This is a genomic window from Streptomyces sp. NPDC021080, assembly GCF_044333225.1.
Classification (GTDB): domain Bacteria; phylum Actinomycetota; class Actinomycetes; order Streptomycetales; family Streptomycetaceae; genus Streptomyces.
Map to the genome: position 1 here is coordinate 425127 of NZ_JBIRQM010000006.1, position 101530 is coordinate 526656.

Annotated in this window: 95 protein-coding genes; 32 read left to right on the plus strand and 63 right to left on the minus strand. The window is 71.0% G+C overall.

Going from position 1 to position 101530, the window contains the following annotated elements; all coding sequences use genetic code 11:
• Positions 1-183: 183 nt before the first annotated feature.
• From ACH4S8_RS17690 to ACH4S8_RS17705, 4 genes are all read right to left on the minus strand, one after another.
• Positions 184-612 (minus strand): hypothetical protein, encoded by a 429-nt coding sequence (locus ACH4S8_RS17690; protein ID WP_398394792.1) that lies wholly within the window; start codon positions 610-612, stop codon positions 184-186.
• A gap of 4 nt (positions 613-616) precedes the next feature.
• The gene (locus ACH4S8_RS17695) at positions 617-1102 is read right to left on the minus strand and encodes a roadblock/LC7 domain-containing protein (RefSeq protein ID WP_398394794.1); all 486 of its coding nucleotides are present in this window, start codon (positions 1100-1102) and stop codon (positions 617-619) included.
• Positions 1103-1155: 53 nt separating this feature from the next.
• Positions 1156-2274 carry a MarR family transcriptional regulator gene (locus tag ACH4S8_RS17700; protein ID WP_398394796.1) on the minus strand — a complete coding sequence of 373 codons (1119 nt, stop codon included), beginning with the start codon at positions 2272-2274 and terminating at the stop codon, positions 1156-1158.
• Positions 2275-2452: 178 nt separating this feature from the next.
• On the minus strand, positions 2453-3427 hold the full coding sequence (locus tag ACH4S8_RS17705; protein WP_398394799.1) for a LysR substrate-binding domain-containing protein: 975 nt from the start codon (positions 3425-3427) through the stop codon (positions 2453-2455).
• 174 nt (positions 3428-3601) lie between these two features.
• On the opposite strand from ACH4S8_RS17705, the gene ACH4S8_RS17710 reads away from it, so the two are divergent.
• Both ACH4S8_RS17710 and ACH4S8_RS17715 read left to right on the plus strand, forming a co-directional pair.
• Positions 3602-4156 carry a peroxiredoxin gene (locus tag ACH4S8_RS17710; RefSeq protein ID WP_398394801.1) on the plus strand — a complete coding sequence of 185 codons (555 nt, stop codon included), beginning with the start codon at positions 3602-3604 and terminating at the stop codon, positions 4154-4156.
• Between the two features lie 6 nt (positions 4157-4162).
• A complete protein-coding gene (locus tag ACH4S8_RS17715; RefSeq protein ID WP_398394803.1) occupies positions 4163-4696 on the plus strand; it encodes an alkyl hydroperoxide reductase in 534 nt (177 codons plus the stop codon).
• 112 nt (positions 4697-4808) lie between these two features.
• On the opposite strand, the gene ACH4S8_RS17720 is transcribed toward ACH4S8_RS17715, so the two are convergent.
• The 4 genes from ACH4S8_RS17720 to ACH4S8_RS17735 all read right to left on the minus strand — a co-directional run bounded on the left by ACH4S8_RS17720 (position 4809) and on the right by ACH4S8_RS17735 (position 9935).
• On the minus strand, positions 4809-6224 hold the full coding sequence (locus tag ACH4S8_RS17720) for an AI-2E family transporter (RefSeq protein ID WP_398394806.1): 1416 nt from the start codon (positions 6222-6224) through the stop codon (positions 4809-4811).
• Between the two features lie 156 nt (positions 6225-6380).
• Positions 6381-7106, minus strand: a complete 726-nt coding sequence (locus ACH4S8_RS17725) for a transglycosylase SLT domain-containing protein (RefSeq protein WP_398394808.1) — start codon at positions 7104-7106, stop codon at positions 6381-6383.
• 409 nt (positions 7107-7515) lie between these two features.
• Positions 7516-8841 (minus strand): PhoH family protein, encoded by a 1326-nt coding sequence (locus tag ACH4S8_RS17730; RefSeq protein ID WP_398394810.1) that lies wholly within the window; start codon positions 8839-8841, stop codon positions 7516-7518.
• Between the two features lie 320 nt (positions 8842-9161).
• Positions 9162-9935 carry an isoprenyl transferase gene (locus tag ACH4S8_RS17735; protein ID WP_398394812.1) on the minus strand — a complete coding sequence of 258 codons (774 nt, stop codon included), beginning with the start codon at positions 9933-9935 and terminating at the stop codon, positions 9162-9164.
• A 144-nt stretch (positions 9936-10079) separates the two neighbouring features.
• Here ACH4S8_RS17735 and mgrA point away from each other — a divergent pair, with 144 nt between their 5' ends.
• Both mgrA and ACH4S8_RS17745 read left to right on the plus strand, forming a co-directional pair.
• The gene (gene mgrA / locus ACH4S8_RS17740; protein WP_398394814.1) at positions 10080-11117 is read left to right on the plus strand and encodes an L-glyceraldehyde 3-phosphate reductase; all 1038 of its coding nucleotides are present in this window, start codon (positions 10080-10082) and stop codon (positions 11115-11117) included.
• A 408-nt stretch (positions 11118-11525) separates the two neighbouring features.
• Positions 11526-11870 (plus strand): DUF192 domain-containing protein, encoded by a 345-nt coding sequence (locus tag ACH4S8_RS17745; protein WP_398394816.1) that lies wholly within the window; start codon positions 11526-11528, stop codon positions 11868-11870.
• A 564-nt stretch (positions 11871-12434) separates the two neighbouring features.
• On the opposite strand, the gene ACH4S8_RS17750 is transcribed toward ACH4S8_RS17745, so the two are convergent.
• The 15 genes from ACH4S8_RS17750 to ACH4S8_RS17820 all read right to left on the minus strand — a co-directional run bounded on the left by ACH4S8_RS17750 (position 12435) and on the right by ACH4S8_RS17820 (position 25941).
• Positions 12435-13310, minus strand: coding sequence for an LLM class flavin-dependent oxidoreductase (locus ACH4S8_RS17750; protein WP_398394818.1), 876 nt, complete (start codon positions 13308-13310; stop codon positions 12435-12437).
• 40 nt (positions 13311-13350) lie between these two features.
• The gene (locus ACH4S8_RS17755; protein ID WP_398394820.1) at positions 13351-13932 is read right to left on the minus strand and encodes a dihydrofolate reductase family protein; all 582 of its coding nucleotides are present in this window, start codon (positions 13930-13932) and stop codon (positions 13351-13353) included.
• Between the two features lie 85 nt (positions 13933-14017).
• Positions 14018-14665: an OmpA family protein gene (locus tag ACH4S8_RS17760; RefSeq protein ID WP_398394822.1), complete on the minus strand. Its 648-nt coding sequence runs from the start codon at positions 14663-14665 to the stop codon at positions 14018-14020.
• A gap of 3 nt (positions 14666-14668) precedes the next feature.
• Positions 14669-15262, minus strand: a complete 594-nt coding sequence (locus ACH4S8_RS17765; RefSeq protein WP_398394825.1) for a hypothetical protein — start codon at positions 15260-15262, stop codon at positions 14669-14671.
• Positions 15263-15277: 15 nt separating this feature from the next.
• A complete protein-coding gene (locus ACH4S8_RS17770) occupies positions 15278-15895 on the minus strand; it encodes a pilus assembly protein TadG-related protein (RefSeq protein ID WP_398395067.1) in 618 nt (205 codons plus the stop codon).
• Positions 15892-16092 carry a hypothetical protein gene (locus ACH4S8_RS17775; RefSeq protein WP_398394827.1) on the minus strand — a complete coding sequence of 67 codons (201 nt, stop codon included), beginning with the start codon at positions 16090-16092 and terminating at the stop codon, positions 15892-15894. Before ACH4S8_RS17775 ends, ACH4S8_RS17770 begins: the two co-directional genes overlap by 4 nt.
• Positions 16093-16206: 114 nt before the next feature.
• Entirely contained in the window at positions 16207-16938 is a 732-nt protein-coding gene (locus tag ACH4S8_RS17780) for a response regulator (protein ID WP_398394829.1), read from the minus strand.
• The gene (locus ACH4S8_RS17785; protein ID WP_398394831.1) at positions 16931-18340 is read right to left on the minus strand and encodes a sensor histidine kinase; all 1410 of its coding nucleotides are present in this window, start codon (positions 18338-18340) and stop codon (positions 16931-16933) included. Before ACH4S8_RS17785 ends, ACH4S8_RS17780 begins: the two co-directional genes overlap by 8 nt.
• Positions 18340-19230 (minus strand): DUF5936 domain-containing protein, encoded by an 891-nt coding sequence (locus ACH4S8_RS17790; protein WP_398394834.1) that lies wholly within the window; start codon positions 19228-19230, stop codon positions 18340-18342. Before ACH4S8_RS17790 ends, ACH4S8_RS17785 begins: the two co-directional genes overlap by 1 nt.
• 13 nt (positions 19231-19243) lie before the next feature.
• The gene (locus tag ACH4S8_RS17795; protein WP_398394836.1) at positions 19244-20185 is read right to left on the minus strand and encodes a type II secretion system F family protein; all 942 of its coding nucleotides are present in this window, start codon (positions 20183-20185) and stop codon (positions 19244-19246) included.
• Positions 20186-20363: 178 nt separating this feature from the next.
• The gene (locus tag ACH4S8_RS17800) at positions 20364-21704 is read right to left on the minus strand and encodes a CpaF family protein (protein ID WP_398394838.1); all 1341 of its coding nucleotides are present in this window, start codon (positions 21702-21704) and stop codon (positions 20364-20366) included.
• 18 nt (positions 21705-21722) lie between these two features.
• Entirely contained in the window at positions 21723-21995 is a 273-nt protein-coding gene (locus tag ACH4S8_RS17805) for a hypothetical protein (RefSeq protein WP_398394840.1), read from the minus strand.
• A 272-nt stretch (positions 21996-22267) separates the two neighbouring features.
• Entirely contained in the window at positions 22268-23884 is a 1617-nt protein-coding gene (locus ACH4S8_RS17810) for a CpaE family protein (protein WP_398394842.1), read from the minus strand.
• Positions 23885-24058: 174 nt separating this feature from the next.
• Entirely contained in the window at positions 24059-24772 is a 714-nt protein-coding gene (gene cpaB, locus ACH4S8_RS17815) for a Flp pilus assembly protein CpaB (RefSeq protein ID WP_398394844.1), read from the minus strand.
• A 284-nt stretch (positions 24773-25056) separates the two neighbouring features.
• Positions 25057-25941 (minus strand): hypothetical protein, encoded by an 885-nt coding sequence (locus ACH4S8_RS17820; RefSeq protein WP_398394846.1) that lies wholly within the window; start codon positions 25939-25941, stop codon positions 25057-25059.
• Positions 25942-26322: 381 nt separating this feature from the next.
• Between ACH4S8_RS17820 and ACH4S8_RS17825 the strand changes: the two genes are divergently transcribed.
• The gene (locus ACH4S8_RS17825; RefSeq protein WP_398395069.1) at positions 26323-28011 is read left to right on the plus strand and encodes a chitinase; all 1689 of its coding nucleotides are present in this window, start codon (positions 26323-26325) and stop codon (positions 28009-28011) included.
• Between the two features lie 358 nt (positions 28012-28369).
• The gene (locus ACH4S8_RS17830) at positions 28370-29740 is read left to right on the plus strand and encodes a M14 family metallopeptidase (RefSeq protein ID WP_398394848.1); all 1371 of its coding nucleotides are present in this window, start codon (positions 28370-28372) and stop codon (positions 29738-29740) included.
• Between the two features lie 81 nt (positions 29741-29821).
• On the opposite strand, the gene ACH4S8_RS17835 is transcribed toward ACH4S8_RS17830, so the two are convergent.
• The 4 genes from ACH4S8_RS17835 to ACH4S8_RS17850 all read right to left on the minus strand — a co-directional run bounded on the left by ACH4S8_RS17835 (position 29822) and on the right by ACH4S8_RS17850 (position 32933).
• Complete coding sequence (locus ACH4S8_RS17835) at positions 29822-30568, minus strand: hypothetical protein (RefSeq protein ID WP_398394850.1); 747 nt, start codon at positions 30566-30568, stop codon at positions 29822-29824.
• 78 nt (positions 30569-30646) lie between these two features.
• Positions 30647-31057 carry a RidA family protein gene (locus ACH4S8_RS17840; protein WP_398394852.1) on the minus strand — a complete coding sequence of 137 codons (411 nt, stop codon included), beginning with the start codon at positions 31055-31057 and terminating at the stop codon, positions 30647-30649.
• Positions 31054-31833 (minus strand): IclR family transcriptional regulator, encoded by a 780-nt coding sequence (locus ACH4S8_RS17845; protein WP_398394855.1) that lies wholly within the window; start codon positions 31831-31833, stop codon positions 31054-31056. The genes ACH4S8_RS17840 and ACH4S8_RS17845 overlap by 4 nt, the downstream gene beginning before the upstream one ends.
• Positions 31830-32933 (minus strand): sugar kinase, encoded by a 1104-nt coding sequence (locus ACH4S8_RS17850; RefSeq protein WP_398394857.1) that lies wholly within the window; start codon positions 32931-32933, stop codon positions 31830-31832. Before ACH4S8_RS17850 ends, ACH4S8_RS17845 begins: the two co-directional genes overlap by 4 nt.
• 145 nt (positions 32934-33078) lie before the next feature.
• On the opposite strand from ACH4S8_RS17850, the gene ACH4S8_RS17855 reads away from it, so the two are divergent.
• Complete coding sequence (locus ACH4S8_RS17855; protein ID WP_398394859.1) at positions 33079-34356, plus strand: alanine racemase; 1278 nt, start codon at positions 33079-33081, stop codon at positions 34354-34356.
• 98 nt (positions 34357-34454) lie between these two features.
• Positions 34455-36083 carry an amidohydrolase family protein gene (locus ACH4S8_RS17860; RefSeq protein WP_398394862.1) on the plus strand — a complete coding sequence of 543 codons (1629 nt, stop codon included), beginning with the start codon at positions 34455-34457 and terminating at the stop codon, positions 36081-36083.
• Between the two features lie 20 nt (positions 36084-36103).
• On the opposite strand, the gene ACH4S8_RS17865 is transcribed toward ACH4S8_RS17860, so the two are convergent.
• From ACH4S8_RS17865 to ACH4S8_RS17875, 3 genes are all read right to left on the minus strand, one after another.
• The gene (locus ACH4S8_RS17865; RefSeq protein WP_398394864.1) at positions 36104-36943 is read right to left on the minus strand and encodes a serine protease; all 840 of its coding nucleotides are present in this window, start codon (positions 36941-36943) and stop codon (positions 36104-36106) included.
• Positions 36944-37079: 136 nt separating this feature from the next.
• Complete coding sequence (locus ACH4S8_RS17870; RefSeq protein WP_398394867.1) at positions 37080-38843, minus strand: P-loop NTPase fold protein; 1764 nt, start codon at positions 38841-38843, stop codon at positions 37080-37082.
• A gap of 61 nt (positions 38844-38904) precedes the next feature.
• Positions 38905-39558: a hypothetical protein gene (locus tag ACH4S8_RS17875; protein WP_398394869.1), complete on the minus strand. Its 654-nt coding sequence runs from the start codon at positions 39556-39558 to the stop codon at positions 38905-38907.
• A gap of 126 nt (positions 39559-39684) precedes the next feature.
• Here ACH4S8_RS17875 and ACH4S8_RS17880 point away from each other — a divergent pair, with 126 nt between their 5' ends.
• The 6 genes from ACH4S8_RS17880 (at position 39685) to ACH4S8_RS17905 (ending at position 46047) form a co-directional block, all read left to right on the plus strand.
• On the plus strand, positions 39685-40896 hold the full coding sequence (locus ACH4S8_RS17880; protein ID WP_398394871.1) for a pyridoxal phosphate-dependent aminotransferase: 1212 nt from the start codon (positions 39685-39687) through the stop codon (positions 40894-40896).
• 111 nt (positions 40897-41007) lie between these two features.
• Complete coding sequence (locus ACH4S8_RS17885) at positions 41008-41427, plus strand: hypothetical protein (RefSeq protein ID WP_398394873.1); 420 nt, start codon at positions 41008-41010, stop codon at positions 41425-41427.
• A gap of 224 nt (positions 41428-41651) precedes the next feature.
• Positions 41652-42734, plus strand: coding sequence for a hypothetical protein (locus tag ACH4S8_RS17890; RefSeq protein ID WP_398394875.1), 1083 nt, complete (start codon positions 41652-41654; stop codon positions 42732-42734).
• 4 nt (positions 42735-42738) lie between these two features.
• A complete protein-coding gene (locus ACH4S8_RS17895; protein WP_398394877.1) occupies positions 42739-43914 on the plus strand; it encodes a toxic anion resistance protein in 1176 nt (391 codons plus the stop codon).
• On the plus strand, positions 43911-45452 hold the full coding sequence (locus tag ACH4S8_RS17900) for a substrate-binding domain-containing protein (protein WP_398394879.1): 1542 nt from the start codon (positions 43911-43913) through the stop codon (positions 45450-45452). The genes ACH4S8_RS17895 and ACH4S8_RS17900 overlap by 4 nt, the downstream gene beginning before the upstream one ends.
• The gene (locus ACH4S8_RS17905; RefSeq protein ID WP_398394881.1) at positions 45439-46047 is read left to right on the plus strand and encodes a hypothetical protein; all 609 of its coding nucleotides are present in this window, start codon (positions 45439-45441) and stop codon (positions 46045-46047) included. Before ACH4S8_RS17900 ends, ACH4S8_RS17905 begins: the two co-directional genes overlap by 14 nt.
• 16 nt (positions 46048-46063) lie before the next feature.
• Here the strand turns inward: ACH4S8_RS17905 and ACH4S8_RS17910 are convergent, their stop codons facing one another.
• From ACH4S8_RS17910 to ACH4S8_RS17940, 7 genes are all read right to left on the minus strand, one after another.
• Positions 46064-47227: a hypothetical protein gene (locus ACH4S8_RS17910; protein WP_398394883.1), complete on the minus strand. Its 1164-nt coding sequence runs from the start codon at positions 47225-47227 to the stop codon at positions 46064-46066.
• Positions 47224-48030 (minus strand): PP2C family serine/threonine-protein phosphatase, encoded by an 807-nt coding sequence (locus ACH4S8_RS17915; protein WP_398394885.1) that lies wholly within the window; start codon positions 48028-48030, stop codon positions 47224-47226. Before ACH4S8_RS17915 ends, ACH4S8_RS17910 begins: the two co-directional genes overlap by 4 nt.
• 27 nt (positions 48031-48057) lie before the next feature.
• Positions 48058-48819: a hypothetical protein gene (locus tag ACH4S8_RS17920; RefSeq protein ID WP_398394887.1), complete on the minus strand. Its 762-nt coding sequence runs from the start codon at positions 48817-48819 to the stop codon at positions 48058-48060.
• 17 nt (positions 48820-48836) lie between these two features.
• The gene (locus ACH4S8_RS17925) at positions 48837-50018 is read right to left on the minus strand and encodes a hypothetical protein (RefSeq protein WP_398394889.1); all 1182 of its coding nucleotides are present in this window, start codon (positions 50016-50018) and stop codon (positions 48837-48839) included.
• Positions 50019-50159: 141 nt separating this feature from the next.
• Positions 50160-50624: a hypothetical protein gene (locus ACH4S8_RS17930; RefSeq protein ID WP_398394892.1), complete on the minus strand. Its 465-nt coding sequence runs from the start codon at positions 50622-50624 to the stop codon at positions 50160-50162.
• Positions 50611-51573 carry a serine/threonine-protein kinase gene (locus tag ACH4S8_RS17935; protein ID WP_398394894.1) on the minus strand — a complete coding sequence of 321 codons (963 nt, stop codon included), beginning with the start codon at positions 51571-51573 and terminating at the stop codon, positions 50611-50613. The genes ACH4S8_RS17930 and ACH4S8_RS17935 overlap by 14 nt, the downstream gene beginning before the upstream one ends.
• 245 nt (positions 51574-51818) lie before the next feature.
• Positions 51819-53636: a phosphoenolpyruvate carboxykinase (GTP) gene (locus ACH4S8_RS17940; protein WP_398394896.1), complete on the minus strand. Its 1818-nt coding sequence runs from the start codon at positions 53634-53636 to the stop codon at positions 51819-51821.
• Positions 53637-53958: 322 nt separating this feature from the next.
• Between ACH4S8_RS17940 and ACH4S8_RS17945 the strand changes: the two genes are divergently transcribed.
• The 4 genes from ACH4S8_RS17945 (at position 53959) to ACH4S8_RS17960 (ending at position 57784) form a co-directional block, all read left to right on the plus strand.
• Complete coding sequence (locus ACH4S8_RS17945; protein ID WP_398394898.1) at positions 53959-54672, plus strand: hemolysin III family protein; 714 nt, start codon at positions 53959-53961, stop codon at positions 54670-54672.
• 148 nt (positions 54673-54820) lie between these two features.
• Entirely contained in the window at positions 54821-56386 is a 1566-nt protein-coding gene (locus ACH4S8_RS17950) for an MFS transporter (RefSeq protein ID WP_398394900.1), read from the plus strand.
• Positions 56387-56391: 5 nt separating this feature from the next.
• Entirely contained in the window at positions 56392-57054 is a 663-nt protein-coding gene (locus tag ACH4S8_RS17955; RefSeq protein WP_398394902.1) for a TetR/AcrR family transcriptional regulator, read from the plus strand.
• A gap of 4 nt (positions 57055-57058) precedes the next feature.
• The gene (locus ACH4S8_RS17960; RefSeq protein ID WP_398394904.1) at positions 57059-57784 is read left to right on the plus strand and encodes a Mut7-C RNAse domain-containing protein; all 726 of its coding nucleotides are present in this window, start codon (positions 57059-57061) and stop codon (positions 57782-57784) included.
• Between the two features lie 30 nt (positions 57785-57814).
• Here the strand turns inward: ACH4S8_RS17960 and ACH4S8_RS17965 are convergent, their stop codons facing one another.
• The 6 genes from ACH4S8_RS17965 to ACH4S8_RS17990 form a co-directional block, all read right to left on the minus strand.
• Positions 57815-60079 (minus strand): galactose oxidase-like domain-containing protein, encoded by a 2265-nt coding sequence (locus ACH4S8_RS17965; RefSeq protein ID WP_398395071.1) that lies wholly within the window; start codon positions 60077-60079, stop codon positions 57815-57817.
• 143 nt (positions 60080-60222) lie between these two features.
• Entirely contained in the window at positions 60223-61440 is a 1218-nt protein-coding gene (locus tag ACH4S8_RS17970) for a glycosyltransferase (protein WP_398394906.1), read from the minus strand.
• Entirely contained in the window at positions 61437-63122 is a 1686-nt protein-coding gene (locus ACH4S8_RS17975) for a phospholipid carrier-dependent glycosyltransferase (RefSeq protein ID WP_398394908.1), read from the minus strand. The genes ACH4S8_RS17970 and ACH4S8_RS17975 overlap by 4 nt, the downstream gene beginning before the upstream one ends.
• Positions 63119-64381, minus strand: a complete 1263-nt coding sequence (locus ACH4S8_RS17980; protein ID WP_398394911.1) for a glycosyltransferase — start codon at positions 64379-64381, stop codon at positions 63119-63121. Before ACH4S8_RS17980 ends, ACH4S8_RS17975 begins: the two co-directional genes overlap by 4 nt.
• Before the next feature lie 183 nt (positions 64382-64564).
• Entirely contained in the window at positions 64565-66616 is a 2052-nt protein-coding gene (locus ACH4S8_RS17985) for a thioredoxin domain-containing protein (protein WP_398394913.1), read from the minus strand.
• Between the two features lie 154 nt (positions 66617-66770).
• A complete protein-coding gene (locus ACH4S8_RS17990; protein WP_398394915.1) occupies positions 66771-68426 on the minus strand; it encodes a recombinase family protein in 1656 nt (551 codons plus the stop codon).
• Between the two features lie 198 nt (positions 68427-68624).
• Here ACH4S8_RS17990 and ACH4S8_RS17995 point away from each other — a divergent pair, with 198 nt between their 5' ends.
• Positions 68625-71819 (plus strand): tetratricopeptide repeat protein, encoded by a 3195-nt coding sequence (locus ACH4S8_RS17995; protein ID WP_398394917.1) that lies wholly within the window; start codon positions 68625-68627, stop codon positions 71817-71819.
• Between the two features lie 214 nt (positions 71820-72033).
• Here the strand turns inward: ACH4S8_RS17995 and ACH4S8_RS18000 are convergent, their stop codons facing one another.
• Together ACH4S8_RS18000 and mca are read right to left on the minus strand one after the other, a co-directional pair.
• Positions 72034-72285 (minus strand): hypothetical protein, encoded by a 252-nt coding sequence (locus ACH4S8_RS18000; protein ID WP_398394919.1) that lies wholly within the window; start codon positions 72283-72285, stop codon positions 72034-72036.
• Positions 72278-73138 carry a mycothiol conjugate amidase Mca gene (mca, locus tag ACH4S8_RS18005; protein ID WP_398395073.1) on the minus strand — a complete coding sequence of 287 codons (861 nt, stop codon included), beginning with the start codon at positions 73136-73138 and terminating at the stop codon, positions 72278-72280. Before mca ends, ACH4S8_RS18000 begins: the two co-directional genes overlap by 8 nt.
• A 172-nt stretch (positions 73139-73310) precedes the next feature.
• Between mca and ACH4S8_RS18010 the strand changes: the two genes are divergently transcribed.
• The gene (locus ACH4S8_RS18010) at positions 73311-73712 is read left to right on the plus strand and encodes a DUF4307 domain-containing protein (protein ID WP_398394921.1); all 402 of its coding nucleotides are present in this window, start codon (positions 73311-73313) and stop codon (positions 73710-73712) included.
• Positions 73713-73922: 210 nt separating this feature from the next.
• Entirely contained in the window at positions 73923-74420 is a 498-nt protein-coding gene (gene greA, locus ACH4S8_RS18015; RefSeq protein ID WP_398394923.1) for a transcription elongation factor GreA, read from the plus strand.
• Positions 74421-74531: 111 nt separating this feature from the next.
• Here the strand turns inward: greA and ACH4S8_RS18020 are convergent, their stop codons facing one another.
• The 3 genes from ACH4S8_RS18020 to ilvA all read right to left on the minus strand — a co-directional run bounded on the left by ACH4S8_RS18020 (position 74532) and on the right by ilvA (position 77852).
• The gene (locus ACH4S8_RS18020; protein WP_398394925.1) at positions 74532-75389 is read right to left on the minus strand and encodes an ABC transporter permease; all 858 of its coding nucleotides are present in this window, start codon (positions 75387-75389) and stop codon (positions 74532-74534) included.
• Positions 75386-76408: an ATP-binding cassette domain-containing protein gene (locus ACH4S8_RS18025; RefSeq protein WP_398394927.1), complete on the minus strand. Its 1023-nt coding sequence runs from the start codon at positions 76406-76408 to the stop codon at positions 75386-75388. Before ACH4S8_RS18025 ends, ACH4S8_RS18020 begins: the two co-directional genes overlap by 4 nt.
• 214 nt (positions 76409-76622) lie before the next feature.
• Positions 76623-77852: a threonine ammonia-lyase gene (gene ilvA, locus ACH4S8_RS18030; RefSeq protein ID WP_398394929.1), complete on the minus strand. Its 1230-nt coding sequence runs from the start codon at positions 77850-77852 to the stop codon at positions 76623-76625.
• Positions 77853-78017: 165 nt separating this feature from the next.
• On the opposite strand from ilvA, the gene ACH4S8_RS18035 reads away from it, so the two are divergent.
• The 3 genes from ACH4S8_RS18035 (at position 78018) to ACH4S8_RS18045 (ending at position 79475) form a co-directional block, all read left to right on the plus strand.
• Positions 78018-78524, plus strand: coding sequence for a MarR family winged helix-turn-helix transcriptional regulator (locus ACH4S8_RS18035; protein ID WP_398395075.1), 507 nt, complete (start codon positions 78018-78020; stop codon positions 78522-78524).
• 205 nt (positions 78525-78729) lie between these two features.
• Entirely contained in the window at positions 78730-79227 is a 498-nt protein-coding gene (locus tag ACH4S8_RS18040; protein ID WP_398395077.1) for a sigma factor-like helix-turn-helix DNA-binding protein, read from the plus strand.
• Positions 79224-79475 (plus strand): hypothetical protein, encoded by a 252-nt coding sequence (locus ACH4S8_RS18045; RefSeq protein WP_398394932.1) that lies wholly within the window; start codon positions 79224-79226, stop codon positions 79473-79475. The genes ACH4S8_RS18040 and ACH4S8_RS18045 overlap by 4 nt, the downstream gene beginning before the upstream one ends.
• A gap of 223 nt (positions 79476-79698) precedes the next feature.
• Here the strand turns inward: ACH4S8_RS18045 and ACH4S8_RS18050 are convergent, their stop codons facing one another.
• On the minus strand, positions 79699-80853 hold the full coding sequence (locus ACH4S8_RS18050) for a cystathionine gamma-synthase (RefSeq protein ID WP_398394934.1): 1155 nt from the start codon (positions 80851-80853) through the stop codon (positions 79699-79701).
• A 136-nt stretch (positions 80854-80989) separates the two neighbouring features.
• Between ACH4S8_RS18050 and ACH4S8_RS18055 the strand changes: the two genes are divergently transcribed.
• Positions 80990-82108: a hypothetical protein gene (locus ACH4S8_RS18055; RefSeq protein WP_398394936.1), complete on the plus strand. Its 1119-nt coding sequence runs from the start codon at positions 80990-80992 to the stop codon at positions 82106-82108.
• A gap of 143 nt (positions 82109-82251) precedes the next feature.
• On the plus strand, positions 82252-82536 hold the full coding sequence (locus ACH4S8_RS18060; protein ID WP_382788002.1) for a hypothetical protein: 285 nt from the start codon (positions 82252-82254) through the stop codon (positions 82534-82536).
• A gap of 213 nt (positions 82537-82749) precedes the next feature.
• Here ACH4S8_RS18060 and ACH4S8_RS18065 read toward each other — a convergent pair whose 3' ends face one another.
• Positions 82750-83343 (minus strand): DUF4291 domain-containing protein, encoded by a 594-nt coding sequence (locus tag ACH4S8_RS18065; protein ID WP_398394939.1) that lies wholly within the window; start codon positions 83341-83343, stop codon positions 82750-82752.
• A 120-nt stretch (positions 83344-83463) separates the two neighbouring features.
• Between ACH4S8_RS18065 and ACH4S8_RS18070 the strand changes: the two genes are divergently transcribed.
• Positions 83464-83664 carry a hypothetical protein gene (locus tag ACH4S8_RS18070; RefSeq protein ID WP_398394941.1) on the plus strand — a complete coding sequence of 67 codons (201 nt, stop codon included), beginning with the start codon at positions 83464-83466 and terminating at the stop codon, positions 83662-83664.
• On the opposite strand, the gene ACH4S8_RS18075 is transcribed toward ACH4S8_RS18070, so the two are convergent.
• The 4 genes from ACH4S8_RS18075 to ACH4S8_RS18090 form a co-directional block, all read right to left on the minus strand.
• On the minus strand, positions 83659-84213 hold the full coding sequence (locus tag ACH4S8_RS18075) for a hypothetical protein (RefSeq protein WP_398394943.1): 555 nt from the start codon (positions 84211-84213) through the stop codon (positions 83659-83661). The two genes, ACH4S8_RS18070 and ACH4S8_RS18075, sit on opposite strands and share 6 nt — an antisense overlap.
• A gap of 62 nt (positions 84214-84275) precedes the next feature.
• Entirely contained in the window at positions 84276-85559 is a 1284-nt protein-coding gene (locus ACH4S8_RS18080; RefSeq protein WP_398394945.1) for an ABC transporter permease, read from the minus strand.
• Positions 85553-86248 carry an ATP-binding cassette domain-containing protein gene (locus ACH4S8_RS18085; RefSeq protein WP_398394947.1) on the minus strand — a complete coding sequence of 232 codons (696 nt, stop codon included), beginning with the start codon at positions 86246-86248 and terminating at the stop codon, positions 85553-85555. Before ACH4S8_RS18085 ends, ACH4S8_RS18080 begins: the two co-directional genes overlap by 7 nt.
• 142 nt (positions 86249-86390) lie before the next feature.
• Positions 86391-86696 (minus strand): hypothetical protein, encoded by a 306-nt coding sequence (locus ACH4S8_RS18090; RefSeq protein WP_398394949.1) that lies wholly within the window; start codon positions 86694-86696, stop codon positions 86391-86393.
• A gap of 771 nt (positions 86697-87467) precedes the next feature.
• Between ACH4S8_RS18090 and ACH4S8_RS18095 the strand changes: the two genes are divergently transcribed.
• Positions 87468-88037, plus strand: coding sequence for a DUF4232 domain-containing protein (locus ACH4S8_RS18095; RefSeq protein ID WP_398394951.1), 570 nt, complete (start codon positions 87468-87470; stop codon positions 88035-88037).
• A gap of 138 nt (positions 88038-88175) precedes the next feature.
• Here the strand turns inward: ACH4S8_RS18095 and ACH4S8_RS18100 are convergent, their stop codons facing one another.
• A complete protein-coding gene (locus ACH4S8_RS18100; RefSeq protein WP_398394954.1) occupies positions 88176-88712 on the minus strand; it encodes a hypothetical protein in 537 nt (178 codons plus the stop codon).
• Positions 88713-88985: 273 nt separating this feature from the next.
• Here ACH4S8_RS18100 and ACH4S8_RS18105 point away from each other — a divergent pair, with 273 nt between their 5' ends.
• Entirely contained in the window at positions 88986-90218 is a 1233-nt protein-coding gene (locus ACH4S8_RS18105; RefSeq protein WP_398394956.1) for a serine hydrolase domain-containing protein, read from the plus strand.
• Positions 90219-90317: 99 nt separating this feature from the next.
• Here the strand turns inward: ACH4S8_RS18105 and ACH4S8_RS18110 are convergent, their stop codons facing one another.
• Complete coding sequence (locus ACH4S8_RS18110; protein ID WP_398394958.1) at positions 90318-91358, minus strand: NAD(P)-dependent alcohol dehydrogenase; 1041 nt, start codon at positions 91356-91358, stop codon at positions 90318-90320.
• 172 nt (positions 91359-91530) lie between these two features.
• Between ACH4S8_RS18110 and ACH4S8_RS18115 the strand changes: the two genes are divergently transcribed.
• Positions 91531-92445: a helix-turn-helix domain-containing protein gene (locus ACH4S8_RS18115; RefSeq protein ID WP_398394960.1), complete on the plus strand. Its 915-nt coding sequence runs from the start codon at positions 91531-91533 to the stop codon at positions 92443-92445.
• A 27-nt stretch (positions 92446-92472) separates the two neighbouring features.
• On the opposite strand, the gene ACH4S8_RS18120 is transcribed toward ACH4S8_RS18115, so the two are convergent.
• From ACH4S8_RS18120 to ACH4S8_RS18140, 5 genes are all read right to left on the minus strand, one after another.
• On the minus strand, positions 92473-93243 hold the full coding sequence (locus ACH4S8_RS18120; protein WP_398394962.1) for a group II truncated hemoglobin: 771 nt from the start codon (positions 93241-93243) through the stop codon (positions 92473-92475).
• A gap of 122 nt (positions 93244-93365) precedes the next feature.
• Positions 93366-94049, minus strand: a complete 684-nt coding sequence (locus ACH4S8_RS18125; protein ID WP_398394964.1) for an ABC transporter ATP-binding protein — start codon at positions 94047-94049, stop codon at positions 93366-93368.
• 33 nt (positions 94050-94082) lie between these two features.
• Positions 94083-95540 (minus strand): ABC transporter permease, encoded by a 1458-nt coding sequence (locus ACH4S8_RS18130; RefSeq protein WP_398394966.1) that lies wholly within the window; start codon positions 95538-95540, stop codon positions 94083-94085.
• Between the two features lie 248 nt (positions 95541-95788).
• Positions 95789-97045, minus strand: coding sequence for an Ig-like domain-containing protein (locus ACH4S8_RS18135; protein ID WP_398394968.1), 1257 nt, complete (start codon positions 97043-97045; stop codon positions 95789-95791).
• Positions 97046-97287: 242 nt separating this feature from the next.
• Complete coding sequence (locus ACH4S8_RS18140; protein ID WP_398394970.1) at positions 97288-97632, minus strand: hypothetical protein; 345 nt, start codon at positions 97630-97632, stop codon at positions 97288-97290.
• A gap of 110 nt (positions 97633-97742) precedes the next feature.
• Between ACH4S8_RS18140 and ACH4S8_RS18145 the strand changes: the two genes are divergently transcribed.
• Positions 97743-98132, plus strand: a complete 390-nt coding sequence (locus tag ACH4S8_RS18145; protein WP_398394972.1) for a hypothetical protein — start codon at positions 97743-97745, stop codon at positions 98130-98132.
• Between the two features lie 38 nt (positions 98133-98170).
• A complete protein-coding gene (locus ACH4S8_RS18150; RefSeq protein WP_398394974.1) occupies positions 98171-98923 on the plus strand; it encodes a DUF2625 family protein in 753 nt (250 codons plus the stop codon).
• A 188-nt stretch (positions 98924-99111) separates the two neighbouring features.
• On the opposite strand, the gene ACH4S8_RS18155 is transcribed toward ACH4S8_RS18150, so the two are convergent.
• Together ACH4S8_RS18155 and ACH4S8_RS18160 are read right to left on the minus strand one after the other, a co-directional pair.
• Positions 99112-100908: a DEAD/DEAH box helicase gene (locus ACH4S8_RS18155; protein WP_398394976.1), complete on the minus strand. Its 1797-nt coding sequence runs from the start codon at positions 100906-100908 to the stop codon at positions 99112-99114.
• 132 nt (positions 100909-101040) lie between these two features.
• On the minus strand, positions 101041-101244 hold the full coding sequence (locus ACH4S8_RS18160; protein ID WP_030362889.1) for a cold-shock protein: 204 nt from the start codon (positions 101242-101244) through the stop codon (positions 101041-101043).
• Positions 101245-101530 lie beyond the last annotated feature (286 nt).

A 101530-nucleotide genomic window follows, 5' to 3' on the forward strand; every position in this document is an offset into this window, starting at 1 on the left:
TGCGGGGGGGTGTCGGTGCTTCTGTGCCCGACCCCCCCCCCCCCGCCCATTCGGGGGCGGGGGGGCGCGGCGGCGGGGCGGGGGGGGGGGGGCGGGGCCGGCGGGGGGGGCGGGCGCCCCCCCCCCCGCGACCGGTGCCGCCGCCGGTGGCCCTCCCCGGCCGGGAGGGCCACCGGTCCGCGTTCAGAGGCTGTACTCCTTCACCACGCGGCGGACCTGGGCGAAGAGCATGCCCACGTTGACCGATTTGCGGCAGACCACCACGGCGACCACGTCCTGGGTGTCGCTCATGCGGATGAACAGATGGGTCAGGTTGTCGCTGTTGACCAGGATCTCCTGGAAGAAGTGCGTGTCGGACTCGATGCCCCGGCGTTCCTTGAAGACGTCCTCGATCATCTGGACCGTGCGTCCCTGGAACAGGTCGAGGGTCGCTCCCGCGAGCAGGTCCAGGACCTCCGGCGGATGGTTGTCGACGGTCTCGTAACTCAGCAGCATCCCGGTCGACATGTCGACCGCTCCGGAGGCGAGGCAGTCGGGGGCGTCGGCGCGCAGTGATTTGACCAGACCCATGATCTGGTCGGAGAACCCCGGTGTCATTCGCTTGGTGGCCATGTCGTCATACCCCTTCGGTCGCGGTGTCGGTCACGGCTCCGACGAGTGCGTCGGGCGCGGGCGCCGGAGTTCCGGCGAGCGGGTCGGGTTCGGACGGGATCCCGGCGAGCGGGTCGGGGCCGGCCCCGGTGAGGATCGCTCCGATGCGGCCGAGGGCCGGCCGCGTCTGCTCGTGGAGCCGTTCGAGGTCGATGCCCTCGTCGCCGAGGACGATCATCAGTGCGGTGTCGCCGACCGCGTAGAAGGCCGCGAGGCCCTGGCTGCCGTAGGTCACGGTCTGGCGGAACGCGCCCCTGGCGGTCACCGCGGTCGCGCGGCGCGCGATACCAAGGCCCGCGGCGGCGATCGCGGCGAGGCTCTCCGGGTCGATGGTGTCGGCGGTGTCGGCCGCGATGAGCATTCCGTCGGCGGCCGCCACCGCCGTATCGGTGATTCCGGGCACCCGTTCCCGGAGTTCCCTCATTTCCCTGGCCAGTGCCTCGTGATTCATGTGCTGAACTCCCTGATCATGGTGCGCATGTGTTCGATGGCGGGTATTCGGATTCATGTACCGGAATCGGGGGTCCAGATCCGGTGCCGCAGCCGGAAGAATCCTTTCCAGCTCGCCCCGGCCTTTTCCGGGGCGAGGGTTTCGGTGATTCCGCTCGCGCCGGGCTCGCGCCGGGGCAGCGACGGGGCATGGGCTCCGGGATCCCGGCGAGGGAGGGACGGAGCGGTCGCTCCGGGACACGGTCCGGAGTCCGCGCCGGACCGGGTACCGGAATCCGGCCCGGACCGGGTGCCGGAGTCCGGCTCGGGGTCCGGCCCGGGGTCCGGCGGTGGGGACTCTCCGGCGGCCACCGCCGAGGTCAGGGCGGAGAAGACCTCCGGGTCCAGTGCGGGCGGGGCGCCGGGCGGCCGCTGCCGGAGGGTTCCGGTCGGCAGGTCCCGTACGGTGACGCCGGTGACGGAAGCGGATTCCGCGGGCAGTTCGAGCAGCCCCTCGCCGAGCATGCGGGCCATCCCCACCGTCACGGTGTAGGCGCCGAGGCCGGTCGCGAAGGCGATGTCACGGGCGGTCCGACGGCCGTCGGCGTGGGCCAGCAACTCCTTCTGCGGTGGCGGGAGCTGCTCGCGTATCTCGTCCGGGACCGCGGCGGCCACGGGGCGTTCCCGGTCGGGCCGTACGGGCCGCGGCAGGGCGGCGACCGCCGCGAGCTTCCTCGCCGCGTCCTGCAGCAGCCGCCCGGGAGCCTCTCCGAGGACAACCGGCGCGTACGGCTCGAAGGCGGCGTCGAGCGGGTCGCACGCCTCCACGTCACCGGCCACGACGGCGAAGGCCGCGTCCTGCATCGCCATCATGCAGACGACCCGGAGCTGTGCGGCCCCCGCGTAACCGTGGGCGATCAGCCCGGCCTCGGGCCACCGGGTGCCGCCGGCCTCGCGGAGCAGTTCGGCCCACTGCTCGCCGCTGACCCGGCCGGAGCGCAGCAGCCGTGCCTCCGCTCCCGGGGCGCCCGGACTCTCGACGGCGACGACGCAGCCGTCACGAAGATGGAAGACTCCCCCGGGTTTTCCGGACACCCGCAGTTTTCCCGTCGCCCGTTCGCTCTGGCATTCGCCGAGCGCGCGCGACAGCAGGTCGTATCCGACCCGGCCAAGGGAATCCCGAATGCCCGACATCACTCCCCTTGGAACTTCCGGCACTTCGCACAGACGCCTGACGAGTCACCCTCAGGGGTCATGTGTATCAGCCGGGGTGGATATCCCCGCGGGAGTCGCGCTACCTGACGGAAGTTGAAATATCCCGGCTGCCACGGGACTTCATCGGTCGTCCGAATGACCGACTATGCACGGCGGTTCAGGCTCCGGCGCCCAACACCCGTACGGGCAGCGGCCGTAGAGCCTCGCGCAGGGCATCGGCCAGCTCCCGGTACTCCGTGCTCCGCGCGGCGCCCGACCGCATCGCGAGCGCGATCCGCCGGGTGGGCGCCGGATCGGCGAAGTACCCGGTCAGGAGCTGGTTGCTGCGGGTCGTCTCCACCTTGACGGCGGTACGCGGCAGGAGGGTCACCCCGAGACCGCCCGCGACCAGCTGGACGAGCGTCGACAGGCCCGCGGCGGTGGTGGTCACGGGGGCGTCCGCGCGCCCGGCCTCACGGCAGATGTCCAGGGCCTGGTCGCGCAGGCAGTGCCCCTCGTCGAGCAGCAGCAGACGCAGTTCCCGCAGCGCCTCGCGCGGAATGCCCTCCTGGCCGCCGAGCCGGTGGTCGAGCGGGGTCACCAGCACGAAGTCCTCGTCGAACAGCGGGAGTTCGACGACGCCCGGCATGCCGAGGGGGACCGCTAGCAGCAGCAGGTCGAGCCGGCCGACCAGGAGCCCGTCCAGCAGGCTGGCCGTCTGCTCCTCGTGCACCTGGAGGTCGAGGTCGGGGTAGCGGTCGTGGACGAGACGCAGGACGGTCGGCAGGAGGTAGGGGGCGACGGTGGGGATGACGCCGAGGCGCAGCACCCCGGTGAACGGCGCCCGCAGGGCCTCCGCCTCCTCCATCAGCGCGCCGACCTCGTCCAGCACGGCCCTGGCGCGGACGGCGAGCCGCTCGCCGGCGGGCGACAGGAGCACTTTGCGGGTCGTACGCTCCAGGAGGGTCACCCCGAGGGCCTCCTCCAGGGCGGAGACGGCTCCGGACAGCGCGGGCTGGCTCATGCCGATCGCGGCGGCCGCGTCGCGGAAGTGCAGGTGCTCGGCCACCGCGGTGAAGGCGCGCAGCTGCGCGAGGCTGGGGCTGCGGCGCCCGCCGCCCTTGCCGCCCGCCCTGCCGGTGGGGCTCGCCATGGCCGTACCTCTCGCTCCGGACCGGTTCACCGGCCGTCACTGATAGCTGCGCTCGATCAATGCAACCAAGTGTAGCTATTTCCCGAATCAATGCTGCCTGTGCCACCATCGTCGTCGTCCACCCCCCAGGGAAATGCCCCCAAAAAGGGCTATCCCTATCTGCTAGGAGAGTTTGTGCTCACTGTCGGTGACAAGTTCCCCACGTTCGACCTGACCGCCTGCGTCTCGCTGGAGAAGGGTCAGGAGTTCCAGCAGATCGACCACAAGACCTACGAGGGCAAGTGGAAGATCGTCTTCGCGTGGCCCAAGGACTTCACCTTCGTGTGCCCGACCGAGATCGCCGCGTTCGGCAAGCTGAACGACGAGTTCGCCGACCGTGACGCGCAGGTCCTCGGCTTCTCCGGCGACTCCGAGTTCGTGCACCACGCCTGGCGCAAGGACCACGAGGACCTGCGCGACCTGCCCTTCCCGATGATGGCCGACTCGAAGCACGAGCTCATGCGCGACCTCGGCATCGAGGGCGAGGACGGCTTCGCCAAGCGCGCCGTCTTCATCGTCGACCAGAACAACGAGATCCAGTTCTCCATGGTGACCGCCGGCTCCGTCGGCCGTAACCCCAAGGAGGTCCTGCGGGTCCTGGACGCCCTCCAGACGGACGAGCTCTGCCCGTGCAACTGGACCAAGGGCGAGAGCACCCTCGACCCGGTCGCCCTGCTGGCCGGTGAGTGACCTTCCATGGCTCTCGACGAACTGAAGTCCGCGATACCGGACTACGCCAAGGACCTGCGCCTGAACCTCGGTTCGGTGATCGGCAACAGCGACCTCCCGCAGCAGCAGCTCTGGGGCACGGTGCTGGCCTGCGCGATCGCCTCGCGCTCCCCGCGCGTGCTGCGTGAGCTGGAGCCCGAGGCGAAGGCCCGGTTGTCGCCCGAGGCGTACACGGCCGCCAAGTCGGCCGCCGCGATCATGGCGATGAACAACGTCTTCTACCGGACCCGGCATCTGCTCTCCGACCCGGAGTACGCGACGATGCGGGCCGGTCTGCGGATGAACGTCATCGGCAACCCGGGCGTGGAGAAGGTCGACTTCGAGCTGTGGTCGCTCGCCGTCTCCGCGATCAACGGCTGCGGCCAGTGCCTCGACTCCCACGAGCAGGTGCTCCGCAAGGCCGGCGTCGACCGGGAGACGGTCCAGGAGGCGGTCAAGATCGCCGCCGTGCTCCAGGCCGTCGGTGCCACGCTGGACGCCGAGGCGGTTCTCGCCGAGTAGTCCTCGCCCGCGGTCCGCCCACCCGGGCGCCCCGCGGTCCGCTTCACGCGCAGGGCCCCGCCCACCTCACGGTGGGCGGGGCCCTGCGCGTCGTCCGAGGGTCGCCGCGGCGTCAGCCCCGGTGCGCCGGGGACGCGTCCACGGCGGTGGCCCCGCGGGGCTCCGGCGCATGGCGCAGATCCGCCTCGGCCGCGTACGAACGCAGGTACGCGACCACCGTGTTGGTCACCGCGACCAGCGGCACCGCGACGACCGCTCCGCCGATGCCGGCGATCATGCCGCCCGCGGCGACCGAGAGGACCACCGCGAGGGGGTGGACGCGGACCGCGCGGCCCAGGATGAAGGGCTGCAGGATGTGGCCCTCGAGCTGTTGGACGGCAAGGACCACGACGAGGGTCATGACGGCGGTGAAGACGCCCTGGGTCACCAGCGCGACCACCACCGCCAGCGCCCCGGACATCACCGCGCCCACCAGCGGGATGAACGCGCCGAGGAAGATGAAGACGGCGAGCGGCACGGCCATGGGGACCTTGAGGAAGTAGATGATGACGCCGATGCAGATCGCGTCGATCAGGGCGACTATCACCGTGCCGCGGACGTACGCCGTGAGCGTGCGCCACGCGCGCGGGCCCGCGCCCGCGACCCCGGGCCGTGCGGCGGCCGGGACGAGCTTGAGCGACCACTCCCAGATCCGCCTGCCGTCGTAGAGCAGGAAGAGGGTCGAGAACATCGTGAGCAGGATGCCCGTCAGGGCCTCGACGATCACCGTCACGCCCTGCAGACCCGCCGACGTGATCTGGTCCGTGTTCGCGCCGATCGCCTCGCGGAGGTTCTTCGCGATCTTGTTGATCTGCTTGTCGGTCACGTGGAACGGACCCCTGAGGAGCCACTTGCGCAGCTCGTCGATGCCGTCCTGGATCTGGTTGGAGAGGTTGTCGACGTTCTCCTGGACCTGCCAGACCACGAACCAGCTGACCAGCCCCATGACGACGAAGCCGAGGATGGCGGTGAGCGCGGTGGCGAGCCCACGCGGCACCCCGCGACGCGTCAGCCGGGCCACCGTCGGCTGGAGCAGCGCGGTGATGAGCAGCGCGGCCACGAAGGCCAGCACGACCAGTTGCACGGCGCTGATGACCCGCATCAGCACCCAGACGGCGCCCGCGAGGATGAGCAGCCGCCAGCCGGCCTCGGCGGCGACGCGTACGCCCCACGGCACGGCGAGGGCGGGGTCGGGCCGGTGGTGGAGCGGTGCGTACGGGTGCGCCGCGGCCTGCTCCTCGGACGGGCGCTGGACCGGGAGCGCGGACGGCTCGGCGTCCGCCACCGATTCGTGCGGGATCTCGGGAGACCCGGAGGCCTCCGGGCGGGTGCCGGGTGCGTCGAGGGGGACGTGCCGGTCGAGGCCGTCCTCGCCGTCGAGGGGGCCCTGCGATTCCAGCTCGACCTCGGCGCGGCGTTCGTCCAGCTTCTCGCCGAGTTCGGTGAGACCGGCGCCGATCCGGCCGAGCCATCCTGGTACACGCGACATGATGCGTCCTTTTCCCCCGCTGCTCCCCACCACTCCCCCCTGGAGTCGTCGGGTCCGACCGTACATGGCCGAAGCCCCTCCCCCTAGGACGGGGAGGGGCTTCGCAAGGTTGAGCCGCCGACGTGCGGCGTGGACCGCCGACGTACGGGGTGGACCTCAGTACCAGCTGTTGGCCTGCCAGAACGACCAGGCCTCACAGGGACTGCCGTACCGGCTGTTCATGTAGTTCAGGCCCCACTTGATCTGGGTGGCCGGATTGGTCTGCCAGTCGGACCCGGCGGACGCGTACTTGCCCGCGGGCAGGGCCTGGAAGAGACCGTAGGCACCCGAGGAGGCGTTGACGGCGTGGTAGTTCCAGCTGGACTCGTGGTTCACGATGTTGCTGAAGCACTGGAACTGACCGCTCGGCACCATCTGGGCCGCCATCGCCTGGATCTGGGCGACGGTGTACGAGGACTGGACCGAGAAGCTGGAGGCGTCCCGCGTCGCGGAGCGGCTGGCAGCCTTCTCGGCCGCCGCGCGCTCCTTGGCGTCCTTCTCGGCCTTCGCCTGCTTCGCAGCAGCCTGCTGCTTCGCGACGGCGTCGTCGGCCGCCTGCTTGCGCGCGGCTGCCTCCGCGTCCTTCTTGGCGCTCGCGTCGGCGGCGATGGCCTGGGCGTCGGCCTGCTGCGTCAGGGACGCGGTCTGCACCTGGGCCTGCTGGCCCGCAGGTATGTCAGCGAGGAGAGTCGAGTCGCTCGCCGTCGCCTCGGCATCGTTCGAGGGCTGGGCGACGCTGCCCGAGGCAACTCCGACCACGCTTCCGACAGCGGTGACCGCGGTGGCCGAAGCCACTGCGAATCCCCGGACCGAAATCCGGCTCACACGGTTTCCTTCCAGCATCGCCCGTTTAGGTGACCCTCGCGGACGCAATCGTGCCCCTCGGCGCTGGCCTCCCAACTGCGGGGTCACGGGGAGACACGGGCCCGGTGGGCAACTCCCGCTCGGGGAGCGCCGCGTGGTGCGCGGGCGGCATACGACGGCTCTATGGAGTTCTGAGGTTCCGGTGTTGCCGTACCGCTGGGGATACAGCTGTGTCGTATGCGGGGCCTGACAGGAGTGAGACTCTAGCCGTAACCCGGCTCCGCGCGGCAATTCCGTGTCGCGTGTGAAAGCTCACACCCCGTTTGCCACAGCTGCTTCCAGGAAACGCCAGCGCAGCAGGACGCCGCCCGGCTAGGCTCTTCGCCTTTGCCGGACGGCGTCAACCAGCGTGTATCCCACACCCTTTGACCAGGTGGGACAGCCTGGATCAGATCTGCCCGTCCTCCAGCATTTCGGTCACGAGGGCCGCAATCTGGGACCTCTCGGAACGATTCAGCGTGACGTGCGCGAAGAGCGGATGGCCCTTCAACTTCTCGACGACGGCGACCACTCCGTCGTACCGCCCGACGCGCAGATTGTCCCTTTGTGCCACGTCATGGGTCAGAACGACCCGCGAATTGGCGCCGATACGGGACAGAACGGTCAACAGGACGTTCCGTTCCAGGGACTGGGCCTCGTCCACGATCACGAACGCGTCATGGAGCGAGCGGCCGCGGATGTGCGTGAGCGGCAGGACCTCCAGCATGCCGCGCGCGGTGACCTCCTCGATGACGTCGCGGCTGGTGACCGCGGAGAGCGTGTCGAAGACCGCCTGCGCCCAGGGACTCATCTTCTCGGACTCGGAGCCGGGCAGATAGCCGAGCTCCTGCCCGCCCACCGCGTACAGCGGCCGGAAGACCATCACCTTCTGGTGCTGGCGGCGTTCGAGGACGGCCTCCAGGCCCGCGCAGAGCGCGAGCGCGGACTTGCCGGTACCGGCCCGGCCGCCCATCGACACGATCCCGACGTCCGGGTCGAGCAGCAGGTCGAGCGCGATGCGCTGCTCCGCGCTGCGGCCCTTGATGCCGAACGCCTCGCGATCGCCGCGTACGAGCCGGACGTTGCCGTCGGCGGTGACCCGGCCGAGGGCCTTGCCGCGCTCCGACTGGATCGTCAGCCCCGTGTGCACGGGCAGGCCGGCCGCTTCGGGGACGTAGGCGCGCCCCTCCTCGAAGAGGATGTCCACCTGCTCGCCGGACAGGGCCAGTTCGGACATCCCGGTCCAACCGGACGAGCCCGTGATGGCGAGCTCCGCCCGGTACTCCTCGGCGAGGAGCCCCACGGAGGACGCCTTGATCCTGAGCGGCAGGTCCTTCGAGACGACGGTGACGTCGTATCCCTCGGCCTGCAGGTTGCGGGCGACCGCGAGGATGCGGGAGTCGTTGTCCCCCAGGCGGTACCCGCTGGGCAGGACGCTGGGGTCCGAGTGGTTGAGCTCGACGCGCACCGTCCCGCCGAGGTCCCCGACGGGGATCGGGGAGTCGAGGCGGCCGTGCCGGACCCGGAACTCGTCGAGCAGACGCAGCGCCTGCCGGGCGAAGTAGCCGAGTTCGGGATGGTGCCTCTTGGCCTCCAGTTCCGTGACCACGACGATCGGGAGCACTACCTCGTGCTCGTCGAAACGGCTCACGGCATTCGGGTCGGCCAGCAGGACGCTGGTGTCGAGAACATAGGTGCGCCGGTCTGGCGTGCGGCGCTTTGTGCTGGTCACCACGGAAGGACGTACCCCCTCGGATGAGGTCGGGGAGCGACGAAGGAGAGCTGGACCGGTTCGCGGCACCGATGCACGGGCCGAAAACCGGCCCTCCGCTTCGTCCGTGCTGACCGCACGATCGGGCTGGTGCAAAGGGCCTCCCGGGCGGACGGCCCCGTGCCGTCCGCTGAGATACGACACCCGTGGTTCGGGCATCGACCTGCAAGGCTTATGCCCTCGAACGAGCCAAGCCATGCCAGGGCATATGACGGCGCATTCGTTAACTCCCGGTGACGTACGTCCCCGTGGGGTGCCCCGGGTGACGCGGGACACCCCTGTATTCAGCCTCCGTAACGGCGGTGTCGCGCCGCGTAGTCGCGCAGGGCGCGCAGGAAGTCGACCTTGCGGAAGGCGGGCCAGAAGACTTCGCAGAAGTAGTACTCGGAGTGGGCGGTCTGCCAGAGCATGAATCCGGACAGCCGCTGCTCGCCGCTGGTGCGGATCACCAGGTCGGGATCGGGCTGGGCACCGGTGTAGAGGTGCTTGCCGATGAGGTCGACGTCGACGCGGTCCGCGAGGTCCTCCATGGAGGTCCCCTTGTCGGCCGCGTCGAGGATCATCGAACGCACGGCGTCGGCGATCTCCTGGCGGCCGCCGTAGCCGATGGCGACGTTGACGACTATCCCCTCGACGTGCGCGGTGGACTCCTCGGCCTCCTTGAGGGCCGACTGCATCGGCGAGGGCAGGATGTCGCGCGTCCCGACGTGGTGCACCCGCCAGCGGCCGTCGGCCGCCAGGGTGCGGACGACGCCCTCGATGATGCCGAGTAGCGGACCGAGCTCCTCCTGCGGGCGGTCGAAGTTGTCGGTGGACAGCAGCCACAGGGTGACGACCTCGACATCGGTCTCGGCGCACCAGCCGAGGAACTCCTCGATCTTGTCCGCTCCGGCCCGGTGGCCCTGTGCTGTGGTGGAGCCCGCGGCCTTCGCCCAGCGGCGATTGCCGTCCATGATGACCCCGATGTGCTTGGGCACCTGGTCGTGGTCGAGGTGGCCTTCCACCCTGCGTGCATAGAACCTGACCAGCAGACGGCGCAGGTTGTCGCGCAAGGTCACGTGTTGTCAGCCCCTCCGTGCGGATCGGACAGCCGCGCCCGAGCACAGTCTCTGTCCATATGGCGGTCCCCCGGGGCGAAGCCTACCCCTGCGAAACGCGAGGGCTCCCGAGGGGCCTGTGCACCCTGACATAGGTTCGTCCCCATGAACGACCCCACTCTGTACCGTGCCGCAACGGAGCGGTACGACTCGATGGAATACCGGCGTACGGGCCGCAGCGGCCTCAAACTGCCCGCGATCTCGCTCGGCCTGTGGCACAACTTCGGCGACGACCGCTCGCTGGACTCCCAGCGCGCGATCCTGCGCCGCGCCTTCGATCTCGGTGTCACCCACTTCGACCTCGCCAACAACTACGGGCCGCCCTACGGCTCGGCGGAGCTCAACTTCGGCAAGCTGCTGAAGCAGGACTTCGCCCCGTACCGGGACGAACTGGTCGTCTCGACCAAGGCGGGCTACGACATGTGGCCCGGCCCGTACGGCGAGTGGGGCAGCCGCAAGTACCTGCTGTCCTCGCTGGACCAGTCGCTGCAGCGGATGGGCCTCGACCACGTCGACATCTTCTATTCTCACCGCTTCGACCCGGACACTCCGCTGGAGGAGACGATGGGCGCGCTCGCGTCCGCCGTCCAGCAGGGCAAGGCGCTGTACGTCGGCGTCTCCTCGTACAGCAGCGAGCAGACGGCGGAGGCGGCCCGGATCCTGACCGACATGGGCGTCCGTCCGCTGATCCACCAGCCCTCGTACTCCATGCTCAACCGCTGGACCGAGGACGACGGCCTGCTCGACGCGCTGGAGGCGGCCGGAATGGGCTGCATCTCCTTCGCGCCGCTCGCACAGGGCCTGCTGACCGGCAAGTACCTCCAGGGCGTCCCGGAGGGCTCGCGGGCCACCCAGGGCAAGTCGCTGGACCCGGGCCTGCTGGACGAGGAGGTCGTGCGCCGGCTGAACGGCCTGAACTCCATCGCGGCCCGGCGCGGCCAGTCGCTCGCCCAGCTCGCGCTCACCTGGGTGCTGCGCGACCAGCGGATGACCTCCGCCCTCATCGGCGCGTCCAGCGTGCGGCAGCTGGAGGAGAACCTGGCCGCGCTGGCGGCCCCGGAGCTCACGGACGAGGAACTGAAGGAGATCGACACGTTCGCGGTGTCGACCGAGGGCACGAACATCTGGGCCCAACGGCACTGAGTCACCGGAATCCCGGGCCGCACGGGGCGGCCCGCCCGAGGGGCGCACGGGGGCGCCCGCCGGGCGGGCCGTCGCGGGCACAAAAAACGGGCCGGTCCGTGGGGGGGAGACGGACCGGCCCGAGGGGGGGGTTCCACCATAACCCTTCGTAAGTGATGCTGCGTGCATCCGCGTGCCACAACTACTCTCCGGAGTCGCCCAGCAACGCCGCGACGAGCATGGAACTATCGATTCCGGGTGTGATCATGGCCGAATCATGGCTGATTCAAAGGGAATCGAGGAGGATCAACAGAGATCCAATGGGTCCGCACGCGGTCTCGGGGCGTGTCGCCGAACGGTTCGCACGTACTCCGGGCGAGTGATCCGCGTGGCGCCGGCCCGCTTGACCCCCACGCTAATTTCGCCCCTATGACCACCTTCACGACGAACTCGCCGGAGGGGACGTCCGAGCCGGTCCCCCTGGAGGTCGCCGCCACGGCGCGCGCCCGGCGGCGGGGGCTGCTCGGGCGTTCGGGGATCGAGGGCGCACTGCTGCTGACCCCGGCGAACTCGGTGCACACGCTCGGGATGCGGTTCGCGATCGACGTCGCCTATCTGGACCGTTCGTCACGGGTCCTGGCGGTACGCACGATGCGTCCGGGCCGGCTGGGACTGCCGCGGCCGCGGGCCCGGCAGGTCCTGGAGGCGGAGGCCGGGTCGATGGAGCGATGGGGCGTGCGACGCGGCGCGCGGATCACGGTCCGGCAGGCCTGACATCACGTCACCAGGCAAGGCAGCACCGCGCAGCCCCCTCCTCTGCGCGGTGCCACACGCGCAGCTTTGCTCACGCGAATTACCTCGGCTTGAACTTACGTCAGCCGAACATCCCTGGCGACAGCCACTGGATAACGATGTGGAAACCCCGTGCAGATCTTCCGCACACGGTGTGCCGCACCCTCGGCCCTCGCCTGTCGTCCCGGGGACATCTCACGCCGAGCACCTCCCATGGTGGGGTTTTCGGTCAATCTGCCCGGCCGGGAATCGATCACGGCCCTGGGCTCCCCGGCACGGGGTCCGAGGGGCTGGAGAACGGCGGGAATCTCCAGGGGGACACGGGGGAAACGGGAGGCCGGGGAACGGAGGGGCGAGGGAAGCGGCGGGCCGGGCCTCGGGAGGGGGCGCGGAAGCAGGGGGCCGGGGAAGCGGTGGGGCGGGGAGGCAGGGGGCCGGGCAACCGGCGGGGCCGGGGAGCAGTGGGCCCGGTGTTCGGAGAGCCGGGGAAGCGGCCGGCCAGGGAAGCGGCGGGCCCGGCGTTCGGAGGGCCGGGGAAGCGGCGGGCTAGGGAAGCAGGGAGCGTACCCGCTCGGCGGCGAAGCGGACGAAGCCCTCGGGATCCGGCTCGTCCGCGGTGGGCTGGAGGACCACCGTGTCGGCACCGGCGTCCACGAGACGCCGGACGGCCTCGGCGACGGCGTCCGCGTCACCCGCGACCCCGAGCCCCTGGACCGCGCTCCCGCCGTCGGCCTCGATCTCGGCGCGCAGCCGGGCGGCGGCGCCGGCGCCGGTGGCGGTGTGCAGATAGACGACCACCCGGTGCTGCCCGTCGGTCCGGCCGGCCGCCCTCCGCCCCTCGTCGATGAGCCGACGGGCCCGCCGCACCCCGTCGACGGTGGTCGAGGCGGTGAGGACCGTACCGTCGGCGGCCTCTCCGGCGAGGCGCAGCGTACGGGGTCCTGTGGCGCCGGTGAGGATCCCGGGCGCCTCGGCGGGCGGCCAGTCGAGGGCGACGCCGTCGAGTTTCACGTACCGCCCGTCGGTGGTCACGCGCTCGCCGCGCAGCAGGGCGCGCAACGCGTCGAGATGCTCACGCAGCAGCGTCATGGGCGACTCGGCCCGTGCCCCGACCTGGCCCATCCAGTCCTGGACGCCGTGGCCGACCGCGACGGCGGCCCGTCCGGGGAACAGCCGGTGCAGGGTGGCGGTCTCCATCGCCGTGACGGCGACGTTCCGCAGCGGGACGGGCAGCAGCCCCACGCCCACCCGCAGGCGCTCGGTCCAGGCGAGCGCCGCCGCGGCGGCGGAGATGCCTCCTTCGAGGAAACAGTCCTCCCACAGCCACAGTTCCTCGAGTCCCGCCTCCTCCGCCCCGCGCGCGAGGGAGCGCAGCCGCTCGGGGGGCAGTTGGGGCCGGAAGACGACACCGAGTGAGGTCATGCCGCCTTCCTACCCGGGCGGCTCGACGCGGACAACCGCTTTACGCGCCTTCGGAACCGGTGGTGTCGCGCTCGTAGCGCAGGAGGGCGACACCGTTGCCGAAGGTCCGCGACTCGACGAGGCGCAGGTCGGTCGGGGCCTCGGACTGCGGGAACAGCGGCTTGCCGGCCCCGATGAGGACGGGGTGCACGTACAGCCTGATCTCGTCCACGAGGCCCAGCCGCAGGAACTCCGCGGCGAGATCGGCGCCGCTGAGCCCGAGGTCGCCGCCCTCCTGCTCCTTCAGCGCCAGGATCTCCTCGGGCACGACCTCCCGGACGACCGTGGTGTGCCCGGTGCCGCGCTCCATCGTCCGCGAGAACACCACCTTGGGAATGTTCCGCCAGATCCCGGCGAACTCGATCACCTCGGGGGCGGCGTCCGGGTCCTTGTCGGCCGTCGGCCAGTAGGCGGCCATCAACTCGTAGGTCACCCGTCCGGACATCACGGCGCCGAAGCTTCTGACCAGGTTGTTGAAGTGCTGGTGCAGCTCGGCGTCGACCCGGTGCCAGTCGATCTCGCGGTTCGGGCCCTCGATGTATCCGTCGAGAGACACCGACGACATCAACACGATCTTCCTCATGGCGGACTCCATCGACCTCGTGCACGACCCGTTCGTCGGGGGCATGCTGCCAGGAGGCAGGGCCCGGGAGAAGGTGACGCGCTCGTCAGGCGCTGTTCCCGTCGGCGGCGCCCCTCGGGAAGGTCACCTCCACCCGGCGGTTCTTGCGGCGGCCCTGTTCCGAGGTGTTGTCGGCGATCGGGTAGTCCTCGCTGTAGCCCCGCACCTCGAAGGTGATGTCCGCCTCCGCGGAGCCGAGCGCGGCGGCCAGCCGGTCGTGCACCTGTTCCGCGCGCTTCTTGGAGAGGGTCAGGCCGTGCGCGTACGAGCCGAGGTTGTCGGTGAATCCGAAGACGCGGACGGTCGTCGCGTGCTGGGCCTTGATCTCGTCCGCGATCGCCTGGATACGGGACTGGGAGTCCGGGTTGAGCTTCGAGCTGTCCTTGGGGAAGAGGACCTCCGCCTGGAGCGCGAACGTCACGTCGGCGTTGGTGTCCTCCCGGCGTTCCTCGCCGCCGAGGTCCTCCACGACCGACTTGATGTCCAGCACCTTGGCGGGCGCCAGGGTCGCTCCGTCGGCGAGCTTGAGCCCGGGACTGTTGGCGTCGACCTCGGGGGGCGGGGAGGTGGTGACGCTGCCGGGCGGGGCGCTGGGGTCGCCGCCGTCCGCGTGGGCGGGACCCGGGAGGCCGAGGGTGATCAGCACGGCGAGGGCCGTGAACGCGGTCGCGGCGGGGCGGGGCGGGAGGGCCATGGGTCAGCCCTCGGAGATCTCGATGGAGGCGGGTGGCATGGAGCCGACCTGGAAGTCGACGGCGGTGGTTCCGGCGGGGGGTGCGGGGAACTGGGCGAACCACTGGGTGGTTTCGCCCTGGCCGACGCCGCCCGTGAATTGGGTGCACAGGCAGCGACCCGAGGTGTCCCGAAGGATGAGGTACTTCTTCTTGCCCTTTTGATCGATCAGGCTGGCGCCGGCAATGGATGCCCCGTTCTTCGACAATTCCCGTTCGTCACCACGCCAGTCCGCCGCGATCCAGACGTTGTCGGTGTTGTTCGTGACCGTCCCTTCGACGGTCACGAAGCCTCCCTGGTCACGCTTGGCCGAAGTGACCGTCAGGGTGATTCCGTTCTCGCCCTTGACCTCGGCCAGCACCTGGTCCTGGCTTGCTGTCGGCGAGGCCTGCTTCGCGTCGTCACCGTTCCCCTTGCTCGCCTGAGAGGTGGACGAGACCGCCTTCGGTTTGTCACCTCCATCTCCCCCGCCGCACCCGGACACCGTGAGGAGCAATCCAGCAGTGATCGCCACCGCGGCCATGGCCCTGCGGCCTTTCATGGTGTGCCGGAGATCCATCGGTACGGCTTCCTCTCACTCGGCCAGATGTACTGAGAACAGCACGGACGCGTCGGGAAGGTCGTCCGACTTGAAATGTTCGGGATCGATGTCCACACTGCGCCCGGCACAGTCCAGGTGCACGAGTTTCTTGGGATCCACGTCGGCGGCGAAGGTGCAGCGCGGCTCGATGACCGCCGTCGCGTGCGCCGTGGCATGACGGCTCTCCGTGCCCGGGACGATCGAGGCGCCCACTGTGTACCGGGTCTCGATCGCCACCCGATAGCCGGGAAGTCCGTTCACGACGGTGGGCTGGGCACCGCCCTGCACCGTCGCGTCGTTCTCGGTGGCCAGCCGGTCGGCGGCGGTGGATGCCCCCGCGCCATGGAACTTGTCGCCGAACGTTTCGCCGTCGAGCCAGTCCAGCCAGTGGTCGTCCGTACCGACGGCTCCCGCCAGCCCCGTCATGAGTTCGTCACGGGAGTCCTGTGCGGCCGCCAACGCCGCAGCGTCCGCCGCGGATTGAGCTCCATTGCGGGCGGACGCTGCTTGGGCGAAGACGAAGAAGACGAACGCGGCGAAGAGCAGGATCCCCGTCAGCCAGATGTAGATGGGGAGGGTCTGCCCCCGATCGCCCGCTTCTACGAGGGTCAGCCGCCTGTCACGCTTCTCACCGCGTTCAAGATGGCCTGCGAGATCAGCCCGTCCAGCCCCAGGCTGTCGATCAACGTGAAGATCCCCGCGATGATGATCATCAACCCCGCGTACTCCACGAACCCCGCGCCCGCGTCCCGGTGGGCGCCCCGCGTCCGGGAGATCACCGTTCGGGTCCATGTGGTGAACCTGTTCATCAGGACTGCCCTCCCTGCCGACGCAACCAACGACCCGAGCACCGTACGTGAGAAGGCGCCTACCGCGAGTGGGCCCAGGGGCCCAACTTCGCTGGTGGGGAGCGCGGGGCACGGTCACCGGCCCCACCCCTCGTGTGTCGTGCCCAGCCAGTGGGCGATCGCTTCACTGCGCGAAGAACTGTGCAGCTTCGCGAAGATGCGATTGATGTGGTTCTTGACGGTCTTCTCCGCGATGAAGCAGGTGGCGGCGATCTGACGGTTGTTCATGCCGGCCGCGATGAGGTCCATCACCTCCACCTCCCTCGAACTCAGACCGAACTCGGCCTGATGGACGGTATGGCGGTGAAGTCCCGCCGCCGGCAAGGGCCGAGCCTCCGAAGACTGTGCCACAGCAGATTGCAGGTGCGAAGAGAACGAGTACGGTTGGTACGAACCTCCGAGTGAATCCGGGACAGTCGGGCGTCCATGGCGTACCTCCCGTACGGCGGCGATGAGTTCGGCCGCCGTGAACTCGCCGTGGACGAGATAGCCGGACGCGCCTTTGCGCAGCGCCTCCGCCACGACCTCGGGTTCACGGCTGTACGTCAGCATCATCACGGGGGCGATCTCGCACAGTCGGGGCAGGGCGGTGAGACCGTCGGTGCCGGGCATCCGCACGTCGAGGAGGACCACGTCCGGGGTGAGGAGGGCGGCGCGGTCCAGCGCCTCCGCGCCGTCCCGGGCCGCCGCGACGACCGTGATGTCGGGGTGCGCGTCCAGCAGCGCGGTCAAGCCGGCCCGTACGACCGGGTTGTCGTCGGCCACGAGGACACGCAGGGACGGGCCGGGAAGTGCCTGGTCAGGCATGTGCGGCCTCCTCTTGGGGAGTGGGGGGAGCGGGACGGGCGGCCGCCGCGAGCGGGAGGGTCAGCCGGACCTCGGTGCCCCCCGCGCGGGGACGGTCCAGGCTGAGGAGGCCGCCGACGCACGCGGCCCGCTCCGTCATGCCGAGCAGGCCGAAATGGCCGGATCTCGTCCAGGCGGCGAGCGTCACGGGGGTCGCGGGCGCGGGCAGGCCCACGCCGTCGTCCCGGACGCGAAGCGAGAACTCGCCCATTGACACGTCGAGTTCGACTGTCACCGTGCTCGCCTCCGCGTGGCGGTGGGTGTTCTCCAGGGCCTCGGACACGATCGCGAGGACATGGTGAGCGGCGGCGCTGGGCAGGACCGGACGCGCGCCCCGGTGCCGTACGACCGGGGCGAGGCCGGTGCGGGTCTCGAAGTCGGCTGCCATGAAGCCGAGTTCGGGAAGGAGGTCGATGTCCGGGTCGGTCAGGTCGGTGTGCCGCCGCAGGTCCGACAGGAGGGTGCGGGACTCGGCGGCGGCCAGGCGCGCGGCGTCCGCCACGACGGTCGCCTGGTGCTTGAGTGCCCGCGGGTCCGTGCCGTCCGCGGAGGCGGCCAGGGCCTCCGCTGCCAGCGCGAGGCCGTACAGCGTCTTGGCCACGGAGTCGTGCATCTCGCGTGCCAGGCGGGCCCGTTCGGACTCCACGGCCTCCGCGACGGCGAGCCTGCTGGTCGCCTCGGCCAGGGCCTGTCCCGCCGTGCCGAAGCGGAACAGCAGATTGCGCAGGGTGACTCCGATGATGCCCGCGCCGACGCAGAAGCCCGCGATGAGCAGGGTGTTGGAGCCCGCTCCCGGCCGGTGTTCCCAGGCCCTGAACACCGTGAGCAGCACGGTGAGCTGGAATCCGGTGAACACTCCCGCGCCGCGCCAGCCGTACAGCAGGCCCGACAGGAGCGGGGTGCAGACGGTGGCGTAGGCGAGCGGGGAGGCGGGGGACGCGGTCAGGAGCAGGACCGCGCCGAAGGTGAGGTCCAGGCCCATCAGGGTCGGGTGGGCGAGGAGGCGGGGGCCGAAGCGGTCCCAGTCCCGGAGCATGGCGTAGGAGCCCATGACGCCGAGGACGGCCGCGGCGAGGACCGCCCAGCGCAGGAAGCCGCCGGTGGCGTTCGTCATCGCGAAGGGGGCGCCGACCGCGATGGCCGCGAGGCGGACCGCGAAGGCCTGCCGGCACAGGGCCTGGAGGGCGTTGAGCTGGAGGCGGATGCCGCCGGGCGCGGGGGCGTCGTCCGCGAGGTAGCCGGTGCCCCGTTCACGTCCGCGCGCGAGCCGGAGGGACCGGTGCGCGCGGCTTCGCGCGAGCCGGAGGGTCCGGCTCAGGTGCTCGCGGACCGCGTGACCCCGGCCCCTGGGGAGGCTCTTCATCAGCGCCCCAGGATCGAGCCGAAGTCGGTGCCCGAGCCCAGGAACATGCCCGTCGCGATGAGGATCATCGTCGCCGGGAGCATGAACACCAGGGTGACCATCGTGGCCTTGGGGATGGTCTTGGCGGCGCGGCGGCGGGCGTTCTGGGCGTCCGTGCGGCGCATGTCGGTGGCGAGCTGGATGAGGGTCTCGGCGATCGGGGAGCCGAGTTCCTCGCCCTGCTGGAGCGCCGAGACGAACTGGGCCACCTGCTCGGAGGAGTTGCGCCTGCGCAGTTCGTCGAAGGCCTGGCGGCGGCTGACGCCCATGTCCATCTGGCGCAGGGTGATGCGCAGTTCGTCCGCCCAGGGCCCCTCGTACTTCTCCGCGACGCGGTCCAGGGCCTGGCGGAAGCCGAGGCCCGCGGAGACGACGACGGCGAGGACGTCGAGGAAGTCGGGCAGGGTGCGGTCGATGACCTCCTTGCGCTCCCGGACGGCCTGCCAGATGAGGGCGTCCGCGGCGAGCAGTCCGAACGCCAGGGTGAGCACGGCGAAGAGGAGCTGGCCGTTGGAGAGGAAGACCAGGCCGAGGACGACGCCGAAGACGCCGTAGACCGCGCGGCGGGCCGCGTAGCGATTCAGGGTCAGACCACCGGGGTTGCCGGCCATGTCGATGCGCCGGCGTTTGGCGTCCACGCGCCGGGGGCCCATCAGACGCAGGACGGTCGGCGCGAAGCGCATGCCGAGGCGGTCGACGGCCGAGTCCGCAGCCGAGACACGGGTGCCGCCGACCTCCAGTGCGAGCTGGAGGTCGCTGGGGAGTTTGGCCTCGGAGCGGATCATCCGGACGCCCAGGAGGACGCCCGCGACGGCCGCGCCCATCAGGACGGCGAGCAGCAGCGACAGCATGGTGACCCCTCCTTCACACTTCGATCTTGCCGAGCCGACGGATGACGAAGAAGCCCACGGTGTAGAGGCCGAGGGCGAGCAGGACGAGCCCCTGGCCGAGCGCGGAGCCGGTGACGCGGGCCAGGGCCCCCTCGTTCGAGGAGTTGATCAGCACCAGTGAGCCGATGCCGAGGAAGGGGACCGTGAAGGCGGTCGCGTTGACCTCGGAGAGCATGGTGCGGACCTCGCGGCGGGTCTCCTTGCGGTCCTCCAGGGTCTGGGTGAGGTTGCGCAGGGAGCTGACGACCGAGCCGCCCGCCTTGTTGGCCAGGACGAGGGTGGTGACGAGGACGATCAGCTCGCGGGAGGGCAGCCGTTCGGCGAGTTCCCCGAGGGCGTCGTCGATCGTGCGGCCCAGCATCAACTGGTCTGCCACGTGCGCGAGTTCCTCACCGGCAGGGGCCTCCAGCTCCTCCGCGGCCATGGCGAGCGCCGTGCGCAGGGCGAGGCCGGCCGCCGCCGCGTTCGCCAGCAGACGGGCCACGTCGGGGAGTTGGTTGATGAACGCCTCGATGCGCTTCTGGCGCTGCCAGTTGAGGAAGACGGCCGCGCTCCACACTCCGAGGACGCCGGCGATCGGGCCGAAGAAGGGGGCCAGGGTGGCGGCGGCGATCAGCCACAGGGCGACGACCACGGCGGTGACGTAGGTGAAGAACTCCCCCGCCGTGAGATCGAGTCCGGTGGCGGTCAGGCGCAGGTGGATCGTGCGGCCGAGGCGGGTGCGGCGCAGCCGTCGGTCGACGCCCGCGAAGCGGCGTGTCCTGCCGTCCGCCGTGTGCGCCGGGCCGCCGCCGGAGAGCCGGTCGAGGAGCTCCCGTCGCTGGGCGCGGCCCGAGGCGTAGGTGTGCACGCCCGCGACGGCGAGCGTGCCGCCGAGGATCGTCCCGCCGAGGGCGAGGAGCGCGGGGTCGTTCATGGCTGCCTCTCTTCGGAGGTGGGCGGCACGGGAGCAGGTCGCGCGAAGGCACGGGACCCGGAAGCGGGTGGCCCGGAAGCGGGTGGCCCGGAAGCGGGTGGCCCGGAAGCGGGTGGCCCGGAAGCGGGTGGCCCGGAGGCAAGGGCCCCAGGGGCGAGGGAATCCGTGGTGGGGGGCGTCATCCGATGGCCTGCCTGGTGTCGAGTGCGTCGATGGCCTCGGCGACGCCGAAGGCGGGCGGCAGCGGCTCGCCCGCGACGTACAGCTTCTCCGCGACCGGGCGCGGGAGCGGAAGGTGCTCGAAGTGGCCCCGTACGACACGGTCGGGGCCGACCGGGCGGGGCACGAAGCGGGTGACGGGGGTGACGCGGAACTGTTCGCGGCCGTGCGAGACGAGCAGCGCGACCTCCGTGACCTTGCGGGAGCCGTCGGCGCCCCGGGAGAGCTGGACGACGACGTCGACGGCGGAGTTGATCTGGTCCTTGAGCGCCTCGAACGGGATCTGGACCTCGGACATCGAGCCGAGGGTCTGCAGGCGCATGAGGGCGTCCTCGGCGGAGTTCGCGTGGACGGTGGCGAGCGAGCCGTCGTGGCCGGTGGACATGGCCTGGAGCATGTCGAGGGTCTCGCCGCCGCGGACCTCGCCGACGATGATCCGGTCGGGGCGCATGCGCAGGGAGTTGCGGACCAGGTCGCGGATGGTGATCTGGCCCTTGCCCTCCACGTTCGGGGGGCGTGATTCGAGGCGGACGACGTGCTCCTGCTGGAGCTGGAGTTCGGCGGAGTCCTCGATGGTGATGATCCGCTCGTGGGAGGGGATCAGGCCGGAGAGCGCGTTGAGCAGGGTGGTCTTGCCGCTGCCGGTGCCCCCGCTGACGATGACGTTGAAACGGGCCCGGACGAAGGCGGCGAGCAGCATGAGCGTCTGCTCGTCCAGCGAGCCGAGGCCGATGAGCTCCGGGAGCGTGTACGCGCGGGGGAAGCGGCGGATGGTGAGGGTGGGGCCGGTCAGGGCGAGCGGCGGGATGACGACGTTGACGCGCTCGCCGGTGGGCAGGCGGGCGTCGACCATCGGGTTGGACTCGTCGACGCGGCGGTTGACGGTCGAGACGATGCGTTCGATGGTCTGCATGAGCTGCTCGTTGGAGGCGAAGCGCAGCGGCAGTTGTTCGACGCGGCCGGCCCGCTCGACGAAGATCGAGTCGGGGCCGTTGACCATGATCTCGGTGATGGAGGCGTCGGCGAGGAGCGGTTCGAGGACGCCGAGTCCGAGTGCCTCGTCGACGACCCGGCGGATCAGCTGGGAGCGTTCGGCGGTGGAGAGGACCGGGCCCTCGCGGCTGATGATGTGGCCGAGGACGCGTTCGAGCCGGACCCGGCGTTCGGCCGCGGCCAGGCTGGACATCTCGGCGAGGTCGATCTCCTCGAGGAGCTTGGCGCGGTAGACGGCGACGAGGTGTCCGTCCTCACGGGCGGGTCCCCCCTCGTCGGGGGCGGCGATACGGGAACGCAGGCTCATGGTGTCGGCTCCTCCCGGTCAGTCGTCGGTGGGCATGGTGGCGTGGCGGGTGACGGGGTAACGGCCGAAGAGGGGGATGACGTTGGGGACCGTGACCGTGACCGTGGCCGTGGTGAGGTCGGATCCGGGCCCTCCCCCCAACGACACGGTCGGGTTCAGCCATCCGCTCACCGCGGCCTGTCCGGCCGCCCCGCCGTCGCCGCCCTGCGAGGCGGCCCGCGCGGCCGCCCGCGCCCCGGTACCGGCCTGGTTGGCGCCGTACCCGATGAGCCCGAGCTGGATGGTCGCCATCCCGATGAGCAGCAGGATGGGCAGGAACCCGACGAACTCCAGGATGGAGACACCCCGGTCGTCCCGGAGCCGGCGCGCGGGTGCGGGTGCGACCTCGGCCGGGGCTGCGGGCGCGGCTGCGTCGTGGGTCGGGGCCGTGCCGGTACATCCGTCCGTCGCCGCTGGATCGGACGTCGGTGTGGTGTGAGGCGTCGGCCGGTCCGGACGTGAGCGACGGACATGTGATGTACCGGCACGCCCCCTTCCGCCGGACGCCGTCCGCGGGTTCGTCCTCATCCGTCGTCCCCCTCCAGCGCCGCGCCCGCCTTGCCCTCCACGTGGAAGCCCGCGTCGAAGCCGGGGAAGAACAGCGGGACGTCGACCTCGACGGTGGCCGTCATGACCTGGCCGTCCCGGCCGCAGGCGATGCCCGCGTCCTTCCAGGAGCCCGGCAGGTGCTTGCTCCCGGCCGCCGCGCAGGCACCCGCGACGTCGCCGTGGACCGCGTAGGCCGCGGTGGCGGCCCGTGCCGCCTCGTCGGCCGCGTTCCCGGCCAGGGAGTACGAGTAGCCGTACAGCACGCACTGCCACAGGATCGTCATGACGACCAGCAGCAGCGGGAACATCCCGGCGAATTCGAGGGTGACCGCTCCCCGGTCGCCGCCCCTGCCGCGCAGCGAGAGCGCGCCCCGGTCCGAGGAGGCCTTGCGGCGTCTGCCGCCGCCCCCGCCTTCCTGGGGGACCACGAGGCCCAGGTCGCCGGCGAGCGCCCACAGCGCCTGCTTGACGGTCGAGCGGGCGTCCAGGTCCTGGAGCCGGCCCGCGTCGACGACCGACTGGAGTTCCTTGAAGGCGGCGGGGACCGCGGTGCGGGCGACCTTGGTGCCGGTGACGCGTTCGACGAGGGACGGCTGGATCTCCGCACCGCGCGCGAAGCGGTTCACGACCGTGGTGGTTTCCTCCGCCTTGCGGATCTGGAGGCGGTCCCACATGCGGACCATGCGTTTGGCGGCGCGTACGGCGATGACGTCGGGGGTGACGAGCAGCAGGGCCCGGTCGGCCATCTCGACGGCCGCGGCGGTGGCCGAGTTCATCTGGGAGCCGCAGTCGACGACGACGACGTCGTGGCGGGAGCGCAGCGCGGAGAGGATCTGGCGGGCCACCCGGTCGGTGACCTCCTCGCCCCGTTCCCCCTCGGCCGGCGCGAGCAGGAGGGCGATGCCGCTGTCGTGGAGGTAGACGGCGTCCTGGAGGACGCGCGGGTTGATGTCGGCGATGGCCGCGAGGTCGGCCACCGACCGGCGGAACTGCACGTCGAGGTACGAGGCCACGTCGCCGGACTGGAGGTCCAGGTCGAGCAGCGCGACGGTGCGCCCCGAGGCCTTCGCGGCGAGGGCGAGCTGGACCGCGGTGACGGTCGCGCCGACGCCGCCCTTCGCACCGGTCACGGTGACGACGGTGCCGCCGGGGCCCGTGTACAGCTCGGGTGCGCCGCTGTGCAGGTGGCGGCGCATTCCGGCGGACCAGGCGGCGGCGGCCTGGACGCGTTCGGCGAGGGCGTCGTAGCCGAGCGGGAGGCCGATGATGCCGCGGGCGCCGGAGTCCATGGCGGCGGTGAGGACGCCGGTGCTGGTGTCGGCGGTGATGAGGACGACCCCGACGGCCGGGAAGCGCATCACCAGGTCGCGGATCAGGTCCAACGCCGGTACCGGGCCGATCCGTTCGTGGACCAGCACGACTTCGGGCAGCTCGTCCAGGGACTCCGCGGCGAGGCGCGCGAGGGTGTCCAGCAGGGCGGTCGAGTCGGCTACGGGCGGGACGGGTTCGGTGTCGGCGAGCTGGCTCAGCAGGGTGGTGAGCGCGCGGGCCGAGTCGATGTCGCCGACGGCGGGAAGGATACGGATGGTCATCGGCGAAGCTCCTCGCTCGCGTGCCGCGCGCCGGCTCCTGTGCCCGGCACCGCGCGCGGTCGCGGCCGCGTCCCGGACCGGGGGCCTAGCGCCTGCCGTGTCCGCGTCGTCCGTGCCGGCCGCGTACGCGGCCCCGGGCACCGCCCCGTGGGCATGGACCTCATGCGCGGCCTCCTACTTGTCCTCGTCGAGGGTGTACGTACGGTCGCCGGGCGCCACGGTCGTGTCGGAGCCGCTGGCGACCAGGGCGAGCCGGACGTGCTCGGCGAACGACTCGGCGTACGCGACGCGTTGGGCGTCGGCGGTGCCGAGCGCGAAGGTGATGGGCACCGCCTGGGCGGCGCTGTTGCGCCGGTCGGCGCTCGACTGGTCGGGTTCGAGGGCGGTGAGCTTGCCGACGTCGATGACGCGGGCGTTCTCGACGATCACCTTGGACTGGTCCCTGCCCTTGTCGTTCTCGGCCTTGAAGGTGGCGTAGATGTTGACCCGCGAGCCGGGGTCGATCTTGCCCGCGACACCGGTCGACGCGTCGATCATGATGGCGATCTCCTGCTGGCCGGGGGCCAGCTGCGGCTTGTCGACGATCATGTCGGCCTGGAGCAGGGAGCCCTTCTGCAGCCGGGTGACGGCGATCTTCCCGCGGACGCGGGCGAGGTCGGTGACGGCGGTGGACGACAGCCACCGCTCGGGCATCGAGATCTTCTCGAACTGGTCGGCGGACAGCTCCTTGTAGGGCGCGATGTCGCTCTTGAGGCGGTACGCCGTGACCTCCGGGCCGACCTTGGAGTTCACGTCGCGGATCACCGAGAGGACTCCGGCGAAGGCGCCGAGGGCGCACAGGACCGAGAGGACCAGCAGGATGACGCCGCGGCGCTGGCGCGAGTTCACTGAATCTCACCTCGTGGGGCGGTACCGGGGAGTGGACCGGGCTGTCGTTCCTGCCGGGGATCCGGGGGTCGGCCTCCGGGACAATGCAGCATGTTCAGGACAACCTCGATCTAGGGGACGGCGGGTCCGGGCAGTGGGGCCCGATGTGCGGTTCGGTCGGACTTCGGTCGTGCCTGGTGCGCTGTTCGGTCGTGCTCCGGTCGTGCCTGGCGCTGTTCCGATGTGCCGGTGGTGCTGTGCCGGTGGCGCTGTGCGGTGGTGCTGCGCCGGTGTGCCCGGGGTGCCTATGTGACGCCTCGGGGCAGAGCGGCACGCACCGGAGAAGCTGCCCGGACGGTGGTGGCCGGAAGCTCCTGCGCGGAGGGCGGCGCGAGCGGGGCGGCACAGAACCCGCAGCGGTCGCCGATGAGTTCGAGGCCGCACCAGCGGCACTCGTCCCGCCGGACGGACGAGACGAGCTGATAGAGGACGGACACGTCGTGCAGTCCGGCGGCGAACTCGACGAGCCGGTTCGTCCCCCACCAGCGGACCGATTCCCCGGGCAGCGGGACGGTCGCGGCGCCCTGGACCTGCCAGGCGGGCGCGAGGGTCGAGGTGACCCAGTCGGAGGGCGGCTGACCGGCCGCCGAGAGCAGCCGGGTCCCGAACTCCGGTCCGGGCAGCTCCTCCTGGCCGACTCTGATCAACTCGGCCCGGGGGTTGGCCAGTACGGCGAACTGGGCGCCCGGCACCCATGACTTGGCGTGCGACGTCAGCGAGACGGGGACCCGGTCGAGCTTGGCGACCGAGCCGAGCAGGGCGCCGGCGTAGATGTAGTGCGCGAGGAGCCGGGCGGCGGAGGCGAGCACGCCGGGACTGAAGTCGCAGACCGACAGCTGGCGTAACTGCTGGGCCAGCAGGGCGATTCCGAGCGGCGGCAGGTCGATGCCGAGCAGCGCGATGCGGTCGCTCTCCAGGACGGAGCGGACGGTGTGCAGCCGCCGGGTGACGGCACTCTCGGCGGCGGCGGGGTAGAGGGAGATGACGTACCCGTGCTGTTCGATGAGGGCGTGCATCCCGGTGAGGGAGTCCTCCAGGGTGCCGAGCGGCTGGACGACCGCCGGCGGGGTCTGCCGGTCGTGCGGCGGAAGCACCAGATCGGGACTGGTGACGGCTATCGCGGTCGGCACGCTGCACACACCCCGTTCGCTGCGGCGAGGTGGTCAACCATCGCCTCAGATCGCCCCTTTGTCGCCATAGAGCGTCACGGACGTTTCCCGTACGGCCGCGGATCGCCACTGTGACGCCCTCTTGCATCAGCACCATATCCACGGCATGGCCCGCTCAACACACAATCTCCGAGATCATCTCACCGAAGGTGCGGGCGTGATCAACGGAGAGTAAGACGTCTCAAAAACAACTGGGCTCTCCCATAAGGGACTTGGCGTGACGCGGGACTTGACAACCCGATTGGTCTGGACCAACTTGTATGCACCGGCGGTGGCCACCGTTCCGTTCCCCCTCCCCTCCCCCACCTCTCCCTGGAGGACCCAGTGGACCGCGTCACCCGTATGCCCGGACGGAGATGGGCGGGAGCCCTCGCCGCCGCCGTCACCGCGTCCGTCCTCTCCCTCACCGGTCTGGCCGGCCAGGCCCAGGCCGCCGACGTCAACAACGTGAAGAACGGGGGCTTCGAGTCCGGGCTGAGCAACTGGACCTGTTCGGCGGGCAGCGGCACGACCGTCTCCTCGCCGGTGCACGGCGGTGCGGCCGCCCTGAAGGCCACGCCCGCGGGGCAGGACTACGCCCAGTGCTCGCAGTCCGTCGCCGTGAAGCCCAACTCGACGTACACGCTGAGCGCCTGGGTGCAGGGGGCGTACACCTACATCGGGGCGAGCGGCACGGGGACGACGGACGTCTCGACCTGGACGCCCAACACCACCTGGACGCAGCTCTCGACCACCTTCACCACCGGTGCCTCGACGACGTCGGTGACGGTCTGGACGCACGGCTGGTACGGGCAGCCCGCCTACTTCGCGGACGACGTCTCGGTGTTCGGCCCCGACGGCGGCGGTGGCGGCGACCCGGCCCCGACGGTTCCGGCGACCCCGGCGGGCCTCGCCGTGTCCTCCACGACCTCCTCGTCCGTCTCGCTCGCCTGGAACACGGTGTCGGGCGCGACCGGCTACAACGTCTACCAGGGCGGCTCCAAGGTCCAGGCGGTGACCGGAACCTCCGCGACCGTCTCGGGGCTCTCCGCCTCCACGGCGTACTCCTTCCAGGTCACCGCGACCAACTCGGCCGGTGAGTCGGCGAAGTCGTCGGCCGTGACCGGGACGACGACCGCGTCCGGCGGTGGCGGGGGCGGCGGGGGTACCGTGCCCGCGCACGCCGTGACGGGCTACTGGCAGAACTTCAACAACGGCGCGACCGTGCAGAAGCTCTCCGCCGTGCAGTCGCAGTACGACATCATCGCCGTCGCCTTCGCCGACGCCACGAGCACGCCCGGCGCCGTGAGCTTCACGCTCGACTCGGCCGGACTCGGCGGCTACACCGTCGACCAGTTCAAGGCCGACATCAAGGCCAAGCAGGCCGCGGGCAAGAAGGTCGTCATCTCCATCGGCGGCCAGAACGGCACCATCTCGGTGAGCGACTCCACCTCGGCCACGAACTTCGCCAACTCCGTCTACTCCCTGATGCAGACGTACGGCTTCGACGGCGTGGACATCGACCTGGAGAACGGCCTCAACGCGACCTACATGTCCCAGGCGCTGCGGTCCCTGTCCGCGAAGGCGGGCTCGTCCCTGGTCATCACCATGGCCCCGCAGACCATCGACATGCAGTCCACGTCGAACTCCTACTTCCAGACCGCCCTGAACATCAAGGACATCCTCACCGTCGTCAACATGCAGTACTACAACAGCGGTTCGATGCTCGGCTGTGACGGCAAGGTCTACTCGCAGGGTTCGGTCGACTTCCTGACGGCGCTCGCCTGCATCCAGTTGCAGGGCGGTCTCGACGCTTCCCAGGTCGGCCTCGGCCTCCCCGCCTCCACCAGCGGCGCGGGCAGCGGCTACGTCTCGCCGACCATCGTGAACAACGCCCTCGACTGCCTGACCAAGCTCACCAACTGCGGTTCGTTCAAGCCCTCCAAGGCCTACCCGGCCCTGCGCGGCGCGATGACCTGGTCGACGAACTGGGACGCCTCGGCGGGCAACGCCTGGTCGAACGCGGTGGGCCCGCACGTGCACGCACTGTAGGTCCGGCGACCCGCTTCCCCCCTTCCCCGGCGGTTCGCCTTCCGGCCCCGCTCGTCGCAGTCGCGGCGGGCGGGGCCGCTGCCGTTGCGGGCACCGGCCCCGCGGGGCCGGTGCCGCCCGGCGGGGTGGGCCGGGTCGGGGCCGGTGCCGCTCGGCGAAGACGGAGCGGGTGCCGCTCGGCGCGGCGGGCGCGGCCGATTCCCGCCGACGGCTCTTTGTCGTCTATTGACCTGCTCATGCCATAACCCTCACCATGAGCGCCACACCCGCACCAGGCACGTCACCTTGAGCCACTCCGCGGCTCCGCTCCCCCACAATTCCGGAGATCCCGGGATTACCGGAGAAACAAGGAGACTTCATGCGACTTCGCCCACGTGGCAGCGGAAGCGCCGACGGCAGAGGCAGAGGGGGCCGGCGCACCGCCGCCCTCGCCGTCCTCGCGGCGCTCGCCCTCGCGGCTCCCCTGACCGCCACCGCCACCGACGCCACGGCGAGCGGGGCCAGGGTCCTTCGACCCTCGCCCGACGACGTCAGGCAGTACGAGATCCACCAGAGCTCGACCCCCGCGTCCCGTACCGAGATCCAGCGGTCGGGAGTCACCGTCGACGAGGCCGACGAGGAGACCGTCGTCGTCTCGGGCCGCGCGGACCAGATCGCCGCACTGCGCAGACAGGGCTACGACGTCACACCGCTGGGCGCGGCGCCCGACCGCTCCCCGGCCGCCGGCGACGTACGCCTGTTCGACTTCCCGACGGCGGACGCGAAGTACCACAACTACGCCGAGATGAACACGGAGATCGACCAGCGGCTCGCGGCCTATCCGGGCATCATGAGCAAGCGGGTGATCGGCAAGTCCTACCAGGGCCGGGACATCGTCGCCATCAAGGTCAGCGACAACGTGGCGACCGACGAGAACGAACCCGAGGTCCTGCTCACCTTCCACCAGCACGCCCGTGAGCACCTCACGGTGGAGATGGCGCTGTACCTGCTGCGCGAGCTCGGAGCCGGCTACGGCAGCGACTCCCGGGTCACAAACATGGTGAACAACCGCGAGATCTGGATCGTCCCGGACCTCAACCCGGACGGCGGCGAGTACGACATCGCGACCGGGTCCTACCGCTCGTGGCGCAAGAACCGCCAGCCCAACTCCGGCTCCTCGTACGTCGGTACGGACCTGAACCGGAACTGGAACTACAAGTGGGGCTGCTGCGGCGGCTCTTCGGGCTCCACGTCCTCCGAGACCTACCGCGGCGCGTCGGCCGAGTCGGCGCCCGAGGTGAAGGTGGTCGCCGACTTCGTGCGGAGCCGGGTCGTCGGCGGCAAGCAGCAGATCACCGCCGGGATCGACTTCCACACCTACAGCGAGCTGGTGCTGTGGCCGTTCGGGTACACGACCTCCGACACGGCCACCGGAATGACGGCGGACGACGCCGCCGCGTTCAAGGCCATCGGCCAGAAGATGGCCGCCAGCAACGGGTACACGGCCGAACAGTCCAGTGATCTGTACATCACGGACGGCTCGATCGACGACTACCTCTGGGGCACCCAGAAGATCTTCGACTACACCTTCGAGATGTACCCGACGTCCAGCTCCGGCGGCGGTTTCTACCCGCCCGACGAGGTCATCGAGCGGGAGACGTCCCGCAACCGGGACGCCGTGCTCCAGCTCCTGGAGAACGCCGACTGCATGTACCGCTCCATCGGCAAGGCGGCGCAGTACTGCTCCTAGGGGACGGCGCGCCGGCCCGGCCGGCCGGTGACCGGGGGTCCGCGTGCCCTTCCTGACCGGGCACGCGGACCCCCTTACCGCTTACGGCTTCTCGACGGCCTCGACCGCGTCCGCCGTGCCGTCCGCCGCGGTCGCCTCGGAGCCCTCGGAGCCCTTGGAGTCCTCGGAGCCCTCGGATTCCTTGGAGTCCTCGGGCGCGTCCGACCCGGCCGTCACCGCGGACTCCTCCACGGCCTCGGCGTCGTCATCGTCCTCGAAGTAGGCGTCCAGGACGGCGTCGAGCTGCGCCTCCCACTCCTTGTGACGTGCCCGGGCGTTCGCCTCGATCTCGATCGGGTACCAGCGGCGCTCCGGCGTGTGCACCGTGATGGTGAACCGCTTGCCGAAGCGCGGCGTCTCCGTCTCGACGGCGCCGATCTCGTCCCAGCGGAACTCCGCCTCCTGGTCGTCCAGACGCAGCAGGACACCGCTGTGGTCGACCCTGATCGAGGCACGCCGGTCGGAGGCCTCGAAGACGGGACCGTCGGGGACGGGACCGCTTTCCGCGCCGGCCTCGGAGGCGGCCTCCTCCTCGGAGGCGGTCTCCTCCTCGGGCGCGGACTCCTCCTCGGGCGCGGACTCCTGAGGGGTCTCGGCGGCGGGCGCCTCGCCCGACGCCGTGCCGTCGGAGTCCGTCTCGCCGGAGACGGACTCCTCGGCGGCCTCCTCGGCCTCCACGACCGCGTCCTTCGGCTCCGCCGGCACGGGTGACGTAAGCCCGGGGATGTACGCCGGGTTCACCGCGGCGGCGTCCAGGGGCTGGCTCTTCGAACCTATGCGCTGCTCCACAGCGGGAAGTATGGTCGAAGATCCTGTGCGGGGCACAGTCAGCCCCGAATTGGCGATGCCTCTGTTACACGAAGAGAGTCATCCGAGGACGGCGAGGACGTCGATCTCGATGAGGAGTCCGGCCGGCAGACCGACGTAGACCGTCGTGCGCGCGGCGGGGGGCGCGGTGAGGCCCTGTTCGTCGAAGTACCGGTTGTAGATCTCGTTCATCTCGGCGAAGTGGCCGGTGTCCGTGAGGTAGACGCGGATCATCATCGCGTCGTCCCAGCCGGATCCGCCCTCCTCGAGGACGGCCTTGACGTTGGCGAGCGTCTGGAGGGTCTGCTCGCGCAGGGTCGGGCCGGCGGGCGTCGGGGGCCTGCCCTCCTCGGCGGGCAGGAAGCCGACCTGTCCGGCGACCTGGAGGATGTTCCCCTTCCGTACGCCGTGCGAGAACCTGGCCGGCGGGGCGGCGTGGGTCGCGGGAGTGAGGGCGGTCTTGTCGGTCATGCGGTGCTCATTCCTTCGGGGTCTTCCGCGGTGGGGGCTTTTCCGGAGTACTCGCGGCTGATGGCGTCCGCCGTACGGCGCACCAGCGGGAGCAGGGTGAGGAGTTCCTCGGCGGTGACGACGACGTTGGGCGCGGAGACCGACAGGGCGGCGGCGACCCGTCCGTCGGCGCCGCGCACGGGGGCGGCGACACAGTTGATGGATTCCTCGTGGCCGCCGAGGTCGGCGGCCCAGCCCTGTTCGCGCACCGTCGCCAGTTCCTTCAGGAAGGCGGGCGCGTCGGGGGTCGAACGGGCTGTGTACCGGGGGTAGTCGAGCTTGTCGGCGACGGCGCGGCGCTCGGCCTCGGGCAGGTCGGCGAGGAGCAGTTTGGCGACCGCGGCGACGGTGATGGCGACGGGTTTCCCGATCCGTGAGTACATCCGCACCGGGTAGCGGCTCTCCACCTTGTCGATGTAGAGCACCTCGTTCTCCTCGTACACGGCGAGATGGACGGTGTGTCCGCAGTTCTCGCCCAGCCGGACGAGGTGGGGGTGGGCGATCTCGCGGACGTCGAGGTTCTCGACGGCCTCCTGGGCGAGGGCGAAGAGCCGGGCGCCGAGCCGGTAGCGCTGGTCGGACTGGCGGTACACCAGGCCGTGTTCGTGCAGGGTGCGCAGCAGGCGCAGGGCCGTGGACTTGTGGACGCCGAGACGGTCGGCGACCTGGCCGAGGTCGGCGGGGCCCTCGGCGAGCAGCGGCAGGATGCTCAGCGCTCGGTCGACGGTCTGGCTCATGGCGTACGTACCTCCTCGGCGGCCCGTGCGTCGGCTTCGGTCCAGCCGGGGCCGAGACGAAGTGTCTCCCAGGCACGGTCGTCGAGAGCGGTGAGCCGGTCGGCGTGCCCCCGGGCGGGTGGCGCGGCGAGGTCGTCCGGGACGGTGAGGGCGGCGGCGGCCGTCAGATGGCCGTGCCGCAGCCGGTCGCGGGCGGGAAGGCCGCGCAGGGTGGCGGAGAGGAACCCGGCGGCGAAGGCGTCACCGGCGCCGACGGCCGCGACGACGTCGACGTGCGGGGCGGGCACGAAGACGGCGACGTCGGCGGCGTCCGCGTCGCCGGCGACCACGGCGTCCGCGTTCCTGGCGAACATGACGGCTCCGGCCCCGCCGTCCTTGACGACCAGGACGTCCGGTTCGGGCAGCGCCTCGCGGATCGCGTGTGCTCCGCGCAGTCCCCAGGCCTCGCGGGCCTCGTCGTCGCCGACGAAGACGATGTCGGCGCCGCGTGCGAGGTCGAGCAGGACGCGCGGTCCCCCGGGGCGGCCGCGCCACAGGCCGGGGCGGTGGTTGACGTCGAAGGAGACGAGCGGACGGCCCCTTCGGGGTGCGGTCAGTTCGCGCATCAGGGCCAGGCAGCCGTCGGAGAGCGCGGCGGTGATGCCGGAGAGGTGGAGCACGCGGCCCGAGCGGACGGCGGCCAGGTCGGTGTTCCGTGCCGTCATGGCGGAGGCGGCGGACCCGGCCCGGTAGTAGGCGACTTCGTGGGCGTCGGTCCCCCGGTCGCCCGCGGTGCGGAAGTAGACGCCGGTCGGGCGGGCGGGATCCCTGCGTACGGCGGAGGTGTCGACGCCGTACGCGGCGATCGCCGCCACCAGGTGGTCGCCGAACCCGTCGGCGCCGACCCTGCCGACCCAGCGGGCGGAATGACCGGCGCGGGCCAGCGCGCAGGCCACGTTCGACTCGGCGCCGCCGATGCCCCGAAGAAACGAGGGCACGTCGGCGAGGCGTCCGGCCCGGGTGGGCAGGAAGGTGACCATGGACTCGCCGAGCGCCACCACGTCGACGGTGCCGGCACCCGTGCCGGGGGGCTCGGCACCGGCGGGTCCGTTGCTGGTCACGGTGGTCGGGGCTCCTCGCTCTGGCGGCCGACGGCGGCGAACGGCACCGTTGACCCTGCGTCGGCTGAGATGTTAGACAGCCGTAAACAACATGCGCAATGAGCGTTGCAGATGATGCAACGCACTGACAGGCCGAGGAGGCCCCATGAGTGCCGACAGCGCCGCCGCACCGCTGGCCGCTCTCGCCGCGGAGCGCGTCGACCACCGGTTCAAGGGCCTGCCCCCGGACGCCGACGGTCTGAGCGTCGGCGAACTGGCCGCCCAGCGCCGCAACCTCTTCACGGACGGTTTCACCACCCCGGTCCTCGCCCTCTCCGCCGAGCGGCTGACCCACAACCTCGAACTCATGGAGACGTACGCGACCCGGCACGGCCTCGCGTTCGCCCCGCACGGCAAGACGTCCATGGCACCCCGGCTGTTCTGGCGGCAGATCGAGCACGGCGCCTGGGGCATCACGCTCGCGGTTCCGCACCAGGTCCGGGTGGCCAGGGAGTTCGGCATCGACCGGATCTTCCTCGCGAACGAGCTGGTCGATCCGGCGGCCCTCGGCTGGATCGCCGCCGAGCTGGCCGCGGACCCGGACTTCGAGTTCGTCTGTTACGTCGACTCGGTGCGCGGGGTGGAGCTGATGGACGCCGCGCTGCGCGGGAGCGCCCGCCCGCTGGACGTGGTCGTCGAACTCGCGGCGGGAGCGGGCGCCCGGACCGGCGCGCGGACGGAGGAGGAGTGCGCGGCGGTCGCCGACGCGGTGGCGGCGACGGCGACGCTCCGGCTGGCCGGCGTCGCGGGGTACGAGGGCGAGGTGCCGGACGCGAACCCGGAGCGGGTGCGCGCCTGGCTGCGGCGGCTGACCGCGCTCGCGGCGGCCTTCGACGCCGCCGGACGCTTCAAGGACATCGACACGATCGTCGTCAGCGCGGGCGGCAGCGCCTGGTTCGACGCGGTCGCGGACGTCTTCGCCGAGATCCCCGGCCTCTCGCTCCCCGTGCTGAAGCTGCTGCGCTCGGGCGCGTACGTCTCGCACGACGACGGCCACTACCGCAGGCTCACCCCCTTCACCCGCGTCCCGGACGAGGGCGCCCTGCACCCGGCGTTCCGCCTCTGGTCGCAGGTCGTCTCACGGCCCTCCCCCGAGCAGGCCTTCACCAACGCCGGCAAGCGGGACGCGGCCCACGACCTCGACCTTCCCTTCGCCCAGGTCGTACGCCGCGGCGGCACCGAACACCCGGCGGCCGGCATCGAGGTGAGCGGACTGTCCGACCAGCACGCCTGGCTGCGCACGGCACCCGGGGCGGACCTGGAGGTCGGCGACTGGGTCGGCATGGGCCTGTCCCATCCGTGCACGTCCTTCGACAAGTGGCAGCTGATCCCGCTGGTCGAGTCGGACGGCACGGTCGTCGACTACATCCGTACGTACTTCTAGGGACCCGTACGCGCCTCCCGGGTCCCGGGAGGTACGCACCCTCCCGGGACCCCTGCGCCCCGGAGATCCGCACGCCCTCCAGAGACGGGAGACGCCCCATGGACCACGCCGACCTGGTCGTCCAGGACGTGGACGTCGCCGACGGCAGCGGCGCCCCCACGTACCGCGCGGACGTGGCCGTCAAGGGCGGCCGGATCGTCGCGATCGTCAAGGAGGCCGCGGCGGCCGGCTGCCAACGGCCGCGCGGCACCCGGGAAATGGACGCCGAGGGCCTGGTCCTGGCCCCCGGCTTCATCGACATGCACGCGCACAGCGACCTGGCGCTGCTGCGGGACCCGGACCACAGCGCGAAGGCCGCCCAGGGCGTGACCCTCGAGGTCATCGGCCAGGACGGCCTGTCGTACGCGCCGGTCGACGACCGCACGCTGGCCGAGGTCCGCCGGACGATCACCGGCTGGAACGGCCACGGCGACGACATCGACTTCGACTGGCGCTCGGTGGGCGAGTACCTGGACCGCCTCGACCACGGCTTCGACGGCCAGGGCATCGCGGTGAACGCCGCCTACCTCGTCCCCCAGGGCACCGTCCGCATGCTCGCCGTCGGCTGGGAGGACCGCGAGGCCACTCCTCAAGAGCTGGACCGGATGCGGCGGTTGGTGGCGGACGGGCTGCGCGAGGGCGCGGTCGGCATGTCCTCGGGGCTGACGTACACCCCCGGGATGTACGCGCGGGACGCCGAACTCACCGCCCTGTGCCGGGTGGTGGCGGAGCACGGCGGCTACTGGTGCCCGCACCACCGCTCGTACGGGGCGGGCGCCCTGGAGGCGTACGAGGAGATGGTGACCCTCACCCGCGAGGCGGGCTGTCCGCTCCATCTCGCCCACGCCACCATGAACTTCGGGGTGAACGAGGGGAAGGCGCCGGAGCTGCTCGCCCTGCTCGACAAGGCGCTGGCGCAGGGCGCGGACATCACCCTCGACACCTACCCGTACACCCCCGGGTGCACCACGCTGGCGGCGCTGCTGCCCGGCTGGGCGGGCGAGGGCGGCCCGGAGGCGTTGCTCGCCCGGCTGCGGGACGACGACACCGCCGAACGGATCCGGCACCACCTGGAGGTCGTGGGCGCCGACGGCTGCCACGGCGTTCCCGTCGCGTGGGACACGATCGAGATCTCGGGGGTGAACGACCCCGGGCTCGCCCCGTACGTCGGCAGGACCGTCCGGGAGTCCGCCGCTCTGCGCGGCGAGGAACCCTGGACCACCGCCCGGCGGCTGCTGGTCGAGGACCGGCTCGGCCCCACGATCCTGCAGCACGTCGGCCACGAGGAGAACGTCCGGACGATCATGCGGCACCGCGCGCACACCGGCGGCTCGGACGGCATCCTGCACGGCGCCAGGCCGCACCCGCGCGCCTACGGCACCTTCCCGCACTATCTCGGCCACTACGTGAGGGAGTTGGGCGTCCTGACGCTGGAGGAGTGCGTCGCCCACCTCACCGGCCGGCCCGCCGCCCGGCTGCGGCTGCCCGACCGCGGTCTCGTCCGCGAGGGGTACCGCGCCGACCTGGTCCTCCTCGACCCGGCGACGGTCGCGGCGGGCTCGACCTTCGCGGCGCCGCGCACCCTGCCCACCGGCGTCCCGCACGTCCTGATCGACGGGCGTTTCGTCGTCGAGGACGGGCGCCGGACGGACGTGCTGGCGGGACGGGCGGTCCGCCGCACGGCGTGACCGCCCGCCCTCCCGCGGTGTTACGGCTTGGGCAGGACGCACCCGCTCAGGCTCAGGTCGAGCTTGTTGCCCGTCGTGAAGCAGGCCGGGATCTGGTAGGTCTCCTCGGCGTAGTTGATGCCCTGGCGGACGGTGACGGTGCCGTTCGCGTCGACCTCGCACGGGTTGTCGACCGTGCAGCGTTCCCCGTCCTCGTTGCCGGTGTTGTTGACGGCGACGACCTTGCCGGTGGACTGGTCGACGACCGGCGAGCCCGAGGTGCCGCCGATGGTCTGGCAGGCGGAGGTGTAGCGGACCGAGTCCTTCCAGGTCCAGTCGCCCTCCTTGAGGCGGTACACGAACCCGTCGATGTTGCAGCTGTAGAGACGCTTCCAGTAGCCGGAGGCCACGGTGATGGCGGTGCCGGCGACCGGGTGCGTGTCCTGCACGGTCAGGGCGCTGATGCCGTACGAGTTCTTGATGGTCGCGTAGGTGCTGGTGAGCTGGTAGATCGTGATGTCCGTGTCGGTCATGGTCGAGTACGCGACCTTGCTCGCGCGCAGGGTCGCGACCCTGGTGCCCGACGAGTTCAGCAGGCCGAAGGTCCGGCTGGACGACTGGCCGACGATCACTTCACCGGGGTCCGGGAAACCGGTCTCCAGGCAGTGGCCGTTGGAGAGCACGAGCGCCGGGTCGGAGTCCGCCGAGTTGGGGAAGCGGATGACCGATCCGGAGCAGTTGCTGAGTGCGACGGTCCCGGCGAGGCTGACGGCCTGGAGGGTGGGCGCCGCCGCGTGGGGAGCGGGTGCCGCGACCGCGGGTGCCGCGCCCGCCCCGGCGAGCACCAGGGCGAACAGAGCGGCGACGAGAGGCTTTCTCATGTGGGGGTCCCCTCTTGCGACTTGGGGCGGCCGAAGGTCCTCCGGCCGCCTTCCGCTGACCGGAGGTCTTCCGGCCAGTTGTTGTCATGCGCATTGTGAGGGGAGAGGGGAAAGTGAACAAGGAGCGCTTTCCGGCCTAGGAACCGGAAATTTCGTGGGCTTCCTCGGCGTAGCGGAAGAGCAGGGCGCCGCTCGTGGCGAACCTCGCGCCGAGCGCCTCGGCCCGGGCCTCGCGGTTCGGGGTGGTGCGGCTGGTGAAGAAGACGGCGGGCCCGGTGTACCGCCCGCTCTCCCGCCAGCGGCGCAGATCGCTGAGCCCCGCCTCCCGGTCCGCTCCGCGCTGCACGTCCGAGACGAGCAGGCCGATCCGGGTGGCGTCGAGGACCTGCTCGGCACGGGTACGGTCCGTGGCCGTCCAGACCCGGGCGCCCCGCGCCTCCAGCCGCTCGGTGAACTGGGTGTTGCGCTCGGGGTGGTCGTCGATCCAGAGCACCTGCATCCCGGCGTACGAGGGCCGGCCGCCGCCCGGCACCGCGGACGAGCCCGGTTCCGGTGCCCCGTCCGCGGGTTCCGGCGCCAGCCGGGGCGCCCCCCGCTGCAACTGCCCCACCAGGTCGTCCACCTCGGTGAGCGCCATCAGTTCCTCGATGAGCCGCACGAAGTTCGCGTCGAGCGCGAGCTCGGGGAAGCCGGTGGGCAGATGCTCCTCCAGCCGGGCCAGCAGCGGACCCCAGTCGTCCGGCCGGTCCGGTTCCGGCGCGAGGAGGTCGTACGCGAGCAGACAGCCCACCGCGACCGGCCAGGTCCCCTCCGCGGGCCGGGCGAACGGCTGGCTCAGCACCCGCCGGGCCGCGCGGTAGCGCAGGAACTCGCGGGCCGCGTGCACATCGGCGCCGTCACGGGCGAGCAGCACGCGGTAGAAGTCGGGGTACAGCTGCTGGAGCAGCAGGACCCGGATGACCGCCTCCGCGCTGAACGACTCCCAGACGGGGTTGAGCGCGCACTCCAGGCCGAAGCCGTTGATGAGCCGCTTGATCCGGCGCGGGTTGCGGGCCGAGCGCAGGGCGACCAGCTCGGCGAGGTGGTCGCCGAGCAGCTCCCGGATGCCGGAGCGCTCCGCGCAGCGGTCGACGTACGCGCGCACCTCGGCGGTCGCCGGAACGGGCACCCGGTAACTCGTCTGGAAGATCTTCTCCATGAACGCCGACCCGGCCGGCGACAGGTCCCGCAGCAGCCCGCTCGGCCCGAGGGCGGAGCGGTCGCAGCCGATGACGAAGGCGAGCCCCGGTACGTCCAGGTACACCTTCACCGCCTCGCACACCGCGAGCACGGTCTCCTCGGAGCAGCGGTCGAGATCGTCGATGAACACGACGAGCAGGCGCCGGGTGTCGTACGGCGCGGACTCGGCCCATTCCTGCGTCAGCCGCAGCAGCGCGTCCCGCATGGCGTTGCGGGACGCCGCGTCGACGGAGAGGTCCCGCCAGAGCCGGTCGACGAGCGGGGCGACCCCGAACGGCGCGGCCCCGAGCGTCAGCGCGGCCCGGACGGCGCCGTAGAACGCCCCCCGCTCGGACACGTGGCGCAGCGCCCGCCGCAGGAAGCGCCGGTCGAACCGCATCAGGACGGACTTGATCAGGCCTTCGAGCGCGTCGGCGCCCGTCGAGGTCCAGGCGTTGTACCAGACGGTGTGGACGCCCTCGCGGGTCAGGAGCTCGGCGTCCACGAGCCGCATCAGACTGCTCTTGCCCATGCCCCAGCCGGCGTCCACCGCGAGGGTGAGCGGGGTCGCGGCGCGCGAGTCGTGGAGCAGTTTGGCGAGTTCGCGGGCGGCCCGGCCGGTGCCCAGCAGATCGTCCCCGGGCCCGGTCACCGGCTCGTCGTTCAACAGCGAGAATTCCATGCCCTGCCTCCCCCTTGCGGCAGGGCCAACCTACTGGGACCGGCGGGGGCGGGGAGCCCTGTCAGGACCGGCCGCCGTGCCCGTGGCCGTGACCGTGCCGGACGGGGGTGCTCGTCGCCGGGGCGGTCGGGGTGGCCGAGGGGGGCGCGGTGGCGGCGGAGGCCGTGGGAGCGGTGGACGCGGAGGGCGCGAGAGCCGTGGAGGCGTCCGCGGGCGCGGAGGCGCTCGCGGACGCGCTCGCGCCCGTGGAAGCGCCGGCGGACGCCGACGCCGTGGCCGGCGGGGCCTGCAGGGGCTGCGCGGAGGCCGCGGGGGAGCCGTCGTCCGCCTGGGCCTCTCCGGTGGCCAGGCGCACCGGGCTGCGCGTGCTCACGGGCGTGCCGTCCGGTCCGCCGGCCGCCCCGGAGTCGAACACCCCGAAGACGGCGGCGCCGAGGGCGACGACGCCCACCGCGCCCCCGGCCACGGCCAGCCGTCCGGCGAGCCGGCCGCGACGGCTCTGCTCGCGCTGCTGCCGCCGCCGCTCCTGCCGTCCTCCCGGGCCGCCGGACACGGCGGGCAGAACGCTGGTGTCCTCGCCGTCCGTGTACGCCTTCCTCCAGCCGTGCGCCTCCGCGGGATCGGCGTACGTCTCATAGGCCAAAGGCGTCTCGCCGTCGCTCTGCGGGAGGTACACCGTCGGCCGGGCTTCGGGATCTCCGGACTGCCAGGACATGATCGCGCATTGTAGGGACCACCAGGGCGCCCGGCGCAGCCGGAGGACAAAATTGCCGGAACCGACACGTCTCACGTGGTGAAAAACACGCCCCGGAGCCCGGCGGGCGGCCGTAAGCTCACGGATATGCAGGTGATCCAGTCCACGAAGCTCGCCAACGTCTGCTACGAGATCCGGGGTCCGGTTCTTGAGGAGGCGATGCGGCTCGAAGCGGCCGGTCACCGCATCCTCAAGCTCAACACGGGCAACCCGGCCGCCTTCGGTTTCGAGTGTCCCCCCGAGATCCTCGAGGACATCCTCCGCAACGTCTCCTCGGCGCACGGCTACGGCGACGCCAAGGGCCTGCTCGCCGCCCGCCGCGCGGTCGTGATGCACAACCAGACCCTGGGCATCGAGACGGACGTCGATCACGTCTTCGTCGGCAACGGCGTCTCCGAGCTCATCGTGATGGCGATGCAGGCGCTGCTGGACGACGGCGACGAGGTGCTCGTACCGGCCCCGGACTATCCCCTGTGGACCGCGGCGGTCTCCCTGTCCGGCGGCACGGCCGTGCACTACCGCTGCGACGAGCAGTCCGACTGGATGCCCGACCTCGCGGACGTGGAGCGGAAGATCACCGACCGCACCAAGGCGATCGTGATCATCAACCCGAACAACCCGACCGGCGCGGTCTACGACGACGCGATGCTCCGGGGGCTGACGGACATCGCCCGGCGGCACAACCTGCTGGTCTGCTCCGACGAGATCTACGACAAGATCCTCTACGACGGCGCCACGCACACCGCGACCGCCAAGATCGCCCCGGATCTGCTCACCCTCACCTTCAACGGCATGTCGAAGGCGTACCGGGTGGCGGGCTACCGCGTCGGCTGGATGTCGGTCTCGGGACCGCGCGCGCACGCCGCCTCCTACATCGAGGGTCTGACGATCCTCGCGAACATGCGGCTGTGCGCGAACATGCCGGGGCAGCACGGAGTGGTGGCCGCGCTCAGCGGGCGCCAGACGATCGACGACCTGGTCCTGCCGGGCGGGCGGCTGAAGGAGCAGCGGGACGTCGCGCACGAGCTGCTGACCCAGATCCCCGGTGTGACCTGCGTGAAGCCGAAGGGGGCGCTGTACCTCTTCCCGCGCCTGGACCCGAAGGTCTTCAAGGTCAAGGACGACCGGCAGATGGTGCTCGACCTGCTGCGCCGCGAGAAGATCATGGTCGTCCAGGGGACGGGCTTCAACTGGCCCGAGCCGGACCACTTCCGGGTGGTCACCCTGCCGACGGTCGCGGACCTGACGGACGCGGTGACCCGGATCGGCTCGTTCCTGGACGGCTACAGCCAGCCGTGACGCGCTCCGCGCTCACCCTGCGTACGCGCCGCGTCCCAGTATGCGAACCTGCTCAACTTTAGACGAATTCCAAGCTAGGATGGCTTCCTGTCAGGCACAGGAGGCCACCCCATGTACGAACCGATCCGCTCGAAGTCGGTCCACACGATGGCCGGCGCCCCCTCCTCCGACTTCCCCCACCGGTCGCGCGAGGAGGAACTGGACATCCAGCTCGCCGGTCACCTCGCGGCCCTGCTCGCCGTCACGGACGAGATCCGCGCACTCGCCCCGTCCGCCGACCTGGACGCCGGCGCCGAGCGGCTCACCGAGCAGGTGACCCGGCTGCGCGGCGGCGCCCCACTGCGCACCCCGGCCACCGCCACTTCCGAGGCGCCCCATCTCGTGACCCTCCACCGGCGGGCCCACGCACTGGCGGGCCGCGCCCTGGTCGTCGCGGCCTCCCGCGCCGACACGGCCGCGGCGATCCTCTCCGCCGAGCGCATGGACGCCCACGCGCTCGCCGTCGAACCCCGCGAGCTGGCCTCCCGCTGAGCCCCTGGCCCGGGCCCCCGTACGGCCCCGGTCCGCGCGCCTTCGAAGCGCGCCGACCGGGTGCCACCCCCGTCTCCGCCACAGCCGCCCGCGCCGCCCCGCCGGGGGCTCCGCGCCGCGCGTAGCGGCACTTCCCCCTCCGGTTGCGTACCGGGACCCGGTGGTCACCTCGTGTTCATCCCCCGAGGCGGGGAACGTTGGATTCCGAGGTGCACGCTCCAGGCGTGAGACGCATAGCGGGAATCGTCCTGGCGGTCCTGTTGATCGGCGGAGTGGCAGCAGCCGTCGTCGCGGGCCGCACGGGTCAGGACAAGGGCACGGCAACGAAGACCGTGCGAGGAGTGATCGGTTCGGAGAAGGCGGAGTTCTTCTCCGATCCGGATGTGGTGAAGGCCCTCGCCGCCAAGGGCTACACCGTGAAGACGGAGACCTCCGGGTCCTGGGCCATGGACGGCCTCGACCTCAAGGGGTACGACTTCGCCTTCCCTTCCAGCCAGGCCCCGGCCGACGAGCTCGCGGACAAGTACCACGTCCGCCAGCCGCTGCCCCGGCCCTTCTACTCGCCCCTCGTCGTGGTGGCCCACCGCAGCGCGGCCCAGGTCCTCGCCGCCAACGGACTGGCCACCCTCGACAAGAACACCGGCACCCTGAAGATGGCCGCCTACCTCGACGCGGCCAGGCACGGGCGGACCTGGCAGCAGCTCAAGGGCGCCACGGCCCACGGTGAGCTGACCGGCACGCTGTACATCGCCACCACCGACCCGGAGACCTCCAATTCCGGCGCCCTCTACCTCGCCGCCGCGTCCTACGTGGCCGACGGCGGGCGGGTGGCCACGGACAACGCCGCCGTCGGCCGCACCGCGTCCCTGATGCACCGGCTCGTCAGTGTCCAGGGCGCCCAGCAGCCCAGCACCGACGCCGCGTTCGGCGACTTCGTCAGCGGCGCGGGCAACCCGCTCGTCCTCGTCTACGAGTCGCAGGTCGCCGCGCTGCTCACCCAGGGCAAGGACACCGGAGACCTCACGGTCCTCTACCCGGACACCACCGCCAACAGCGACCACACGGTCGTACCGCTCACGCCCGAGGGCCGCGCGCTGGGCGAACTCATCGGCACCGACCCGGTGTTGCGCCGCCTCGCCGTCCGGCACGGGTTCCGTCCGCAGGGCGCGACCGCCGAGTTCACGGCGGCCACCGCCGCCCGTTCGACCTATCTCAACCAGAAGCTGACCGGCGTCCGGCAGGCGCCCGTGCCCGCCTACAAGGTGCTGCACGAGATGGCGCGCCGGGCCGGGAACCAGGGGGAATGAGCACATGAGCAGCACCGAAGACACGTTCACCCTCACACCGCCCGAGGCCGTGGCCCCCGTGCCCCGCGAGAAGGCGGGCGGGCTCGTCCCCGTCGACCCGGGGGTACAGGACGACATGGCGCGCCGGGCCGCGGAGTACGTCGAGGGACTCGCCGTCCTGGACGCCCGCTCCCCCGAATTCGCCGGGAAGGTCGGGGAGATCGCGGGCCTGGGGGCGAGCGAGATGCGCGGCGCCGCCGCCCAGTCCAACCGCATGCTGGAGCGCACGATCCGCAGCCTGCCCGCCACGGGCGAGGACGCGCAGTCGCACGTCGCCGGCTCGCTCGTCGAACTCCGGCGCGTGGTCGAGGACCTGGACCCGCGCGAGTCGTCCGCGAGCAAGGGCAGGAAGTTCCTGTCCCGGCTGCCGGGCGGCAACAAATTGCGCGACCACGTCGCCAAGTACGCCTCCGCACAAGGCACGTTGAACAAGATCGTCGGCTCGCTGCGCGGCGGCCAGGACGAACTGCGCCGGGACAACGCGGCACTGCAGACCGAACGCGTCCGGCTCTGGGAGACGATGGGCAAGCTCCAGGAGTACGTCGTGCTCACCCAGGCCCTGGACACCGCGGTCGAGGCGCACATCGCGGGCGTCGACGCCGCCGACCCCGCGCAGGCCGACACGCTCCGCTCCGACGTGCTCTTCCCGGTCCGGCAGAAGCACCAGGACCTGCTCACCCAGCTCGCGGTGTGCGCCCAGGGCTATCTGGCGATGGACGTGGTCCGGCGCAACAACGACGAACTGATCAAGGGCGTCGACCGCGCGGCCACCACGACGGTCTCCGCTCTGCGCATCTCCGTCATGCTCGCCTCCGCGCTCGACAACCAGCGCAAGGTCGTCGAGCAGGTCAACGCCCTGCGCGGCACGACGGAGGACCTCATCCGCGGCAACGCCGAGATGCTGTCCACCCAGAGCGGGGAGATCCAGCGGATCGCCGCGGACCCGGCCGTCGGCGCCGAGACCCTGCGCACCGCCTTCCAGGAGATCTACCGCACCCTCGACGCCATCGACACGTACAAGGTCCGGGCGACCGAGACGATGGCCGCGACCGTGGAGTCCCTGACCTCCGAACTCCAGAACGCCGGAGCCTATCTGGAGCGCAGCCGCACGCAGGGCGCACTGGAGGGCGGGCACGGATGAGAACGATCCGACGGGCGGCCGCCGCCGTCGCCCTGCTCGCCATGACGGCCTGCACGGCCCAGGGGAAGACGGACTCCGGGGACGACGGGAAGCCGCGTCCCGGCACCCTGCGCATCCTCGCCTCCAGCGAACTCGGCGACATGAAGCCGGTGCTCGACCGGATCGAGCGGGAGACCGGCATCAAGGTCAGGCCCACCTACATGGGCACCCTCGCCGCCGTGGACCTGATCGCGCGCGGCACGGCGGACGACCGGTACGACGCCCTGTGGCTGTCTTCCAACGCCTATCTGCACCTGCGCCCCGAGGCCGCGAAGAAGGTCGTCTCCGAGACGCCGGTCATGTCGAGCCCGGTGGCCATCGGCGTCAAGCCCGCCACGGTGCGGGCCCTCGGCTGGAGACCGGACGACGTCACCTGGAAGCAGGTGGAACAGGCCGTCGCGGACGGAAAGCTCACGTACGGCATGACCGATCCGGCCCGCTCCAACTCCGGTTTCTCCACGCTGATCTCGGTGGCCTCCGCGCTGTCGGGCGCCCAGTCGGCGCTCACGGACGCCGACGTGGACAAGGCGACCCCGCGCCTGCGGGAGTTCTTCAAGGGGCAGAAGCTGACGTCGGGTTCGTCGGGCTGGCTGGCCACCGCCTACGAACGCCGCGGCACCGTCGACGCCCTGCTCAACTACGAGTCCGTCCTCAAGGGCATGAAGTCACTGACCGTCATCCGCCCGCGCGACGGCGTCGTGACGGCCGACTATCCGCTCTCCTCCCTCGCCGCGTCCTCCACGGACACCCGTGACGACGTCCGGCGCCTCGCCGAGGCGCTGCGCGCGCCCGCCGCCCAGAAGCTGATCACCGAGCGGACGCACCGGCGCCCGGTCGTCGCCTCCGTCGCCCCGGCGGCCGGACTCGACACCGGACGCCGGCGCGAACTCCCCTTCCCGGGAAGCCGGTCCGTCGCCGACCGCCTCCTCGACTCCTACGAGAACAAGCTGCGCCGGCCCTCCAGGACGGTGTACGTCCTCGACACCTCGGGCTCGATGGAGGGCGACCGGCTCGCCCGGCTCAAGAAGTCCCTCGGCGACCTGACCGGCGACTTCCGCGACCGCGAGGAGGTGACGCTGATGCCGTTCGGCTCACAGGTCAAGAGCGTCCGCACCCACGTGGTCCGCCCCGGGAACCCGAGGGCCGGACTCGACGCCATCCGCCGGGACACCCGCGCGATGAGCGCCGACGGCGACACCGCCATCTACACCTCGCTGGAGAAGGCCTACGAGCATCTGGGCGCCGGAGACGACACGTTCACCTCGATCGTGCTGATGACGGACGGCGAGAACACCAAGGGCGCGAGCCCCGCCGACTTCGACGGCTTCTACCGCCGGCTGCCCGGCGGACAGCGGCAGATCCCCGTCTTCCCCATCCTGTTCGGCGACTCCGACCGCGGCGAACTCCAGCACATCGCCGACCTGACCGGCGGCCGTCTCTTCGACGCCCGGAAGGGCTCGCTGGACGGCGCCTTCGAGGAGATCCGTGGCTACCAGTAAGTTCCTCGGCTATCTCGAGTCGCGCAAGAACCTCACCGGCAGCGCGTGCGGGATCGCCGGACTCGCGCTGACCTTCACGGGACTCGCGGGCCCGTACTGGCCGGCCGTCGTCGCGGGTCTGTACGGCGCGGGCGCGCTGATCGCCCCGCCGGAACGCCCGGCCCCACCCGACTTCCCGGACCCCTCCGCCCAACTGGCCGAACTGCGCGTCGACTTCGGCAAGCTGCGGGAGTACCTGGACGGCGTCGAGCTGCCCCCGGCGGCGGCCGGCCGGCTCACCGAGCTGACCGAGGTCCTCACCGCCCTGCTCGATCCGGGCTGGGTCGCCGAGGTCCTCGCCCAGGACCCCGAGGGCGTGCACGCCCTGTCGCGTGCCGTACGGCAGGACGTCCCGGAAGCGGTCGACACCTTCGTCCGCACCCGCTGGTGGACCCGGCTGGCCCCCGGCGCCGAACCGCCCGAGCGCCACCTGGAGCGCCAGCTCGCGGTGCTCCAGGAGGAGGCGGACCGGCTCGCGGCGGCCCTGCGGGAGACGGAGGCACGGCGCCAGGAGTCCCACACCCGCTACCTGGAGGACCGCGGCCGCTCACAGTGACACCGCGGCCGGCGGCTCAGGCGTTCGCCACGATCACCACCAGGATCATGACCGCCAGGATCAGCAGCGCCACCTTCAGCCCCGTGGGCCACGGCTCGCCCGGCGTCGGGACGGGCGGCTGCGGCACGCCGGGCCCCGGGGCGGCCACCGGGACGTTGAACACGTCGTGCCCGGTGAGCGCCGCCCGGGTGCACCACGGACACGCGCTCAGATGGGAACCGAACGCGTGCAGCGGGCGGGTGGGGCAGACCCGGACCAGCGCGCGCTCCTTGTCCAGGGCGCGCAGCCACGCCTCCGCGGGGGGCCGCGTGGCGGGGTCGTGCACACCGGGGCCGAACGCGGTGCGGGCCAGCGCGAGGAGCTCGGGCGGGAGCACGGAGGGATCGATGGTGCCGCGCGGCATGATGACCCGCTCGGGGCGCACGACGTAGGAGATGCTGGCCGCGATGTTGTCCTTGACGGTCGACTCGGAGGCGCTGTCGTGCGGGACGCCGCCGAAGGGATGGTTCCCGGCGGTCAGCAGCTGGTAGACGAGGACCGCGAGGGCGAACTCGTCGGTGGCGCGGGTGGCGGGTCCGCCGGCCTGGCGCTCGGGCGACGAGTAGTCGGTGGTGTGCATCAGACAGGGGAACAGTTCCCCGGTCACCGGGTCGTTGAAGGCGATGGAGTCGCAGTCGAGGAAGGTGACGAAGCCGTTGGCGTCGACGACGACGTTGCTGCTGGAGAAGTCGCCGATGACGAGATTGTCGTAGTGCATGCGGGCGGTCATGAACGCGAGGTTCCAGGCGACGCCGAGCAGGAAGCGCCAGTCGGCCCGGTCGGCGAACAGCTTGAGTCGCTGGGCCCGGGTGAACAGGCCGATGAGCTGGACGTGCTGGGGCTCGCCGAAGCGGCGCATGGCGTAGCCGAGGAACTCGCCCTTCGGGCCGCGGGCCAGCGCGGTCGGCCAGGCCAGCTCGGGCGGCTGGGAGGCGTCGGTGGGACGGGTCACGAGCGGGGACATCGTCAGCATCCGCTTCAGCCGCTGCTCCTCCTTGGGCCCCGGCGTCTCGCGGTACAGCTTGACGACGATGCCGTCGTCGCCGACGACCGGGAAGACGGCCGCCTGGCCGCCGCCTTTCAGGGGCAGCTCGGTGAGGGTCACCGGCTTGCCGTCCAGGAACACCGTGCGCCCGCTCATGGCCGCGCCTTGAGGACGGCCCGCAGCAGGGTCTTGTCGTCGGCGTTGAGGGCGGTGAGCCGGTCCGACCTGAGCAGGGTCCCGAGGCCTTCGTGGGCGCTCGCGGTCACCGGACCGGGCACGTCCAGGGAGCGGAACACGGCCTCGGCGAACGACGTGTTCGGGGACAGCGCGCCGCCCGCGGACCGGTTGAGCGCGGCCTGCGCCAGTCCGTCGGTGGAGAGCAGCACCCCGTCGACCCCCTGGTCGGACACACAGTCGGTGTGGACCCAGCGGGCCGCGTCCGGCGAGGTGAGGAAGACCGTCTCGTTGCTGTACTCGCTGGCCGCGGCCGGCTGCGGCAGCAGATGGAACTGCCGTTCACCGTCCTCCGTGCCGGCCCGCAGGACGACGAAACCGTCCCCCACGGACAGATGGCCGAGCCAGCCCCGCGCGAGCACGACCACGGTGAGCGTGGTCGCGAAGTCCGCCGCCTCGGGGCCCGTGCGGTCCAGGAACAGCTTGCAGACGTCGTGGAAGGCGTCCCTCAGCAGTTCCCGTACGTGCGGGCCCGGACGGTGGTCCGCCGCGCCGGCGGCCCGGCGCGCGAAGTGCTCGGTGGCCAGGTCCACCGCGAGCCGGGCCCCTTCCTCGGAGCGCGGCCGGCTGCCCGCGCCGTCCGCGACGGCGAGGACCGCCACGGACTCCGTCGCCGTGTGCGCGCAGGCGTCCTGGCAGGGCTGCCCCTGGCGGCGGTGCCGGTATCCCTCGACGCTCAGGCCGTGGATCCGCCACGGCGTCCGGCGCTCGTCGACTGCGGTCATCACTCAGGCATCCCATCGGGTCATCGGTCACGATTCCCAGGCCGGGCGCTGTGTCTTGAACTGGCTGAAGATCTTCTCGAAGACCTCGTCACCCGCGCCCTTCTGCTCGGCGTTGGCGCTCGCGGACATCATCTGGAGCAGCTCGCGGAACGGGAATCCCTGCAGCCGGGCGTTGAACTTCGGCGCGAACGACCGGAGCACCTGCTCGCCGCGGTCCGTGATGCCGCCGACGCCGATCGCGTACAGCCGGAAGCGGCGGGCCTGCTGTTCGTCGGCGAGCACCGGGATCAGCCGGTGCCAGGAGTCGGTGAGATGGCCGGTGGCGTCGGTGGGCAGCCCGTCGGTGACGAGACAGATCTGCGGCCGGTAGTACTGGAGTCCGGAGGCGCGCAGCTCGGCCTTGCGGGCGGCGATGATGCTCATGGACAGTTCGAGGGCCTCGGTCATCAGGGTGACCCCGGCGGCGGCGAGCTGCGGCGGGCGGAACATGTGCGCCGGTACGAACGGGCTCACCGGGGTGCCCGGGGCCAGGAGCTGGGGTCCGCGCCAGGCGGCGACGCCCTGGCCGCCGAAGGTGACCACGGCGACCTCGACGCTGTAGCTGAGGCTGACGTCGTCGTGCAGTTCCCGGGTCCACTCCGCGAGCGCGTTGTTGAGCGTCTGGATGGGCTGACCCGCCATGGAGCTGGAGATGTCGAGGCAGAGGACGAGCGGCAGCCGCTGCGCGTTGTTCTCGAACTCGATGTCGGCGTACTCCGCTGGCAGGGTGGGCGGGTAGTCGCTGTGCATGGGGATCTCTCCTGGTCTCAGGGCCGGGCGGCTTTGGCGTGCCGTCCGGGTGTCGGCGGGAACGCGTAGAGGACGTCGGAGTCCCGCTCCCCCGCCTCGGTGACGTCGACGAGTCCGCCGGGCGCGGGCGGCACGCGGCCCGGCTCGGCCCACACCGCGCGGTACAGCACGTCGTCGACCTCGACGTACCCCTGCGGGTGCAGTTCGGTGCGGACGACGGCGGGCCGGGCGGGGCCCGGGACGGCGCCGACCCGCCGTCCGTGGCCGCGGGGTGCCGGTGCGGTCCGCAGGCGGGTGGTGGCCTCGTCGGGCACGTGGGTGCGCGGGCGGGCGGCGGGCTCGTCGGACACGGGGGGACGGGGACGGGCGGCGGGTTCGTCGGACAGGTGGGTACGGGGACGCGTGCGGGGGCGGGGCGTGGTGGCCTCCGGCACGGCGCCGACGCCCGGGGCGGCGAGCGAGCGCCGGGAGAGGCTCCCGACGGCGACGGACCGGGCGGACCGGCGGATCAGGAAGAGCAGCAGGCCGAGCAGGAGGACGAGCACGGCGCACAGGAAGGTGAGCACCTGGGTGGCGGTGTCCCAGCCGGAGTCGCCGCCCTGGCCGGCGGGGTCCGCGGGGTCCCGGCCGTTGCCGCCGGTGTTCCCGTTCTCCTGGTTCTGGTTCTGGTTGCCGGCGGCGGTCTCATCGGTGGGGGTCGAGGTCGCGGAGGAGCCGCTCCCCGAACCGGTGATGGTGTACGTGTGCCGGGAGAGGTCCTCGGCCAGGCTCGCTTCGATCAGTTGGCGTCCGGTCAGCGAGCCCTTGCCGAGCCGGACGCACAGGTCCTTGCACGCCCCGAGGCCGGTCAGCTCCTTCACGGCCTCGGGCGTCAGCGGATCGATGTGGGCGTTGTCCGCGACGAGCCTGCCCTTGCCGTCCGCCAGCACGAGGAGCGCCGATCCTCCCGGGCCGGTGTGGGCGTTCGGCGGCACCTCGACCAGGAGTCTGTAGCTCCGGAGCGTCAGCTTCTGTTCGAACTTCTTGCGGTTGTCGGCCCTGCCGTCGAACGGCAGCTTCTGGTCGAGAGTGACGCGGACCGTTCCCTCGTCGACCACGCCGGCCCAGCAGCCGAGGTGTTGTGCGAAGGCCGGCCCGCACGGCTCGCGGGCCGCGGCGGGCACCGCGGGGGCGAACGCGGCCAGGAGCCCGGAAAGCATGAGGAAGGAAAGCCGCCGCATGAAAAAGACCCCCCGTGGCCCTAAGAAAAAACACCCCCGTGGCCCTGAAAGGCACTCACCCATAGTGGCGGAAAACGGCGGCCGTCCGTAAGGGTTTGGGGAATGCGGCGGACTTCACTTCTACAACTCGAACACCTGATGGCATCGTGTGAACATCTGTCTCGCCCGCTCCACCCAATCACTGGCCAAAGCATCGAAATCCGTTTGCGTCATACGACAGGTCAGGGGAAGGTCGCACACTCCCGCGAGGCACGGGCGCGGCCCTCGTACGTCCCACACGGACAGCATGGGACGGAGCTGTTCGGTGTTCCACGCGTTCGACGCGGCCGCGGCGAGGGCCAGTTGGTCCTTGCGCAGGAAATGCCCGTCGGTCGCGAAGGCGACCAGCAGCCGCTTGGTCGTCATGAATCGGACGGTGACCATCCGGCCCGTTTCCTCGAGGTCGAACCGCATGGAGACGGACACGGTGTCGGTCACCGTGTGGAAATTCCGTCCGGTCACCCAGTTCTGCACCAACTGACGCCAGTGCGTTCCGATTTCGAGGATCTCGCGGCCGCGTCCGGGAAAGGAGTCAGGCACCGCCACGCCCCACCGCCTCGACGACCATCGCATCGGTCAGTCCGGCGTCGAGCAGCGCCCGGGCGTGCGACAGCAGACAGGAGGGGACGGACACACTGGTGCTCTGCTTGCGGCGCTTGACCAGATCCCGGGTGCGCGCCTTGATGCTGTGGGCGACCGTGGGCGGCGGCCAGTCGGCCTGCCGGGGTTCCTGCTCCAGCAGCCCGGCCAGCAGCCGGTCCAGCCGGGGCCGGTCCTCGGGGCGCTTGGCCAGACAGCGCGCGACCAGGTCCCGCATCGGCCCCGCGATGCCGTCGAGTTCGGGTTCCTCGAAGGCGACGCGGTAGCGGACGGCCTCGCCGCTGCCGTGCGGCGGCCGTCCGGTGAGCGCGTACACCAGGACCCCGCCGAGGGAGAACACGTCGCTCTCCGGGCCCACCTTGGCGCCCCTGATCTGCTCGGGCGACATGAAGGGCGGGGTGCCGACGACGACGCCGACCTGGGTCAGGCCCGGGGCGCCGTCCACGCGGGAGATCCCGAAGTCGATGACGCGCGGTCCGTCCGCGGCGAGGAGCACGTTGGCCGGTTTGAGGTCCCGGTGCACCACGCGCGCGGCGTGGATGGCCTGGAGCGCCTCGACCAGGCCGGCGCCGAGCCGCCGTACCTGCGACTCGGGCAGCGGTCCGTCGGTGCGGACGGCCTCGGCGAGCGAGGGACCGGGCACGTACAGGGTGGCCAGCCACGGCAGTTCGGCCTCGGTGTCGGCGTCGACCACGGCCGCGGTGTAGGCGCCGCTGACCACGCGGGCCGCAGCGACCTCGCGTGCGAAACGCTCCCGGAACTCGCTCTCCGCGGCCAGTTCGGGCCGCACCACTTTGACCGCGACCTCGCGCCCGGAGGGCGAGCGGCCGAGGTACACCCATCCCATGCCACCGGAGCCGAGCCGGCCCACGATGCGGTACGGCCCGATCCTCATGGGATCACTGACAGGCGTACGCACCCCGCCCACCTCATTTCGGGGTCGACTGCGAGATGTCAGGAGTGTCCCTCGAAATCCTCGCTTTTTCAGCCGTTCCGGCACGGGCAGGGGCGTTGGGCACGAAAAAGCCGGGGTTTCGCACACATGTGTGCGAAACCCCGGCGGGTGCTGTCACCGCGGCCGACCGGCGCAACGGTCGCAGGTCAGGGCAACTCGGGTCGGCCGCGGAGTGGTTGAGGGCCTCAGCCCAGGCGCTGCACCAGTGCGCGGTACTCGTCCCACAGCTCCTTCGGCGTGTGCTCGCCGAAGGTGTTGAGGTGCTCGGGGACCAGGGCGGCCTCCTCGCGCCAGACCTCCTTGTCGACCGTGAGCAGGAAGTCGAGGTCGGACTCGGCCAGTTCGAGACCGTCGGTGTCGAGGGACTCCCGGGTCGGCAGGACGCCGATCGGGGTCTCGACGCCCTCGGCCCTGCCGTCGAGGCGGTCGACGATCCACTTCAGGACACGGCTGTTCTCGCCGAAGCCGGGCCACACGAACTTGCCCGCGTCGTTCTTGCGGAACCAGTTCACGTAGTAGATCTTCGGGAGCTTCGCCTGGTCCTTGCCCTTGGCGACGTCGACCCAGTGACCCATGTAGTCGCCCATGTTGTAGCCGCAGAACGGCAGCATGGCGAAGGGGTCGCGGCGCAGCTCGCCGACCTTGCCCTCGGCGGCGGCGGTCTTCTCGGAGGCGACGTTCGCACCCAGGAAGACGCCGTGGTTCCAGTCGAAGGACTCCGTCACCAGCGGGACGGCGGTGGCGCGGCGGCCGCCGAAGAGGATCGCCGAGATCGGCACGCCCTTCGGGTCCTCCCACTCGGGCGCGATGATCGGGCACTGCGAGGCGGGCACGGTGAAGCGGGCGTTGGGGTGCGCGGCGGGCGCGGCGGACTCGGGAGTCCAGTCGTTGCCCTTCCAGTCGGTCAGGTGGGCCGGAGTCTCCTCCGTCATGCCCTCCCACCAGATGTCGTTGTCGTCGGTGAGCGCGACGTTGGTGAAGACGGAGTTGCCCCACAGGGTCTTCATGGCGTTGGCGTTGGTGTGCTCACCGGTGCCGGGCGCGACGCCGAAGAAGCCGGCCTCGGGGTTGATCGCGTAGAGGCGGCCGTCCTCGCCGAACCGCATCCAGGCGATGTCGTCACCGATGGTCTCGACGGTCCAGCCGGAGATCGTGGGCTCCAGCATGGCGAGGTTGGTCTTGCCGCAGGCGCTCGGGAAGGCGGCGGCGACGTACTTCGACTCGCCCTGCGGCGGCGTCAGCTTGAGGATCAGCATGTGCTCGGCGAGCCAGCCCTCGTCGCGCGCCATGACGGAGGCTATGCGCAGGGCGTAGCACTTCTTGCCGAGGAGCGCGTTGCCGCCGTAGCCGGAGCCGTACGACCAGATCTCACGGGTCTCGGGGAAGTGCGAGATGTACTTCGTGGAGTTGCACGGCCACGGCACGTCCGCCTCGCCCTCGGCCAGCGGCGCTCCGAGCGTGTGCACGGCACGCACGAAGAAGCCGTCGGTACCGAGTTCGTCGAGGACGGGCTGTCCCATGCGGGTCATGGTGCGCATGGAGACGGCGACGTAGGCGGAGTCGGTGATCTCGACGCCGATCGCGGAGAGGTCCGAGCCGAGCGGGCCCATGCAGAACGGGACGACGTACATCGTGCGGCCGCGCATGGAGCCGCGGAAGACGCCCTGCTCACCGGAGAAGATCTCCCGCATCTCGGCGGGGGCCTTCCAGTGGTTGGTCGGGCCCGCGTCCTCCTCCTTCTCGGAGCAGATGTACGTCCGGTCCTCGACCCGCGCGACATCGGTCGGGTCGGAAGCGGCGTAGTAGGAGTTGGGGCGCTTGATCGGGTCGAGCTTCTTGAAGGTGCCCTTGCGGACGAGCTCCTCGCTCAGTCGCTCGTACTCGGCCTCGGATCCGTCGCACCAGACCACGCTGTCTGGTTCGGTCAGTTCGGCGATCTCGTTGACCCACGAGATCAGTTCCTTGTGGTTGGTCGGGACGGGAGCCGCGATGTCGCGCGCCACGATTGCTCCTAAATGAGGGGTTTGTTGTTGTGCCCCGTGGGGGCTGCGACCCGGATGCTTCTCGGTGATGGGACCTCTGGCGCTCATCCGGTGCCGACCGCACTCATTTGATGATCGGACCGAACCGCGCATATGTCCAGAGAGCCTCACAGCTGAGCGGAGTGAGCATCGCCACTTCGCGGAAGGTTTCCGCCCGCTCACTCCGGGTTCACCGCGCGTACCCCGGCGGCGTCCTCCGACTCCGTGAGATCATGGCCACTCTTGTGGTTCGCTTACGCGGTACTGACGCGTAACTTACGGTTCCGTAGGTACGATTCGGCCCATGACTGCGTCCGCCCCCGACGCGCCCACGGACTCGCCGGCAGCCGGCCAGACGTCTGTCGCGCACCCCTTGTCGGAAGAGATCAAGCCCAAACTCCGCGGCTGGCTGCACCTCGGCATGTTCCCGGCCGCCCTCGTCTCCGGACTGGTCCTCACCGCGCTGGCCGATTCGACCCGCGGCCGCATCGCCTGCGGGATCTTCGCCCTGACGGCCTGCCTCCTGTTCGGGGTGAGCGCCCTCTACCACCGCGGCAACTGGAGTCCGCGGATGGACGGCGTCCTGCGCAGACTCGACCACGCGAACATCTTCCTGATCATCGCGGGCACGTACACGCCGCTGACCATGCTGCTGCTGCCGGGGGCCAAGGGGCAGTGGCTCCTGTGGAGCGTCTGGGCCGCCGCCGCGGCGGGCATCGTCTTCCGGGTGTTCTGGGTCGGCGCCCCCCGCTGGCTCTACACGCCCTGCTACATCGCGATGGGCTGGGCCGCCGTCTTCTTCCTGCCCGACTTCATGCGCACGGGCGGCATCGCCGTCCTCGTCCTGGTGATCGTCGGCGGGCTGCTCTACAGCGCGGGCGGCGTGATCTACGGGATCAAGAGGCCGAACCCGTCACCGCGCTGGTTCGGCTTCCACGAGGTCTTCCACTCGCTGACCCTCGCGGCGTTCATCGTGCACTACGTCGGCATCTCCCTGGTGGCCTACCAGCACGGCTGACCCCCACCCCCCACCCAACCCGCCCTTCCCAGTGGCCGCGGCTCCCCAGCCGCGGCCACTGCGCGTTTTCCGGCCGTCCCGCTCTCCCCACTGGCCGAAAGTCACTTTCGATTGACGGTAGATAGCTTTTGAGAGTTACTCTCATTTAATGGTGACTCTCACGCATGATGGCGCCGTACGGCGCGACCCCCGCCGCTGGTGGGCCCTCGGGGCCCTGGTCGCGAGCATGCTCGTGCTCGGCTTCGACATGACGATCCTCAACGTGGCACTGCCGACGATGGCCCGGGACCTCGGCGCGTCCACCGGTGAGCAGCAGTGGATGGCGGACGCGTACGTCGTCGTCTTCGCCTCGCTGATGCTCCCGGCGGGCCTGCTCGGCGACCGCTTCGGACGGCGCCGGATGCTCATCACCGGCCTCGCGGTCTTCCTCGCCGGCTCCCTGGCCGGCGCCCTCGTGGACGACGTCACCTGGGTGATCGCCGCCCGTGCCCTGATGGGCTTCGGCGGCGCGCTGGTGATGCCGCTCGCGCTGGCCGTGCTGCCCTCGCTGTTCGGGCCCGACGAGCGCACCAAGGCGGTCGGGGCCGTCTCCGCCGCCTCGGCGCTCGGTCTGCCGCTCGGCCCGATCATCGGCGGCTGGCTGCTGAACCACTTCTGGTGGGGCTCGGTGTTCCTGGTCAACGTGCCGATGGCCGCCATCGGCATCACGGCCTGCGTCTTCCTGCTCCCCGAGACCCGCGACCCCGCCTCGCCCCGGGTGGACGCGGTCTCCACCGCGCTCACCGCGGCCGGCCTCAGCGTCCTGGTCTACGCGATCATCGAAGCCCCGTCCCGCGGCTGGGGCGACCCGCTCGTCCTGTGCTGCTTCGCCGCCTCCGTCGCCCTGATCGCCCTGCTCGTCGTCCGCGAACGCCGCAACCCGCGCCCGATGCTGGACCTCTCCCTGCTCGGCCGGCGCGGCTTCCTGCTCAACACCCTCGCCGCGACCCTCGTCATGTTCGTGCTGTCCGGCCTGATGTTCGTGCTGCCGCAGTACCTCCAGGCGGTCCTCGGCCACGACGCCCTCGCCACCGGGGTGCGTCTGCTGCCGATGATGGGCGGGCTGCTGATCGCCTCCCGCGGCGCGCAGCCGCTGGTCACCCGCTTCGGGGCCCGCGCCGTGATCAGCGCCGGTCTCGTCGTCCTCGCCTTCGCCTCGTTCCTCGGCAGCCGCACGACCGTCGACGACGGGTACGGCGCCACCGCCCTGTGGCTGTCCCTGGCCGGGCTCGGTTTCGGCTTCGCCGTGGTGCCCGCGATGTCCGCCGCCCTCGGCGAACTCCCCCGCGACCGGGCGGGCAGCGGCTCCGGACTGCTGATGACGGTCCGCCAGGTGGGCGGCGCGATCGGCATCGCCCTGCTCGGCTCCCTGCTGGCGAGCACCTACGCCGACCGCCTCGACACCTCCGCGCTGCCGCGCGCCGCCGCGAAGGCCGCCGACGACTCGGTGGTCGGCGCCCATGTCGTCGCCGGCCGGCTCGGCGACCGGGCCCTCGAGGCCTCCGCGAACGCCGCGTACATCCACGGGATGGACCTGGTCCTGCTGGTCAGCGGGATCGCGGCGCTGGTCACCGCGCTGCTGGCGGCGGCGCTGCTGCCGGGCCCGCGGCAGAGCGCCGAGGCGGAGCGGGAGGATGCCGGCATGGCCCCGGCCCCGGCGGATGCCGGACAATAAGAAGCATGGCCGCCACCGCACAGACCTCCCCTTCCGCCGCGGAGCCCCAGCCGGGGCTCCGCGAGCGGAAGAAGATCAAGACCCGCATCGCGATCCGCGAGGCGACGTACCGGCTGATCGAGCAGCAGGGGTACGACGCCACGACGATCGAGCAGATCGCGGAGGCGGCCGAGGTCTCCCCGTCCACGGTGTTCCGTTACTTCCCGACCAAGGAGGACATCGTCCTCACGGACGAGTACGACCCGCTCCTCGAACAGGAACTGCGGGAACGCCCCGCGGACGAGCCGTGGTTCGACTCCCTGCGTCATGTGCTCGGCAAGGCCATCGGTCTGGGCGACTCCGAGAACCCTCAGGTCAGTCGGCTGCGGACGCGGCTGATGGTCGAGGTCCCGGCGGTGCGGTCCCGGATGATGGAGAGCGCGTCCGTCACCGGACGGCTGCTGAGCCGGGCCATCGGGGAGCGCACCGGCCGGGACCCGGACAGCCTGGAGGTCCGCGTCTTCGCGATGTCCCTGATCGGCGGGCTGATGGAGACCTCCCTCTACTGGGCCGACAACGACCACCGGGACGACTTCGCCGATCTCGTCCAGCGGACCGTGGACGTCCTGGAACACGGCCTGCCGCCGCGAAACCCGGAGGCCCCGGGCACCCCCCGCATGACATCCTGACGACGTGAACGGACCGGAGATCCACATCGAATTCGCCCCCGAACTGGGGCTGTTCGTCCCGCACGCCCGCCGCGCCGGGACCACCTCCGTCGGCACCGACGGCGTCTCCACCCTCGGCCATGTCGTCGAGTCGCTGGGCGTCCCGCTGACGGAGGTCGGCGCGCTGGTCGTGGACGGGCGCGAGGTGCCGTTCTCGCACGTCCCGGCCGCGGACGAGTCGGTGCGGGTCCGGGCCGTCGAACGCCCGCAGCGGGTCCCCGGCGCGCCGCTGCGCTTCCTCCTGGACGTCCATCTCGGCACCCTCGCCCGCCGGATGCGCCTGCTCGGCGTCGACACGGCGTACGAGTCCACCGACATCGGCGACCCGGCGCTCGCGGCCCGTTCGGCGGCCGAGCGGCGCGTCCTGCTCAGCCGCGACCGCGGTCTGCTGCGGCGCCGCGAGCTGTGGGCGGGCGGCTTCGTCTACAGCACCCGCCCCGACGACCAACTGCGGGACGTGCTGGGCCGGTTCGCGCCCGAGCTGAAGCCCTGGACGCGCTGCACCGCGTGCAACGGCCTGCTCGCCGAGGCCACCAAGGAGCAGGTCGCCGACCAGCTGGAGAGCGGCACCGAGCGGTCGTACGACGTCTTCGCCCAGTGCGCCGAGTGCGGGCGCGCCTACTGGAAGGGCGCGCACCACGACCGGCTGGAGACCGTCGTGGAGCGCGCCCTCGCGGAGTTCGGGACCTGACGGGCGGGCGGCCCGAGCCTTTGGACGTTCCTAGCGTCTGCTCAGGTCCTTTGCGCCGCAGGCCAGTCCGTCCCGGTCGGGGTCGAGTCCGAGCGGGTCGTCCTTCCCGTTGATCCTGAGCCGTCCGTAGTCGTTCTTCTTCAGCCAGGCGCAGCGGGAGGCCGTGGTCCGCTTCACCCCGGCCGGGAAGACCGTCGGCACACAGACGCCGACCGTGCCGTAGTGGCGGTCGCAGCCGGAGACGGTGGTGGACACCTTCTGCGAGGTCCGCTTCTTTCCCGGCCCCCGGACCGCGCCCGCCGGGGAGTCGGCGAAGGAGTGGACGTGTGCCGAGGCGGTGTCCGCGGCGAGCGCGGACGGGCCCTGGAGATGCACCCACCTGGCCACCGAGGGAACGCCGTTGGCGTCGACCGCGAAGAGCATGTACCAGCCGGGCGGCGCCAGGTTCGGGTTGCTCGTCACGTTCAGGTCGACGTTGTTCCCGTCCACGCTCAGCGGCAGGTCCACGAACCGCTGGTTGGGGTCGGAGGAGTGCGTGACCGCGGCGGGCCGGATCAGCTCGGCCTTCACGATCGGCCGGTCGACGGTGATGCGCTGCGTGTCCCCGTAGACCCACTCGCCGTCGATCACCGAGGTGATCGCCGGGCGGGTGCCCTTGAGGAGATAGGGCGGGGTGTAGACCGACACGTCGTGGTTCCAGGTGCCGTTGCCCGGGTTGTCGCCGGTGGCCATCACCCGGCCGTCGGGCAGCAGGAACGCGGAGGAGTGGTAGCCGCGGGCCTCCGGGTCGGCGGCCACCGGGTCGAAGGTCGTGGTCGCCGGGTCGAAGATCGACGCCTCGTAGACCGGATCGGCGCGGTTGTGCAGGGCGCCGCCCGTCTCCAGGACCTTGCCGTCGGGCAGCAGGACCGCGGAGACGTACATCTTGCCCTGGGCACCGGTCTCGGCCACTCTGCCGTTGCCGAGGTCCACCGCGCCCTGCGGGATCGGCGGACCCATGGTGTACGCCGGGCTCGCGGCCTTCAGGTCGATGACGTCGGTGAGCCGGCCCGCCGCCGGGTTGGAGTCGATGTTGCCGCCGCCGAGGGTGAGGACCTTCTGGTCCTGCGCCGGGGGCAGCAGCACGCTCGCGGACTGGTCGCGTTCGTCCTTGTTCTGCAGACCGGGCACGGCGGTCGTGGTGTTGGCGTCGTAGTCGTAGATCGCGGAGCCGGTGCCCGGGGTGCCGTTGCCGAAGACGTGGCTGCCCGAGTAGAACAGCCGGCCGTCCTGCATCAGGATCATCGACGGGTACAGGCCCCAGAACGACCACGTCTGGTTGACCTGCCACAGCGGCAGCCACTGCTGCCGGGCGTTCGACCAGAGCTCGGCGGTCACCGAACCGGAGGAGTCCTCGCGCAGACCGCCGAACGAGATGACGTCGCCGTTGCCCAGCTCGGTGGCGGACGGATACCAGTGGCCGTCGTTGAGGTCGTTGGTCCTGCTGTACGTCTCGGTGACCGGGTCGAAGACGTACGACTCCTTGTACCCCTCGTACCCGTGCCCGCCCACGACCGGGAACGCCTGGTTGCCGCTGAGCACCAGCACCCGCCCGTCGGCGAGCTGGACGTGCCCGGAGCAGAACATGTCCTTGGGCGTGGGGATCACCTTGTACGAGCCGGTCGCCGGGTCGTACACCGCGGAGGTGAACGTGCCCGCGCCGAAGTTCTCCTCGCTGTTCCCGGAGCCCGCGATCAGGAGCACCTTGCCGTTGTTCAGGACGACGGAGTGCATGGAACGGACCGGGTTCTGCGTGGGCAGGACCGTCCACTTCCCGTTCGCGCACTCGTCGGCCGTGCCCGTGCAGGTAGCCGGCGGGATCGGGTCGGAGACCTGTTCCATCGTGTAGTCGTCGGTGGTCGCCGACCCCGTGCCGTACACGGAGACGCCCCAGGTGATGCGGTCGGTGCCCGCCGGGACGGCCGGGGTGCGCACCGTCGCCGGGGTCCAGGCCGCCGCCATGTCCAGGGTCTTCAGGTCGGTCCAGTACTGCCAGCCGGCGGTGGTGTCGTGCCGGAACAGCGTGATCGCCGCGTCGGGGGTCGTCGTCCTGTAGTAGAGCCCCAGGTCGTACTGCCTGCCCGCGGTGACCACCGGCGCGCACGCGGTGGACTCGGTGATCAGCGCCTTGCGGTCGCCGTCGACCCGGCGGGTCAGCGTGACCTTCATGGCCCTGGTGCCCGAGTGGGCGTCGGACACGGTCGCGAAGGTGAAGTCGTTGTCGCCCCAGCCGGACTTCTCCCAGCAGGACGGCATGCCGTCGGTGCCGTCGGTCTCGAAGCCCGGGTTGGTGACGAGGTCGGCCGCGGACGCGGGCTGCGGTGACACCAGCAGCAGTCCGGCGGCCAGACCCGTCACGGCCAGGAGCGCTGTTCTCCGTCGCGCTCTCCCCCGGAATCTCACCCGGTCCTCCTCGGTGTGCGGCTCGCGCCCCCGCGGTTGCGGCGCGGCAGATAGACCAGCGCCTCGGTCCCGGCGAAGCGCAGGACGAACGTCGTCACCAGGGCCAGGGCCGTGGCGGACAGGGCGCCCATGCCGAAGCGGTCGACGAAGAGCGCGATCAGCGGGATGCGCAGCACCAGATCGGCGTTGGCGAGCAGCGCGAACCGGCCCGCCCGGTCCCACCCCTTGCGGTGCCGTCGGCGTTCCCGGAACAGCAGATGCTCGATGAGCAGGAAGTTCCAGGCCACGCCCAGCTGGTTGGCGAGGACCTCCGCCGGGACGTAGTGCACTCCGGCGGCGGTGAGCGCGTACAGACCGAGCAGGTTCGGCACGAAACCGGTGGCCCCGAGCAGCCCGAAGACCACCATGCGGGCCACCGGCGAGGCGGTGCGCAGCCCGACGAGATGGCGCAGGAACCGGAAACCCTCCCGCGCGCCCGACTTGGACTCGCCCGCGAAGCGGTCCTGGAAGACGAACGGCACCTCGGTGACCTGACGGGGACGGCTGCGCACGGCGAGTTCGAGCAGGATCTTGTAGCCGAGCGGCCGCAGCACCTCGGCGGTGACCGCGCTGCGGCGGATCGCGAAGAACCCGCTCATCGGGTCGCTGATGCCGCGCAGTCTGCGCGGGAAGAGCGACTTGGCCAGCCAGGTCGCACCGCGCGACACCGCGATCCGGTAGCCGCCCGCGAGCCCTTCCCGGCTGCCGCCCTTGATGTACCGGCTGGCGACCACGAGACCCGCGTTCGTCCGCTCGCCGGACGCGACCAGTTCCGGTACCAGGGAGGGCGGATGCTGGCAGTCCCCGTCCATGACGACGATCCACTGCGAGGTCGCCGCCTTGAGTCCCTCGACCACGGCGCCGCCGAGCCCGCCCTCGGGCACCTCGCGGTGCAGCACGGTCACCGGGAACGGGCAGTCCCGCGCGGCCTCGGTGATCACCTCGGGGGTGTCGTCCGTGGAGTCGTCCACGAAGACGACCTCGCAGGGCAGCCGCACCGGCACCGACTCGCCGATCTGGTGCAGCAACTCCCTTATGTTCGCCGACTCGTTGAAGGTCGGGACGACGATGGTGACGGCACCCGGCTCGGGGACCTCGACGGCGCGTGCCGCCGGTTCGCCCAGTTCGCCGAGTTCGCCCAGTCCGCCCGGGACGGTGCTCTCGAAACTGCTCATCGACTGCCTCCGAAGCGAGCCGTGTCGGTGGTGCCGGTGGTCTCGGTGGTGCCGGCACCGTCGTCGATCCGCCGGATCTCGATGCGGTCCGCGCCGCTGCCGAAGGTGGCGACCGGCGTGGAGTGCGCGATCGCGGCCCGCACGTTCGGCAGGTCGGCCGCGTCGCGCCGTACCGTCGGGGACGCGACCACGTAGTCGAGGTCCTTCCAGCCCCGCGGCATCGTCTTCGTGACCGCGGGGTCGAGGTCCGCCTTGTAGAACCAGACGGCGCCGAGGCCCGGCCGGTAGCCGTCGTGCACGAGGTCGAGCCAGAGCGCGTCGTCGACGAGCACCCGGGTGTCCCGCGGATCGTCCACCTCGGTCCGCAGCCAGGCGGAGGCCGCCCGGTAGGGGGCGTTGGCATCCGCCGTCACGGCCGTGCGGTCACCGTCGTACCAGTGGGGCACGACATAGGCGCCCGCGGCCGTCACCAGCACCGCGGCCAGCCCGCGCCGCCCCCAGGTCACGTACGTCCGCTCCTCCTTCGTCCGCCGTCCGCGCAGCACGGCGTGGGCGACGCTCGCGGTGCCTCCGGCGAGGACGAGGGCGAGGAAGGGGAGCGCCCCGATCACGTACATCGCGGGAAGGTAGCCTCCCGGGCGCAGCGCCACCAGGGCGAGGATCGCCACGGCGAGCGCGGGTCCGGCCAGTGCGCGGGCCGTCACCGACCGGCGGAGGGTGACCAGGAGCAGCAGGGCTCCGGCGAGTCCGCCGAGCGGCAGGATCCGGTCGTAGTACAGCCAGGAGTGCAGGACCCCGTACGAGCCGGTGCCGCGTTCCAGGATGAAGCCGGAACCGGGGCGGCTCATCTGGTAGGTGATGCCCTCCCAGAGCGAGACGTGTCCGCCGCCGGGGAACAACTCGCCCTTGAGCAGGGCGAAGAGCGGATACGCGGCGCCGATCAGCACGCATGCCGTGACCGCGCCGGTGAGCGCGAACTTCCGGGTGTCGCGGTGGCTGTGCCGCCACATGGTGACGAACAGCGCGGGCAGGACGACCAGCATCGTCTCCTTGGTCAGCACGGCGGCCGCGGCCGCGAGACCCGCGCCGAAGTGGTGCCACAGATGACGGCTCGGCGACGCGGCCAGGCAGAACGCGAGCAGCGTCCACATCACCGCGATGTTGTCGAGGAAGATCTCCCGCTGGAGCACGACCGAGAGCGGGGAGAGCCCGAAGAGGACCATCGCGAGTCCGGCCGCCCAGCGCGGCAGCGACAGCCGGCGCGCGAGGACGTACAGCAGGGCCGCGCTCACGGCGCTGATCACGAGCATCGCGAGGCGCATCGGGCCCACCGTCATCAGGGACGGGCTGAGGTGCGCGGGGATCCAGGTCAGCAGCGCCATCTGGATCCAGCCGAGCGGCGGATGGTCGTACCAGTACGTGTAGTGGGCCAGGCCCTTGCCCTGCTGGACGGCCCAGGCCTGGGCGAGATAGGTGCCCTCGTCGTCGCTGAGGGTGGGATAGGCGGCGATGTTCCAGCCCTGTACGAGGAGGATCGCCACGAGCAGGCCCGCGCACAGGAGCAGGTCGGCGCGCGAGCCGCGGGAGCGCGGGCCGGGAGGCGGGGCGGGGGTGTTTCCGGGCGCGGGAGGCCGCTGCGCGGGGACCGTGGGTGTGGCCGCCGCGGGAAGGGTGGAGGTCACGCGGGAACGTCCTCTCGGGTCGCGTCGGTGAGATGCGCTCCGACATGACTGGTCAACTCCCAGTCCTTGCGCCCCCGTTGCTCGCGCCAGACGGCGCGCACGGCGGCACCCGCGAGCAGCACCTGGTAGAAGGGGCCGCCGGCGACGAGTTTCAGGTAGTGCACCGTGCGGACGCGCAGCCCGTACTGCCTGCCGAAGTCGTGCAGCCCGACGAGCTCGAAGACGAAGGTGACCAGGGCGGTCACGGCCGGCAGGAACGTGACGAAGGCGATCCCGACCGGCACGTCGAGGAAGAGCGCGACCGCCACGTTGAGCGGGATGATCACCCCGGAGACCGCCTGCAGGTACGGCGTCATCAGCGTGTAGCGGGCGAGCGACCGCTGGCCGAAGGTGGGCAGCTGCTTCCAGTCGCGCTTGCGGTAGACCTGCAGGAAGCCCTGGTTCCACCGGGTGCGCTGCTTGAGGAGCGACATCAGGGAACCCGGCGTCTCCTCCTTGGTCACCATGTCGGAGTCGTAGGCGACGACGACCTTCTTGCCGGCGCTGGACAGCCGCACGCCGAGGTCGCAGTCCTCCGCGAGGCAGTCCGGGTCCCAGCCGTCGGCCTCCCGCAGGACCTCGGTCCGTACGAAGACGGTGTTGCCGCCGAGCGGGATGAACCCTTTCTGCGCGTGGAGGTGCAGGCGGGAGCGGAACCAGAAGAAGTACTCCAGGCAGTTGCGCAGGCTGTACCAGCTGGAGTGGAAGTTGATGAGCTGCACGCCGCCCTGGACGACGTCCGCGCCCGTCGTGCGGAACGCGTGGTCGACATGGGCGAGCAGCTCCGGGTGGACCTGGTCCTCCGCGTCGAAGACCCCGACCACCTCGCCGCGGCAGTGCGGCAGGGCCGTGTTCATGGCCTTCGGCTTGTTCTTCTTCTCGTGGTGGTCGACGACGACCCGCACGCGCGGATCGCGCGCCTCGGCGCTCCGGGCCACCGCGGCGGTCTCCGGGTCGTCGTGGCCCACGATGACGATGATCTCGAAGTCGGTGTGGCCGGATTCCAGCAGTCGCGTGACGGTGTGGTCGAGCACCGCCTGCTCGTGCCGCGCGGGCAGCAGCAGCGAGAAGGACAGGCTCTCACCCCCGTCGGGTCTGCCGAACCGGGTGGAGGCCAGCACCTCGGGCGTGCGCCACGCGTGCATCTGCCACCACAGGGTGAAAGCGGCCGTCCAGAAGAGCGCCAGTGAAACGGCGGCGATGAAGACAGACGTGAGCAACAGATCCCCCCAGATCCCCCGAAGCCCCCCACGCGACGGCAGATCACTGCCGTCGCGTCATGGGCCGAGGCTATGAGGGGTCTGTGAAGCGCACAGGGTTGATCCGATGAAGACCGTGTTTCATCACACTCGGTCAGATTGCCGAACTACTCGCGCTCTGGGGGCGTTTGACCGGCTTGGGACCTACGCTTTCCGGCCGTTCAGCGCCACGCGGAGCCGGTCGGGATCGGTCACCGGGACATCGCAGACGAAGTTACGGCAGACGTACGCGGCCGGTTTCCCGTCCACCAGCGGACGGCCGGAAAGGAGCGGCAGCTCGTCGCTCTCCGGCGTCCCCACCGCCACCACGGCACCCGGCGCGGTGCCCAGAAGCGCCGTCCGCCCGAGGGTCGTCGTGGCCGGATCACCCGCCTCGCCCACCACCGCGACCTCCCGGGGACCGTCGAGCAGCGCCTCGGCCACCGCGAGCCCCCACCCGATGAAGCGGGGCGCCCGGGGTCCGAGCGCCTTCACCACACCGAGCGCCCGCTCGGCGGCGGTGCGATGGGGCTCCGCGCCGGTCTGCGCGCCGTACGACAGCAGCGCCCCGGCCGCCGCGCTCCACCCCGAGGGCGTGGCGTTGTCGGTGGGGTCCTGCGGACGGCGGATCAGCCGCTCCGCGTCGGCCGCCGTGTCGTACAGCGCACCGGACTCGGCGTCCGTGAACTGCGCGAGGACGTGGTCGAGCAGGAACCCGGCGAACTCCAGCCAGACCCCCTCCCCGGTCACGGACGTCAGCGCGAGGAAGCCCTCGGCGACGTCCGCGTAGTCCTCCAGCACCCCAGCGTGGGCGCCCGCCCGCCCGTCCTTGCTCGTACGCACCAGCCGCGCCCGGTCGTCCATGTGCAGCCGTACGAGCAGGTCGGCGGCGCCGATCGCGGCCTCCACCAGGTCGGGGCGGTCGAAGTAGGCGCCGGTCTCGGCGAGGGCGGCCACGGCGAGCCCGTTCCAGGCGGCGACCACCTTGTCGTCGCGCCCCGGCGCCGGCCGCCCGGCCCGCGCGGCCAGCAGGCGCTCCCGCACGGAGGCGATCCGGTCCGCGTCGAAGACCCCCTCCGCCTGCGGAAGCTGGAGCACGGAGGCACCCTCCTCGAAGGTGCCCTCCTCGGTCACCCCGAAGTACTGCGCGGCGAGCTCGGCGTCCGCGTCGCCGAGCACCTCGCGCAACTGCTCCGGCGTCCACACGTAGTACGCGCCCTCGACGTGCCGGCCGGTGCCGTCGTCGCTGTCGGCGTCGAGCGCGGAGGCGAACCCGCCCTCCTGGGTGCGCAGTTCACGCACCATGAAGTCCGCCGTCTCCAGCGCCACCCGCCGGGCGAGCCCGGACCCCGTGGAACGCCACAGATGGGCGTAGGCCCGGCACAGGAGCGCGTTGTCGTAGAGCATCTTCTCGAAGTGCGGGACCAGAGGTCCACCCGGCCGCTGCCGCAGGACGTAGCGGTGGAACCCGCCGCCCAACTGGTCGAAGAGGCTCGAGCGCGCCATGGCGTCGCGGATTCCCTCGGCCATCTCCAGGGCGGCCTCGGATTGTGTCCGGGCGTGATGCCTCAACAGGAATTCGATCACCATGCTCGGCGGGAACTTCGTGTCCCCACCGCCCAGCCAGCCGCTGGCCGGGTCGTAGTCCCGAGTGATTCCCAGCAGTGCCTGCGAAAGCTCGCTCTCCCCCGGAAGACCGCCCGCACCGTGATCCAGTTCCCGCCCCGCCAGGTCACGAGTGATCTTCTCGGCGACTTCCCCGACCTCGTCACGTCTGCTCGCCCATGCGCCGTGAACGCCTTCGAGCACCTGGCGGAAGGACGGCGACCCATGGCGGGGCTCGGGCGGGAAGTACGTACCGAAGTAGAAGGGCTCGCCTTGGGCGGTCATGAACACGGACATGGGCCAGCCGCCCTGTCCGGTCGCGGCCTGTACCGCCTCCATGTAGACAGCATCGACGTCGGGCCGCTCCTCACGGTCCACCTTGATGTTGACGAAGTGCTCATTCATGTAGGCCGCTGTCGTCTCGTCCTCGAAGCTCTCGTGAGCGAGAACATGACACCAGTGACAAGCGCTGTAGCCCACGCTCAGGAAGACCGGCACATCACGCCTTCGCGCCTCCTCGAAAGCGGCGGGCTCCCACTGCCACCAGTCGACGGGATTGTCCGCATGCTGAAGCAGGTACGGGGATGTCGCGTGCGCAAGTCGGTTGGCCATGCTTCCATCCTTACGCACACGGCAGAACCACGCCCACGTGCCACGTGGGTACGGCGATGACCTCTGCTCTCCGAGGCCTTGCGCCGGTCCTGTCACCCATTTCCGCAGGAGCGCTTTCCCCGAGCCGAGCGCACGAGTCGGCTTCCGCTCGGCCTCACGAACCGATGAGGACGGTCTTCTTCGAGATCCAGTCGAATTCGAGGCGCTCCAGGATCGGGGTGTGATCACCTTGCCGGACGGCCGGCCTGACCGTCACACCCTTGGGTCCGAGGGTGCACTTGAGAAGCATCCGCCTGTCCGCCATGTCCGCCGCGTCCCATGCTTCACGCAGACTTTCGATCGTCACCGGCGACAGGGCGGCCTCCGCGTCCAGAACGTCAAGGGTCCTGGCCATGCTCTCGATGACGGTGCGCTGCCCCTCGCTGAGCTCCTCGAAGCGCTCCTCGTCCATCTTCCCGTATACGTAGAAGTCGTCTTCGAGCTTCCTCACCCGCTGGTGCGCGGCTTCGAGCGCCCTCTGAGCTTCACTCTTGCGCAGCTGTGTCTCGGGATTCGTGAACGCCAGCCACCGGCGCGCCAGTTCGACGGCCACAGGATCATCGGGTTCAAGGGCGGCGACATGGTCGACCCATGCCTGTCCGACAGCCCTGTCGATGCGATCGGCGAGGGTCACGACACCGCGGCAGACCGAACTGCCGCGTGTCTGGCGCACCTCGCACCGATAGCGCCCGCCACGATGACTCATCGGTCCACCGCACGGCTCCCCCTTCCCGGTGCCGTTCTCTTCACGGATCCGGCCACACCGGTAGCTACCTGTTCCCAGGTATTTCGCTTCAGGCTTCCCCTTCGCCCACCGCGTGTCGGTCCGCCCGGCGATGAGCGCCTTGATCCTGAACCACTCCGCAGAGGTCACCACGCCCGTGCCGCACAGAACGATCTCGCCCACGCCGTTGCGCAATGGCTCGCCGTACCCCTCCCACACATCAAGGAGGTTGCCGTGCTCGTCCGTCTTACGCCGTCGGACCGGAACCATGCCCGCGAAGAGCGGGGACTGAGCGAGCTTGCTCACCGCCGTGGGCGACCAAGTGGCACCGCTCCGGGTCCGATGGCCCTCCTCGTCGAGTTTGTGGGCCGTGTCCTTGGTCGTCTTGCCGGCGAGCAGCAGGTCCGCCAGCCTGCGGGCCGTTCCGTATTCATCGGGGTGGGGCTCGACCTTTCCGCTCCCTGGCGCGCTGCGGAGCCCGAACGGAGGTCTGCCCGTGCCTCGCCGCCCCTCCGCCTTGTGCGCGTCATGGCCCGTCTTGACGCGCTGCGCAATGTCCTTGGCTTCCTCGCGGGCGCGTTCGCTCAGGATGGCGAAGACCATGCGGCCACTCCGTGCCGAGTCCAGGCCTTCGGAGACGGACACGAGCCGCGCCTGCCGGCGATCGAACTCGTCGAGCATTCTGCCGACCGCACCCATACCTCGGCGGTCGAAGCGGTCCGTCTTCCACACCCCGAGCGTCCTGGACCTGCCCTCCATGATCGATTGCGTGGCCTTCTCGAACTCCCTTCGTCGCACAGAGGTCTTGGACGCCGAGAGCTGCTCGAACCAGACGCGCCGGATCTGAAGTCCGTTCATCTGCGCCCAACGCACCATGTCGCGCACATGTCCCCGCAGCGTGGCCAGGTCCTCCTTCCTGCTGCTGCGTCGCAGATAGGCATCCATGAGCCCGGACGGTTCCGCCGTCGCGGGCTTGTCCAGCTTCAGTGCCGCCAACTCCTCCGGGCCGAACCCCAGCCCGACCAACGTCGCCTGGTCCTCACGCATGTCAGTCCTCCCACTCAAGAGAAAGAATGGGCAGGAGTGGACCTTTGATCCCCTTTTTCTCGAAATGAAGCACTACACAATGTCAATCATGGATACTGCGAACACCGTTCCGTCCGAATGATCGACGCCCCCTCGCGCTCGCGCCCCCGCCGAAGGACACTCGTAGGCAAGGGAGTTGCTGCCGGAGGGGGACGCGACATGCGGGACGGCCATCGGGCTGAGGCCGAGCGGCTGCTGGTCCGGGCCGTCGAGGAGGAGGTGCGCCGCTCAGGGGGGCGCGCGGACGGCGGCGCCCTGTTGTCACGGGCGCGGGCCTCGCTCGACGCGATGGCGGAGACGGCCGCCGAGGAGTACACGGCCTACACACGGGCACTGGACGAGTCCGAGGCGGGACGGCAGACCTTCGGGCAGCGGTTCGCGCGCGAGGGACCGGGAACTCCCCTGCTGGTGGCCGCGGTCGGCGCGGTCGCGGCCGTCGCCTGCGACCTGGCCCTCGGCACCGGCGCCGGCACGGCCGTGGGCACCGGAGCGGCCGTGGCCGTGGCGGGCGCGAGCGCCACCGTCCTCAAGGTGACGGCCGCGCACGTACCCGCCGCGAGCCGCCGCGCCGGAGCCCTGGGACAGCCCGGCGGCCCCGAGCAGCTGCGCCTGCAGTGGCTGACCGCCCTGGAGGTGCGCGGTGTCCGCCCGTTCCTCGACCAGCAGCGGGTGCTCAGCGCCACCACCGGCGCCAAGAAGGGCGCGCCCCAGCTGCGCCGCACCGACAAGAGCGCCGCGGCCCGCCGGCGCAGCGTGCTCGAGCAGTCCTTCGGCCAGCTCCCCGAGCAGGACGGCCCGTTCACCGGGCGCCGGGGCGAACTGTCACGGATCGCGCGCTGGGTTCACGCGGCCCGGGCGAGCACGGAGACGAAGCCGACCGTCGTGGTGCTCCACGGCGCGCCCGGCTCCGGCCGCAGCGCGCTGGCGGTCCGGGCGGCCCATGCCCTCAAGGACCAGTTCCGCGGCGCGTGCGTGGTCGACCTGCGGGGCGGCAGCCCGGACGATCCGCCGCTCACCACCCGCGACGCGCTGCTCCACCTGCTGAACCGGCTGGGCGCCCCGCGCGAACAGCTCCTCTTCCGCGAACGGTCCTCGCAGGACCAGCAGGTCAAACGGCTGAGCGAGCTGTACCACCAGCATCTGACGGGCCTGCCCGTGACGATCGTGCTGGACGACGCGAGCGACGCCGAGCAGGTGAGCACCCTGGTCCCCGAGCGCTCCGACAGCCTGGTCCTGGTCACCGCGCGAAGGCCGCTCGACCTGCCCGCCGGTCTGGCCGCCTGGGTGCACCAGCTCCCCGTGGAGGCACTGGACGCGGCGGGCTCCGAGGAACTGCTGAGCGCGGCGGCCCAGGACGCGTCCGGCCCGTACGACGCCGAATCCTCCGAACGCATACGGGAGTTGTGCGGCGGTCTGCCGCTGGCCCTGCGGATCGCGGGCTCCTCGCTCGGCCCCCGCACCCCCCGCGCTCTGGCCGGCGACCTCGCGGCGTACGGCCCCGTGGAACCCGTCGAGCGGGTGCTGTGGCTGCGCTACACGGACCAGTCGGACACGGCGCGCAGACTGCTGCGCCGGCTGGCCCTGGCCGGCCGGGCCTCGCTGGGCGCGGCAGCGGCGGCGTCCCTGCTCGCGACGGACGAACCCGAGGCCGTCCGCCATCTGACCGACCTGTCCCGGGCGGGCCTGATCGACCATGTGCGCGGCAGCCGCTACCGCCTGCACGATCTCGTGCGGGCCTTCGCCGCGGCCCGTCTCCTCGACGAGGAGGAGGCCTCGGAGCGCACGGCGGCGCAGGAGCGCCTGATCGTGAACTACGCGGAGCTCGCCGACTCGGTGATCCGGCTGGTGGACGGCAGGACATCGACGCGCGCCGACCAGTTCGGGCCGCAGGGCTTCACCTCCCTGGACGCCGCGCTGCGCTGGCTCGACGACGAGTCGAGCTTCATCACCGCGGCCCTGCGGCACGCGGAGGGGGTGGACCAGGCGGCGGTGCTTCACCTCCTGGGCGCCCTGTGCGACTACTGCCTGCTGCGCGGCGACCTGTACCGGCTGGGCGAGATCAGCGAGCTGACCCAGGCCGTCGACCAGGGGCTGCTGGTCCGCTCGGTGCAGTGGCGCACCGGTATCGCGGCCCGCCAGCTCGGCGAGCTGGACAAGGCGCGGACGACCCTGGCCGCGGTGGTGGACCTGTATTTCGAGGCCCATCACGACGCGGGGGCCGCCAGGGCGCTGTGCTCCCTCGGGATCACGCTGCACCACCAGGGCGCCCTCGTCGAGGCGGCGGCCAAGCTCCAGGAGGCCATGGACCTGCAGGCCGCACCCGAGCTCGCGGCCGACCGCGCCTGGACGATGCACGCGCTCGCGGCGGTGGAGCGCGACAGATCCCGGCTCGGCCAGGCTCTCGGCCTGCTCACCGAGGCCCTGGTCCTGCACCGCGAGAGCGGTTCGGTGCACGGTGAGGCCTGGGCCCACTTCCAGCTCGGCCAGCTGGGTCTGCGGATGGGCGACGTGCCGCGCGCCGAGCGTGAGCTGCGCGAGGCGCTCGACCTGTACGGCCGGACGCGCGACGCCCGCGGCGAGGCCTGGGCGCTCACCCAGCTCGCCCGCGCCCGGCTCGTCGGGGGCGACCCGTCCGCCGCGGCCGACGGGCTGCGCCAGGCGGCCTCCCGGCACCGTGAGAACGAGGACGCGCGCGGCGAGGCGTGGACGCTCTACTACCTGGGCCAGGCCCTGGAGGAGACCGGCGGCCTGGACCAGGCGGTGCGGGAGCTGGAGCGCTCCCGGACGATGTTCTCGCGCATGCGGGACGTCTACGGCCTGGCCTGCGCCCGCCACCACTCGGCCCGGGTGACCCGCGACCAGCGCGCCGCGCAGACGGGCTCGCTGCGGAACTCGGGCTTCGCCCGCCAGCTGCTCGTCGACGCCCGCGCGGACTTCCAGCGCATCGGGGTGGCCCACGGCGAGGCGTGGACCTGCCTGGAGCTCGCCGTCGTCGACGCCGGCAACGCCCGCACCCAGCAGGCGCTGTCCCTGTGCGACGAGGCCGTCGGCCTGTTCGCCTCGTACGGCGACCGCCGCGGGGAGGACTGGGCCCGCTTCCTGCGCTGCACCCTGCTCCCCTACGCGGCGCCGGGCGGCCACGAGGTGGGCGCCGCGGTGGCCGTGGAGGAGCTGTCGCAGCTCTCGCGGGCCGGCCACGCCACCCGCGACGGCGGGCTGGACGACTTCATCGAGGCGTACCGGCTGCTGCTGGAGCGCGGCGTGAACCTGGACGCGGGCTGGCAGGCCTGGCGCCTGGGCATGGTCCCGGGCCGCCACGCCCGCGACGTGATGGGCGTGACGGTGCCGATGTGAGACGGCCGGCCTTCCGGGCGCGCGCCGAAGCCCGGCGTGCGCCGGAAAGGCCTCACACCGGGCCGCCGGTCATGAATCGCGGCCGGGGCTCCCGCAGGGCCCGGGCGTCCGCAGGACCTGGGCGCCCGCAGGGCCCGGGCGTCCGCTTCCACGAAGGCCGGGGTGCCCGCGGGGCCCGGGTTCCCGCAGGGCCGGGGCGCCCGCGGGCTCCGGCTCAGCCCTTGGCGGGAGCGGTCTTCCCGCCGGAGCCGGTGCCGTCGGCGGACACCGCCTCGTTCTCGGGGTCCTGCTCGAAGGTGACCTTGCCCATGTGACGGTTCATGGACTTCATCAGACCCCAGACGGCCAGGGCCATCACCGCGAAGACGATGAAGCCGAGGACGCCGGGGGTGACCTTGTTCTCGTCGACCTCCTTGGCGAGGGGGACGAGGTGCGTCAGTGCCAGGCTTGCGCTCATGTCAGGCATTGTCGCGGATGCCCGCAAAGAGGTCGTCCTCGGGGAGGGACGTGTCCACGAGGGACTTCGCGAGCTCGTACTCCTCGGTCGGCCAGACCTCCCGCTGGACGTCCATCGGGACCTTGAACCAGCCGCCGTCCGGGTCGATCTGCGTGGCGTGCGCGATCAGCGCCTTGTCACGGATCTCGAAGAAGTCCCCGCACGGAACGTGCGTGGTCAGGGTGCGCTCGGTGCGCTCGAACTCGCTCCAGCGCTTCAGCCAGTCCCCGTACGGCGACTCCATCCCGCGGTCCAGGAGCGCGTGGTGCAGCGCCTCGGTGCGCGGGCGGTTGAAGCCCTGGTTGTAGTAGAGCTTCTGCGGCTGGAACGCCGGCCCGAACTCGGACTCCGGGTACTTCTCGGTGTCCGTGGCGCCCTCGAAGGCCACCATCGAGATCTTGTGGGTCATGATGTGGTCGGGGTGCGGGTAGCCACCGTTCTCGTCGTACGTGGTGATCACCTGCGGGCGGAACGAGCGGATCTGCTTGACCAGCTCGCCGGCCGCCTTGTCGATGTCCTCCAGGGCGAAGCAGCCCTCGGGCAGCGGCGGCAGCGGGTCGCCCTCGGGCAGGCCCGAGTCGACGAAGCCGAGCCACTCCTGCTTGACGCCGAGGATCTCGCGGGCCTCGTCCATCTCCTTCTTGCGCACCTCGTGGATGTTCTCCTCGATGTACGTGTCGCCCTGAAGCTTGGGGTTGAGGATGGAGCCGCGCTCCCCGCCCGTGCAGGTCACGACCAGCACGTCCACCCCCTCGGACACGTACTTCGCCATGGTGGCCGCACCCTTGCTCGACTCGTCGTCGGGGTGGGCGTGCACGGCCATCAGTCGCAGCTGGTCAGTCAAGACTCAATCCTCGGTCAGTCGGCTGTCGCCTGAGTAGGTCGGCTGTCGGCGCCCGGCGTGATTCCGCGCTGCGGGCGGCTTCTATAGTGACGGAATCGGGGGGCGAATAATTCCGGGGTCCGCCCCAGGAACCCCGGCCGAGAGGACGATCATGACCACGGCGAGCGCGCAGCTGCCCGAGGGCCGGTACGGCCGCTCCGCGGACGAGCGTGCCGACCGGAAGCTCAGGATCATCGGCGGCGTCCTGGGTGTCGCCCTGATCGGCCTGGTCGGCTGGTTCGGCTACGACTACATCGCCGGCGCCGAGATCAGTGCCCAGGTGATCACCTTCGAGGCCGTCTCGGACAGCGCGGTCGAGGTGCACCTGGAGGTGCACAAGGACGCGGGTACGAAGGGTTACTGCACGTTGCGTTCGCAGAGCGCGGACGGCGTCGAGGTGGGCCGCGCGGACTTCCGCTTCGACCAGCACTCGTCCCGCCTCGACAAGGTGGTCACCCTGCGTACGACGGCCCGGGGCTCCACGGCGGAACTCCTCGGCTGTCACGCGGGCTGAGCGGCGCCGCCGCCCCTGCCCGGCGCCGTCGGTCGTGGCCGGAATCACTCGGGGCGACCAGCGCCTGACCTGCGCCGATGAAATTCTGATGTCTTATGTCCTCCCCTCGGAGCCGCTGAATTGTTAGGCTCGTGGTTTCGCCCACCCGTGAAAGAACATGCTTCTGGGTAGGGCGATGCTTTGTATTCCCAGTACCTACGAGGAGCACCTGTGACCCAGACCAGCGAGAACGTCACCTGGCTGACCCAGGAGGCGTACAACCAGCTCAGGGCCGAGCTGGAGTACCTGTCTGGTCCCGCGCGCACGGAGATCACCGCCAAGATCGCGGCTGCGCGCGAGGAGGGCGACCTGCGCGAGAACGGCGGGTACCACGCGGCCAAGGAAGAGCAGGGCAAGCAGGAACTCCGTGTGCGCCAGCTGACCCAGCTCCTGGAGAAGGCCAAGGTCGGCGAGGCTCCCGCGGCGGACGGCGTGGTCGCGCCGGGCATGGTCGTCACCATCGCCTTCGACGGCGACGAGGACGACACCCTGGACTTCCTGCTCGCCTCGCGTGAATACGCGAGCTCCGACATCGAGACGTACTCGCCGCAGTCCCCGCTGGGCTCCGGTGTGACCGGCAAGAAGGTCGGCGAGGACGCCCAGTACGAGCTGCCGAACGGCAAGCTCGCATCGGTGAGGATCCTCAAGGCCGTGCCCTATCAGGGCTGAGCCCCCGACCAGCGACGACGATGCCCCCGGCCGCACGCCGGGGGCATCGCCATGTCCGCGCCGATCACGCCGATCGACGCATCCGTGGTCACGCCGTCGCCGGGTGCTGCGTCACGCCGTCGCCGAGCGGTACTTGCGGACGGCGAGCGTCCGGAAGATCACCACGATCAGGACCGAGTAGACCAGCGAGGCCCAGACGGGATGCTGCATGGGCCAGGCGCCGGACGTCGACACCCCCGGATTGGCGAACAGCACCCGGCACGCCTGGACGGTGGCGCTGAAGGGGTTCCAGTCCGCGACATGGCGCAGCCAGGGGGTCATGTTGCTGGTGTCCACGAACGCGTTCGAGATGAACGTGACCGGGAAGAGCCAGATCAGCCCGCCGGAGGTGGCCGCCTCGGGTGTCCGCACGGACAGGCCGATGAGCGCGCCGATCCAGGTGAACGCGTACCCGAGCAGGAGCAGCAGCCCGAAGGCGCCCATGACGCGGAACGCGTTCGTGCTGCCGTCCGAGCCGACCCGCCAGCCGACCATCAGGGCGACCACCGCGAGGACCAGCAGGGTCAGCGCGGTCTGCACGAGGTCGGCCAGGGTGCGGCCGGTGAGCACCGCGCCCCGCGCCATGGGCAGCGACCGGAAGCGGTCGATGAGGCCCTTGTGCATGTCGTCGGCGATGCCCGCGCCGGCGCCCGCGGTGGCGAAGGTGACCGTCTGGGCGAAGATGCCGGCCATCAGGAAGTTGGTGTAGTCGGTGGCGCTGGTACTGCCGCCTATCTTCATGGACCCGCCGAAGACATAGGTGAACAGCACCACGAACATGATCGGCTGGATCAGTCCGAAGATGACCATCTCCGGGATCCGGCTCATGCGGATCAGGTTCCTGCGTGCGATGACCAGGGAGTCCCGGACGGACTGGTAGACCGGGTTCGAGGGTGCCGTGATCCGCACGGCGTCACTGACGGTGCTCACTTCACGGTCTCCTTCTCGCTCCTGCCGGTCCGGGCGTCCTTGGCCCTGCCGCCCCTGGTGTCCGCCGGCCCGCCGTTCTCCTCGGCCACATGGCCGGTGAGCGAGAGGAAGACGTCGTCGAGGGTGGGGCGGCGCAGGCCGATGTCGTCGATCTCGATGCCGCGGGTGTCCAGCTCGCGGATCACCTCCGCGAGGAGCTTCGCGCCGCCGGTGACGGGCACGGTGAGCTTGCGGGTGTGCTCCTCGACCGTCGTCTCGCCCTTGCCGAAGCCGCGCAGCACCTCGGAGGCGGTCGCGATGTGCTCGCGCTCGTGCACGACGACCTCGACGCGCTCGCCGCCGGTCTGCGCCTTGAGCTCGTCGGCGGTGCCGCGGGCGATGACGCGGCCGTGGTCGACCACGCAGATGTCGTGCGCGAGGTGGTCGGCCTCTTCGAGGTACTGGGTGGTCAGCAGCAGTGTCGTACCGCCGGAGACCAGTTGCTTGATCACGTCCCACAGCTGCTGGCGGTTGCGCGGGTCGAGGCCGGTGGTCGGCTCGTCCATGAACATCACCGGGGGCGACACGACCAGGGCCGCCGCCAGGTCGAGCCGGCGTCGCATACCGCCCGAGTACGTCTTCGCGGTGCGGTCGGCGGCGTCGGCGAGGTTGAACTGCTCCAGCAGCTCGGCCGCGCGGACCTTCGCGGCCTTCGCCTTCATCTGGTAGAGCTGTCCGACCATCTGGAGGTTCTCGCGGCCGGTCAGGTATTCGTCGACCGCCGCGAACTGTCCGGACAGGCCGACCCTGCGCCGTACCGCGTCGGGGTCCTTGAGCACGTCGACTCCCGCGACGACGGCCCTGCCGCTGTCGGGGCGCAGCAGGGTCGTCAGACAGCGGACCGCGGTCGTCTTGCCCGCGCCGTTCGGCCCGAGCAGGCCGAGCACGGTGCCTTCCGGGACATCGAGGTCGACGCCGTCCAGAGCCCTTACGTCACCGAAGGTCTTCACCAGGCCTTCGGCATATATGGCGCCTGGCATGAGTGTTCTCCACGTCGTTGGGGAATTTTCGGGTGTGCGTGTGCTTGCGGATGTGCGCGTACTGGAGACTCGTGCACGACGGAAAAGTCATCGGCCCGGCCCCGTCGCCGCCGATCCGGACACCCACCGTAACGCGATGTATCGCGTCACTCAACGGATTTTTCCGAGTGGGACGACCCGACTCCGCGGGTGGGCTCCGCGGGTGGCTCCGGCCTCAGTCGATGACCGTGTACCCCGCCTCGCGCAGCGCCAGATTCACCTCGGCGCAGTGCTCGTGACCCTTCGTCTCCAGGTGCAGTTCGACCTCCACCTCCGTGAGCCCGAGCCGTGGATCGGTCCGTACGTGGCTCACGTCGAGGACGTTAGCGTCCGCCACTGACAACACCCCGAGGAGCGTGGCGAGGGCGCCGGGCCGGTCGGTGAGCCGCAGCGTGACCGCCAGATAGCGGCCGCCCGCCGCCATGCCGTGCCGCAGGATGCGCTGCATCAGGAGCGGATCCACGTTCCCGCCCGACAGCAGCGCCACCACCGGACCCTCGAAGGAGCCGGGATCGCGCAGCAGCGCCGCCACCGAGCTCGCGCCGGCCGGCTCGACGACCAGTTTGGCGCGCTCCAGGCACAGCAGCAGCGCGCTGGACAGGTCGTTCTCGGAGACCGTACGGACCTCGTCGACCAGTTCCTCGACCAGGCGGAACGGCACGTCGCCGGGGCGGCCGACCCTGATGCCGTCGGCCATCGTGGCCGGGTTCTCGATCGACAGCGGCCGGCCGGCGGCGAGCGAGGGCGGGTACGCCGCCGCGCCCTCCGCCTGCACCCCGATGATCCGGATGTCCGGGCGCAGCGACTTCACCGCGAGGGCCACGCCCGCCGCGAGCCCGCCGCCGCCGATGCCCAGGACGATCGTGCGCGCCTCCGGGCACTGTTCCAGGATCTCCAGGCCCACCGTGCCCTGGCCCGCGATGACGTCGGGGTGGTCGAAGGGGTGGATGAACACGGCGCCGGTGCGCCGCGCGTACTCCTGCGCCGCGGCCAAGGTCTCGTCGACCACCTGTCCGTACAGCCTCACTTCGGCGCCGTACTCGCGGGTGGCCGCGACCTTCGGCAGCGGGGCGCCGTTCGGCATGAACACGGTGGACCGCACACCGAGCAACGAGGAGGCGAGGGCGACGCCCTGCGCGTGGTTGCCCGCGCTCGCCGCGACGACACCCGCGGCGCGCTCCTCAGGGAGCAGGCCCGCGATCCGCACGTACGCGCCGCGCAGTTTGAACGACCCCGTCCGCTGGAGGTTCTCGCACTTGAACTGCACGGGCGCGCCCACCAGCCGGGACAGATACCGGCTGCCCTCCATCGCGGTCACCCGCGCGACTCCCGAGAGCATCTTCTGCGCGCCGCGCACGTCGTCGAGAGTCACACTGGGAAAGGAGTCAGCCGTGCTGTAGCTCATGACCACCAGTCTCGCAGTTCAGGCGGGCGCGCCCCGGTGGTGACCACCCTCCGAGACTCGGTTTGCGCAGCGCCGGTACGGCCCGCGCCCGGGCCGCGTAACCTGTCCCCCAACCCAGCTCCCCACGCATGAATTGAGCCCCCGGCCATGCCCACTACACCAGAGATGTCGATGGACATGACGACCGTCGGTGACACCGGTCTTCTCGAAGCCCTTCAGCACGAGGTCGCGGTCTTCGCGCGCCGTGCGGAACAGACCCGGCTCGGCGGGGTGGGGCAGGTGCGCAACTCCATGGACCGGGCCGCCTACCTGCTGCTCAACCGCCTCGACAAGGAAGGCCCGATGGGCGTCAAGGCGCTCGCGGCGAGCATGGGCATCGACTCCTCGACGGTCACCCGGCAGGTCGCCCCGCTGGTCGACACCGGACTCGTCAAGCGCACCTCGCACCCCGAGGACGGACGCGCCGTGGTGCTCCAGCTGTCCCCGCGCGGCCAGTCCCGGCTGGACGAAGTACGCATGTCCCGGCGTCAGTTGATGGCCGAGCTGACACACGATTGGGCGCCGGAGGAGCGTGAGGTGTTCTGCGCGCTCCTCACGCGCTTCAACGGCGCGCTCTCCGCCCGCCAGGCCACCCAGGGCATGCCGGCACCGGAGTCCGATCCGGCCTCCTGAGCCCGTCCGGGCGAAGCGGTGGCGGACCGCGCCCGGTGTCCCGGGCCCCCCGCGGTCCTTCACGCGCGCGTGCATGTGCGCCGGACTCTTGACCGGAAGGCGTCACCTGGCCTCATATGAGACCGGGTCCTCGTCGTACGGGGGTGCGACCGGTCGCACGCGGCCGCGGGCCCGTTCTCAGGGTCGCCCTCAGGCGGGAGGCATGGTGCGAGAACGGCGTGCCTCCCAAGGCGTCCGCCGGGCCCGGGAGTTCGAGGCGTTCGTGGCGGGCGCGGCGGGACGGCTGCTGCACACCGCCACGCTGCTCACCGCGGAGCCCCGGGACGCCAACCCGCGTGCGCGGCGGCTGCTGACGCTGGCCCTCGCCCGTACGTACGCCTCCTGGGACCGGCTGCACGGCGAGGATCCGTACGACAGCGCCCGCCGGGAACTGGCCGCGCGCTTCCAGTGCGCCGCCTGGCACCAGTACGGGAGCTTCAGGCGCCGGCGCACCTCCCCGGACCACGTCCTGGCCCGGCTCACGCCCCAGGAGCGGCTGATCCTCGTCCTCAGGCTGTACGAGGGGGTCGCCGAGGAGCAGGCGGCGGCGCTGCTCGGGCTCCCCGCGGAACGGGTGCGGGCGATCTGCGCCCGCGCCATGGCGACGCTGCTGCATCCGCCCCGCGGTCCGGCGCCGGCCGTGGTGGAGGTGGTGCCGTCATGAACCTGGCGGAGCGCGAGGCGGCCGTACGGCGTCTCCTGGAGCAGGAGGCGCCGCCCGTGGTGCCGCCCGACCTGTACGGCGAGGTCGTACGCCGCGGAGGACGCATACTGCGGCGCGGGAAGGCGGTGCGGCGGCTGCTGTGGCTGGTGCTGTTCGGCGCGGTCGTCGCCTTCACCGTCTGGGCGGCGACGGCGCGGCCGTGGGTGGAGCCGCCGTCGGAGACGACTCCACCGCTGACGGGCTGGTGACGGGTGCCGCCGGCTCGACGGTGACCGCCCTCGGCCACCGTCGGGCCGGTGACTGCTCTTCTGTCGCCGACGGGCTCGCGACCGCCCTCCGCCGCCGACCGGCTCGTCACCGTCCTCCGCCGCCGACGCGCTCGTGACCACCGTGCCCCGCCCCCGTGCCCCGCCGCTCCCGTCCGCGGACCGGCGGGCCGGTCCGCGGACGGGGCGAGGACGGTTCTCCGGCTCAGCCCAGGGCCTGCTGCAGGTCCTGGAGGAGATCGTCGATGTTCTCGATGCCCACGGAGATGCGGACCAGGTCGGCGGGAACCTCCAGCGCCGAACCGGCGGCCGAGGCGTGCGTCATGCGTCCCGGGTGCTCGATCAGGGACTCGACCCCGCCGAGCGACTCACCGAGCGTGAACACCTTGGCCCGGTTGCAGACCTCGACGGCCGCCTCCTCGCCGCCCTCGACCTGGAAGGACACCATGCCGCCGAACGCCCGCATCTGCTTGGCGGCGATCTCGTGACCGGGGTGCTCCGGGAGGCCCGGGTACAGGACGCGCGTCACGCGCGCGTGCCGGGTGAGCATCTCGGCGATCCGGCCCGCGTTCTCGCTGTGCCGGTCCATGCGCACGGAGAGCGTCTTGGTGCCGCGCAGCACCAGCCAGGAGTCGAAGGGCCCGGCGACCGCGCCCATCGCGTTCTGGTGGTACGCCAGCTCCTCGCCGAGTTCCTGGTCGCCGGTGATCAGGGCACCGCCCACGACGTCCGAGTGGCCACCCATGTACTTGGTCAGGGAGTGCACGACGACGTCCGCGCCGAGCGCGAGCGGCTGCTGGAGGTAGGGGGTCGCGAAGGTGTTGTCGACGACGAGCCGGGCGCCCGCCTCGCGCGCGATCTGCGCGACCACGGCGATGTCCGTGATGCCGAGGAGGGGGTTGGAGGGCGTCTCGACCCAGATCACCTTGGTCTTCGGGGTCAGGGCGGCCCGTACCGACTCGGGGTCGCTGGTGTCGGCCACCGACCATTCCACGCCCCAGCGGGAGACGACCTTGGCGAAGAGCCGGAAGGTGCCGCCGTACGCGTCGTTGGGGATCACCACGTGGTCACCGGGGCTGAGCAGCGTACGCAACAGGCAGTCCTCGGCCGCCAGTCCCGACGCGAACGCGAGCCCGCGGCGACCGCCCTCCAGGGCCGCGAGGTTCTCTTCCAGTGCGGTCCTGGTGGGGTTGGCGCTGCGGCTGTACTCGTAGCCGCCGCGCAGTCCGCCGACGCCGTCCTGCTTGTAGGTCGAGACCTGGTAGATCGGCGGGACGACCGCTCCGGTGAGGGGGTCGGCGGTGTTGCCCGCGTGGATCGCGATCGTCTCGAAATGCTGACTGATGTGCCTGTCGCTCATGGGTCCCGAGCGTAGTGCTCCCCGGGAGCCGATGACGGCCTACGCTCTGGCGGCGAGGACGGGCTTCGCGCAGAGCGTGACGAGCACGACGGGACCGGGTTGGCCAATTGTCGGACCCGTCTGGTTCGCTTGACCCATGGTGATTCTCTGGGTCCTGATGGCGCTGGCCATGTTCAGCATGGTCCTGCTGCCGGTGTACCGGCGCAGGAGCACGGGTATACAGCTCGTCACGCCCGACGACCCGGACGCCGCGGACCCGGCGAACTACGGATTCCTGCGCCAGGAGGAGCTGGACATCCGCATGCCGGGCCCGGACGAGGACCTGCTGAACGTCCTGGACATGGTGCAGCGGACCCAGGACCACCGCGCGGCCTCGCAGCTGCTGGCCGGCACCGAGAGCGAGGGCGAGACGCGCTGGCAGCGGGTGCAGGCCTTCGCGGGCGCCGCGTCGCTGGAGCTTCAGCAGCGCCCCGGCGGGGTCAGTGAGACTCCGGGCGGCCAGTGGCTGCGCGTGTGGCGTGCCGAGGCCCCCAAGGACGCGGGCGGCGCCGCGGTGCACGCCGAGTTCCTGGTGCAGCAGGCCTGGCGGACGTCGACGCCGGGGACCGACGACTTCCGGATCATCATGGAGGAGGCGCGGACCGCGTGCGGCGACGCGGCGCTGCTGTCCCCCGGTGACCCGATCCCGTACATCATCGAGCTGTCGGTGGCCCGTGGACTCGGTTACTCCCGGCCGGAGTTCGAGAAGCTCTGGCTGAAGATCCTGGACCGCGCGCCCTCCCACATGGGCGCGCATCTGGCGGCCCTGCACTACTGGTGCGAGAAGTGGCACGGCTCGCGGGAGACGGCACAGGCGTTCGCGGAGGCCGCGGCGGCCCGCGCGCCGCAGGGCTCCCTCCTCGCGGCGATGCCGCTCTTCGCGGTCTTCGAGCACCTTCCCGAGGTGAACCTGGTCCGCAGCTTCTACCAGAGCGAGGTCGTGACCAAGGCGGTCCACGGCGCGCTGTACGCGGTCCACGCGGCCCGTCCCGACGACCCGATGCTCGCCCACGTACGCCACCTGCTGGTCTGCTTCCTGGTCCGCGGCGAGCGCTGGTCCGAGGCGATGGACCAGCTGGTGCACGTGGACGGCCACGTCGGCGCCCTGCCCTGGACCCTGAGCTCCGACCCGGCCTCCGACTACGCGATCTACCGCGCCCTGGCGGTGGCGGGCTACGAGGCGAACGGCGGAAACCCGGCCACGCTGCCGCACTGACGGCGGCGAGGGGGCAGCCGCCGTTCGGATCACCCGAGGCGGCCCTTCAGGTGACTGCCGGACGCCTCATGAGCCAGGCAGCCGTCGCCGGGGTACGACGTCTCAGCAGAGAACGAACCCGGAACGCCGTGAGGAGCTTGGCGATGTACGCAGCAGTCCGGCGGTACGAAGGGGTGACCGATTCGGCCGAGGCGGCACGTCTCGTGAACGAGGGGTTCGTGGCGCTCATGCGCCAGGTCTCCGGCTTCGTGGCCTACTACTGGATCGATGCCGGGGACGGAGTGATGGTCTCGACCAGCGTCTTCCAGGACCGGGCCGGTGCCGAGGAATCGATCTCGAGGGCTGCGGACTTCGTGCGGGACAACCTTGCGTCACTGCTCCCCAACCCTCCCCAGGTCATGGCCGGCGAGGTGGTGGCTTCCGCATGACAGCGGTTCGGACCGGCCGCACGAAGCCCCCAGGGCTGTACCGGCCCGCAGCGCCCACGTGGTCGCCCTTCACCGCGTTGATCCCGCGAGGCGCGTCGGCCGCAAAGAGGACGGTGAACCCGGCTTGACATGGATCATCAAGCCGCGTTCGCAGACTTGTGCCGCCGCCATGTGACCCGTGGGTGATGCCGGCGGTTGTGTCCGGATCGCCGGTCAGGGACGCAGGTGGGCCAGGAGTTCTGCGCCGGCGGGGTATTCCTGCTCCTGGGGGAGCAGGCGGGTGGCCGAGTCCCGTTCGCCGTCCTTGACGAGGGCGTGGATCTCGTGGGCGAGCGGGGTCACGTCGTTGATGGACACGATCCACTCGTCCGCGTAGCGCGCCGACGCCTCGCCCGAGAGCCCCAGTTGCAGCGACCGGTGCGGCAGGGGCTGCAGGTGCAGATCGCGTTCGGGATCCCACTGGACGCGGGCCGGTGCGCGCTTGAGGTCACGCTGCCAGGCGCTGCGATCGGGATGCAGTCCGCGGACGTAATGCGACAGGCAGGCATGACGCAGCGCCCAGTCGAAGCCGTCGCGGGTGATCTCGACGGCGAGGACGGTCTCCTGACCCTCCTTCGTGCCCCAGCCGGAGCGGTACATCATCCACAGGAAACTGGGCTTGATCCACGTCATGCGGTCGGGCTTCCACGCGGCGGGGAAACGGCCCTTGCGGGCGGCGGGTCCGCCGATCTCCGGGCGGTACGCCTGGTAGACGGTGACCGTGGACGCCGTGTGGAGCGCGCGGATCCTGCGGAGCGGTTCTTCCATGGCCTACAGCGTGGGCCCGGCCGGCTCGGATGACCATCGATTTTCGACCCGTCGCCCGATCCGACGGAGCACGCCGGCCGCGGGCGGCAGGCACCCGAAAGCAAGGGGGAGGAGCGGTTCGTGCGAGCCGTCGGGAAGGGAACGGCCTCGATCGGCTGGGGCGGCGGCCGGCCGGACGACGCCGAGGCGGAGCGGCCCGGCGTCGCCACGTACGACGGCGTGGAGGTTGTCTTCAACGGCGACGGTGTCACCTTGTCCCAGTCGGCCGAACGCACGCGGCCGGCTGCGTCGCGGGTGTCGCGCACGCCCGGACGGTCATGACTTGTCGAAGATTGCGAGCACGGAACGCAGCCGCCTTCGCGTGACAGCCGTCATGACGACTCCGAGCGTCAGGCAGGCGCCCGCCAGGCACCAACTCGTCAGGTCCGAAGCGGGAGCCGCGGTCCAGTCCCACCAGTCGCCCTCGCTCAGCCACACCAGCGGGAACACGGAAGCCACCGGAAAGATCCACGCCAGCCCGGCCCCCAGTACACGTTCGGACAGCAGCGCGAGCCCGTACCAAATGAGCATCGAACGAACGAAGACGATCCCCAGAGATGTTCCTGCCGCACCCCCTTCAGCGGCAAAGGAGAGCAAACAGGCAGCCGCCACCGTTGCCAGTGTGAGGTTCGTTCTCATGCGGAAGTAGGCAGGCCCGGCGACATCCTCGAACACTGCGAGAGAACTGGTTCGGACGGCCGCCAGAAAAACCCCGGAAATCATCGGCAGCTCACGCCGGAACGGAACCCCGGCCGACACCCCGTCCCTTACCGTGGGCAGCGGTACGTGATATCCGCCCAGGACGGCCGAGGCCACCGCCACCACGGTCACGCCCACAAGGGTCGGCCAGACGCGGTGAACCTTCGCGAATCGCGTGAGCACAGTGGTTCGCATCAGGGGCCGCACCCATTTTTGCCCACGATGTCGAATTGCTGCTCGACCCATCGCTTTTGCTCGCTCTCCGATTTCCTCACGGCGGCGGCAGCTTCCTTCGGGGCGTCCGCCGCGCCGGTGATCGTGAGCCCTTCGTCAGCGGCCTTCGGGTCTACTCGCATCGCCCGGTACTCCAGCCACAACTCGATGCGTTCCAGAGCCGACTGCCAGGCGTCACGATTTTCCACGGGCGGCCGGCACTTGGGGAAAGAGGCGTCGAAAACGTTGCTGGACATGGCAACGGCAGCTGTGCGGACATGCCCTTCGGCCACGTCGAACCCTCGGTCGCCCCACTTCGTGCGCAAGAGTCCGTATTCCGCGAAGACGTTCGGCTCTCGCACCCACGCCTGCGGAATCCGCGAAAGATTGTCGGCCATCCTGGCAAGCTCCGGCAGATACTTGCGGTGTTCAGGCCAAACGCACACACGGGAGGAGCCGTTCGCCACAGACTTGCAGAGCGGCCGCACGGATGCGGCCGAACGCTCGCCCTGAATGCCGCCGGCCGCCGGGATACCGAGCAGCGCGACCACGGTGGCCGCCGCCGTGGCGAGGACGGCCAGATAACGTGCCGCCGACAACGGCCAGTGGGAAAGGCCCCGGGAGAACTTCACCGGTACGACCACGGCAAGCAGTGTCAGCGCGGCCGCAAAGGCCAGGTGCCAGAGGACGGGTCCGGTTCGCAGCATCTGGTCGGGAGTTCCGGAGAGCACGAACATGTCCAGGGACTGCCCGAGTCCCGCCATGCAGATGAAACTTCCCAGGGCGCAGGCCGCCGGCGTGAATGCCGCCGATGGCCACCACCGGCCGACCATATGTCCGACGGCGGCGAAAATGGTGAGCGTGGCCATTCCGGTCAGGAGGTAGGACGGCCACAGAAAGCCCGGTCCGCCCTCACGGATCGACACCCCTGCGGCCACCAGGCACCCGACGGCGTATGCGGTGAAGCCGAGCGTCAGGGTGGCCCCGAGCCGTACCGCCTCCGCCTGCCACGCCGGGCGCGCCGCCACCGACAGGGCCTCCGGCATCTCGGCTCGAGAAGCCCTTCCCGCCTGCCAGGCCGCGAGGCCCGCCAGGGCCGGCCCCAGGAAGAGTGTCACCTCCTGGGAAGCCGCGCTCGCCTCGGGCCAGACGCCGATCCAGTACCGGGCTCGCCCGAAAAGTACCAGCAGATCGATGACGACGAGAGCCGGCAGAGCAACCAGAACGGGTGAGCGCCGCAATTCCGTGCGGTAGGTCCTCAGCACGCCGCGTCCACCTCTGCGCCCTTGGTCAGCACGCTCATGTAGCCACGCTCGATCGGGGTGTCGCCCGGAGCCCCGGCCGCGGCTTCGGCAGCCAGTCGGGCCGGGGTTCCCCGGTAGGAGACACGGCCTTCCCGGAACACCAGAACCGCGTCACACGCGACGCTGACGTCTTCGACCAGATGCGTGCTGAGTACGATCGCGGCCCCACGCTCGGAAAGTCCGCGCAGGAGATTGCGGAATTCCAGCCGCTGAGCGGGGTCCAAGCCCACGGTCGGTTCGTCCAGGAGGATCAGCCGCGGCGATCCGACGATCGCTGCGGCAATACCTGCCCGCCGCAGCATCCCTCCCGAAAGCGATTTCATTTTGTGACCCGCGCGACTTTCGAGCCCCACCATCTGCACGGCGGTTTTCGTGGCCTGCCCGGCGTCACGCTCCGACACCCCGCGCAACCAGGCGCAGTATCGAACAAATTCAGAAACCGAAAAAGACGGGTAATATCCGAAGTCCTGCGGGAGGTAGCCGATGTCCCTGCGCGCCAGACGCGCAGCCCGCTCGCTCGTGATTTTGGCACCAAAGAGTTCGAGCTCGCCCGAGTCCGGTGGAACGGAGGTGCTGAGCACGCGAAAGAGCGTGGTCTTTCCTGCACCGTTCGGACCCAGCAGACCGGTGATTCCCGCATCGATGGTCAAGGTCAGGTCTTCGATGACCGGCCTGTTTCTGTACCCTTGCGACACGGAACTCAGCGCCGCAAAAGAACCCTGAGACATTAAATCCCCCAAAAAGGACTGTGCGGGGGCGCCTGAGCACCCCCGCGCAGTCGATCAAACATTCCTAGACGGTGACCCTCGTCTTATTGATCTTGAAGGTGCACTCGTAGGTGCTTATCTTGCCCGTGGTGTTGTACCGCACGTTGGGGAAGGACTGGTGGTCGAGTTCGTTGTTGCAGTCGTACGTAACGACGTAACTGTCGTTGGGGGAATAGGAGTGGCTGCAGTAGCCGTGACCGGACGTCGAGTACCAGTACCCGCGGCAGCCGTACGTCCAGCTCGACTCGTTGCTGGCGCTGGCCATGGGGGCAACGAGGCCGACGGCCGTCACCGTGAGCGCCGCGATTGCCAGGACCTTGCTAGCCTTCACTCGCACTCGGTTCCGGTCCAATGGGGGATTGAGCTTCATCGCTGCCTAACCCTTCTGTCAGTGGCGCAGTGATGGAGAAACAGGGGCCCCTGCGTCGCACCGCCGGGGCCTCTGCCCGGCCCGTATTCGACCCGTCGCGTATTACAGACAAGCCGGTCAGGCCGGACGAACTTCGTGATCTTAAAAAGTCGATGACGTATCGTCAACTTTCCTTGACCTCGGGCGCCTTGACAGGGCATTGCAAAGCAGTCCGGTCGAACCGTGCCCACTTGGTCGGCACCTCTTGGACGCAACGGTGACCTGGGGATTCCGTGACCGTCGGGCAGGAGGCGACTTCCGCACTCGACCGACGGGACGTGGCCCATTTCACCTTTGGGCAGGCAGTGGTCACGGCATTCCGTCCACTCGACGGCGACGGGCAGGCCACGGAGGCCGGTGACGGACGGCTCGACCACCGAGTGATCGGTGAAACCCGGTGCCCGGGCGCCGGGTTGAGGGGGTCCGTCGTCCCGGGGGCGTCCCAGAAGCATCCCAGGGCCGGCTGTTTTCGCAGGTCGTCGGGGGTGGGATCGTTTCACCGTCCCAGGTGGGGCGGTGGCTGTTGTCCCGGGCTCACGCGGCGTCCGATGCTCTGGGTGTCGCACCGGTCGAAGTGGCCGGCCGTCCGGCAGCGCCACGGCGCCCCTGCTCACCCGTCCACGGGGACACCCCTTTCCTCGGGCACCCGGGATGCGCGTGCGACCTCGTACCGATCGGAAAAGGAACACGCTGATGAACGTGAAGTCCCTCGTGGGCCGTCGTGCGGCCGTGGCCGCGGGTCTCGTCCTGGCTCTTGGGTGCGGGGTGTCGACTCAGGCCTCCGCCGCCGGGACGGGGGCTCTCGGCGGCAAAGCCAAGGCCAAGGCCGCCGTCGCCACCTGCTCCCAGAAGGAGCTCGGGGTGTCCGCGGTGAAGGAGAGGGACGCCCGCCACCTCCTCCTCACCGTGCAGAACGCGAGCGACAAGAAGTGCAACCTCTACCGCTCCCCCCTCGTGCGGCTCGGTGCCGGCACCGGGAACACTCCCGTGATCAAGGACAGCGACGGGACCCCGGGCGTGCCCGTCACCCTCTCCCCGGGTCAGGAGGCGTACGCCGCTCTGCTCGTCAGCGGCGGCGGCAGGGACGAGTACGAGGCGAAGAGCATCACCCTCGGCCTCCAGGGCAGCAAGCCCGGCAGCAGCGCGGGCAAGCCGATCGACGTCCCCATGCCCGTCAACACGCTGTACGCGGACGACGGCCAGCTCGTCACCTACTGGACGACCGCTTCCGGCTACGCCCTGGACTTCATCATGTCCAAGTGACGGACCTCGGCCGAGGCCGCGTCCCGGCGGCAGGCCGGCACGCTCGCCCGGCTGTCTGAACACGAAGCTCCGGTGGTTCAGGGTGACCTGCCAGGTCGCTCTGGACCAGCGGGGCTCCGGCGTGCTCCGGCCCCGGGCTCAGAACGCCCCGACGATCTCCACCACTCCGCCGATGAACGCGCTGACCAGCATCGCGGCGAGTAGCCCGGCGAGCAGTATCAGCAGTCGGCGGGGTGTCTCGCGGGCGCCCGCCAGGACGCTCGCGACCACGGCGCCCAGAACCAGCACCAGCAGGCCGAACAGGGAGACCGCCAGCCATCCGAACAGGGCGCCCGTACCCGTCCGTTCGTAGCCGCCGGAGGCCGTCCGCCGCAGGCCGACCGTGCTGCCGACGGGCAGGCGGCTGTCGATCGTGGCGCCGGGATCGACCACCGTCCCGTCGTCGGAACGGAAGACGCCGTGGCAGTGCGGATACCGGTGGCCTCCGCTCCATGTGCAGGCCTCGACCTTGAGGTGACCGGACGTGCCCGCCAGGTCCGAGGCGTAGACGAGATGCGTCACCGACACCCAGGTGATGGCGGTGCCCACGGCGAACAGGACGGCGATCACGAGGAGCAGACGCCCTGTCGGCGTCCCCTCCCGGAGCCGTTCCCAACGGTTCGTCCGTCCCCTCATCCCGCTCCCGCCCCGCCCTGCCCCGTCCCGCTCCCGGACCACGGCTGCTCCCGTCTCCCACGACGTACGGCAGACCCACGAGTACGCCGAATGGTTGCGGCCGTCGGCCGTTCCGTGCCGCGTGGCTCCGTGGCTCCGATCGGGTGGACTTGCCGGAACGCTGATCGGACCGGAGCTCCTGCCAGGGGCGCGGATGGTGGTGTTGCCGTCTGTCCCGGCGTCCCGGTGTCCCCGTGGCCTGGGACCTGGACCTGATCTGGAAGAGGCGCCCCCATGAGACGTACCTCCTACCGCCGCCCGTTCGCCGCGGCGCTGCTCGCGGCATCCGTACTGGCCCCGATGACAGCGATCCCCGCCGGGGCCCTCCCCGCGGCAGGAACGGTCCGCGCCCACGCGACGGACACGGGCGGATACGGCGACGGCACCGAGGGCGGCGACGCGCACGACAGTCTGGACCCCGAGCTGAGCGCCCGGCTGGACAAGGCCGTCGCGGACGTCCGCCGGCAGGCGAACATCCCCGGTGTCGTCGTCGGGCTCTGGATGCCCGGCAAGGGGAACTACGTCCGCGCGACCGGCGTCGCGAACACCGCCACCCGCGAGCCGATGTCCGCCGACTCCTACGTCCGGATCGGCAGCGAGACCAAGACCTTCACCGTCACCGCGCTGCTCGAACTCGTGGACCGGCACCGGGTCCGGCTCGACGACCCGATCTCCCGCTACGTCCGCGGCGTCCCGAACGGCCGCGACATCACGCTGCGCCACCTCGCGGAGATGCGCAGCGGCCTCTTCCCGTACACCTCCGACCCGGACTTCCAGCACGACCTGCTGAGCGACCCGCAGCGGGTCTTCACCCCGCGGGAACTGCTCGCGTACGGCTTCGAGCACCGGAACACCTTCGCGCCCGGCACGCAGTTCCAGTACTCCAACACCAACCTCGTCCTGCTGGGCCTGGTCGTCGAGAAGGCCGGCGGTCGAAGGCTCCGCGACTTCGTCGACAGGAGGGTCCTGCGCCCCGCCCGTCTGCGCCACACGCTGTTCCCGAAGGGGAGTGAGTTCCCCGAGCCGCACCCGCGCGGCTACACCGACCAGACCCTGAGCGGCGCCGTCGAGGACGCCACCGACTGGAACCCCAGCTGGGCCTGGGCGGCCGGGGCGATGATCTCGAACCTGCGCGACCTGCGGCACTGGGCGAAGGTCGTCGCCACCGGCAGCCTGCTCAGCCCCGGGACCCAGGCGCAGCGCCTCAAGACGCTGCCGACCGGCTTCCCGGGAACGGCCTACGGCCTCGGCATCTTCAACGCGAGCGGATGGATCGGGCACAACGGTTCCCTGCCGGGATACGAGACCGTGACCGTCTATCTGCCCTCGAAGAAGGCCACCCTGGTCATCATGCTCAACACCGACATCACCTATCAGGGCCAGGAACCGTCCACGCTGGTCGCCCGGGCCGTCACCCGGATCGTCACCCCGGACAACGTCTACGCCGGGGCGGTCGTCGGACCCTGACGCACGGGCGCCGCCGCGGTCGTACGACCGCGGCGGCGCCCGCGTGCCCGCGTGTCACGGCGGTGGGACCGACCGGACCGCGCGGATCTTCCCGGCCGGTCAGATCGTGGCCGTGTCGATCACGAAGCGGTACCGGACGTCGCTCGCCAGCACCCGCTCGTACGCCTCGTTGATCTGGGACGCCTCGATCAGCTCGATCTCGGCGCCGAAGCCGTGCTCCGCACAGAAGTCCAGCATCTCCTGGGTCTCGCGGATGCCGCCGATGCCGGAGCCCGCGAGGGTCTTGCGGCCGCCGATCACCGAGAAGAGGTTGAGGCGGACCGGCTCCTCGGGTGCGCCCACGTTCACGAAGGCGCCGTCCGTGCGCAGCAGGGAGAGGTAGGCGTCCAGGTCCAGCGGGGCGGAGACGGTGGACAGGATCAGGTCGAACGTGCCGCGCAGCGCCTTGAAGGTCTCCGGGTCGCTGGTGGCGTGGTAGTGGTCGGCGCCCAGCTTCAGGCCGTCGTCCTTCTTGCGCAGCGACTGGGAGAGGACCGTGACCTCGGCGCCGAGCGCGTGCGCGATCTTGACGCCCATGTGGCCGAGACCGCCCATGCCGAGGACGGCGACCTTCTTGCCGGGGCCGGCGTTCCAGTGCTTGAGCGGGGAGTACGTGGTGATGCCGGCGCAGAGCAGCGGGGCGGCCACGTCGAGGGAGAGGCCGTCGGGGATGCGCAGGGTGTAGTTCTCGTCGACGACGATCTTCTCGGAGTAGCCGCCGTAGGTGGGCTCGCCGTCCTTGCCGACGGAGTTGTACGTGCCGACGCCGCCGCCGGTGCAGTACTGCTCCAGGCCGGCCCGGCAGTTGTCGCACTCGCGGCAGGAGTCGACCAGGCAGCCGACACCCACGCGGTCGCCGACCTTGAACTTGGTGACGCCGGAACCGACCTCGGCGACGATGCCGGCGATCTCGTGGCCCGGCACCATCGGGAAGGTGGCCTTCCCCCAGCCCTCGCGGGCCTGGTGGATGTCGGAGTGGCAGATGCCGGCGAACTTGATGTCGATCAGGACGTCGTGCTCCCTGACCGCGCGACGCTCGATGGTGGTGCGCTCCAGCGGAGCCTTGGCGGCGGGCGCGGCGTACGCAACGACAGTGGTCATGCCGGGGTTCTCCTCGGGAGGGGGTGGTCCGTGTCCGGCTGTCTCGCCGGGCACGGCGTCCAGCCTGCCCCATGCCCCGGGGTCCACCCAGACCACGGTTCTGCGTACGTTCGCTGGTCCTACCACTGGCGGGGTCAGGCTCGGCGGCGTACGACCCGTTGATACTGGAGGCATGGACGAACAGCCCTCCGCAGAACCGGCCGGTGAGGCGGCGCACCCGCTCGACCGGCGCGCCGAGCTGAGCGAGTTCCTGCGCAGCCGCCGTGCCCGGCTGAAGCCTGAGGACGTCGGGATGCCCGACTTCGGGCGGCACCGCCGGGTGCCCGGACTGCGCCGCGAGGAGCTGGCCCAGCTCGCCGGGGTGTCCGTCGCGTACTACACGCGCCTGGAGCAGGGGCACGGACGCAATGTGTCGGCGGAGGTGCTGGATGCCATCGCGCGGGCGCTGCGGCTGACGGATGCCGAGCACAACCACCTCACGCATCTCGCGAAGCCCAAGCAGCACAAGAAGAAGCAGGCGGCCCGGCCGCAGCAGGTGCGCGGCTCCCTGCGCCAACTGCTCGACACCCTCGACGGCGTCCCGGCGTACATCAGCGGACGGCGCTCCGACGTGCTGGTGTGGAACCGGATGGCGGCGGCGGTCTTCGGGGACTGGTCGGAGCTGCCGCCGCAGGAGCGGAACTGGGCGCGGATGGTCTTCCTGCGGCCCGAGTACCGGGACCTGTTCGTGGAGTGGGAGCAGAAGGCGATCGACATCGTCTGTCTGCTGCGCATGGACGCGGGCTGTCATCCGGACGATCCGCGGCTGGCCGCGCTGGTCGGGGAGCTGTCGGTGAAGAGCGAGGACTTCCGGCGGCTGTGGGCGACGCACGACGTGAAGGAGAAGAGCCACGGGGTGAAGCTGCTGCGGCATCCGCTGGTGGGCGACCTCGCACTGCAGTTCGAGTCGTTCCGGCTGATCGGCGACAGCGAGCTGGCGCTGGTCACGTATCACGCGGAGCCGGGGTCGAGCTCGGCCGAGGCGCTGCGGCTGCTGGCGTCCTGGGGCACGGACGCGACCCGCGCGGGCTCGTCCGCACCCCGGTGACCCGTACCTCCTGACCTGCGCCCCGGCTCAGGGCCGGTAGGGCGGGGCGGCTCCCCACGTCCACTTCGGTACGGGCTGCTCCGCCGGGGGTGTCGCGTCCGGGCCGGAGAAGTACACGGCGAGCCTCGTGCCCCACTCGGCGTACGCGAGGAAGGCGGAGCGGAACTCGGCGTCGGTGGGCAGTCCGGCGTCGTCGGCGGCGTCCTGGAGCAGATTGACCCAGCGGCGGCGCTGCGGCTCCGTGATGCCCTTGCCGAGGTGCTTGGCGACCATGTGGCCGTGGCCGCCCTGGGTCTCGGAGTACGCCGGCGGTCCGCCGAAGACCTCGCCGAGCCAGAGGGCGACATGGGCGGCGTGTTCGGGCGCGAGGTCCGCGAACAGCGGCGCGAGGAGGTCGTCCTTGAGGACCTTGTCGTAGAACGCCTCGGTGAGGCGGGCGAAGGCCTCGGCGCCGCCCGCCCAGGCGTAGAGCGTGGGTTCGGAGGCGCCCCGGCCGCGCACCGACGTGGGCTTGTAGTGGCGCATCTCCTCGATGCTGGAGATGTACGGGCGGATCTCGGCGAGGAAGTCCGGGAAGAGCTCGGAGGTGCGGAAGCCCTCGATGTGGTCCTCGGTCGAGGTCCAGGTGATCCTCAGGACGTAGTGCTCGAAGTCCTCCTCGCAGCGCGCGAGTTCGTAGTCGACGCACTGCGGGGCCGCGGCCAGCTGCACGGCGGCACGGGTGTAGGCGGCCAGGAACTCGGCCGACCGCTCCTCGGGGATGTGGTACCGGATGTATTCGACTGTCGAGACGGTCATGTCCCCACACAAACACGGAAGGGCCACCGGAGGCTCTGTTTCCGGTGGCCCTTTCGCTGCGGGCTCATTCCCGTGCCGTCACGCGGGCTCGCTGCCGCGCGCTCGCCGCGGGCACACGGCCGCTACGCTCCCGCGTTCTCCTTGACGGTGATCTTCCCCTTGCGGATCGTCGCGAGGCGCGGGGCCTTCTTCGCGATCGCGGAGTCGTGGGTGACCATGATGAAGGTCAGCCCGTGCTCCTTCCACATGGCTTCGAGTACGTCCATGATCTCGTCGCGCATGGACTCGTCGAGGTTGCCGGTGGGCTCGTCGGCGAGCAGCACCTTGGGCTGCTTGACCAGGGCGCGGGCGATCGCGACCCGCTGCTGCTGACCGCCCGACAGCTCGGCGGGCAGGTGCCCGAGGCGCTCGGCGAGCCCCACGGACTCCAGGGCCGCGGCGGCCCGCTCACGCCGTTCCTTCGCCTTGACCCGCAGCGGTACGAGCGCGGTCTCGACGTTCTCCTGGGCGGTGAGCGTGGGGATCAGGTTGAAGCTCTGGAAGACGAAGCCGATGTTCTCGCTGCGCACCCGGGTGAGCTTCGCCTCGGACAGCTTGGCCATGTCGGTGCCGTCGAGCTCGACGCTGCCCGCGGTGGGACGGTCGAGCCCGCCGAGCATCTGGAGCAGGGTGGACTTGCCGCCGCCGGTGGGGCCCTGGATGACGAGCCGGTCGCCGTCGCCGATCGTCAGGTCGATCCCATCGAGCGCGTTGATCGATTCCTTGCCCCGCATGTAGCGCTTGGTGACGCCTCTGAGTTCGTACATGGTGCTACTCCTGGGATACGTGAGGGGCGGGGCTTATTCGACGCGGCGCAGGGCGTCGGCGGGGCGCAGCCGGGAGGCGCGCCAGCCGCCGAAGGCACCGGCGATCAGACCGCCGGCCACGGCCAGGGCGACCGCGAGGACGATGGTGTTGACGCTGACGGGCGCGGTGAGCGCGACGTCGAGGGCCTTGGAGGCGCTCTGCCGTGCCGGGCCGCCGAAGCCGCCGCCCCCGAAGCCGCCGCCTCCGCCGCGGCCCGCACTCGCCACCTCCGCCTGGAGGTTGGGGCTGATCTCGGTGACGACGTAGGCGCCCGCGAGGCCGAGGGCGATGCCGAGGACGCCGCCGACCAGGCCGTTGACGATGGCCTCGCCGACCACCTGACGGGTCACCCGGCTCGACTTCCAGCCCAGCGCCTTGAGGGTGCCGAACTCGCGCACGCGGCGGGAGACGGCGGAGGAGGTGAGCAGACCGGCGACCAGGAACGCGGCCACGAGCACCGCGATCGACAGCCACTTGCCCACGTTCGAGGCGAGGTTGGAGGCGGTGGACAGGGAGCCGGAGACAGTGCTCGCGAGGTCCGCGGAGGTGGTGACCGTCGTGCCCGAGATGTTCTTCTGGATGGTGCTCTTGACGCTGGAGATCTGCTGCGAGTCCGAGGCCTTGACGTAGATCGTCGTGACCTTGTTCTTGGAGCTGCTGAGCGTCTGCGCCTGCTGGAGCGGGATGTACAGGTTGGCCGCCGCGTCGCCGCTGTCGGGCGTCGCGATGCCGATGATCTTGTATTTGACGCTCTTGATGGTGACGGTGCCACCGAGCTTGAGCTTCTTCTCCTTGGCGTACGACTTGTCCGCGACGACGACCTTGGCGTTCGTCTCGGAGGTCTTGAACGTACGACCGCTGGTGATCTTCGACGAGGTCAGCGGGCCCAGGGCCGGCTTGGTGACGTCGGTGCCGTAGACCGTGTAGTTGTTGACGTCGAAGTTGGCGCCGCCGCCCTCGACGCGGCCCTGCGGGGTCTGCTGGCCGGCGCCGGGACGCTGCCGGCTGCCGCTGCTGCTGCTCGGGTCCTGCTTGAACTGGCCACGCGTGAACTGGCCGTTGATCCGGATGACCGTGAGGCTCAGGCCGCCGACGGAGTCCGCGACGCCCTTCTGGGAGTCGACCTTGGAGACGGTCGAGGAGGCCAGGGTCTGGAAGCCCTGGACCATGACGCGGTCACTGCTCTGGTCCTTGTCGGAACCGCTGTCCTTCGCGTCGAAGTTGAAGCGCGGGCGGTCGCTGGTGCCGGCGGCCGCGGCGGCCTTGGTGACCGTCATGTCGGTCCCGAGCCCGTACAGCGACTGCAGGACCTTGCCCTGGGCCTTCTCCATGCCCGAGGACACGGAACTGACCACGATGACCAGGGCGATGCCCAGGGCGAGCCCGGAGGCGACGACGAGGGCCGCCTTTCTGCGGCGGCGCAGTTCGCGCCTCAGGTAGGTGAAGAACATGTGCCGCAAGCTAGTTACGGCGCGTGATGAAGGAATAAGGCCTAAATAAGAGAACCATGAGAAGGCTGTGGCCGGGCCCAGAGACCCTTGGGAGCGGCCGGTGCGACGGCGTCCCGCGGGCCGGTGCGGCGGCGGGCCCCGCGGGACGACACCGGTACGACAGGGACCCCCGGGACACGCCGATGCGGCGGCGGCCCGTGGGGGCCACCGCCGCATCGGTGTTCGTTCGTGCCTCGGTCCCGGCCGCCTCAGACGGCCGAACCGGCCTTCCAGGCCGCCCAGTCCAGGTTCCAGCCGTTGAGGCCGTTGTCCGGGGCGATCGTCTTGTCGCCGGTGTTCTTGACGACCACGACGTCACCGATCAGCGAGTGGGTGAAGAACCACGCGGCGGGGGTGTTGGGGTCGCCGGCACCCTTCGTGTCGGACAGGCCGACACAGCCGTGGCTGGTGTTGACGGAACCGAAGATGGACTTCGCGCCCCAGTAGTTGCCGTGGATGAAGGTGCCGGAGTTCGACAGGCGCATCGCGTGCGGCACGTCCTTGATGTCGTACTCGCCCTTGCCGTCGTCGTTCGTGAAGCCGACCGTCGAACCGTCCATCCGGGTCTCCTTGAACTTCTCGGAGATCACCATCTGACCCTGGTACGTGGTGTGGTCCGGAGCGCCCGCGGAGACGGGGATGGTCTTGACGACCTTGCCGTCCTGGGTGACCTGCATCGTCTTGGTCCTGGCGTCGACGACGGAGACCTGGTTGCGGCCGATCTTGAAGGTGACCGTCTTCTGCTGCACGCCGTAGACACCGCTCGCGCCCTGGACCCCGTCGAGGTTCAGCTTGAGGGTGACGGTGGAGCCGCCGGTCCAGTACTTCTCGGGCCGGAAGTCCAGGCGGTTGGCGTTGAACCAGTGGCCGACGACCTCCTGGCCGCTGCTGGAGGAGACGGTGATCCCCTTCTGCACCGCGGCCTTGTCGGTGATCGCCTTGTCGAAGTTGATCGAGACCGGCATGCCGACGCCGACGGTGGAACCGTCCTCGGGCGTGAAGTTGCCGATGAAGCTGTTGGCCGGGGAGACCGTGGTGAACGACGCGTTCTCGTGGGCCGTGCGGCCGTCGGAGTCGGCGGCCTCGGCGGCGATCTTGTACGTGGTGGCGCGCTCCAGCCGGTTCAGGGGCTTCCAGCTCTTCTTGTCCGCCGATATCTGACCGGCGACGGCGGTGCCGGACGCGGTCTTCATCGTGACGGACGTGAGCGAGCCCTTGCTGACCGTGACGGCGGTGCCGTTGTTGATCGAGGCGTTGTTCGAGCCGTCCTTGGGCGTGATCTTGATCTGGGCCTCGGACGTCTTCTTGGCCGCCGCCTCGTCGACCTTGGCCTGCGACGTGGGGTCCCCACCGTCCGATGCGCCGGCCTTGTCCCCGCCGCCCCCGCTGCACGCAGAGAGCACCAGCACCCCGCCGAGCAGTGCGGACGCCGCCACCAGACGCCTGCGCCGCTTACCGATCGTCATCACACGCTTCTCCATCGTCGCCGATTCCCGAAAAGGACCACGGGAGTCCCGTAACTACTGTCAACGCCGCAACCGGTTCGCCCCGTTCCACTTCACGCGGAAGTGTGGCCCATGCCACGCACCATGTCCGGACACACGGACCGGAACGGCGCGAAGGGGAGTGCGGAGGCGGCCCGTGCCGGGCCGGGGGCGAGGAGCCCCGGACGGCGGTCACCGGCCGGGGTCATGCCTCCCGGACCATGTCAGCCGCGCACGTCTTCCTCGTCGTCCTCGTCGGCATCATCCTCGTCGATGTCCCAATCCGGCGAATCGGGATCGTACTCAACGGGCTCGCTGCTCCAGGAGGCCTGCGCGAGTTCGACCCCGGGCACCTCGCTGACCAGGTCGAACGGGTCGACGAGATAGGCGAGGGCCTCCGCCGTGTCTTCCGTCACTGCGCCCTCGGCGTGGGCTCTTTCATCGGCCGGCATGTCCGCGTCGTCGCCGATCCGGGCCAGCGCGGCCCGGGTGACGGCATCGGGATCGTCGATCTCCAGCACGAGTTCGACCCGAAGCCGGACAAACCGTGAAGTCTCAGGGGTGCTCATGGGAGGGAGCGTACGGCCCGCCGGATGCGCGACTTTCCCACGACCCGCGCCTTTCATTAGCATCGCCCCACACTGCCAATTCGCAAGCGCCACAAGGGGATCGATATTTCGTGTCCGCCGCACGTCGATCGTTGCTGACCGCCACCGCAGCGGGGACCCTTCTGGGTGCCCTGTGGTTCGTCCCGTCCGCCAACGCGACCCAGGACGTACCCGCGCCGGGCACGACGGCGCCGGCGTCCGCACCGACCGTCACCGCGGCGACACGGATGTCCGCCGGATCGGGCGACAGCGGACCGCGCGCACTAGCCGACGACAACGGACCGCGCACGCTCTCCGGCGGCGACGGACCGCGCGCGGTCTCCGGCGGCGACGGAACCCGGCTCGCCGACACCGGCGCCGTGGACACCACGCCGTACCTCGTCGGCGGCACGCTCTTCCTCGCTCTGGGCGCCGGATTCGTGACGTATTCCGTGCGCCGGGAACGCATGATCGCCTACTGAGCGCACCGACCGCACGCCCGACAACTCCCAGGGAAGCCATGCGAGAGCTGAGCGAGCTGACCGACGTCGAGGAACCGGCCTGGCCACTGCTGTCCAAGGCGCTCGCCGCCAGCGGGGTGTCCATGGAGGTCCCTCCGGCGGACCCCGGCCTGGGCCGCGCGAGCCTGCACCAGCTCCAGGTCACCGCACGGTCCTGGCTGGGCGGCATGGTGCTCAACTGCGGCGGTGTGGTGCTGGACAGCGGATGGCTGCGGATCTACGGCAGTCCGGCCGAGGACCTGCCGACGGGACTGCCGGACGGCACCACGGACCTGCCCTCGCTGGCCGAGGTCAACGCGTTCCCCGAGCACTTCGATCCCGACTGGCGCCCGCGGGACGGCGGGCTCGTCGTCGGCCACGACGTGCTCGGCGGGGTGTTCGTCCTCAACGGCGCCGACCCGAAGGCCGCGGGGCGTCCCGGCCGTCCCGGCGAGGTCGTGTACTTCGCGCCGGACTCGCTGAAGTGGGAGGCGCTCGAAGTCGGCCACGGGGCATGGCTCCAGTGGCTCCTCACCGAGGGCACGGACACGTTCTACGACACGCTGCGCTGGCCCGGCTGGCGGGCCGAGTCCGGCGCCCTGACGGGCACGCAGGGGCTGTCCGTGGTGCCGTTCCTGTGGTCGGCGCAGGCGCGGCGCGATCTCCAGTCGACCAGCCGCCGCGCGGTGCCGCTGGCCGAACTGCTCGGCCTGCACCGGGACTTCGCCCTGAAACTGGACGGGGTGGACCCGGGTTTCCTCGGTGACGTCTGAACCCTCGCGCCACGCGGCCCGGTTCGCGGGTGCCGTACGGCGCCCGCGGGCACCCCACGGCACCGGAAACGGCCGGGACGTGACCTCCCGGCGGCGCGGGACGCGGGCCGTTCACACCGCGGCCCCGCACCCCGGAGACGATGGCCCGGGGTCACGGGGCCGCGGCGAAGCCGAACGGAACGGTCCGGTCAGGCGGCCCTGCGGCCGCCGCCGCCCTGGCCGCCGCTCTGGCCACCGCGCTGCGGAGCACGCCCGCGGCCGCCGGAGCGACCCGCGCCCGCGCCACCACCGGCGTCCGTGCGACGGCCCGCGCCGCCACCGGCCTCGCCACGACGGCCCGTGGCCGCACTTCCCGCGTCCGCACGACGGCCGGCGGTCGCGCCACCGGCGTCACCGCGACGGCCCGTGGCCGCTGCCCCGGTGCCGGTGCGGCGACCGGTCGCCGCACCGCCCGCCGTGCTGCCGCCCGTGCCCGGACGTCCGCCGCGCTGGCGGCGGCCCTGGCCGTCCGCCCCGGAGCCCGTGCGTCCGGCCGTGTCGCCGCCGACGGCCGCCGGGCGCCTGGCCCCGCCCCCGGTGGCACGCCGCGTCCTGGTCCGCGCCTTCGGCGCTTCGACGACCGGCTGCGGGACCTCTATGACGACCGGGACGCCGGAGGGCTCACGCGCGCCGGTGAGACGGGCGAGTTCCTCGTCGCTGGACTTCACGCGGGCGGTGCGCGGCGTGATGCCGGCGTCCGCCATCAGCCGGGTCATCTCACGCTTCTGCTCGGGGAGCACCAGGGTGACGACGCTGCCGGACTCCCCGGCGCGGGCGGTGCGGCCGCCGCGGTGCAGGTAGTCCTTGTGGTCGGTCGGCGGGTCGACGTTGACCACGAGGTCGAGGTCGTCGATGTGGATGCCCCGGGCCGCCACGTTGGTGGCCACGAGCGCGGTGACCTGACCGTTCTTGAACTGGTCGAGGGTGCGGTTGCGCTGCGGCTGGCTGCGCCCGCCGTGCAGGGCGGAGGCCCGGACACCGCTGGCGAGCAGCCGCTTGGTGAAGCGGTCGGCACCGCGCTTGGTGTCGACGAAGAGGATCACCCGGCCGTCGCGGGCGGCGATCCGCAGCGCGACCGCCTTCTTGTCGGTCTCGTCGGCGACGTGCAGCACGTGGTGCTCCATGGTCGTCACGGCGCCCGCGGACGGGTCGACGGAGTGCACCACGGGGTCGGTGAGGAACATCTTGACGAGCCGGTCGATGTTCTTGTCGAGCGTGGCCGAGAAGAGCAGCCGCTGGCCGCCCGGCTCGACCTGCTTGAGCAGCGCGGTGACCTGGGGCATGAAGCCCATGTCGGCCATCTGGTCGGCCTCGTCCAGCACGGTGATCGCGACCTGGCCGAGGGCGCAGTCGCCCCGCTCGATGAGGTCCTTGAGGCGCCCCGGGGTGGCCACGAGCACCTCGACACCGCGGCGCAGCGTGCCGGCCTGGCGGCCGATCGACATCCCGCCGACGGCGGTGGCGACGCGCAGGTTGACGGCGGTGGCGTACGGCGTCAGCGCGTCGTCGACCTGCTGGGCGAGTTCGCGGGTGGGGACGAGGACGAGCGCGAGCGGGCTGCGCGGCTCGGCGCGGCGGCCCGCGGTACGGGCGAGGAGCGCGAGCCCGAAGGCGAGCGTCTTGCCGGAGCCGGTGCGTCCGCGGCCGAGCACGTCGCGCCCGGCGAGGGAGTTGGGCAGGGTGGCGCCCTGGATCGGGAAGGGCTCGGTGACGCCCTGGGCCGCGAGGGTCTTCGTCAGGGCGGCCGGCATGTCCAGCGCGTCGAAGGAGTCGACCGCGGGCAGCGCCGGTGTGATCGTCTCGGGCAGGGAGAACTCCTGCGGAGGCGCGACCTTGCGGGCGCCGGCGCGGCCGGCTCCCCGGCCCGCGCTCTTCGCGGAGCCGCCGGTGCGGTCGGCGCGTGCGCTCGCCGGCCGCTTACGGACGGGACGTTCGGATCGAGTCATGCTGGATCTGGTTTCCTTCCTGGGCCCACGGACTGCACACACAGCGCTCACCGACTGCATGAGCTGTCACAGCGCTGAGCCGGGACCCGCACCCGAAGGCGCGGGACCCGGCTCTGGAAAAGCGCGCTCGAACTAGGCGGGAACGATGTTCTCCGCCTGCAGGCCCTTCTGGCCCTGCGTGACCTCGAAGGAGACCTTCTGGCCCTCGAGGAGCTCACGGAAACCGGAGCTGGCGATGTTCGAGTAGTGGGCGAAGACGTCGGGGCCGCCGCCGTCCTGCTCGATGAAGCCGAAGCCCTTTTCCGAGTTGAACCACTTCACGGTGCCAGTAGCCATGTTGTTCTCCTGAACAGGTAGTTGGGCCCCCATCCGGAGATGCACCGGGTAATGCCGGAGATGCCGGTAAAACAAAACGCGCCTGCGGAGGATTCCGATCAGGCGCACAAAGTAAATGGGTACCAAAAACGTATCAATGAGACAGTAGCACACCCTGATACCAGGGGGCGAGGCGAGGCGTGGGGGGGGGGGCCCCCCCCCCCCCCCCCCCCCCCGCCCCCCCCCCCCCGGCGGGGGGGGCGGGCCCCCCCCCCCCCCCCCCCCCCCCCCCCCCCCCCCCCCCCGC

Coding starts and splice junctions, on each gene's coding strand:
- ACH4S8_RS17690 (WP_398394792.1), bottom strand. CDS start 612: ATGGCCACCAAGCGAATGACACCGGGGTTCTCCGACCAGATCATGGGT.
- ACH4S8_RS17695 (WP_398394794.1), bottom strand. CDS start 1,102: ATGAATCACGAGGCACTGGCCAGGGAAATGAGGGAACTCCGGGAACGG.
- ACH4S8_RS17700 (WP_398394796.1), bottom strand. CDS start 2,274: ATGTCGGGCATTCGGGATTCCCTTGGCCGGGTCGGATACGACCTGCTG.
- ACH4S8_RS17705 (WP_398394799.1), bottom strand. CDS start 3,427: ATGGCGAGCCCCACCGGCAGGGCGGGCGGCAAGGGCGGCGGGCGCCGC.
- ACH4S8_RS17715 (WP_398394803.1), top strand. CDS start 4,163: ATGGCTCTCGACGAACTGAAGTCCGCGATACCGGACTACGCCAAGGAC.
- ACH4S8_RS17720 (WP_398394806.1), bottom strand. CDS start 6,224: ATGTCGCGTGTACCAGGATGGCTCGGCCGGATCGGCGCCGGTCTCACC.
- ACH4S8_RS17725 (WP_398394808.1), bottom strand. CDS start 7,106: ATGCTGGAAGGAAACCGTGTGAGCCGGATTTCGGTCCGGGGATTCGCA.
- mgrA (WP_398394814.1), top strand. CDS start 10,080: ATGAACGACCCCACTCTGTACCGTGCCGCAACGGAGCGGTACGACTCG.
- ACH4S8_RS17745 (WP_398394816.1), top strand. CDS start 11,526: ATGACCACCTTCACGACGAACTCGCCGGAGGGGACGTCCGAGCCGGTC.
- ACH4S8_RS17750 (WP_398394818.1), bottom strand. CDS start 13,310: ATGACCTCACTCGGTGTCGTCTTCCGGCCCCAACTGCCCCCCGAGCGG.
- ACH4S8_RS17755 (WP_398394820.1), bottom strand. CDS start 13,932: ATGAGGAAGATCGTGTTGATGTCGTCGGTGTCTCTCGACGGATACATC.
- ACH4S8_RS17760 (WP_398394822.1), bottom strand. CDS start 14,665: ATGGCCCTCCCGCCCCGCCCCGCCGCGACCGCGTTCACGGCCCTCGCC.
- ACH4S8_RS17765 (WP_398394825.1), bottom strand. CDS start 15,262: ATGGATCTCCGGCACACCATGAAAGGCCGCAGGGCCATGGCCGCGGTG.
- ACH4S8_RS17775 (WP_398394827.1), bottom strand. CDS start 16,092: ATGAACAGGTTCACCACATGGACCCGAACGGTGATCTCCCGGACGCGG.
- ACH4S8_RS17780 (WP_398394829.1), bottom strand. CDS start 16,938: ATGCCTGACCAGGCACTTCCCGGCCCGTCCCTGCGTGTCCTCGTGGCC.
- ACH4S8_RS17785 (WP_398394831.1), bottom strand. CDS start 18,340: ATGAAGAGCCTCCCCAGGGGCCGGGGTCACGCGGTCCGCGAGCACCTG.
- ACH4S8_RS17790 (WP_398394834.1), bottom strand. CDS start 19,230: ATGCTGTCGCTGCTGCTCGCCGTCCTGATGGGCGCGGCCGTCGCGGGC.
- ACH4S8_RS17795 (WP_398394836.1), bottom strand. CDS start 20,185: ATGAACGACCCCGCGCTCCTCGCCCTCGGCGGGACGATCCTCGGCGGC.
- ACH4S8_RS17800 (WP_398394838.1), bottom strand. CDS start 21,704: ATGAGCCTGCGTTCCCGTATCGCCGCCCCCGACGAGGGGGGACCCGCC.
- ACH4S8_RS17805 (WP_398394840.1), bottom strand. CDS start 21,995: ATGGCGACCATCCAGCTCGGGCTCATCGGGTACGGCGCCAACCAGGCC.
- ACH4S8_RS17810 (WP_398394842.1), bottom strand. CDS start 23,884: ATGACCATCCGTATCCTTCCCGCCGTCGGCGACATCGACTCGGCCCGC.
- ACH4S8_RS17825 (WP_398395069.1), top strand. CDS start 26,323: ATGCCCGGACGGAGATGGGCGGGAGCCCTCGCCGCCGCCGTCACCGCG.
- ACH4S8_RS17830 (WP_398394848.1), top strand. CDS start 28,370: ATGCGACTTCGCCCACGTGGCAGCGGAAGCGCCGACGGCAGAGGCAGA.
- ACH4S8_RS17840 (WP_398394852.1), bottom strand. CDS start 31,057: ATGACCGACAAGACCGCCCTCACTCCCGCGACCCACGCCGCCCCGCCG.
- ACH4S8_RS17845 (WP_398394855.1), bottom strand. CDS start 31,833: ATGAGCCAGACCGTCGACCGAGCGCTGAGCATCCTGCCGCTGCTCGCC.
- ACH4S8_RS17855 (WP_398394859.1), top strand. CDS start 33,079: ATGAGTGCCGACAGCGCCGCCGCACCGCTGGCCGCTCTCGCCGCGGAG.
- ACH4S8_RS17860 (WP_398394862.1), top strand. CDS start 34,455: ATGGACCACGCCGACCTGGTCGTCCAGGACGTGGACGTCGCCGACGGC.
- ACH4S8_RS17865 (WP_398394864.1), bottom strand. CDS start 36,943: ATGAGAAAGCCTCTCGTCGCCGCTCTGTTCGCCCTGGTGCTCGCCGGG.
- ACH4S8_RS17870 (WP_398394867.1), bottom strand. CDS start 38,843: ATGGAATTCTCGCTGTTGAACGACGAGCCGGTGACCGGGCCCGGGGAC.
- ACH4S8_RS17875 (WP_398394869.1), bottom strand. CDS start 39,558: ATGTCCTGGCAGTCCGGAGATCCCGAAGCCCGGCCGACGGTGTACCTC.
- ACH4S8_RS17880 (WP_398394871.1), top strand. CDS start 39,685: ATGCAGGTGATCCAGTCCACGAAGCTCGCCAACGTCTGCTACGAGATC.
- ACH4S8_RS17885 (WP_398394873.1), top strand. CDS start 41,008: ATGTACGAACCGATCCGCTCGAAGTCGGTCCACACGATGGCCGGCGCC.
- ACH4S8_RS17895 (WP_398394877.1), top strand. CDS start 42,739: ATGAGCAGCACCGAAGACACGTTCACCCTCACACCGCCCGAGGCCGTG.
- ACH4S8_RS17900 (WP_398394879.1), top strand. CDS start 43,911: ATGAGAACGATCCGACGGGCGGCCGCCGCCGTCGCCCTGCTCGCCATG.
- ACH4S8_RS17910 (WP_398394883.1), bottom strand. CDS start 47,227: ATGAGCGGGCGCACGGTGTTCCTGGACGGCAAGCCGGTGACCCTCACC.
- ACH4S8_RS17915 (WP_398394885.1), bottom strand. CDS start 48,030: ATGACCGCAGTCGACGAGCGCCGGACGCCGTGGCGGATCCACGGCCTG.
- ACH4S8_RS17920 (WP_398394887.1), bottom strand. CDS start 48,819: ATGCACAGCGACTACCCGCCCACCCTGCCAGCGGAGTACGCCGACATC.
- ACH4S8_RS17925 (WP_398394889.1), bottom strand. CDS start 50,018: ATGCTTTCCGGGCTCCTGGCCGCGTTCGCCCCCGCGGTGCCCGCCGCG.
- ACH4S8_RS17935 (WP_398394894.1), bottom strand. CDS start 51,573: ATGAGGATCGGGCCGTACCGCATCGTGGGCCGGCTCGGCTCCGGTGGC.
- ACH4S8_RS17945 (WP_398394898.1), top strand. CDS start 53,959: ATGACTGCGTCCGCCCCCGACGCGCCCACGGACTCGCCGGCAGCCGGC.
- ACH4S8_RS17950 (WP_398394900.1), top strand. CDS start 54,821: ATGGTGACTCTCACGCATGATGGCGCCGTACGGCGCGACCCCCGCCGC.
- ACH4S8_RS17955 (WP_398394902.1), top strand. CDS start 56,392: ATGGCCGCCACCGCACAGACCTCCCCTTCCGCCGCGGAGCCCCAGCCG.
- ACH4S8_RS17965 (WP_398395071.1), bottom strand. CDS start 60,079: ATGCCGTCCTGCTGGGAGAAGTCCGGCTGGGGCGACAACGACTTCACC.
- ACH4S8_RS17970 (WP_398394906.1), bottom strand. CDS start 61,440: ATGAGCAGTTTCGAGAGCACCGTCCCGGGCGGACTGGGCGAACTCGGC.
- ACH4S8_RS17985 (WP_398394913.1), bottom strand. CDS start 66,616: ATGGCCAACCGACTTGCGCACGCGACATCCCCGTACCTGCTTCAGCAT.
- ACH4S8_RS17990 (WP_398394915.1), bottom strand. CDS start 68,426: ATGCGTGAGGACCAGGCGACGTTGGTCGGGCTGGGGTTCGGCCCGGAG.
- ACH4S8_RS17995 (WP_398394917.1), top strand. CDS start 68,625: ATGCGGGACGGCCATCGGGCTGAGGCCGAGCGGCTGCTGGTCCGGGCC.
- ACH4S8_RS18000 (WP_398394919.1), bottom strand. CDS start 72,285: ATGCCTGACATGAGCGCAAGCCTGGCACTGACGCACCTCGTCCCCCTC.
- mca (WP_398395073.1), bottom strand. CDS start 73,138: ATGGCCGTGCACGCCCACCCCGACGACGAGTCGAGCAAGGGTGCGGCC.
- ACH4S8_RS18010 (WP_398394921.1), top strand. CDS start 73,311: ATGACCACGGCGAGCGCGCAGCTGCCCGAGGGCCGGTACGGCCGCTCC.
- ACH4S8_RS18025 (WP_398394927.1), bottom strand. CDS start 76,408: ATGCCAGGCGCCATATATGCCGAAGGCCTGGTGAAGACCTTCGGTGAC.
- ilvA (WP_398394929.1), bottom strand. CDS start 77,852: ATGAGCTACAGCACGGCTGACTCCTTTCCCAGTGTGACTCTCGACGAC.
- ACH4S8_RS18035 (WP_398395075.1), top strand. CDS start 78,018: ATGTCGATGGACATGACGACCGTCGGTGACACCGGTCTTCTCGAAGCC.
- ACH4S8_RS18045 (WP_398394932.1), top strand. CDS start 79,224: ATGAACCTGGCGGAGCGCGAGGCGGCCGTACGGCGTCTCCTGGAGCAG.
- ACH4S8_RS18050 (WP_398394934.1), bottom strand. CDS start 80,853: ATGAGCGACAGGCACATCAGTCAGCATTTCGAGACGATCGCGATCCAC.
- ACH4S8_RS18055 (WP_398394936.1), top strand. CDS start 80,990: ATGGTGATTCTCTGGGTCCTGATGGCGCTGGCCATGTTCAGCATGGTC.
- ACH4S8_RS18060 (WP_382788002.1), top strand. CDS start 82,252: ATGTACGCAGCAGTCCGGCGGTACGAAGGGGTGACCGATTCGGCCGAG.
- ACH4S8_RS18065 (WP_398394939.1), bottom strand. CDS start 83,343: ATGGAAGAACCGCTCCGCAGGATCCGCGCGCTCCACACGGCGTCCACG.
- ACH4S8_RS18095 (WP_398394951.1), top strand. CDS start 87,468: ATGAACGTGAAGTCCCTCGTGGGCCGTCGTGCGGCCGTGGCCGCGGGT.
- ACH4S8_RS18100 (WP_398394954.1), bottom strand. CDS start 88,712: ATGAGGGGACGGACGAACCGTTGGGAACGGCTCCGGGAGGGGACGCCG.
- ACH4S8_RS18105 (WP_398394956.1), top strand. CDS start 88,986: ATGAGACGTACCTCCTACCGCCGCCCGTTCGCCGCGGCGCTGCTCGCG.
- ACH4S8_RS18110 (WP_398394958.1), bottom strand. CDS start 91,358: ATGACCACTGTCGTTGCGTACGCCGCGCCCGCCGCCAAGGCTCCGCTG.
- ACH4S8_RS18115 (WP_398394960.1), top strand. CDS start 91,531: ATGGACGAACAGCCCTCCGCAGAACCGGCCGGTGAGGCGGCGCACCCG.
- ACH4S8_RS18120 (WP_398394962.1), bottom strand. CDS start 93,243: ATGACCGTCTCGACAGTCGAATACATCCGGTACCACATCCCCGAGGAG.
- ACH4S8_RS18125 (WP_398394964.1), bottom strand. CDS start 94,049: ATGTACGAACTCAGAGGCGTCACCAAGCGCTACATGCGGGGCAAGGAA.
- ACH4S8_RS18130 (WP_398394966.1), bottom strand. CDS start 95,540: ATGTTCTTCACCTACCTGAGGCGCGAACTGCGCCGCCGCAGAAAGGCG.
- ACH4S8_RS18135 (WP_398394968.1), bottom strand. CDS start 97,045: ATGACGATCGGTAAGCGGCGCAGGCGTCTGGTGGCGGCGTCCGCACTG.
- ACH4S8_RS18140 (WP_398394970.1), bottom strand. CDS start 97,632: ATGAGCACCCCTGAGACTTCACGGTTTGTCCGGCTTCGGGTCGAACTC.
- ACH4S8_RS18150 (WP_398394974.1), top strand. CDS start 98,171: ATGCGAGAGCTGAGCGAGCTGACCGACGTCGAGGAACCGGCCTGGCCA.
- ACH4S8_RS18155 (WP_398394976.1), bottom strand. CDS start 100,908: ATGACTCGATCCGAACGTCCCGTCCGTAAGCGGCCGGCGAGCGCACGC.
- ACH4S8_RS18160 (WP_030362889.1), bottom strand. CDS start 101,244: ATGGCTACTGGCACCGTGAAGTGGTTCAACTCGGAAAAGGGCTTCGGC.